This window comes from Micromonospora sp. NPDC048930 (assembly GCF_043197935.1).
GTDB lineage: Bacteria > Actinomycetota > Actinomycetes > Mycobacteriales > Micromonosporaceae > Micromonospora.
In genome coordinates this window covers 57,434-167,538 of the sequence record NZ_JBICUB010000012.1, presented here as the reverse complement: position 1 = coordinate 167,538, position 110,105 = coordinate 57,434, and the positions used below count along the sequence as shown (strand labels likewise).

General features: G+C 73.5%; 110 protein-coding genes, 1 pseudogene and 1 riboswitch (2 of these 112 running past the window's edge). Of the genes and pseudogenes, 71 read left to right on the top strand and 40 right to left on the bottom strand.

Annotated elements, in window-relative coordinates; translation table 11 throughout:
• From rpsH to truA, 18 genes are all read left to right on the top strand, one after another.
• Positions 1-129, top strand: partial view of a 30S ribosomal protein S8 gene (gene rpsH / locus ACGFI9_RS27630; RefSeq protein ID WP_013288624.1) — the end only. It extends 279 nt beyond the left edge of the window; 129 of the gene's 408 nt are visible here — the last part of the coding sequence; its start codon lies off the left edge, out of view; it ends in the stop codon at positions 127-129.
• A gap of 16 nt (positions 130-145) precedes the next feature.
• A complete protein-coding gene (gene rplF / locus ACGFI9_RS27625; RefSeq protein ID WP_393182416.1) occupies positions 146-688 on the top strand; it encodes a 50S ribosomal protein L6 in 543 nt (180 codons plus the stop codon).
• A complete protein-coding gene (gene rplR, locus ACGFI9_RS27620; RefSeq protein WP_393182414.1) occupies positions 685-1,074 on the top strand; it encodes a 50S ribosomal protein L18 in 390 nt (129 codons plus the stop codon). Before rplF ends, rplR begins: the two co-directional genes overlap by 4 nt.
• A 33-nt stretch (positions 1,075-1,107) precedes the next feature.
• On the top strand, positions 1,108-1,722 hold the full coding sequence (gene rpsE, locus ACGFI9_RS27615; RefSeq protein ID WP_073834922.1) for a 30S ribosomal protein S5: 615 nt from the start codon (positions 1,108-1,110) through the stop codon (positions 1,720-1,722).
• Positions 1,722-1,904 carry a 50S ribosomal protein L30 gene (rpmD, locus tag ACGFI9_RS27610; protein ID WP_302771512.1) on the top strand — a complete coding sequence of 61 codons (183 nt, stop codon included), beginning with the start codon at positions 1,722-1,724 and terminating at the stop codon, positions 1,902-1,904. Before rpsE ends, rpmD begins: the two co-directional genes overlap by 1 nt.
• On the top strand, positions 1,904-2,347 hold the full coding sequence (rplO, locus tag ACGFI9_RS27605) for a 50S ribosomal protein L15 (RefSeq protein WP_393182412.1): 444 nt from the start codon (positions 1,904-1,906) through the stop codon (positions 2,345-2,347). Before rpmD ends, rplO begins: the two co-directional genes overlap by 1 nt.
• Positions 2,348-2,582: 235 nt before the next feature.
• Entirely contained in the window at positions 2,583-3,911 is a 1,329-nt protein-coding gene (gene secY / locus ACGFI9_RS27600) for a preprotein translocase subunit SecY (protein WP_393182410.1), read from the top strand.
• Positions 3,912-4,565, top strand: a complete 654-nt coding sequence (locus ACGFI9_RS27595; protein WP_393182408.1) for an adenylate kinase — start codon at positions 3,912-3,914, stop codon at positions 4,563-4,565.
• Between the two features lie 91 nt (positions 4,566-4,656).
• On the top strand, positions 4,657-5,508 hold the full coding sequence (gene map / locus ACGFI9_RS27590; RefSeq protein WP_393182406.1) for a type I methionyl aminopeptidase: 852 nt from the start codon (positions 4,657-4,659) through the stop codon (positions 5,506-5,508).
• Positions 5,509-5,623: 115 nt separating this feature from the next.
• Complete coding sequence (locus tag ACGFI9_RS27585; protein WP_393182404.1) at positions 5,624-6,157, top strand: DUF1707 domain-containing protein; 534 nt, start codon at positions 5,624-5,626, stop codon at positions 6,155-6,157.
• Positions 6,158-6,428: 271 nt separating this feature from the next.
• A complete protein-coding gene (gene infA / locus ACGFI9_RS27580; RefSeq protein WP_007073013.1) occupies positions 6,429-6,650 on the top strand; it encodes a translation initiation factor IF-1 in 222 nt (73 codons plus the stop codon).
• 93 nt (positions 6,651-6,743) lie between these two features.
• A complete protein-coding gene (gene rpmJ / locus ACGFI9_RS27575) occupies positions 6,744-6,857 on the top strand; it encodes a 50S ribosomal protein L36 (RefSeq protein WP_073834917.1) in 114 nt (37 codons plus the stop codon).
• A 208-nt stretch (positions 6,858-7,065) separates the two neighbouring features.
• Complete coding sequence (rpsM, locus tag ACGFI9_RS27570; RefSeq protein WP_091290326.1) at positions 7,066-7,446, top strand: 30S ribosomal protein S13; 381 nt, start codon at positions 7,066-7,068, stop codon at positions 7,444-7,446.
• A gap of 130 nt (positions 7,447-7,576) precedes the next feature.
• The gene (rpsK, locus tag ACGFI9_RS27565; RefSeq protein WP_013288613.1) at positions 7,577-7,984 is read left to right on the top strand and encodes a 30S ribosomal protein S11; all 408 of its coding nucleotides are present in this window, start codon (positions 7,577-7,579) and stop codon (positions 7,982-7,984) included.
• A gap of 14 nt (positions 7,985-7,998) precedes the next feature.
• On the top strand, positions 7,999-8,625 hold the full coding sequence (rpsD, locus tag ACGFI9_RS27560) for a 30S ribosomal protein S4 (protein ID WP_393182402.1): 627 nt from the start codon (positions 7,999-8,001) through the stop codon (positions 8,623-8,625).
• Between the two features lie 96 nt (positions 8,626-8,721).
• The gene (locus ACGFI9_RS27555; RefSeq protein WP_007073009.1) at positions 8,722-9,744 is read left to right on the top strand and encodes a DNA-directed RNA polymerase subunit alpha; all 1,023 of its coding nucleotides are present in this window, start codon (positions 8,722-8,724) and stop codon (positions 9,742-9,744) included.
• Between the two features lie 34 nt (positions 9,745-9,778).
• On the top strand, positions 9,779-10,339 hold the full coding sequence (gene rplQ, locus ACGFI9_RS27550; protein ID WP_393182400.1) for a 50S ribosomal protein L17: 561 nt from the start codon (positions 9,779-9,781) through the stop codon (positions 10,337-10,339).
• A gap of 75 nt (positions 10,340-10,414) precedes the next feature.
• The gene (gene truA / locus ACGFI9_RS27545) at positions 10,415-11,248 is read left to right on the top strand and encodes a tRNA pseudouridine(38-40) synthase TruA (protein ID WP_393182398.1); all 834 of its coding nucleotides are present in this window, start codon (positions 10,415-10,417) and stop codon (positions 11,246-11,248) included.
• 84 nt (positions 11,249-11,332) lie between these two features.
• Here the strand turns inward: truA and ACGFI9_RS27540 are convergent, their stop codons facing one another.
• Positions 11,333-12,484 (bottom strand): hypothetical protein, encoded by a 1,152-nt coding sequence (locus ACGFI9_RS27540; RefSeq protein ID WP_393182396.1) that lies wholly within the window; start codon positions 12,482-12,484, stop codon positions 11,333-11,335.
• A 127-nt stretch (positions 12,485-12,611) separates the two neighbouring features.
• Between ACGFI9_RS27540 and ACGFI9_RS27535 the strand changes: the two genes are divergently transcribed.
• The 3 genes from ACGFI9_RS27535 to ACGFI9_RS27525 all read left to right on the top strand — a co-directional run bounded on the left by ACGFI9_RS27535 (position 12,612) and on the right by ACGFI9_RS27525 (position 15,986).
• The gene (locus tag ACGFI9_RS27535; protein ID WP_393182501.1) at positions 12,612-13,217 is read left to right on the top strand and encodes a class I SAM-dependent methyltransferase; all 606 of its coding nucleotides are present in this window, start codon (positions 12,612-12,614) and stop codon (positions 13,215-13,217) included.
• Positions 13,218-13,258: 41 nt separating this feature from the next.
• Positions 13,259-14,938, top strand: coding sequence for an ABC-F family ATP-binding cassette domain-containing protein (locus tag ACGFI9_RS27530; protein WP_393182394.1), 1,680 nt, complete (start codon positions 13,259-13,261; stop codon positions 14,936-14,938).
• Positions 14,939-15,041: 103 nt separating this feature from the next.
• The gene (locus tag ACGFI9_RS27525; protein WP_393182499.1) at positions 15,042-15,986 is read left to right on the top strand and encodes an aldo/keto reductase; all 945 of its coding nucleotides are present in this window, start codon (positions 15,042-15,044) and stop codon (positions 15,984-15,986) included.
• 315 nt (positions 15,987-16,301) lie between these two features.
• On the opposite strand, the gene ACGFI9_RS27520 is transcribed toward ACGFI9_RS27525, so the two are convergent.
• Positions 16,302-17,120 (bottom strand): endonuclease domain-containing protein, encoded by an 819-nt coding sequence (locus tag ACGFI9_RS27520; protein ID WP_393182392.1) that lies wholly within the window; start codon positions 17,118-17,120, stop codon positions 16,302-16,304.
• A 120-nt stretch (positions 17,121-17,240) separates the two neighbouring features.
• Positions 17,241-17,351: riboswitch (TPP riboswitch) on the top strand.
• On the opposite strand from ACGFI9_RS27520, the gene thiE reads away from it, so the two are divergent.
• The 7 genes from thiE (at position 17,346) to thiC (ending at position 23,381) form a co-directional block, all read left to right on the top strand.
• Entirely contained in the window at positions 17,346-17,972 is a 627-nt protein-coding gene (gene thiE, locus ACGFI9_RS27515) for a thiamine phosphate synthase (RefSeq protein WP_393182391.1), read from the top strand. (Overlaps the previous riboswitch by 6 nt.)
• Complete coding sequence (gene thiO, locus ACGFI9_RS27510; protein ID WP_393182389.1) at positions 17,966-19,105, top strand: glycine oxidase ThiO; 1,140 nt, start codon at positions 17,966-17,968, stop codon at positions 19,103-19,105. The genes thiE and thiO overlap by 7 nt, the downstream gene beginning before the upstream one ends.
• On the top strand, positions 19,096-19,296 hold the full coding sequence (gene thiS, locus ACGFI9_RS27505; RefSeq protein WP_393182387.1) for a sulfur carrier protein ThiS: 201 nt from the start codon (positions 19,096-19,098) through the stop codon (positions 19,294-19,296). The genes thiO and thiS overlap by 10 nt, the downstream gene beginning before the upstream one ends.
• Positions 19,293-20,072 carry a thiazole synthase gene (locus tag ACGFI9_RS27500; protein WP_393182385.1) on the top strand — a complete coding sequence of 260 codons (780 nt, stop codon included), beginning with the start codon at positions 19,293-19,295 and terminating at the stop codon, positions 20,070-20,072. Before thiS ends, ACGFI9_RS27500 begins: the two co-directional genes overlap by 4 nt.
• A gap of 59 nt (positions 20,073-20,131) precedes the next feature.
• Positions 20,132-20,986: a thiamine phosphate synthase gene (locus ACGFI9_RS27495; protein ID WP_393182497.1), complete on the top strand. Its 855-nt coding sequence runs from the start codon at positions 20,132-20,134 to the stop codon at positions 20,984-20,986.
• Positions 20,983-21,771 (top strand): bifunctional hydroxymethylpyrimidine kinase/phosphomethylpyrimidine kinase, encoded by a 789-nt coding sequence (gene thiD, locus ACGFI9_RS27490; RefSeq protein WP_393182383.1) that lies wholly within the window; start codon positions 20,983-20,985, stop codon positions 21,769-21,771. The genes ACGFI9_RS27495 and thiD overlap by 4 nt, the downstream gene beginning before the upstream one ends.
• Positions 21,772-21,788: 17 nt before the next feature.
• Positions 21,789-23,381 (top strand): phosphomethylpyrimidine synthase ThiC, encoded by a 1,593-nt coding sequence (gene thiC / locus ACGFI9_RS27485; protein ID WP_393182381.1) that lies wholly within the window; start codon positions 21,789-21,791, stop codon positions 23,379-23,381.
• 48 nt (positions 23,382-23,429) lie between these two features.
• On the opposite strand, the gene ACGFI9_RS27480 is transcribed toward thiC, so the two are convergent.
• The 4 genes from ACGFI9_RS27480 to ACGFI9_RS27465 all read right to left on the bottom strand — a co-directional run bounded on the left by ACGFI9_RS27480 (position 23,430) and on the right by ACGFI9_RS27465 (position 28,675).
• Positions 23,430-26,519: a hypothetical protein gene (locus tag ACGFI9_RS27480; protein ID WP_393182379.1), complete on the bottom strand. Its 3,090-nt coding sequence runs from the start codon at positions 26,517-26,519 to the stop codon at positions 23,430-23,432.
• 76 nt (positions 26,520-26,595) lie between these two features.
• Complete coding sequence (locus ACGFI9_RS27475; RefSeq protein ID WP_265008790.1) at positions 26,596-26,904, bottom strand: cupin; 309 nt, start codon at positions 26,902-26,904, stop codon at positions 26,596-26,598.
• On the bottom strand, positions 26,901-27,851 hold the full coding sequence (locus tag ACGFI9_RS27470) for an LLM class F420-dependent oxidoreductase (protein ID WP_393182377.1): 951 nt from the start codon (positions 27,849-27,851) through the stop codon (positions 26,901-26,903). The genes ACGFI9_RS27475 and ACGFI9_RS27470 overlap by 4 nt, the downstream gene beginning before the upstream one ends.
• A gap of 2 nt (positions 27,852-27,853) precedes the next feature.
• On the bottom strand, positions 27,854-28,675 hold the full coding sequence (locus ACGFI9_RS27465; protein WP_393182376.1) for an ABC transporter ATP-binding protein: 822 nt from the start codon (positions 28,673-28,675) through the stop codon (positions 27,854-27,856).
• Positions 28,676-28,962: 287 nt separating this feature from the next.
• Here ACGFI9_RS27465 and ACGFI9_RS27460 point away from each other — a divergent pair, with 287 nt between their 5' ends.
• Complete coding sequence (locus tag ACGFI9_RS27460) at positions 28,963-29,994, top strand: ABC transporter substrate-binding protein (protein ID WP_393182374.1); 1,032 nt, start codon at positions 28,963-28,965, stop codon at positions 29,992-29,994.
• A 101-nt stretch (positions 29,995-30,095) separates the two neighbouring features.
• On the top strand, positions 30,096-30,923 hold the full coding sequence (locus ACGFI9_RS27455) for an ABC transporter permease (protein ID WP_393182372.1): 828 nt from the start codon (positions 30,096-30,098) through the stop codon (positions 30,921-30,923).
• A 196-nt stretch (positions 30,924-31,119) separates the two neighbouring features.
• Here the strand turns inward: ACGFI9_RS27455 and ACGFI9_RS27450 are convergent, their stop codons facing one another.
• Positions 31,120-32,301 carry an ABC transporter substrate-binding protein gene (locus ACGFI9_RS27450; RefSeq protein WP_393182370.1) on the bottom strand — a complete coding sequence of 394 codons (1,182 nt, stop codon included), beginning with the start codon at positions 32,299-32,301 and terminating at the stop codon, positions 31,120-31,122.
• 448 nt (positions 32,302-32,749) lie between these two features.
• On the opposite strand from ACGFI9_RS27450, the gene ACGFI9_RS27445 reads away from it, so the two are divergent.
• The 4 genes from ACGFI9_RS27445 (at position 32,750) to ACGFI9_RS27430 (ending at position 37,238) form a co-directional block, all read left to right on the top strand.
• A complete protein-coding gene (locus ACGFI9_RS27445; protein ID WP_393182368.1) occupies positions 32,750-35,800 on the top strand; it encodes a nitrate- and nitrite sensing domain-containing protein in 3,051 nt (1,016 codons plus the stop codon).
• Positions 35,797-36,204, top strand: coding sequence for a roadblock/LC7 domain-containing protein (locus ACGFI9_RS27440; RefSeq protein ID WP_046567138.1), 408 nt, complete (start codon positions 35,797-35,799; stop codon positions 36,202-36,204). Before ACGFI9_RS27445 ends, ACGFI9_RS27440 begins: the two co-directional genes overlap by 4 nt.
• Before the next feature lie 67 nt (positions 36,205-36,271).
• On the top strand, positions 36,272-36,634 hold the full coding sequence (locus ACGFI9_RS27435; RefSeq protein WP_302771561.1) for a DUF742 domain-containing protein: 363 nt from the start codon (positions 36,272-36,274) through the stop codon (positions 36,632-36,634).
• Entirely contained in the window at positions 36,615-37,238 is a 624-nt protein-coding gene (locus ACGFI9_RS27430) for an ATP/GTP-binding protein (RefSeq protein ID WP_393182366.1), read from the top strand. Before ACGFI9_RS27435 ends, ACGFI9_RS27430 begins: the two co-directional genes overlap by 20 nt.
• Positions 37,239-37,289: 51 nt before the next feature.
• On the opposite strand, the gene ACGFI9_RS27425 is transcribed toward ACGFI9_RS27430, so the two are convergent.
• The 5 genes from ACGFI9_RS27425 to ACGFI9_RS27405 all read right to left on the bottom strand — a co-directional run bounded on the left by ACGFI9_RS27425 (position 37,290) and on the right by ACGFI9_RS27405 (position 44,961).
• The gene (locus tag ACGFI9_RS27425) at positions 37,290-38,378 is read right to left on the bottom strand and encodes a uroporphyrinogen-III synthase (RefSeq protein ID WP_393182364.1); all 1,089 of its coding nucleotides are present in this window, start codon (positions 38,376-38,378) and stop codon (positions 37,290-37,292) included.
• The gene (gene nirD, locus ACGFI9_RS27420; RefSeq protein ID WP_393182362.1) at positions 38,378-38,725 is read right to left on the bottom strand and encodes a nitrite reductase small subunit NirD; all 348 of its coding nucleotides are present in this window, start codon (positions 38,723-38,725) and stop codon (positions 38,378-38,380) included. Before nirD ends, ACGFI9_RS27425 begins: the two co-directional genes overlap by 1 nt.
• A 76-nt stretch (positions 38,726-38,801) precedes the next feature.
• Positions 38,802-41,333: a nitrite reductase large subunit NirB gene (gene nirB / locus ACGFI9_RS27415; RefSeq protein ID WP_393182360.1), complete on the bottom strand. Its 2,532-nt coding sequence runs from the start codon at positions 41,331-41,333 to the stop codon at positions 38,802-38,804.
• Between the two features lie 32 nt (positions 41,334-41,365).
• A complete protein-coding gene (locus ACGFI9_RS27410) occupies positions 41,366-42,805 on the bottom strand; it encodes an FAD-dependent oxidoreductase (protein ID WP_393182358.1) in 1,440 nt (479 codons plus the stop codon).
• The gene (locus tag ACGFI9_RS27405; protein ID WP_393182356.1) at positions 42,796-44,961 is read right to left on the bottom strand and encodes a molybdopterin oxidoreductase family protein; all 2,166 of its coding nucleotides are present in this window, start codon (positions 44,959-44,961) and stop codon (positions 42,796-42,798) included. Before ACGFI9_RS27405 ends, ACGFI9_RS27410 begins: the two co-directional genes overlap by 10 nt.
• Before the next feature lie 146 nt (positions 44,962-45,107).
• Here ACGFI9_RS27405 and ACGFI9_RS27400 point away from each other — a divergent pair, with 146 nt between their 5' ends.
• The 7 genes from ACGFI9_RS27400 (at position 45,108) to glmM (ending at position 50,551) form a co-directional block, all read left to right on the top strand.
• On the top strand, positions 45,108-45,803 hold the full coding sequence (locus ACGFI9_RS27400) for a class I SAM-dependent methyltransferase (protein ID WP_393182354.1): 696 nt from the start codon (positions 45,108-45,110) through the stop codon (positions 45,801-45,803).
• A 119-nt stretch (positions 45,804-45,922) separates the two neighbouring features.
• Positions 45,923-46,183, top strand: coding sequence for a DUF6364 family protein (locus ACGFI9_RS27395; protein WP_167667082.1), 261 nt, complete (start codon positions 45,923-45,925; stop codon positions 46,181-46,183).
• The gene (locus ACGFI9_RS27390; RefSeq protein WP_393182351.1) at positions 46,161-46,466 is read left to right on the top strand and encodes a hypothetical protein; all 306 of its coding nucleotides are present in this window, start codon (positions 46,161-46,163) and stop codon (positions 46,464-46,466) included. Before ACGFI9_RS27395 ends, ACGFI9_RS27390 begins: the two co-directional genes overlap by 23 nt.
• Positions 46,467-46,589: 123 nt before the next feature.
• Positions 46,590-47,957 (top strand): MFS transporter, encoded by a 1,368-nt coding sequence (locus ACGFI9_RS27385; RefSeq protein ID WP_393182350.1) that lies wholly within the window; start codon positions 46,590-46,592, stop codon positions 47,955-47,957.
• A 192-nt stretch (positions 47,958-48,149) separates the two neighbouring features.
• Complete coding sequence (gene rplM, locus ACGFI9_RS27380) at positions 48,150-48,593, top strand: 50S ribosomal protein L13 (RefSeq protein WP_393182348.1); 444 nt, start codon at positions 48,150-48,152, stop codon at positions 48,591-48,593.
• A gap of 20 nt (positions 48,594-48,613) precedes the next feature.
• The gene (rpsI, locus tag ACGFI9_RS27375; RefSeq protein ID WP_030501567.1) at positions 48,614-49,078 is read left to right on the top strand and encodes a 30S ribosomal protein S9; all 465 of its coding nucleotides are present in this window, start codon (positions 48,614-48,616) and stop codon (positions 49,076-49,078) included.
• 117 nt (positions 49,079-49,195) lie between these two features.
• Positions 49,196-50,551, top strand: coding sequence for a phosphoglucosamine mutase (glmM, locus tag ACGFI9_RS27370; RefSeq protein WP_393182346.1), 1,356 nt, complete (start codon positions 49,196-49,198; stop codon positions 50,549-50,551).
• A 261-nt stretch (positions 50,552-50,812) separates the two neighbouring features.
• Here the strand turns inward: glmM and ACGFI9_RS27365 are convergent, their stop codons facing one another.
• The 3 genes from ACGFI9_RS27365 to ACGFI9_RS27355 are packed head-to-tail and all read right to left on the bottom strand — an operon-like array spanning position 50,813 to position 54,171.
• The gene (locus ACGFI9_RS27365) at positions 50,813-51,928 is read right to left on the bottom strand and encodes a threonine aldolase family protein (RefSeq protein ID WP_393182344.1); all 1,116 of its coding nucleotides are present in this window, start codon (positions 51,926-51,928) and stop codon (positions 50,813-50,815) included.
• Positions 51,925-53,112: a pyridoxal phosphate-dependent aminotransferase gene (locus ACGFI9_RS27360; protein ID WP_393182342.1), complete on the bottom strand. Its 1,188-nt coding sequence runs from the start codon at positions 53,110-53,112 to the stop codon at positions 51,925-51,927. Before ACGFI9_RS27360 ends, ACGFI9_RS27365 begins: the two co-directional genes overlap by 4 nt.
• 48 nt (positions 53,113-53,160) lie before the next feature.
• Positions 53,161-54,171, bottom strand: coding sequence for an MmpS family transport accessory protein (locus ACGFI9_RS27355; protein WP_393182340.1), 1,011 nt, complete (start codon positions 54,169-54,171; stop codon positions 53,161-53,163).
• Positions 54,172-54,422: 251 nt separating this feature from the next.
• Here ACGFI9_RS27355 and glmS point away from each other — a divergent pair, with 251 nt between their 5' ends.
• Positions 54,423-56,336 carry a glutamine--fructose-6-phosphate transaminase (isomerizing) gene (glmS, locus tag ACGFI9_RS27350; protein WP_393182338.1) on the top strand — a complete coding sequence of 638 codons (1,914 nt, stop codon included), beginning with the start codon at positions 54,423-54,425 and terminating at the stop codon, positions 56,334-56,336.
• 49 nt (positions 56,337-56,385) lie between these two features.
• On the opposite strand, the gene ACGFI9_RS27345 is transcribed toward glmS, so the two are convergent.
• Together ACGFI9_RS27345 and ACGFI9_RS27340 are read right to left on the bottom strand one after the other, a co-directional pair.
• Complete coding sequence (locus ACGFI9_RS27345) at positions 56,386-57,978, bottom strand: alpha/beta hydrolase (protein WP_393182336.1); 1,593 nt, start codon at positions 57,976-57,978, stop codon at positions 56,386-56,388.
• 76 nt (positions 57,979-58,054) lie between these two features.
• Positions 58,055-58,351: a hypothetical protein gene (locus ACGFI9_RS27340; RefSeq protein WP_393182334.1), complete on the bottom strand. Its 297-nt coding sequence runs from the start codon at positions 58,349-58,351 to the stop codon at positions 58,055-58,057.
• A 225-nt stretch (positions 58,352-58,576) separates the two neighbouring features.
• Here ACGFI9_RS27340 and ACGFI9_RS27335 point away from each other — a divergent pair, with 225 nt between their 5' ends.
• From ACGFI9_RS27335 to ung, 6 genes are read left to right on the top strand one after another with little or no spacing between them, the layout of a single operon-like run.
• The gene (locus ACGFI9_RS27335) at positions 58,577-58,945 is read left to right on the top strand and encodes a holo-ACP synthase (protein WP_393182332.1); all 369 of its coding nucleotides are present in this window, start codon (positions 58,577-58,579) and stop codon (positions 58,943-58,945) included.
• Between the two features lie 55 nt (positions 58,946-59,000).
• Positions 59,001-60,470, top strand: coding sequence for an NAD(P)H-hydrate dehydratase (locus ACGFI9_RS27330; protein WP_393182330.1), 1,470 nt, complete (start codon positions 59,001-59,003; stop codon positions 60,468-60,470).
• Between the two features lie 50 nt (positions 60,471-60,520).
• Complete coding sequence (alr, locus tag ACGFI9_RS27325) at positions 60,521-61,639, top strand: alanine racemase (protein WP_393182328.1); 1,119 nt, start codon at positions 60,521-60,523, stop codon at positions 61,637-61,639.
• Positions 61,636-62,727 carry an alpha/beta fold hydrolase gene (locus ACGFI9_RS27320; protein ID WP_393182326.1) on the top strand — a complete coding sequence of 364 codons (1,092 nt, stop codon included), beginning with the start codon at positions 61,636-61,638 and terminating at the stop codon, positions 62,725-62,727. Before alr ends, ACGFI9_RS27320 begins: the two co-directional genes overlap by 4 nt.
• Entirely contained in the window at positions 62,724-63,206 is a 483-nt protein-coding gene (tsaE, locus tag ACGFI9_RS27315) for a tRNA (adenosine(37)-N6)-threonylcarbamoyltransferase complex ATPase subunit type 1 TsaE (protein WP_393182324.1), read from the top strand. The genes ACGFI9_RS27320 and tsaE overlap by 4 nt, the downstream gene beginning before the upstream one ends.
• 60 nt (positions 63,207-63,266) lie before the next feature.
• A complete protein-coding gene (gene ung, locus ACGFI9_RS27310) occupies positions 63,267-63,968 on the top strand; it encodes a uracil-DNA glycosylase (protein WP_393182322.1) in 702 nt (233 codons plus the stop codon).
• Here ung and ACGFI9_RS27305 read toward each other — a convergent pair.
• On the bottom strand, positions 63,957-64,772 hold the full coding sequence (locus ACGFI9_RS27305; protein ID WP_393182320.1) for a helix-turn-helix transcriptional regulator: 816 nt from the start codon (positions 64,770-64,772) through the stop codon (positions 63,957-63,959). The genes ung and ACGFI9_RS27305 overlap by 12 nt on opposite strands.
• A gap of 181 nt (positions 64,773-64,953) precedes the next feature.
• Between ACGFI9_RS27305 and tsaB the strand changes: the two genes are divergently transcribed.
• Genes tsaB through ACGFI9_RS27285 form a run of 4 tightly spaced genes read left to right on the top strand, consistent with a single transcriptional unit; the run spans position 64,954 to position 67,402 of the window.
• Positions 64,954-65,631: a tRNA (adenosine(37)-N6)-threonylcarbamoyltransferase complex dimerization subunit type 1 TsaB gene (tsaB, locus tag ACGFI9_RS27300; RefSeq protein WP_393182318.1), complete on the top strand. Its 678-nt coding sequence runs from the start codon at positions 64,954-64,956 to the stop codon at positions 65,629-65,631.
• A complete protein-coding gene (gene rimI / locus ACGFI9_RS27295; protein WP_393182316.1) occupies positions 65,628-66,080 on the top strand; it encodes a ribosomal protein S18-alanine N-acetyltransferase in 453 nt (150 codons plus the stop codon). Before tsaB ends, rimI begins: the two co-directional genes overlap by 4 nt.
• A gap of 5 nt (positions 66,081-66,085) precedes the next feature.
• On the top strand, positions 66,086-67,132 hold the full coding sequence (gene tsaD / locus ACGFI9_RS27290) for a tRNA (adenosine(37)-N6)-threonylcarbamoyltransferase complex transferase subunit TsaD (protein WP_393182314.1): 1,047 nt from the start codon (positions 66,086-66,088) through the stop codon (positions 67,130-67,132).
• 15 nt (positions 67,133-67,147) lie between these two features.
• A complete protein-coding gene (locus ACGFI9_RS27285; protein WP_393182312.1) occupies positions 67,148-67,402 on the top strand; it encodes a hypothetical protein in 255 nt (84 codons plus the stop codon).
• Between the two features lie 32 nt (positions 67,403-67,434).
• Here the strand turns inward: ACGFI9_RS27285 and ACGFI9_RS27280 are convergent, their stop codons facing one another.
• From ACGFI9_RS27280 to ACGFI9_RS27220, 13 genes are all read right to left on the bottom strand, one after another.
• Positions 67,435-67,731: a hypothetical protein gene (locus ACGFI9_RS27280; protein ID WP_393182310.1), complete on the bottom strand. Its 297-nt coding sequence runs from the start codon at positions 67,729-67,731 to the stop codon at positions 67,435-67,437.
• A gap of 11 nt (positions 67,732-67,742) precedes the next feature.
• Positions 67,743-68,792 carry a toxin glutamine deamidase domain-containing protein gene (locus ACGFI9_RS27275; protein WP_393182308.1) on the bottom strand — a complete coding sequence of 350 codons (1,050 nt, stop codon included), beginning with the start codon at positions 68,790-68,792 and terminating at the stop codon, positions 67,743-67,745.
• A 2-nt stretch (positions 68,793-68,794) separates the two neighbouring features.
• The gene (locus ACGFI9_RS27270) at positions 68,795-69,121 is read right to left on the bottom strand and encodes a hypothetical protein (RefSeq protein ID WP_393182306.1); all 327 of its coding nucleotides are present in this window, start codon (positions 69,119-69,121) and stop codon (positions 68,795-68,797) included.
• Positions 69,118-69,501 carry a YbaB/EbfC family nucleoid-associated protein gene (locus tag ACGFI9_RS27265; RefSeq protein ID WP_393182304.1) on the bottom strand — a complete coding sequence of 128 codons (384 nt, stop codon included), beginning with the start codon at positions 69,499-69,501 and terminating at the stop codon, positions 69,118-69,120. The genes ACGFI9_RS27270 and ACGFI9_RS27265 overlap by 4 nt, the downstream gene beginning before the upstream one ends.
• 92 nt (positions 69,502-69,593) lie before the next feature.
• The gene (locus ACGFI9_RS27260) at positions 69,594-70,310 is read right to left on the bottom strand and encodes a DUF4142 domain-containing protein (RefSeq protein WP_393182302.1); all 717 of its coding nucleotides are present in this window, start codon (positions 70,308-70,310) and stop codon (positions 69,594-69,596) included.
• A gap of 124 nt (positions 70,311-70,434) precedes the next feature.
• Entirely contained in the window at positions 70,435-71,616 is a 1,182-nt protein-coding gene (locus ACGFI9_RS27255; protein ID WP_393182300.1) for an ROK family protein, read from the bottom strand.
• A gap of 25 nt (positions 71,617-71,641) precedes the next feature.
• Positions 71,642-72,901, bottom strand: coding sequence for a sugar ABC transporter permease (locus tag ACGFI9_RS27250; RefSeq protein WP_393182298.1), 1,260 nt, complete (start codon positions 72,899-72,901; stop codon positions 71,642-71,644).
• Complete coding sequence (locus ACGFI9_RS27245) at positions 72,898-73,716, bottom strand: ATP-binding cassette domain-containing protein (RefSeq protein ID WP_393182296.1); 819 nt, start codon at positions 73,714-73,716, stop codon at positions 72,898-72,900. Before ACGFI9_RS27245 ends, ACGFI9_RS27250 begins: the two co-directional genes overlap by 4 nt.
• A 108-nt stretch (positions 73,717-73,824) precedes the next feature.
• Positions 73,825-74,928, bottom strand: a complete 1,104-nt coding sequence (locus ACGFI9_RS27240; RefSeq protein WP_393182294.1) for a sugar ABC transporter substrate-binding protein — start codon at positions 74,926-74,928, stop codon at positions 73,825-73,827.
• A 220-nt stretch (positions 74,929-75,148) separates the two neighbouring features.
• Positions 75,149-75,628, bottom strand: a complete 480-nt coding sequence (gene ybaK / locus ACGFI9_RS27235) for a Cys-tRNA(Pro) deacylase (RefSeq protein WP_393182292.1) — start codon at positions 75,626-75,628, stop codon at positions 75,149-75,151.
• Positions 75,629-75,698: 70 nt separating this feature from the next.
• Positions 75,699-76,886, bottom strand: a complete 1,188-nt coding sequence (locus ACGFI9_RS27230) for a methyltransferase domain-containing protein (protein WP_393182290.1) — start codon at positions 76,884-76,886, stop codon at positions 75,699-75,701.
• Between the two features lie 44 nt (positions 76,887-76,930).
• Complete coding sequence (locus ACGFI9_RS27225) at positions 76,931-77,119, bottom strand: DUF397 domain-containing protein (RefSeq protein WP_393182288.1); 189 nt, start codon at positions 77,117-77,119, stop codon at positions 76,931-76,933.
• Positions 77,110-77,910, bottom strand: a complete 801-nt coding sequence (locus ACGFI9_RS27220; protein ID WP_393182286.1) for a Scr1 family TA system antitoxin-like transcriptional regulator — start codon at positions 77,908-77,910, stop codon at positions 77,110-77,112. The genes ACGFI9_RS27225 and ACGFI9_RS27220 overlap by 10 nt, the downstream gene beginning before the upstream one ends.
• A 347-nt stretch (positions 77,911-78,257) precedes the next feature.
• Here ACGFI9_RS27220 and groES point away from each other — a divergent pair, with 347 nt between their 5' ends.
• From groES to ACGFI9_RS27205, 3 genes are all read left to right on the top strand, one after another.
• Positions 78,258-78,572: a co-chaperone GroES gene (gene groES, locus ACGFI9_RS27215; protein WP_018222648.1), complete on the top strand. Its 315-nt coding sequence runs from the start codon at positions 78,258-78,260 to the stop codon at positions 78,570-78,572.
• 70 nt (positions 78,573-78,642) lie between these two features.
• Positions 78,643-80,289 carry a chaperonin GroEL gene (gene groL, locus ACGFI9_RS27210; protein ID WP_393182284.1) on the top strand — a complete coding sequence of 549 codons (1,647 nt, stop codon included), beginning with the start codon at positions 78,643-78,645 and terminating at the stop codon, positions 80,287-80,289.
• Between the two features lie 134 nt (positions 80,290-80,423).
• Entirely contained in the window at positions 80,424-81,983 is a 1,560-nt protein-coding gene (locus ACGFI9_RS27205) for a molybdopterin-dependent oxidoreductase (protein ID WP_393182495.1), read from the top strand.
• Positions 81,984-82,121: 138 nt separating this feature from the next.
• On the opposite strand, the gene ACGFI9_RS27200 is transcribed toward ACGFI9_RS27205, so the two are convergent.
• Together ACGFI9_RS27200 and ACGFI9_RS27195 are read right to left on the bottom strand one after the other, a co-directional pair.
• Positions 82,122-82,877, bottom strand: coding sequence for a hypothetical protein (locus ACGFI9_RS27200; RefSeq protein ID WP_393182282.1), 756 nt, complete (start codon positions 82,875-82,877; stop codon positions 82,122-82,124).
• Between the two features lie 191 nt (positions 82,878-83,068).
• Positions 83,069-83,452 carry a WhiB family transcriptional regulator gene (locus tag ACGFI9_RS27195; protein ID WP_393182280.1) on the bottom strand — a complete coding sequence of 128 codons (384 nt, stop codon included), beginning with the start codon at positions 83,450-83,452 and terminating at the stop codon, positions 83,069-83,071.
• A gap of 252 nt (positions 83,453-83,704) precedes the next feature.
• Between ACGFI9_RS27195 and ACGFI9_RS27190 the strand changes: the two genes are divergently transcribed.
• A complete protein-coding gene (locus ACGFI9_RS27190; RefSeq protein ID WP_393182278.1) occupies positions 83,705-84,529 on the top strand; it encodes a response regulator transcription factor in 825 nt (274 codons plus the stop codon).
• A gap of 18 nt (positions 84,530-84,547) precedes the next feature.
• On the opposite strand, the gene ACGFI9_RS27185 is transcribed toward ACGFI9_RS27190, so the two are convergent.
• Entirely contained in the window at positions 84,548-84,952 is a 405-nt protein-coding gene (locus ACGFI9_RS27185) for a DUF5319 domain-containing protein (RefSeq protein WP_393182277.1), read from the bottom strand.
• Between the two features lie 199 nt (positions 84,953-85,151).
• On the opposite strand from ACGFI9_RS27185, the gene guaB reads away from it, so the two are divergent.
• From guaB to ACGFI9_RS27165, 4 genes are all read left to right on the top strand, one after another.
• Positions 85,152-86,714 (top strand): IMP dehydrogenase, encoded by a 1,563-nt coding sequence (gene guaB / locus ACGFI9_RS27180; RefSeq protein ID WP_393182275.1) that lies wholly within the window; start codon positions 85,152-85,154, stop codon positions 86,712-86,714.
• Positions 86,715-86,745: 31 nt separating this feature from the next.
• Entirely contained in the window at positions 86,746-87,864 is a 1,119-nt protein-coding gene (locus ACGFI9_RS27175) for a GuaB3 family IMP dehydrogenase-related protein (RefSeq protein ID WP_123242274.1), read from the top strand.
• A 76-nt stretch (positions 87,865-87,940) separates the two neighbouring features.
• Positions 87,941-89,338 (top strand): M1 family metallopeptidase, encoded by a 1,398-nt coding sequence (locus tag ACGFI9_RS27170; protein ID WP_393182273.1) that lies wholly within the window; start codon positions 87,941-87,943, stop codon positions 89,336-89,338.
• 118 nt (positions 89,339-89,456) lie between these two features.
• Complete coding sequence (locus ACGFI9_RS27165; RefSeq protein ID WP_393182271.1) at positions 89,457-90,911, top strand: M1 family metallopeptidase; 1,455 nt, start codon at positions 89,457-89,459, stop codon at positions 90,909-90,911.
• A 1-nt stretch (position 90,912) separates the two neighbouring features.
• Here the strand turns inward: ACGFI9_RS27165 and ACGFI9_RS27160 are convergent, their stop codons facing one another.
• Positions 90,913-92,022 (bottom strand): LCP family protein, encoded by a 1,110-nt coding sequence (locus ACGFI9_RS27160; RefSeq protein ID WP_393182269.1) that lies wholly within the window; start codon positions 92,020-92,022, stop codon positions 90,913-90,915.
• A gap of 144 nt (positions 92,023-92,166) precedes the next feature.
• Here ACGFI9_RS27160 and ACGFI9_RS27155 point away from each other — a divergent pair, with 144 nt between their 5' ends.
• A complete protein-coding gene (locus ACGFI9_RS27155; protein WP_393182267.1) occupies positions 92,167-93,864 on the top strand; it encodes an FAD-dependent oxidoreductase in 1,698 nt (565 codons plus the stop codon).
• Between the two features lie 89 nt (positions 93,865-93,953).
• Positions 93,954-95,507, top strand: coding sequence for a glutamine-hydrolyzing GMP synthase (gene guaA / locus ACGFI9_RS27150; RefSeq protein WP_393182265.1), 1,554 nt, complete (start codon positions 93,954-93,956; stop codon positions 95,505-95,507).
• 7 nt (positions 95,508-95,514) lie between these two features.
• Here guaA and ACGFI9_RS27145 read toward each other — a convergent pair whose 3' ends face one another.
• Positions 95,515-95,907, bottom strand: a complete 393-nt coding sequence (locus ACGFI9_RS27145) for a PspC domain-containing protein (protein WP_393182263.1) — start codon at positions 95,905-95,907, stop codon at positions 95,515-95,517.
• Positions 95,908-96,052: 145 nt separating this feature from the next.
• Between ACGFI9_RS27145 and ACGFI9_RS27140 the strand changes: the two genes are divergently transcribed.
• The 3 genes from ACGFI9_RS27140 (at position 96,053) to ACGFI9_RS27130 (ending at position 99,299) form a co-directional block, all read left to right on the top strand.
• Positions 96,053-97,000: an NUDIX domain-containing protein gene (locus ACGFI9_RS27140; protein WP_393182261.1), complete on the top strand. Its 948-nt coding sequence runs from the start codon at positions 96,053-96,055 to the stop codon at positions 96,998-97,000.
• 130 nt (positions 97,001-97,130) lie between these two features.
• Positions 97,131-98,042 carry an NUDIX hydrolase gene (locus tag ACGFI9_RS27135; RefSeq protein ID WP_393182259.1) on the top strand — a complete coding sequence of 304 codons (912 nt, stop codon included), beginning with the start codon at positions 97,131-97,133 and terminating at the stop codon, positions 98,040-98,042.
• A 345-nt stretch (positions 98,043-98,387) separates the two neighbouring features.
• The gene (locus ACGFI9_RS27130) at positions 98,388-99,299 is read left to right on the top strand and encodes a CDP-alcohol phosphatidyltransferase family protein (RefSeq protein ID WP_393182257.1); all 912 of its coding nucleotides are present in this window, start codon (positions 98,388-98,390) and stop codon (positions 99,297-99,299) included.
• Positions 99,300-99,362: 63 nt separating this feature from the next.
• On the opposite strand, the gene ACGFI9_RS27125 is transcribed toward ACGFI9_RS27130, so the two are convergent.
• From ACGFI9_RS27125 to ACGFI9_RS27115, 3 genes and pseudogenes are all read right to left on the bottom strand, one after another.
• Positions 99,363-100,610 (bottom strand): phosphatidylserine decarboxylase, encoded by a 1,248-nt coding sequence (locus ACGFI9_RS27125; protein ID WP_393182255.1) that lies wholly within the window; start codon positions 100,608-100,610, stop codon positions 99,363-99,365.
• Between the two features lie 756 nt (positions 100,611-101,366).
• A pseudogene (locus tag ACGFI9_RS27120) lies at positions 101,367-101,550 on the bottom strand (hypothetical protein); the annotation flags it as partial.
• Entirely contained in the window at positions 101,547-103,346 is a 1,800-nt protein-coding gene (locus ACGFI9_RS27115; RefSeq protein ID WP_393182253.1) for a PspC domain-containing protein, read from the bottom strand. The pseudogene ACGFI9_RS27120 and the gene ACGFI9_RS27115, both read right to left, overlap by 4 nt.
• A 253-nt stretch (positions 103,347-103,599) precedes the next feature.
• On the opposite strand from ACGFI9_RS27115, the gene ACGFI9_RS27110 reads away from it, so the two are divergent.
• From ACGFI9_RS27110 to ACGFI9_RS27100, 3 genes are read left to right on the top strand one after another with little or no spacing between them, the layout of a single operon-like run.
• The gene (locus ACGFI9_RS27110) at positions 103,600-104,787 is read left to right on the top strand and encodes an ATP-binding protein (RefSeq protein ID WP_393182493.1); all 1,188 of its coding nucleotides are present in this window, start codon (positions 103,600-103,602) and stop codon (positions 104,785-104,787) included.
• 2 nt (positions 104,788-104,789) lie between these two features.
• Positions 104,790-105,470, top strand: a complete 681-nt coding sequence (locus ACGFI9_RS27105) for a response regulator (RefSeq protein WP_393182251.1) — start codon at positions 104,790-104,792, stop codon at positions 105,468-105,470.
• A gap of 31 nt (positions 105,471-105,501) precedes the next feature.
• Positions 105,502-105,723 (top strand): LPXTG cell wall anchor domain-containing protein, encoded by a 222-nt coding sequence (locus tag ACGFI9_RS27100; RefSeq protein ID WP_393182249.1) that lies wholly within the window; start codon positions 105,502-105,504, stop codon positions 105,721-105,723.
• A 100-nt stretch (positions 105,724-105,823) separates the two neighbouring features.
• Here the strand turns inward: ACGFI9_RS27100 and ACGFI9_RS27095 are convergent, their stop codons facing one another.
• Positions 105,824-106,558 (bottom strand): PIG-L deacetylase family protein, encoded by a 735-nt coding sequence (locus ACGFI9_RS27095; RefSeq protein ID WP_393182247.1) that lies wholly within the window; start codon positions 106,556-106,558, stop codon positions 105,824-105,826.
• A gap of 431 nt (positions 106,559-106,989) precedes the next feature.
• On the opposite strand from ACGFI9_RS27095, the gene ACGFI9_RS27090 reads away from it, so the two are divergent.
• The 3 genes from ACGFI9_RS27090 to ACGFI9_RS27080 all read left to right on the top strand — a co-directional run.
• Positions 106,990-108,630 (top strand): ABC transporter substrate-binding protein, encoded by a 1,641-nt coding sequence (locus ACGFI9_RS27090; RefSeq protein WP_393182245.1) that lies wholly within the window; start codon positions 106,990-106,992, stop codon positions 108,628-108,630.
• Between the two features lie 146 nt (positions 108,631-108,776).
• Positions 108,777-109,703: an ABC transporter permease gene (locus tag ACGFI9_RS27085; protein WP_393182243.1), complete on the top strand. Its 927-nt coding sequence runs from the start codon at positions 108,777-108,779 to the stop codon at positions 109,701-109,703.
• Positions 109,696-110,105: the beginning of an ABC transporter permease gene (locus ACGFI9_RS27080; protein ID WP_393182241.1), read on the top strand. It continues 577 nt past the right edge of the window; 410 of the gene's 987 nt are visible here — the first part of the coding sequence; it begins with the start codon at positions 109,696-109,698; its stop codon lies beyond the right edge, outside the window. The genes ACGFI9_RS27085 and ACGFI9_RS27080 overlap by 8 nt, the downstream gene beginning before the upstream one ends.

Sequence of the window (110,105 nt, the reverse complement as noted above, 5' to 3'; positions counted from 1 at the left end):
TCGGACGGGCTCCCGCGGGTGCTCGGTGGGCTGGGCGTGGCGATCATTTCGACGTCCCAGGGGCTGCTCACCGACCGGCAGGCCCGCAAGCGGAGCGTTGGCGGGGAAGTCCTCGCCTTCGTCTGGTAACGGGAGACAGGTAGAAATGTCGCGTATTGGACGTAAGTCGATCCCGGTGCCAGCCGGCGTCGATATCACCATCGACGGCCAGACCGTCAAGGTCAAGGGCCCGAAGGGCGAGCTGAGCCACGTGCTGGCCGAGCCGATCACGGCGGAGCGGGGCGAGGACGGCGCGCTGCACGTCAACCGGCCGAACGACGAGCGCAAGGCCAAGGAGCTGCACGGCCTGAGCCGTACGCTGGTGGCCAACATGATCGTCGGGGTGACCGAGGGCTACCGCAAGAGCCTCGAGATCGCCGGTACCGGTTACCGTGTCACCGCCAAGGGCAAGGACCTGGAGTTCGCGCTCGGGTTCTCGCACCCGGTCCTGGTGCCGGCGCCGGAGGGCATCACCTTCACGGTCGAGAAGCCGACGCTGTTCCACGTGGCCGGCATCGACAAGCAGCAGGTCGGCGAGGTCGCCGCCAACATCCGGAAGATCCGCCCGCCGGAGCCCTACAAGGGCAAGGGCGTGAAGTACCAGGGCGAGGTCATCCGCCGTAAGGCTGGAAAGGCAGGTAAGAAGTGAGCGCCACGCTGCTCAAGCGCCGCCGCGGCGTCGCCGCCAAGCGTGCCGTCGGGCGTGCGCGTCGGCACTTCCGGGTCCGCAAGAACGTCAGCGGCACCGCCGAGCGTCCTCGCCTGGTCGTCACCCGCTCGCTGCGTCACATCGTCGCCCAGATCGTGGACGACACCAAGGGTCACACCCTGGCGTCGGCCTCGACCATGGACGCCTCGCTGCGCGGCGCCGAGGGCGACAAGAGCGCCCTGGCCGGCAAGGTCGGCGCCCTGCTCGCCGAGCGGGCCAAGGCCGCCGGCGTCTCGAAGGTCGTCTTCGACCGCGGTGGCAACCGGTACGCGGGGCGGGTCGCCGCGCTTGCCGCTGCCGCCCGCGAAGCCGGGCTCGAGTTCTAGAAACCCCGTCACGAGAGAGAAGGAAGGCTGCTGATGCCAGGTCAACAGCGCCGTGGCGGCGGGTCCGGTGGCAACGAGGGTGGTCGCCGCGACAACCGCCGTGAGGGCGGCCGCGGAAACGCGCCCGTCGAGAAGACCCCGCACCTCGAGCGGGTCGTCGCGATCAACCGCGTCGCCAAGGTCGTGAAGGGTGGTCGTCGCTTCAGCTTCACCGCCCTGGTGATCGTGGGCGACGGCGACGGCACCGTCGGTGTGGGCTACGGAAAGGCCAAGGAGGTGCCCGCGGCGATCGCCAAGGGTGTCGAGGAGGCCAAGAAGCACTTCTTCAAGGTGCCGCGGATCGGCGCCTCGATCCCGCACCCGGTGCAGGGCGAGGACGCGGCCGGTGTGGTGCTGCTCAAGCCGGCCTCGGCCGGTACGGGTGTCATCGCCGGTGGTCCGGTGCGTGCCGTGCTGGAGTGCGCGGGCATCCACGACGTGCTCTCCAAGAGCCTCGGCTCGTCCAACCCGATCAACATCGTGCACGCCACGGTGGCGGCCCTGAAGGCGCTCGAGTCGCCCGAGGCGGTCGCGGCCCGTCGTGGTCTGCCGGTCGAGGACGTCGCGCCGGCCGCCATGCTGGCGTCGCGGGCGGGGGTGGCTTCCTGATGGCGCGCCTGAAGGTCACCCAGGTCCGGTCCGAGATCGGGACCAAGAAGAACCAGCGTGACTCGCTGCGTTCGCTCGGTCTCAAGCGGATCAACGACGTGGTGGTCAAGGAGGACCGTCCGGAGATCCGCGGCATGATCTTCGCGGTCAACCACCTCGTGAAGGTCGAGGAGGTCGAGTAATGACGATCAAGGTGCACCACCTGCGTCCGGCGCCCGGGGCCAAGACCGACAAGACCCGCGTGGGTCGCGGTGAGGGCTCGAAGGGCAAGACCGCCGGTCGCGGTACCAAGGGTTCGAAGGCCCGGAAGAACATCTCGCCGGCGTTCGAGGGTGGGCAGATGCCCATCCACATGCGCCTGCCGAAGCTGAAGGGCTTCAAGAACAAGTTCAAGGTCGTCTTCCAGGTGGTCAACCTGGACCGGCTCGCCGAGCTCTTCCCGAACGGCGGCCAGGTCGGCCCGGTCGAGATGGTCGAGGCCGGTGCGGTCCGCAAGGGCCAGCCGGTCAAGGTGCTCGGCACCGGCGACCTCGGTGGGGTGGCGCTCCAGGTGTCGGCGCACGCGTTCAGCGCGTCGGCCAAGGAGAAGATCACCGCCGCCGGCGGCTCGGTCACCGAGCTGTAAGGCACTGTTCGTGGCGCCCGCTCAGTTGTCCGCAACTGGGCGGGCGCCATGGTCTACCCGGTAGATGTGCGCCGGGTAACATCGGATTCGTTTTATGTAGCCGGGCACATCTGCCCGGACCGGGGTGGGACTGTTAGAGTCCCATCCCAGCTATGGATATCGGGCACTCGCCCGGCACCCACCCCGCTCCGCCAGGGATCACCACCGGCGGCCCGCGTCGCGCAGGAGGAAGAAGTTGCTGTCCGCCTTTCTCAGTGCGTTCCGTACGCCTGACCTGCGCAAGAAGCTGCTGTTCACAGTAGGCATCATTGCGGTCTACCGGCTCGGCGCCACGCTGCCCAGCCCGGGCGTCTCGTACGGCAACGTGCAGAAGTGCCTCGACACCCTCCAGGGGGGCAGCACCGGCGTGCTGAACCTGCTGGACCTCTTCTCGGGTGGCGCGCTGCTGCAGCTGTCGGTCTTCGCGCTCGGCATCATGCCGTACATCACCGCGTCGATCATCCTGCAGCTGCTGACGGTGGTCATCCCGCGGTTGGAGCAGCTCCGCAAGGAGGGCCAGGCCGGCCAGGCGAAGATCACCCAGTACACCCGGTACCTGACCCTGGGCCTGGGCATCCTGCAGTCGTCGGCGTTCGTGGCGCTGGCCCGTTCCGGCCAGCTCTTCAACAACCAGTGCGACCAGTTCCCGATCGTCCCCAAGGACACCGGGATCCCGGACTGGCTGACGCTGAGCATCCTGGTCATGACCATGACCGCGGGCACCGGTGTGGTGATGTGGCTCGGCGAGCTGATCACCGACCGCGGCGTCGGCAACGGCATGTCGGTCCTGATCTTCACCTCGATCGCGGCCCGGCTCCCCAGCGAGGGCTGGAAGATCAAGACCACCAAGGGCTGGGGGATGTTCTTCCTCGTCATCGCCCTGGTCCTGCTGGTCATCACCGCGGTCACCTTCATCGAGCAGGCGCAGCGCCGGATCCCGGTGCAGTACGCCAAGCGCATGATCGGCCGGCGGATGTACGGCGGCACCTCCACCTACATCCCGCTGAAGGTCAACCAGGCCGGCGTCATCCCGGTCATCTTCGCCTCGTCGCTGCTCTACCTGCCGACGCTCATCCTTCAGTTCTTCGACCAGACCAACCCGGGCAAGACCCAGGCCTGGATCCAGAACCACATCGTGAAGGCGAGCGCGCCGGAGCACATCGCGATCTACTTCCTGCTGATCATCTTCTTCACGTACTTCTACGTGTCGATCACGTTCAACCCGACCGAGGTCGCGGACAACATGAAGAAGTACGGCGGCTTCGTGCCGGGCATCCGCCCCGGCAAGCCCACCGCCGAGTACCTCGACTTCATCCTCAGCCGGATCACCCTGCCGGGCGCGCTCTACCTGGGCATCATCGCGATCCTGCCGAACTTCTTCTTCATCTGGCTCGACAACCAGCAGTTCCAGAACTTCCCGTTCGGCGGCACCGCTGTGCTCATCATGGTCGGCGTCGGTCTGGAGACCGTGAAGCAGATCGAGAGCCAACTCATGCAGCGGAACTACGAAGGGTTCCTGCGGTAGATGCGACTCGTTCTGGTTGGCCCGCCGGGCGCGGGCAAGGGCACACAGGCGGAGTTCATCGCCGCCCACCTCTCGGTGCCGAAGATCTCGACCGGTGACATCTTCCGCGCCAACGTCTCCCAGGGCACGCCGCTGGGGGTCGAGGCGAAGCGCTACATGGACGCCGGCAAGCTGGTCCCGGACGAGGTCACCATCAACATGGTGCGGGACCGGCTCGCCGAGCCGGACGCCAGCGAGGGCTTCCTCCTCGACGGCTTCCCGCGTACCACGCCGCAGGCCGCCGCGCTGGACAAGCTCCTCGCCGACCTCGGCACCGCGCTGGACCTGGTGCTGGAGCTGGTCGTCGACGACGACGAGGTGATCCGGCGGCTCTCCGGGCGGCGTACCTGCCGCGGCTGCGGCAAGATCTGGCACGTCGAGTTCGACGCCCCCACCCAGGAGGGCATCTGCGACCGCTGCGGCGCCGAGCTGTTCCAGCGGGACGACGACAAGCCGGAGACCATCGCGGCCCGGCTCCGGGAGTACGCCGAGAAGACCGCGCCGCTGGTCGATTACTACGGCGCCCAGGGCAAGCTCGTCGGCATCGACGCGACCGGGCCGGTGGAGGACGTCACCGTCCGCGCCATAGACGCCCTGCGCTCGTACGGCGGCTGACGTCCCGCCGGTGGATCCGGCGGATAGAGTGCGAACAGCGGGGTACGTCCGACGTGCCCCGCTGTTCCGCGCAACGAAAGGTAACGCGTCCATGCGTCGTCCCCAGCTGGACATCCAGCTGAAGACCCCCGACCAGATCGAGATGATGCGGGCCGCCGGTCTGGTGGTCGCCCGCGCGCTGCGTCGGATGCGGGAGGCGGTCGCCCCCGGGGTGACCACCGCCGACCTGGACGCCATCGCCGAGGCCACCATCCGCGAGGCCGGCGCGGTCCCGTCGTTCAAGGGCTACCACGGCTTCCCGGCGTCGATCTGCTCGTCAGTGAACGAGCAGGTGGTGCATGCGATCCCGTCGTCGAAGCAGGTGCTCCGCGAGGGCGACCTGATCTCGATCGACTGCGGCGCGGTGCTGAACGGCTGGCACGGCGACTCGGCGATCACGGTCGGCGTCGGCGAGGTCGACCCGGCCCTGCTGAAGATGGCCGCGGTGGCCGAGGACGCGATGTGGGCCGGGATCGCGGCCGCCGCCCGGGGCGCGGCCAGCGGCAAGGGGCGGCTCACCGACATCTCGCACGCGGTGGAGAACGCGGTCCGCAAGGGCGGCCGGTACGGCATCGTCGACGGGTACGGCGGTCACGGTATCGGCACGGAGATGCACCAGGACCCGCACGTGCTGAACCACGGGCGTCCCGGCAAGGGCCCCCGGCTGGTGCCGGGCCTGGCCCTGGCCATCGAGCCGATGATCACCATGGGTTCGCCCCGCACGGTGGAACTGGCGGACGGCTGGACGGTGGTGACCCGGGACGGCTCGATCGCGGCGCACGTCGAGCACTCGATGGCCCTGTTGGACGACGGGGTGTGGGTGCTGACGGCCGAGGACGGCGGCCGGTCCCGCCTCGGCGACCTGGTCACCTCGCGCCAGCCGGCGAACTCCCCGGCGGCCTGACCAGCCGGCCCGGCGAGGGAAGGTTCTCGTCCGGCTGGGCGAATTGACGGTGATCGTCACCACCGTGCCCTCGCGTCCGGAATCCGCCGCTGCCGCCGGGTGGCGCCCTGGTGGCATGCTTGCCTTCATGGAGCGGGGCGGGATGCGGGCGGCGGACGCCGACCGGGAGGCCACGGCCGAACGGCTCCGGGTGGCGCTGGAGGAGGGCCGGCTCGACCTCCACGAGTACGACGAACGCCTGGTCCGGGCGTACGGCGCGAAGACGTACGCGGAACTGGACGCGGTCCTCGCGGACCTGCCCGGGCCGACGCCCGCGCAACGCGCGGCGGTGGCCCCGGTCACCGCGCCGCCGGCGCCGGTGGCCGATGCGGGCGGCAAGGCCGTGGACACCGGGCACGGCGGCGGCTGGCTGCTCGGGGTCTGGTCGCCGTGGCTGCGGGTGGCGGGCATCCTCACGGTGATCTGGCTGATCTCCGCCGTCGGCTCGGGGGACATGGGCCACTACTGGCCGGCCTGGGTGCTCGGTCCGTGGGGAGTGCTCCTGCTGTTGCGCACCGCGGGGGGCCACGATCATGGGGCGCGGCACCCGCGCGAGTGGCACGGCGGGAAGTCCCGGCACGAGCGACGGGCCCGCCGCAGACGCCGCTGACCCGCTGGCCGGTATGGCGCGGGTCACAGCAGGTCGGCGACGCTTGACGAATTTCCTCCGGAGGGGTGACCGGACGGGCGGCCGGTTTGGCGACGGCGTGCAGGCGGGCGTACACTTTCTGATCGGCGCACAGCGTCCACTCCGGCATGCCCACCCGCGCTTCGGTGGGAGCTGGAGCCGCGGCTGGCGCGGGTTTCCTGATCTTGGTCAGTTCACCCGTGTAAGACGTTGTGGGCCGTCCGGAGCAACCGACGTCAGGACAGCGGAGGACATGCCGAAAAAAGACGGAGCCATCGAGATCGAGGGTCGGGTCATCGAGCCCCTGCCGAACGCCATGTTCCGGGTGGAGCTCGCGAACGGCCACAAGGTGCTGGCTCACATCAGCGGCAAGATGCGGCAGCACTACATCCGCATCCTGCCGGAGGACCGGGTCGTCGTCGAACTCTCGCCGTACGACCTGACCCGCGGGCGCATCGTCTACCGCTACAAGTAAGCCTGACGACGGCCGGGACGTCCCCGTGTCCGTCTTCGACGTCCGGCGTCGCGCATCATCGCGTCTCCGGGCCAGATGGGAAGTAAGGCAACCGTGAAGGTCAAGCCGAGCGTCAAGAGGATCTGCAACAAGTGCCGGGTGATCCGCCGGCACGGCCGGGTCATGGTCATCTGCCAGGACCCGCGCCACAAGCAGCGCCAGGGCTGACGCCCCACACATCATCAGCTCGTCCCAGCCGCGAACGGTACGCAGCGCGTACTGCCTCGTGGTTGACCCCCGGTCGGAGGCCGGGGCCCGCTCGGGCAGCGACCGCTCCCGGTCGCCGGCGCGTGACGCCGGAAGGACAGGGACGGTCGGTAGCGGGGTGGGACGGGTCCACACCTCCGCCACAACATCACGAGGAGTACGCCCGCACATGGCACGTCTAGTCGGCGTGGACCTCCCCCGCGAGAAGCGGATGGAGATCGCGCTCACCTACATCTTCGGGGTCGGTCGCACCCGCGCCCTGGAGACCCTGGCCGCCACCGGTATCTCTCCGGACAAGCGCGTCCGGGACCTCACGGACGAGGAGCTGGTCCAGCTCCGCAACCACATCGAGGGCAACTACAAGGTCGAAGGCGACCTGCGCCGCGAGGTCGCCGCTGACATCCGCCGCAAGGTCGAGATCGGCTGCTACGCCGGCATCCGGCACCGCCGGGGTCTGCCCGTGCGTGGCCAGCGGACCAAGACCAACGCGCGGACCCGGAAGGGCCCGAAGCGGACCGTCGCCGGCAAGAAGAAGCCCGGCAAGAAGTAGTTCTTAAACCGGAATTCTGGTCCTTCTCCGCCGAGGTCGGCCGGACTCCAACCGGAGCCGGTGTCCACGGAAGCAGCGGGGCGAGAGACCGGAACCCGATCGAGAACCGAAACAGGAGCGCAAAAGACTTATGCCACCGAAGGCTCGTGCCGGAGCCGCCGTCAAGAAGGTCCGGCGCAAGGAACGCAAGAACGTCGCCCACGGGCAGGCGCACATCAAGAGCACCTTCAACAACACCATCGTGTCCATCACGGACCCGACCGGTGCGGTCATCTCCTGGGCCTCCTCGGGCCAGGTGGGCTTCAAGGGCTCCCGCAAGTCGACTCCGTTCGCCGCGCAGCTGGCCGCCGAGGCCGCCGCGCGCCGGGCCATGGAGCACGGCATGCGCAAGGTCGACGTGTTCGTCAAGGGTCCCGGCTCCGGCCGGGAGACCGCCATCCGTTCGCTGCAGGCCGTGGGCCTCGAGGTCGGGCAGATCTCCGACGTCACCCCGCAGCCGCACAACGGATGCCGTCCGCCGAAGCGTCGCCGGGTCTGAGAGGTTAGAGAGAGATGGCTCGTTACACCGGTGCTGACTGCCGCCGTTGCCGGCGGGAGAAGATGAAGCTGTTCCTCAAGGGCAGCAAGTGCGATGGCCCGAAGTGCCCGTTCGAGTCCCGGCCGTTCCCGCCCGGGCAGCACGGCCGCGGCCGCACCAAGGAGACGGAGTACCTGCTCCAGCTCCGCGAGAAGCAGAAGGCTCGCCGGGTCTACGGCGTGCTGGAGAAGCAGTTCCGCGGCTACTACGAGGAAGCCGTGAGCAAGAAGGCCAAGACCGGTGAGGTCCTGCTGCAGATCCTCGAGTCGCGACTGGACAACGTGGTCTACCGGGCCGGCTACGCCAAGTCCCGGGACATGGCCCGGCAGCTGGTCAAGCACGGCCACTTCACGGTGAACGGCAAGAAGGTCGACATCCCGTCGTACCGGGTCAAGGAGCACGACATCATCGAGGTGCGTGCGAAGAGCAAGGAGCTCACCCCGTTCCTGGTGGCGCAGGGTGAGGCCGGCTCGCGGACCGTCCCGGCGTGGCTGGAGGCCATCCCGAGCCAGATGAAGATCCTCGTGCACTCGCTCCCGGCCCGCCAGGTGATCGACACCCAGGTCCAGGAGCAGCTGATCGTCGAGCTCTACTCCAAGTAAGAGCTCGTTGCGGTGGCCCGCCCTCCGGGGCGGGCCACCGGAACAGTTTGTGTCGTGGGCGTCATATGGCGGGCGCCCCGGAAGAGAAGAGAAAAGATGCTCATCAGCCAGCGACCGTCTCTCTCCGAAGAGTCGATCAACGAGACCCGGTCCCGGTTCACCATCGAGCCGCTGGAGCCCGGCTTCGGCTACACCCTGGGCAACTCGCTGCGGCGCACGCTGCTGTCGTCGATCCCGGGTGCGGCCGTGACCTCGATCAAGATCGACGGTGTGCTGCACGAGTTCACCACGATCCCCGGGGTCAAGGAGGACGTGGTCGAGCTCGTCATGAACATCAAGGAGCTCTGCGTCAGCTCCGAGCACGACGAGCCGGTCAGCATGTACCTGCGCAAGCAGGGCCCGGGCGACGTGACCGCCGGTGACATCCAGCCCCCGGCCGGTGTCTCGGTGCACAACCCGGACCTGAAGCTCGCCACCCTCAACGGCAAGGGCCGGCTCGACATGGAGCTGACCGTCGAGCGGGGTCGGGGCTACGTCACCGCCGCGCAGAACAAGCAGGCGGGCGCCGAGATCGGCCGGATCCCGGTCGACTCGATCTACTCGCCGGTGCTCAAGGTGACGTACCGCGTCGAGGCGACCCGCGTCGAGCAGCGGACCGACTTCGACCGGCTGATCATCGACGTCGAGACCAAGCCGTCGATGGGCCCGCGTACCGCGCTGGCCTCGGCCGGTTCGACGCTGGTGGAGCTCTTCGGGCTGGCCCGGGAGCTGGACGAGACCGCCGAGGGCATCGACATCGGGCCGTCCCCGCAGGACGCCCAGCTGGCGGCGGACCTGGCTCTGCCGATCGAGGAGTTGGACCTCACCGTCCGCTCCTACAACTGCCTCAAGCGCGAGGGCATCAACTCCGTTGGTGAGCTGATCGGGCGTACCGAGGCGGACCTCCTCGACATCCGGAACTTCGGTCAGAAGTCGATCGACGAGGTCAAGATGAAGCTCGCCGGGATGGGCCTGGGGCTGAAGGACTCGGCTCCGAACTTCGACCCGGCGCACGTCGTGGACGCCTTCGGCGAGGCCGACTACGACACCGACGACTACCGCGAGACCGAGCAGCTCTAAGTCCGGCTGCCGCCACATCTGAGGAGCACCAACAATGCCCACGCCCACCAAGGGCCCCCGCCTCGGCGGCAGCCCCGCGCACGAGCGGCTGATGCTGGCCAACCTGGCCTCTTCGCTGTTCCAGCACGGCAAGATCCAGACCACCGAGACGAAGGCCCGGCGGCTGCGCCCGCTGGCCGAGCAGCTGATCACCAAGGCCAAGCGGGGCGACCTCGCCTCGCGTCGGCGGGTGCTGGCCGTCGTCAAGGACAAGGACGTGGTCTACGCCCTGTTCGACCAGATCGCGCCCCGGTACGCCAACCGCAACGGTGGCTACACCCGGATCGTGAAGACCGGTCCGCGCAAGGGTGACGCCGCTCCGATGGCGATCATCGAGCTGGTCGAGGAGCTTCAGGTCGCCGAGCCGAAGGCGAACAAGAAGACCGCCGCCCGCAAGGCCGCCCAGCAGGACAAGGTCGAGGCCCTGGCCCGCGAGGAGGAGGTCCCGCAGGCGCAGCCGGCTGAGGACCAGGACTCCGAGCCGCCGGTGCACGTCTCCGGCGACACCGCCGAGGCGGGCGAGGACAGCGACGAGGCCAACGAGAACAAGGCCTGAGCACAGGCAGCATCGTCGGGCCCGGCACCCCTTCCCTGGGGTGCCGGGCCCGACGGCGTGAACGGGAGGTACGAGGTGGACGAGCGGACCCGGTTGCGGCTGGACGTCTCGTACGACGGCACCGACTTCTCGGGCTGGGCCGCCCAGCCCACCCGGCGTACCGTCGCCGGCGTCCTGATGGAGACGCTGGACCTGGTGCTCGGTGCGGGCACCGCAACCGGGTTGACCGTGGCCGGCCGGACCGACGCCGGCGTGCACGCCACCGGGCAGGTCTGCCACCTCGACCTGCCGACCGAGGTCTGGCGGCAGCACGAGGGGAAGCTGCTGCGCCGGCTGGCCCGGCTGCTCCCGCCCGACGTGCGGGTACGCGCGATGACCGAGGTGCCGGCCGAGTTCGACGCCCGCTTCTCGGCCACCTTCCGCCGCTACGAGTACCGGGTCACCGACGCCCCGTGGGGCGCCGAGCCGCTGCGCCGTACGGACACCCTCGCCTGGCCGAAGCCGCTGGACCTAGCAGCGCTGAACGCCGCCGCGGCCGGGCTGGTGGGGGAGCACGACTTCGCGGCGTACTGCCGGCGCAAGGAGAACGCCACCACGCTGCGCGAGGTGACCCGGCTGGACTGGCGGCGGGACCCGGACGGGATCCTGGTCGCCACCGTGCAGGCCGACGCGTTCTGCCAGAACATGGTGCGCAGCCTGGTCGGCGCGATGCTGGTCGCCGGGGACGGCCGCCGGCCGGTCGAGTGGCCCGCGAGCCTGCTCAGCCGCCGGGAGCGGTCCAGCGAGGTGACCGTGGCGCCGGCGCACGGGCTGGCCCTGGTCGAGGTCGGCTACCCCGTCGACCCGGCCGAGTACGCCCGCCGGGCCGAACTCACCCGCCGGCTCCGGGTGCCGGTCGCCGAGGGCTGAGCGCCGCCCCCGCCGGACCGACGGTCAACCGGCATGGCACGGCCCGCCGTCCCGGGTCGGGACGACGGGCCGTCGGTGCTCGGGTCAGTTGCCGGTGCCGTCCTGGCCGGTGACCCCGTCCGTGGCGGACTCGGTGGGCTGGGTGGCCACCCCGCCGTTCGCCCGTCGCTCCAGCACGCCACGGTTCAGGTAGACCTCGATCAGGTCGTACAGGATCTCCCGGGCCGTGCCGTCGGTGGCGCTGATCCGCTGCCCGTCGGCCCGGGTGACCAGGCAGTACGCGATGTAGTGGCCGCGTACCTGCCAGCCGACCCGGGCGGCGGCGGTCGCCACGGCCTGGGTGTCGTCGCCGGCCGCCATGCCCCGGAACCGGCCCTGCCGTTCGTCGAGCATCTGCCGGATCCGGTCCCGGGCGCGCTGGGCGCTGGCCACGTCCGTCAGGTTGAACAGCCCGGCCGTGACCAGGTGCTGCCCGTCGGGGGAGCGGAGGGTTGCCCGGACCACCTGGTTGCAGCCGAGGCGGACCAGCAGGTCGGCGATCTCGCCGGTGGCCGCGACCGCGCAGCTGCCGCTGGAGTTCGTCCGCAGCACCTCGTACGCCGGCTGGCCGTCGCTGACCACCAGCTGCTTGCCCGGGAAGACCTCCTTGGCGGTGAGCGCCAGCTGGTCGGTGTCCCGGGAGTCCAGGTCCGTCCCGTCGCCGGCGGCGGACTGCTCCACCACGGGCTGTCCGGTGGGCGTGCCGGCCTGCGGGGTGCCGTTCCGCTCCTGGAGCAGGGCGGCGACGGCCAACCCGCAGAGGGCGAGCAGGACCAGCACGGCGGCCCCGCCGATGAGCGCCTGCCAGGCCCGGCCGCCGCGCCGGCGTCCGTCCCCTCGGGCGCGGGGCGGCTCCGGCGGCTCGTCGGTCCGGGCGGCCACGCCCTGTGGCGGCTCGGGGTGGGCGGTCGGCTGCACCACCGGGACGGTGGCCCGGGGAGCGGCCGGCTCGGCCGCCGGGTGGGCCGGCGGCGCCGGTGCCGGTGACGGTGGCGGCATGGGTGCCGGGGCCGGCGGGTGGGCGACGTCGACGGCCGGCCGGCTGGGCCGGACCGGCGGGGGCAGCGACGGGGTGGGGAAGCGGGACGGCGAGGGGCCCGCCGGTGGAGGTGGCGTGGCACCGGGCGCGGACGGGTCCGACCCGGACCTCGGGTACTCCAGGAAGGCGTCCTCATCGGACTCGTACCGATACACCATGTGAGCCACACTAAGGGCCTATTGTCCCTTTCGAGGGTAATATCGGGAAAATCTGGCGGAGTGGCGTGATGAGGTCCCCGCCGCACCGTCTCCGGAGGCCGGCCCGGGCGGTGCGACAATGCCCGACGTGACCGGCGACCACTACTTCACCGCTGAACCCACGACCGCCGCCCGCCCGCGGGAGGTGGGGTTCTCCGTCGCCGGGCGCGACTACACGCTCGCCTCGGCCAGCGGGGTCTTCTCGGCCGACCGGCTCGACCCCGGGACCGCGGTGCTGTTCCGCAAGGCCGACCTGCCGGCCGCCGACGTCGCCGGCGCGCTGCTCGACATCGGCTGCGGCTTCGGCCCGATCACCTGCGTACTGGCCACCACCGCGCCGTCCGCCACGGTGTGGGCGGTGGACGTCAACCAGCGTGCCCGGGACCTCACCGCCGCCAACGCCGCCCGGGTCGGCGCCGCCGACCGGGTCCGGGTCGTCGCGCCGGACGACGTACCGGCCGACATCTCCTTCGCCCAGATCTGGTCCAACCCGCCGATCCACATCGGCAAGGCGGAGCTGCACAACCTGCTGCGGCGCTGGCTGCCCCGGCTCGCCCCGGACGGGCTCGCCTGGCTGGTCGTCGCCCGGCACCTCGGCGGCGACTCGCTGCACCGCTGGCTCGTCGAGCAGGGCTGGCAGGTCGAACGGCACGCCAGCCAGAAGGGCTTCCGGGTGCTGCGGGTCACCCGATAATCGAGTGTCGCCCGTCCCGGCCCCTCGGGCAGGATGCCCGCGTGGGATACGTGGACGTGGCAGGGGTCGGGCACATCCTCCCGGACGGCCGGGAACTCTTCGCCGAGGTGTCGTTCCGGGTCGGTGAGGGCGCCAAGGTTGCCCTGGTCGGCCCCAACGGCGCCGGCAAGACCACGCTGCTCCGGATGGTCGCCGGTGACCTGCCGGTGAAGACGGGCGCGATCGCCCGCTCCGGCGGGCTCGGCGTGATGCGCCAGTTCATCGGCATGATCGGAGACGACTCCACGCTCGCCGACCTGGCGCTCGCGCTGGCCCCGCCGGCGCTGCGCGACGCCGGCCGCCGGCTGGTCGAGACCGAGGCGGCCATGCGGGCGGCCGAGGTCCGCGGCAAGTACAGCACCGCCGCCGGCAAGGCCCAGCTCGCGTACGCGGACGCCCTGGCGGCCTGGGGCGAGGTCGGCGGGTACGACGCCGAGGTGCTCTTCGACACCGTCGCCACCATCGTCCTCGACCTGCCCTGGGACGCCGCCCGGGAACGTCCGGTGCGGACCCTCTCCGGCGGCCAGCAGAAGCGCTTCGCCCTGGAACTGCTGCTGCGCGGCCCCGACGAGGTGCTGCTCCTCGACGAGCCGGACAACTTCCTCGACGTACCCGGCAAACGCTGGCTGGAGGCCCGGCTACGGGAGTCCGGCAAGTCGGTGCTCTACGTCTCGCACGACCGGGAACTGCTGGCGCAGACCGCCGACCGGGTGGTCGCCGTGGAGGGCGGCAGCGCCTGGGTGCATCCGGGCAGCTTCGCCAGCTGGCACGAGGCGCGGGTGGCCCGGCACGCCCGCCTCGACGAGCTGCGCAAGCGCTGGGACGAGGAACACCAGAAGCTGCGCGAGCTGATGCTGATGTACAAGCAGAAGGCCGCGTACAACGACGGGATGGCCTCGCGATACCAGGCCGCGCAGACCCGGTTGCGCAAGTTCGAGGAGGCCGGGCCGCCGCCCGTACCCCCGAAGGACCAGGACATCCGGATGCGGCTGACCGGCGGGCGGACCGGCAAGCGCGCGGTGATCGCCGAACAGCTCGAACTCGACGGCCTGACCTACCCGTTCGACCTGGAGCTCTGGTACGGCGACCGGGTCGCCGTGCTGGGCGCCAACGGCACCGGGAAGTCGCACTTCCTGCGCCTGCTGGCCCGGGGCGGCAGCGACCCGGACCCGGCCAACACCCCGGTGGACGGGGCGGCGGCGCTCGCGCCCGTCGCACACGACGGGGTGGTCCGCCTCGGCGCGCGGGTCCGGCCCGGGCACTTCTCGCAGACCCACGACCGGCCGGAGCTGATGGAGAAGACCCTGGTCGACATCCTGTGGCGGGGCGACGAGCACCGGGCCGGGATGGACCGGCACGCGGCGATGGCGGCGCTGTCCCGCTACGAGCTGGCCGGGCAGGGCGACCAGCGCTTCGGCACGCTCTCCGGCGGCCAGCAGGCGCGGTTCCTGGTGCTGCTGCTGGAACTCTCCGGGGCGACCCTGCTGCTGCTCGACGAGCCCACCGACAACCTCGACCTGGCCTCCGCCGAGGCGCTCGAGGCGGGCCTGAACGCGTTCGAGGGGACGGTGATCGCGGTGACCCACGACCGCTGGTTCACCCGCTCCTTCGACCGGTTCGTGCTGTTCCGCGGGGGCGGCGAGGTGGTGGAGACCCCCGAGCCCGTCTGGGACGTCGGTTGATCGACGGCGAGCCGGGCCGGCGGCCGGCCGCCGCCGTGCTGGCTGAGCGGCGACTCGGCCGCTGGCCCGGCGGCGGGCGGCATAGGGTGATCTCGTGACTGAGATGAACTACCGCCGGCTGGGCGACTCCGGACTCGTGGTGTCCGTGGTCGGCATCGGCTGCAACAACTTCGGCCGCAAGCTCGACCTCGACGGCACGCGCACGGTGGTCGACGCCGCGCTCGACGCCGGGATCAACTTCTTCGACACCGCGGACATCTACGGCGAGCCGCAGGGCGCCTCCGAGGAACTGCTCGGCCAGGCCCTCAAGGGCCGCCGGGACGACGTGGTGGTGGCCACCAAGTTCGGCATGGACATGCACGGCCTGAACGGGCCGGACCACGGCGCCCGCGGCGCCCGCCGGTACATCGCCCGGGCCGTCGAGGCGTCGCTGCGCCGGCTCGGCACCGACCACATCGACCTGTACCAGATGCACGAGCCCGACCCGGGCACCCCGATCGACGAGACCCTCGCCGCCCTGGACGACCTGGTCCGCGACGGCAAGGTCCGCTACCTCGGCAACTCGAACTTCGCCGGCTGGCAGATCGCCGACGCCGACTGGACCGCGTCCTCCCAGGGCCGCACCCGGTTCATCTCCGCGCAGAACCACTACTCGCTGCTGGAGCGAAGCGTCGAGGCGGAGGTCATCCCGGCCTGCGAGCGGTTCGGCCTGGGCATGCTGCCGTTCTTCCCGCTGGCCAACGGCCTGCTCACCGGCAAGTACAAGCGGAACGAGGCGCCGCCGGCCGGCAGCCGGCTCTCCGGCGGCGGCCGGTACGCCGCGCGGCTGGCCGCGGCCGACTGGGACACCATCGAGGCGATCGAGGCGTACGCGGCCGAGCGTGGCCTCACCATGCTCCAGGTGGCCATCGGCGGGCTGGCCGCCCGCCCGGCGGTGACCTCGGTGATCGCCGGCGCCACCACCCCGGAGCAGGTGCGTGCCAACGCCGAGGCGGGCGCCTGGCAGCCCACCGACGAGGACCTGGACGCGCTCGACGCGATCCTCTGACCGGCCTTCCCCTGCCCCGGTGCCGTGTTCGGCACCGGGGCAGCCTGCTGTCCAGCCGTCGCTTGCCGGCACACGCCGCCTGCGGGTACCTCACCGCTTTTGGCCGGGCCGGCAGGCGCCGCGCCGCCTGCTGGTGCCGGCGGGCACCCTCGGGTGCTGCTGCCGCCCCGCGCCCACGTCGGGCCGGGCGCGGCCCCGCGGGACGAGGCACTCGCCGCTGCGTGGGTGCCGAGCCCCGTCGGTGGAACACCATGGGTGTCTCCCGGTCGCTGACACACCCATGGCGTTCCACAGAGCGAGAGAGGTCCCGCCGGGTCAGCGGGGGACGGGGGTGGTGCCGCGTTCGCGGAGGGCTCGGGCGACCAGGCTGATGGTGGCGCGGGGGTGGCGGAGGACGTCGTCGGCGGTGAAGCGGAGGACGAGCCAGCCGGCCGCGCGGAGGGCGTTGAGGCGGGCGACGTCCTGGCGGAAGTGGGCGCGTTCCCGGTGGTGGTCGCCGTCGTACTCGACCGCGACGCGCAGCGCCGGCCAGGCGAGGTCCACTCGGCCGACGAAGCGGCCCCGGGCGTCGAGCACGTCGTGCTGGGCGTTCAGTGGGCCCAATCCGGCGTCGAGCAGGAGCAGCCTCAGCCGGGTCTCCATCGGCGACTCGCCCAGCGGCTCCGCCAGCGCCAGCACCTCTCGCAGCAACGAGATGCCCGGCCAGCCGCCGCGTTCGTCGGCGTAGGCGCGCAGCGCGGGGAGCTTGACGACCCGCCGGTGCAGCAGCGCACGGTCGGCGTCCGGGAGGGCCGAGCGGGTGACGTGCACCCGGGAATGGGGGCGCATCCGAGCGGCCCGGGGCAGCACGACGGCGACCGGAGCATCGCGGTCGAGCAGGTCGGCACCCCACAGGTACGCGGCGCTCAGCCCGGCAATGGCCGCGCCGAGCGGCAGCCGCAGCCCGACCGCGTCGCACCACATCCGGTGGTCGTCCGGGCAGTATCCGTCGCGGTGCACGTACACGTCCGGCAGCAGGCGTCGCCAGGCCGGGCCGCGCAGCACCGTCCAGCTCAGGTGACCGCCGGCGACGGCGGCGCTGCCGCGGAACGGCAGGCACGTCAGATGACGCGGAATCCGGGCGGTCGAGGGCATTCGGACAGCATGTCGTGAGTGGACGGTCACGCGCTGTCCCCGCCGTCCATGCGGGGCGGTGGGTGGGAAAAGTGTCACCCACCCTTGGCGGATCCGGGGGAACGTCGTACGGTAGGCCGCAAGTGACCCACGGGAGCCCGGTGCGTACCGGGCTGAGAGGGGGGCTGGAAGCCCCCGACCGTCGAACCTGATCCGGGTAATGCCGGCGCAGGGAGGAGTGTTGCCGTGCCGTCCCTGGGACGACTGCATCTGATCACCGACACCCGGCCGGGGCGGGACGCGCTCGCCGTGCTGCGGGCCGCCCTGCCGGTGGCCCGCGCCGAGCTGGTCGTCCAGGTCCGGGTGGCGGACGAGGCCACCGATCGGGAGGCGTACGAGCTGGCCCGCCGGGTGGTCGCGCTGTGCCGGCCGTACGGGGCGATGTGCCTGGTCAACGACCGGTTGCACGTGGCGCTGGCGGTGTCCGCCGCGGGCGGCCACGTCGGGGCCGACGACCTGCCGGTGGCGGCGGCCCGCCGGGTGCTCGGCGCCGGCGCCGTGCTCGGCGCGACCGCCCGGGAACCGGTGACCGCCGCCGAGGCGGTCGCCGCCGGAGCGACCTACCTGGGCGTCGGCCCCTGCCACGCCACCACCACCAAGACGGGGCTGCCCGACCCGATCGGCCCCGCGGGCGTACGCGCGGTCGCCGGCGCCGTGGACGTGCCGGTCATCGCGATCGGTGGGGTGACCGCCGCCTCCGTGCCGGCGCTGCGCGCCGCCGGGGCGTACGGGGTGGCGGTGGTCGGGGCGATCTCCGCCAGCCCCGATCCCGCACGCACGACTGCCGAACTGATCGAGGCCCTGGCATGCTGACCCGACCGGACGTCGCCATCGTGGGGGCGGGACCGGTCGGGCTGGCGATCGCGTGGCGGTGCGCATCCCGGGGACTGCGCATCACGGTGCACGATCCGGCCCCCGGCTCGGGTGCCTCGCACGTCGCCGCGGGCATGCTCTCGCCGGTCGCCGAGGCGTACTTCGGGGAGCACGAGCTGACCGGGCTGCTCGCCGAGTCCGCCGTCCGCTGGCCCGGGTTCGCCGCCGAGCTGGTCGAGGCCGCCGGCACCGGGATCGGGTACCGCACCGACGGCACCCTGGTGGTCGGGCTGACCGCCGACGACCTGGCCGAGGCGCGCCGGCTCTGGACGTACCAGCAGGGGTTGGGGCTGCCGATCACGCCGCTGCGCCCCTCGGAGCTGCGGGACCGCGAACCGGCGCTGGCCCCGCGCGTGCGCGGCGGCGCGGTCGCCCCCGGCGACCACCAGGTCGACCCGCGCCGGCTGGTCGCCGCGCTGCGGATCGCGGCCGAGCGGGCCGGCGCGGTGTGGCGGCCGGGCCCGGTCGGCGCCCTGTCCGAGGTGGACGCCGGGGTCACCGTGGTCGCGGCCGGCTGCGGCGCGGCGGCGCTCACCGGGCTCCCGGTCCGCCCGGTGAAGGGCCAGGTGCTCCGGCTCCGCGCGCCCGGTCGCGGCGCGCCGGACTTCCGGCACGTGATCCGGGGGTACGCCGACGGCGAGTCGGTCTATCTGGTGCCCCGGGACAGCGGCGAGGTGGTGGTCGGGGCGACGGTCGAGGAGCGCGCCGACACGGAGGTCACCGCCGGCGGGGTGCTCCGGTTGCTCCGCGCCGCCGTGGACCTGGTCCCCGAGCTGGCCGAGTACGACCTGGCGGAGGCGTCCGCCGGGCTGCGTCCCGGTACGCCGGACAACGTGCCGATCATCGGTGCCTTGCCCGGCCGGCCCGGCGTGCTCGCCGCCACCGGACACCACCGGCACGGCATCGTGCTCACCCCGGTCACCGCCGACCTGGTCACCGAGCTGATCCTCACCGGCGAGCCGGACCCGCTGCTCGCCCCCTTCACCCCCGACCGGTTCGCCGGCACCAGCGCGCCGGTCACCACGGGCCGGGGCCGGACCGCATCCGCCATCGAGGAGGAGACGTGCAACTGATCGTCAACGGCGCGGGGCGTGACCTGCCCGGCGGGACGACCGTCGCGGACGTGGTCCGCGTGGTCACCGACCAGCAGCGTGGCCTCGCGGTCGCGGTCAACGGCGAGGTGGTGCCGCGCGGCGGCTGGTCGGCGACCGTGCTGCGCGACGGCGACCGGGTCGAGGTGCTCAGCGCCGCCCAGGGCGGGTGAGCGGCGTGCCGTTCGAACTCGGCGGGGTCGGCTTCGGCTCCCGGCTCATCCTCGGCACCGGTGGCGCGGCCAACCTGCACGTGCTGGAGCAGGCCGTCCGCGCCTCCGGGACCGAGCTGGTCACGGTGGCGCTGCGCCGGGTGGACACCGCACCGGGCACCGCCGGCGGGCTGCTCGACGTGCTGGACCGCTGCGGCGTACGGATGCTGCCGAACACGGCCGGCTGCTCCACCGCGTCGGAGGCGGTGAAGGTGGCCCACCTGGCCCGGGAGGCGTTCGGCACGGACTGGGTGAAGCTGGAGGTGATCGGGGACGACCGCACCCTGCTGCCCGACGGGGTGGAGCTGCTGCGGGCGGCCGAGGAGCTGGTCGCGGACGGGTTCACCGTGCTGCCGTACACGTCGGACGATCCGGTGCTGGCCCGGCGGCTGGCCGACGTGGGGTGCGCGGCGGTGATGCCGGCCGGCGCCCCGATCGGTTCCGGCCTGGGGGTGAGCAACCCGCACCACATCCGGCTGATCCGGCAGAGCGTCGACGTGCCGGTGATCCTCGACGCGGGCATCGGCACCGCCTCCGACGCGGCGCTCGCCATGGAGCTGGGCTGCGACGCGGTGCTGCTGGCCAGCGCGGTCACCCGGGCGGCCGACCCGGTGGCGATGGCCACCGCGATGCGGCACGCGGTGGCGGCCGGGCGGCTCGCGTACCGGGCGGGCCGGATCGCCCGCCGCTTCCACGCCCTCGCCTCCACCCCCGACGACGGACGGCCCGACCTGTGACGGCACCGACCGGGGTCACCGCCCGATCGGCGGGACGAGATCTTGGAAGCGTACGGCCCCTGGAGGGGCCCGAATCCTCCAAGATCTCGTCGAGCGCCGCGCGGGCGCGAGCCCTCCCGTCGGGGGTGGTGCTGCTGACGGATCGGTGGGTGGCGCGCAGGCCACTGGTGGCGGTGATCGCGGCGGCGGTGGCCGGGGGAGTGCGCTGGGTGGTGCTGCGGGAGAAGGACCTGCCGCGCGCCGCGCGCCTCGCCCTCGCCGTCGAGCTGCGCGCGGTACTCGCCGAGGTGGGCGGCACCCTGATCGTCGCCGGCCCGGACCCGCTCGACGGGGCCGCCGTGCACCTGCCCGCCGCCGGTCCCTACCCGCCGCCGCGCCTCGGCCTGGCCGGCCGCTCCTGCCACGACCGGGCGGAACTCGCCCGACTCACCACAGAGGACTACGCCACCCTCTCCCCGGTCCACGCAACCAGGACCAAACCCGGCTACGGCCCAACCCTCGGAGCGGCCGGCCTCGCCGAGCTGATCGGAGTCAGCCCCGTCCCGGTCCTGGCCCTCGGCGGAGTCGAGACGCCTGACCAGGTCAGGGCGTGCGTCGAGGCAGGCGCCGCCGGAGTGGCCGTGCTCGGCGCACTCATGCGAGCCGAAGACCCCACCGAGGTGGCCGCCACGCTCACCGCCGCGGCTCACGAGACGGTTGGTCGGCCCGGTCACGGGGCGGCCCGACCAGCACCGACCCCGGCGCAAGCCGTCCCAACGGCGGTCACCCCGGTGGCGCCAAAGCCCAGCCTTCGCGCGGCGGTCTCCACGTCAGGGCTGCGGCCGACCGTGCCCACGGAGGGATCAAGCCTGACCGCCCGGAGTGGGCACGGTCGGCCGCAGCCCCCAACCGCAACCAGAGACGGGGAACAGTGACGCCGAAAACCGTACTCACCATCGCCGGCAGCGACTCCGGCGGAGGAGCCGGCATCCAGGCCGACCTCAAGGTCTTCGCCGCCCTCGGCGCGTACGGCACCAGCGTGCTCACCGCGGTCACCGCGCAGAACACCCGAGGCGTCGACGCCGTCCTGCCGCTGCCCCCGCAGACCGTCCGCGACCAGCTCGACAGCGTGCTCGGCGACTTCGCGGTACGCGCGGTGAAGACCGGCATGCTCGGCACCCCGGCTGTCGCCGACGCGGTGGCCGAGGCGGCGCGGGCCGGCCGGCTGCCCCGGCTGGTCGTCGACCCGGTGCTGGTCGCCACCAGTGGACACCGGCTCGGCGTGGTGGAGGCGGTCGAGCGACTGCTCCCGTACGCCGAGGTGGCGACGCCGAACTGCGCGGAGGCCGCCGCCCTCACCGGACGTCCGGTGACCACGGTCGAGGAGATGGTCGCGGCGGCCGAGACCCTCGCGGCCGCCGGTCCGGCGCACGTGGTGGTCACCGGCGGTGACCTGGACGCCGCCGGCGAGTCGGTGGACGTGCTGGTCGGCGGCGGGACGACCAGACTGCTGCGGGCGCCCCGGGTGGCCACCCGGCACAGCCACGGCACCGGCTGTTCGTTCTCGGCCGCGATCGGCGTCCGGCTGGCGGCCGGCGAGCCGGTGCCGGACGCGGTGGCCGCCGCCAAGGAGTACGTGACCCGCGCGCTGACCGGCGCGCGGCACTGGGAGCTGGGCGCGGGACGCGGCCCGCTGGACCACTTCGGCTGGTCCTGTTGACCATCAGGGAGGCTGTCATGCAGGCACGACGCAAGGTCTACGTGGAGGGGTCACGGCCGGACCTCCGGGTGCCGTTCGCCGAGGTGGAGCTGACCGGGGACAACCCGCCGGTCCGGCTGTACGACACCTCCGGCCCCGGCTCCGACCCGGCGGTCGGGCTGCCGCCGCTGCGCGGGCCGTGGATCGCCGAGCGGGGGGACGTCGCCCCGGTGCGGGGGGCGGGCACGCCGCTGGCGGGCGCGGACGGGAAGCGCCCGACGCAGCTCGCGTACGCCCGGGCGGGTCTGGTCACCCCGGAGATGGAGTTCGTGGCGATCCGGGAGGGCGTCGCGCCGGAGTTCGTCCGGGACGAGATCGCCGCCGGCCGGGCCGTGCTGCCGCTCAACGTCAACCATTCCGAGTGCGAGCCCGCGATCATCGGCAAGGCGTTCCTGGTGAAGGTGAACGCCAACATCGGCACCTCGGCGGTCACCTCCTCGATCGCCGAGGAGGTGGAGAAGCTGACCTGGGCCACCCGGTGGGGCGCGGACACCGTGATGGACCTGTCCACCGGCAAGCGGATCCACGAGACGCGCGAGGCGATCGTGCGCAACTCCCCGGTGCCGATCGGCACCGTGCCGATCTACCAGGCCCTGGAGAAGGTCGGCGGTGACCCGGTGAAGCTGAGCTGGGAGGTGTTCCGGGAGACCGTCGTCGAGCAGGCCGAGCAGGGCGTCGACTACATGACGGTGCACGCCGGGGTGCTGCTGCCGTACGTGCCGCTCGCGGTGGACCGGGTGACCGGGATCGTCTCCCGGGGTGGCTCGATCATGGCGGCCTGGTGCCTGGCGCACCACGAGGAGAACTTCCTCTACACCAACTTCGCCGAGCTGTGCGCGCTGCTCGCCAGGTACGACGTCACCTTCTCCCTGGGCGACGGGCTGCGGCCGGGCTCCATCGCGGACGCCAACGACGCGTCGCAGTTCGCCGAGCTGAAGACCCTCGGCGAGCTGACGAAGGTGGCCTGGGAGCACGACGTCCAGGTGATGATCGAGGGCCCGGGTCACGTGCCGATGCACAAGATCAAGGAGAATGTGGACCTCCAGCAGGAGTGGTGCCACGAGGCGCCCTTCTACACGCTCGGCCCGCTGACCACGGACATCGCGCCCGCGTACGACCACATCACCTCGGCGATCGGGGCCGCGATGATCGGCATGTTCGGCACCGCGATGCTCTGCTACGTCACCCCGAAGGAGCACCTCGGGCTGCCCGACCGGGACGACGTCAAGGCGGGCGTGATCGCGTACAAGATCGCGGCGCACGCGGCGGACCTGGCCAAGGGGCACCCCGGGGCGCAGGCCTGGGACGACGCCCTCTCCAAGGCGCGCTTCGAGTTCCGCTGGGAGGACCAGTTCAACCTTTCGCTGGACCCGGAGACCGCGCGGTCGTACCACGACGCGACGCTGCCGGCCGAGCCGGCGAAGACGGCACACTTCTGCTCGATGTGCGGGCCGAAGTTCTGCTCGATGAAGATCACCCAGGAGCTGAAGGACTACGCGGCGCGGGGGATGAGGGACAAGTCCGAGGAGTTCGTCTCGGCCGGGGCCCGGGTCTACCTGCCACTGGCCTGAGCGCCCGCCGGGGGCGGGCCGGTCGCACCGCCGGCCCGCCCCGGGGGGTCAGTCGCGGTGGTGGCGGCCGGTGCGCAGCGTACGGGTGTCGTCGGAGTCGTCGTCCGAGGCGAGGCCGGCGACCCAGTCGACGTACTCCTCGTCCTGCGCCAGCGACTCGGCATCGCGGTCGTCCGGGGGCGCCTCGCTCTTGGCCCGGTTGCGCCGGAACAGGCCCCGCCGCTGCTTCCCCTTCCCGCCGTCGGTCTCGCTGGCCGCCGCGTTCGGGGCGGCCCCGGTGTGCGAGGTGTCGACCGTCGGCGGTGTCCCGGCCGCGGCGGGAGCCGCGTGCCGCCCCTCGTTGCTGGCCTGCGACGCCGCCGGGGTGCCGGTGGTGGTGTGCCGGCCGGCGGCGAGCGCGTCCCAGCCGGTGCTCCGGCCCAGGTCAGGCAGGGCGCGATGGCGGGGACGCGGCGCGGGCTCCATCGGGCCGGGCTCGCTCGCGGCGGCCTCGCTCGTGGTGGTGCCGTCCGGGTCGGTGCCGTCGGGCGTGCCGGCGGTGCCGCGTGGGGCGACCGGCCGGCTCGGCGCGGGTGCGACCGGCCAGGCGGGACGGACGCTGCCGGGCACGTCCTCGAAGACCGGGAAGCGTGGCCGGGGCGACGCCGGTGGGTCGACCGGGTCAGCGGGGCCGGCCTCCACCGGCTCGGGGTCGAAGAAGAACCGCCGGTCACTCGGCCGGCTGTCGGTGGTGGGGTCCGGCGCCGCCCCGACGGGCGCCTCCGGCCCCGCCGGCAGGGCGGCCGTTGGCTCGGCGGTCGGGAGGGCTGACGGCTCGGCCGGCGGCTCGGCGGGCGGGACGGCCGGCGGCTCGGCGGGCGGTTCGGTGGGCAGGACGGCCGTTGGTTCGGCCGGCGGCTCGGCGGGCGGCGGTGTGCCGGGGGCGTCCGCCGGCTCCGTGGACGTCGTCGTCCCGGCCGGTTCCGTGGCGGCCGGGCTGGTCCGGCTCTTGCGTCCGCGCTTGGACCGGCCGGCCGGGCGCGGTTCGGCCGGTGCGGCGCGGTCCGGTGCCGGGGTCTCCGCCGCCGGCGCCTCCGGCCCCGTCACCTCCGCCGCGCCCGGGCCGGTGGCCGGCGCCGCCGGTTCCGCCCCGGTGCCGGTCACCCGGGCGGCACCGGCTCGCGACGAGGACGGCCGCTGCCGGCGGGGCCGGGATACGGCGGGCGTGGCGGCCGTGGTGTCGGACGCCGGGGCGGTGGTCGCCGCCTCCCCCGCCGGGGGTACGTCCGGCGACCCGGACTCCGCCGCGGGCGGGGCCGGGTCCGGCGTCTCGGGCAGCCGCGGCGCGGCGAGCTCCGGCGGCGCCGGGTCCGGAGCCGTGGGCGTCGAGGTCACCGGTGCCGGGAGGTGCGGTCGCTCGGCGGGCACCGGATCCGCGAGCCGCGCCACGGGTGCGGCCGGCGTCGCGGCGGCCGGGCCGGCCGACTCGACCGGCGGGCGACCGGCGGCCAGCACGTCGATCGCGGCGGTCCGCCGGCCGGGCGGCAGCAGCCCCGGCACCGGCAGCGTCCGCGTCAGCTCCTCGGTCTCCCGTACGGTGAGGCGCCCGTCCCTGACCGCGCCGTCGATCAACGCAGCCGCCCGGGTCGGCTCGTCGGTGTTCGGGTTGTCGATCAGCTCGACGCGGGTCGGCTCGTCCGTGCCTGCGACGTCGAGAAGGCCGGTCCGGGCCCGCTCGTCCGTGCCCCGGTTGGCGGTCACGCCCGCCCGCGTCGGCTCGTCCGCTCCCGGGCCGGCGGCCAGGTCGGCCCGCACCGGCTCGTCGGCCAGGGCCGCCCCCGTCGGCTCGGGCGTGCCCAGGTCACCGGTCACGCTGACCCGAGCGGGCTCGTCGACCAGGTCGGCCCGGGCCGGCTCGTCCGGGCCTCGGTGGCCGGCCACCGAGGCCGGCGCCGGGCCGGCGGGCCAGCCGGTCGGGGTCCGCTCGCCGGAGGCGGCGGCGACCTCGTTCTGGCGGCTGTCCGGGCCGGGGACCACCTCGCCCCGCCGGGCCCGGCGGGCCGGCACCGGCGCCGGCGTGATGCCGGAGGGCGCCGGCCAGTCCCAGTGGGCGGGGGTGTGCCGGCCGGCGCCGGCGGCACCGACCTCCCGTTCGTCGGCGCTCCGGGCGGGCTCGTGGTCCGTACCGTCCGGGGCCAGCCGCGTGGCCAGGGCCGATGTCTCGGCGGCCGCGGCGCCGGGGGTGGCGGGCGGCGCCGGCAGGGGCTGGAGGATGTCGGTGGGCTCGATGGCGTCGGACCCGGCGTCGATGGCCGGCCGGGGCAGCACCGTGGTGGCGGCCGAGCCGAGCGCGCCGGCCGCGACCGCGACCAGCGCGCCGTAGTAGGGGGCGAGCTGGTAGCGGTCGGCGGCGTCGCCGGGGCCCGCGGTCAGGTACGCGAAGGCCAGCAGCACCGGCCCGGCCGCCCCCGCCGCCCCGCCGACCAGCGGCAGGTGACCGCGGCGGCGGGCCAGCGCGCCGACCGCCGCGCCGGCGAGCAGGGCCAGCGTCGGCAGGATCAGCATGGCCAGGCGCTGCGCCGCCCCGGCGTCCAGCCAGGACGGTTCCAGCACCCCCAGGCGTACGGTGTGCAGCGGGTCGGTCGAGGCCACCGCCGGTGCGGCGGAGAGCAGCGCGAGCAGCCAGACGGCCGCCGCGGTCAGCACGATGTTCCACCCGAAGGGCGGCTTGAGCAGGACGGCGATCGAGGCGCCGGCCCCGACCACCGCGCCGAGGATCGCGCAGATGCCGACCGCCCACACCGGGTCGACGGTGCCGCCGAGTTCGGCGGCGCGGGCCGGCTGCATGCAGAGCGGCGCGACCACGGTCGCGCCCAGCGCGGCGGCGCCGGCGACGGAGAGCTGTTCGGTGGTGCCACCCGGGAACCCGTCCCGGCGGGCGAGGCGCTCGGTGAGCACGGCACCGGCCACCGCGGCGACCGCCGCGAACCAGCCGACCCAGGCGAGCTGGGCGGGCCACCGGTTGACCGAACCGTCGGCGAACGCGCCGTCGAGGCGTACGACGCCGAAGCCGTACGCGATGCCGAGCTGGCCGGCCCCGGCCAGCACGCTCACCCCGAGCGCCGTGAGCAGCAGCCTGCCCCACGTCCGAAAGGCCATGTCGGGCACGTTACGGCCCAGTGCGGTCGATCGCCACTTGCCACTCCTTACGCGGAGCGGCGGGTCCCGGGGGTGGCTACTTCAACTCGACCAGCCGGGCCAGGTAGGTGGTGTCCCCGACGTTGGTCAGCATGTGCACCGCGCCCGGGTCGCGGTAGACCACCCCGCCGGTCGGCTCGTCGGCGTCGATCTTCGTGCCGTCGATCGTCTGCACCACGTTCTTTGCGCCCTGGATCGCCACCACCAGGTACGGGTGGTCGTGCCGGTGCAGCGGCTGCCGCTCGCCCGGCTCCAGCCGGATGTGCCAGACCCGCACCCGGTCGTTCTCGTACACGATCTCCTGGCCGACGGGGCCGAGTTCGAGGTCGGCGGAGAGGTCGGTCATCGGGTTCCGTCCAGTTGGGGGAGCACCTCGGCGGCGATGAGCTCCAGATGGTCGAGGTCGTGGAAGTCGATCAGGCGCAGGTGCACCCGGGTGGTGCCGATCGCGGCGAACTCGCCGAGCCGGTGGACGAGCTGCGCGGGGGAGCCGACCACCGCGTCCTCCGGCGGCAGGGCGCTCCTGGCGTGCAGCGGCGCGGCCCGGCGTTGCGCCTCCGCGTCGGTCCGCCCGATGGCGACCACCACCCCGGCGGAGAGCACCAGCGGCGCGCGTCCCGAGTCGGAGCGGCCGATCCGGTGGGACGCCTCGCGTACCCGCTGGTAGGCGGCGGCCGTCTCGGCGACGGTCTTGAACGGCATGTTGAACTCGTCGGCGTACCGGGCGGCCAGCTCGGGGGTGCGCTTCGGGCCGCGCCCGCCGACGATCACCGGCGGGCCGGGCAGCTGCACCGGCTTGGGCAGCGCGGGCGCGTCCAGGAGCTGGTAGTGCTCACCCTTGAAGCTGTACGTCTCGCCGGGCGGGGTGCGCCACAGCCCGGTGACGACCTCGAGCTGCTCGGCCAGCCGGTCGAACCGCTCGGCCACCTCCGGGAACGGGATGCCGTACGCGGTGTGCTCCCGCTCGTACCAGCCGGCGCCGATGCCCAGCTCGACCCGGCCGCCGCTCATCTGGTCGACCTGGGCGACCATCACGGCCAGCGGCCCGGGCGGCCGGAAGGTGGCCGAGGTGACCAGGGTGCCGAGCCGGATCCGGGAGGTCTCCCGGGCCAGCGCGGCGAGGGTCAGCCAGGCGTCGGTGGGTCCGGGCAGCCCCGGCTCGTCGCCCATCGCCCGGTAGTGGTCGGCCCGGAAGAAGCCCTCGAAGCCGGTCTCCTCGACCCGCCGGGCGAACCGGAGCTGGTCGTCGTAGCTGGCCCCGCGGTGCGGCTCCGTGAAGACGGAAACCCGCATGCTCACTGTCCTCCCGCGCCGGCCGGTGCCGCCGTCTCCGCCGGCTCGGCCGGGGCGGGCACGCCCGGGGCGTCCCGCTCCATCAGCAGCTCGTGCAGCTCGGCGCTGATCCGGGCCACCTCGGCGAGGTGCTCGTGGCGGCCCAGGGTGCGCGGCCGGGGCACCTTCACCTCGACGACCTCGCGGATCCGGCCCGGGCGCGGGCTGAGCACGACGACCCGGTCGGCGAGCAGCACCGCCTCGTCGATCGAGTGGGTGACGAAGACGATGGTCGCCTTCGTCTCCATGTGCACCCGCTGGAGTTCGCCGGAGAGTTCCTCGCGGGTGAGCGCGTCGAGCGCCGAGAAGGGCTCGTCCATGAGCATGACCCGCGGCTCGCCGATCAGCGACCGGCAGAGCGAGACCCGCTGCTGCATACCGCCGGAGAGCTCGTGCGGCAGGCGCTTCTCGAAGCCGCCCAGGCCGGCCATCTCCAGCAGCGCGCGGGCCCGGTCGCGGTGCTTCGCCCGGCGCCAGCCGAAGATCTCGACCGGGAGCAGGACGTTGTCCAGCACCGTGCGCCAGGGCAGCAGCGCGGGCCGCTGGAACAGCATGGCGATGTCCCGGCGGGGCTTCGTGATCGGGGTACCGGCCACGGTGATCTCGCCCCCGGTGACCGGGAGCAGACCGGCGATCATGCGCAGCAGGGTCGATTTGCCGCAGCCGGAGCGACCCAGTACGGCGACGAACTCGCCCTCGGCGACCTCGAGGTCGATGCCGCGCAGCGCCTCCACCCGGCCCGAACGGCCGTCGAAGGTGCGGGACACCCCGGACAGTCGGATCATCTCGCCGCCGGCTCCCTTCCGCGTGCTCAACACGAGCCGGGCTAGCGTAGCCGGAGAGGCTCCCTATAGCACCGTCCGGGGTGGACGTCAGTCCACTTTCCGTCAGGCAACTTCGTTTCCGTTCCGCAACCGTACGCCCGGGCATCGTCGCGCTGCGCTTCTCGTACGCTGTTGCGCGCGAAGAGTCCCCTCACGACGGTCCCGTCGGCTGCCCCCTCCTGTCGACACCGTCGGACCCACGACCCGTCCGGGCGAACATGCCTGGTCGGAAAGGACATGGTGCACTGATGAGAAGGCTGACCCGTACGGTCGCCGCCGCCGCGCTGGCCACCGCCCTCGCCCTGGTCTCGGGTTGCAGCAGCGACTCGGACAAGTCCGGGGAGACCAAGACCGCGGGTGGCGCGGCCCTGGAGAAGGTGACCTACCTCACTTCCTTCGGCAACTTCGGCCGTGACTCCTACGCCTGGGTGGCGAAGGACAAGGGCTTCTTCAAGGAGGCCGGCTTCGACGTCGACATCAAGCCGGGCCAGGGCTCCGGCGACGTCATCAAGCTCGTCACCGGCGGCCAGGCCGACTTCGGCCCGATCGACCTGACCGGCGGCATCCTCGAGGTCGGCAACGGCCAGGCCAAGGACTTCGTCGCGGTGGCGGCGATCCAGCAGCGCACCATGGCCGCCATCGTCTCGGTCGAGGGCAAGAACATCGCCACCCCGAAGGATCTCGAGGGCAAGAAGATCGCCGACACCCCGTTCTCCGTCGTGCGCAAGCTCTTCCCCACGTACGCCCGGCTGGCCGGCATCGACGCCAGCAAGGTGACCTGGGTGAACGGTGAGGCCGCGGGGCTGATCGGCATGCTGGGCGCCGGCTCGGTCGACGGCATCGGTCAGTTCGTGGTCGGCCAACCGACCGTCGAGGCGGTGGCCAAGAAGAAGCCGGTCGTGCTGCCCTACAGCAACGTGATGACCGACCTCTACGGCAACGCGCTGATCACCTCCACGAAGACCGCCAAGGAGAAGCCGGAGATGGTCAAGCGCTTCACCGCGGCGCTGCTCAAGGGCCTGGAGTACGCGCTGGCCCACCCGGAGGAGGCCGGCCAGATCCTCAAGAAGAACGTGGACGCCGCGAACCCGCAGGCCGCCGCCGCCGAGCTCCAGCTGATGGCCGCGTACGTCCGGTCGAGCAACTCCGGCACCGCGCTGGGCACCCTGGACCCGGGTCGGGTCGCCAAGAGCATCGCCCTGTTGCAGGGCGCGGGCGCGCTCAAGCAGAACATCACCCCCGACCAGATCATCGACTTCAACCTCGCGCCGAAGGCCTGACCGGTCGGCTCGGGAATCGGGGGTGCGTACCCGCCGGGGTTCCGGTGGGGCGCACCCCTTTCGCGTGCCGGCCGTGCGGCCGGCCGAGAGAGGAGGACACCTTGGCGCAGTTGACCGCAACCCCGGCGGCGGAACCCGCCGCGACCACCCGGAGCCGGTCCGGCGTACGCCCCTCGGCGGTGGCACTGCCGGCGTTCGGGCTGGTGATCGCGGTGGCGGCCTGGTGGCTCGTCACCTCCGGGCTGCACCTGGTGCACCCGGCGGCGCTGCCGCCGCCGCAGGCCGTGTGGCGCGGGCTGACCGGGAGCGCGCACGTGCTGCTGCCGGCCCTGGGCATCACGGTCTGGATGACCCTGCTCGGCTTCCTGCTCTCCACGGCGGCCGGGGTGCTGATCGGGATGGCGCTGGCCGCCTCGAACCGGGTGGAGCGGATGTTCGCGCCGCTGCTGGTGGCGGTGAACGCGGTGCCGAAGATCGCGTTCGGCCCGCTGCTGGTGGTGGCGGTGGGCTGGGGGCAGAAACCCATCCTGACCATGGTGTTCCTGCTCTGTTTCTTCCCGATCGTGCTCTCCACCGCGACCGGGCTGACCACCACGCCGGCCGACCTGGCCGAGCTGGCCCGCTCGTGGAACGCGTCCTGGTGGCAGTCGTTCCGCAAGGTGCGCCTTCCGGCCGCCCTGCCGCAGATCTTCGTCGGCCTGAAGGTGGCCATGCCGCTCGCCGCGATCGGCGCGGTGATCGGCGAGTTCTACTCCGACAAGCCCGGCCTGGGCTACCAGATCCTCCAGTACAACGGCGTCGGCGACACCGCCACGGCCTGGGCCGCCATCGTGCTCGTCGCGGCCATGAGCATCGCCCTCTACTCCGCCCTGACCCTCGCCGAGCGCCTGCTCCTCCCCTGGGTGAGAGCCACCACCTCAGCAAGATAACCACGGCGGGGTACCCACCTCGGCGACGTGACCAAGTCGACAGTGGACCGACCATCGACCGTAGACCCAAGGGATCCACAGAAACGGACGGACGGCGGGCGCCCACCGAGGTGTTGGCCCCGGCGCAACCGGCGGAGGGATCAAGCCTGACCGCCCGGAGCCGGTTGTGCCGGGGCCAACACCCCAACCGCAACCACTAGCCAGCCAACCGCCAGCGACCACCCCGCGCCACCAACGTCGTCAACGCCTGCGGCATCAACCCCGAGTGGTTGTCCGGCGTCATCCGGATCGGCCCGGTGAGGCCGTCGAGCTGCGAGGTCTCCAGGACGTCGCGCAGCGCGTCCCGGTTCACCGTGCCGGGCCCGCCGCCGGCGCGCAGCTCGGCGTCCGCGATGAGCTGCACCGCGTCCGCGGCGAACGAGGAGAACCCGTTGTAGCCGCCGTAGCGGGCGGTGTAGTCCTGGAACCACTGCCGCCGGGCCGCCTTGGCCGGGGTGGTGGCGATGACGTCGTCGATCACCATGGTCTGGGTGAAGATCAGGGTGGCCCGCTCCGTGGATCGGGCGGAGGCGCCGAGGAAGAGGTCGCCGGCCGCCGAGGCGTCGAGGAAGAGCGACCCGGCGAAGTTGTCCTGCCGGGCGTTGGTCGCGGCGAGCGCCGCCTGCTCCGGGGGCGTCCAGACGACCAGCGCGTCGGGCTTCTTCTCGACCAGGCTGGCGACCTGTCCGCTGACGTCGGTGTCGGTGGGGCGTACCGCCTCCCAGCGGACGAGCCGGAGGCCGGCCTTGGAGAGTTCGCCGCGCAGCGCGTTCAGCCCCTCCTGGCCGTAGCTGTCGGCGCTGTGCAGCAGGGCCACCTTGTTGAGCCCGCGGCGCTTCAGTTCGGTGGTGAGGGCGGCCGCGCTGTCGGCGGCGTTCGGGGCGAGCTTGAAGACGTACCGCCGTTCGGCGACCGGTTCGGTGATCTCGCCGGAGGAGGCGAGCGTGATGGTCGGAATACGCTTCTCGCCGATGGTCCGGACCGCACCGGTCGCACATTCGTTGCAGCCGCCCATGATGATGGCGCTGACCCGTGCGTCACTGCTGAAATCGTTGATGTTGCGCAACGATTCTGCGGCGTCCGACCGGTTGTCCTTCACCGTGAGCTTGATCTTCCGACCGCCCAGTGCGCCGGACGAGTTCAACTGCTCGACCTTCAGTTCCAGCGCCCGTTGGTACACCTTGCCGATCGGCGCGGAGGCACCGGAGAGTTCGAGGTCCGCAGCGATCACGATGGGGCTGGTGTCCTGCGGTTCCCCGCCGGACTGGCAGCCGGTGAGCGTGGTGGCCAGCACGGCCGATGCGAGCGCCGCGATGCTCGCGGAGCGGATGGGGCTCAACTCAGTCCTCCAGGTGCGGCGCCGGGGAGGTCCCCGATCACCGCCGCTCATCCGTCCTCAGTGGAGGAACGGGATTGGTGTGCCGTACGGTGTGCGCGAAGCCTGCAAAACCTTGCCAATGCCGGGCCGTGTGGTCAAGCGCGGATGTCCGGACCAGTTTCGGGACACCCGTCCCACATGTTGGGGACACGGAACGTTAACCGACAATTACTGCACAGATACAACTGACCACTCTGGAGTTACATGCCCTGTTCAGGGGCCTGGGAAAATGAAGGTATTAGTTGTCCGCTGCACGGGTTGAGTCGCCGCCGACCGTTTCCTGTCCCACTGCGGCTTCCCAAACAGCATTCCGTCTGATGAAATCGCGGCCGTGCCGCGCGCGGCGCTGGCCGCCGCACCAGGCACGGGTCGGCGGGTCAGGCGTGGAAGAAACGACGGAGGCGATGTCGTGAGCACGGGACCTACGACCCTGCCCGAGAGTCAAGGTGCCGACCAGCGGAGCCGGCGACGGCGGCTGCCCCGGCTGCGTGACGCGCGGATCCGGTCGAAGCTCGCCCTCATCCTGGTCGTTCCGGTGGCGGCTGTCATCGCACTGGCAACTATCCGACTCGTCTCGGTCGGCGAGGGCGCCTACGAGGCCAGCCGGATCCACTCGCTGACCGCGCTGTCGATCGACGTCTCGGCGCTCGCCCAGGACCTGCACAACGAGCGGATGGCGGCGGCCAGCTACCTGGCCGTGCCGAACCAGAAGCCGGACGACTACAACCTGCGGGTGCGGCGCACCGACGAGCGGATCCAGGCGTACCGGGAGGAGCGCGGGCGGCTCGGGGACGTGCCCGCCTCGGTCCGGGACCGGCTGAAGGTCATCGAGGACCACCTGGCCACGCTGAACGGCACCCGCCAGGAGGTGCTGGACCGGCAGCAGATGCCGGTCGCCGAGGCGAGCCTGCGCTACGGCATCATCTTCAGCGACCTCGTCGCGTACGGCGACACGCTGGCCCAGCAGCCCGGCGCGGAGAGCATCGCCGACGCCCGCCGCGCGGTGGCCGCGTTCTCGCACGCCAAGGCGGAGGTCGCCGAGGAGCAGGCGGTCGCCTTCACCGCGCTGGCCAGCGGTCGGCTCGACGAGGAGCAGTTCTCCTCCTTCGTCGCCACCCTGACCGCCCAGCAGGAGTCGCTGCTCTCCTTCTCCCGCGCCGCCGAGCCCGCGCAGCGGTCCCTGGTGGACGGCACGGTCTCCGGTGACGCGGTGCAGCTCGCCGACCGGGTCGCGAACGACCTGTCCCGCTCGGTCGGCCAGACCCCGCTGGTCACCCGGGACGAGGCGTCCGCCGCGTTCGGCGCGGTCGACGACCTGATGCGGTGGGCCGAGATCCAGCTTCAGGACCGGCTGCTGGCCGAGGCCGAGCAGGTCCAGACGGACGTCCTCCGGCAGGCCGTCGTGGAGAGCCTGGTCGTCCTGCTCACCCTGCTCATCGCCGTGACCCTGGCCGTGGTGCTGGCCCGCTCGCTCAACGAGTCGCTGCGCCGGCTGCGCGAGGGTGCGCTGGCGGTGGCCAACCACGACCTGCCGGACGCGGTGAGCCGGCTGCAGAACGTCAACGCCATCGGCGACGGCGGGGTGGACGAGATCGTCCAGCAGGTCCGGGACCCGATCAAGCTGGCCAACCGCGACGAGGTCGGCCAGGTGGCCGCGGCCTTCAACGTGGTCCACCGGGAGGCGGTCCGGGTGGCGGCCGAGCAGGCCGCGCTGCGGACCAGCGTCTCGGCGATGTTCCTCAACCTGGCCCGGCGTTCGCAGAGCCTGGTCGACCGGATGATCGGCGAGCTGGACGCGATCGAGCGTGGCGAGGAGGATCCGAAGCGGCTCGCCCAGCTCTTCGAGCTGGACCACCTGGCCACCCGGATGCGCCGCAACGACGAGAACCTGCTGGTGCTGGCCGGCGCCGACTCGGCCGTGCCGCGCCGCGAGGACGCGCTCCTGGTCGACGTGCTGCGTGCCGCCCAGTCCGAGGTCGAGCTCTACAACCGGATCGAGTTCGGCACCGTCGACACCGACATCTCGGTCGCCGCGCACGCGGTGAACGACGTGGTCCGGCTGGTCGCCGAACTGCTCGACAACGCCACCCGGTTCTCGCCGCCGAACACCACGGTGGTCGCCGACGGCCGGCGGATCCGGGACTACGTGCTGATCCAGGTCGAGGACCGGGGCCTGGGGTTGACCGACGAACAGCTCGACTCGCTGAACCGGCGGCTGGCCGCCCCGCCCACGGTGGACGTGGCCGCGTTCCGGCTGATGGGTCTGGCCGTGGTGAGCCGGCTCGCCTCCCGCTACGGCATCCGGGTGGAGCTGCGGCGCAACGTCGAGGGCGGCACCGTCGCCCAGGTGACCCTGCCGAACTCCGCGGTGGTGCTGCCGGCCAACCGGGGCCAGGCCCCGCTGACCCGGTCGCGCCAGCCGCTCGCCGTCGAGCAGTCCCCGCTGAGCCAGCTGGGCTCCTCGGCCGCCGACGCGCTGTCCGGCGCGGGCCGGGGCGGCACGGCGACGTTGACCGACCAGTGGCGCACCGCCGCCCCGCCGCCGGCCCGCTGGCAGACCGCCGGCGTCGAGGCGCGGGACACCGGTCCGGCCGTGCAGGTGGGCGGGGCGACCGGTGCGCTGCCGAGCCTGCCCACCGTGCCGACCACCGCCCCGGTCGCGTCCGTGCCGCCCGCCCCGTCGGCGCCGGTCTCGGGCGCCGGCTACCCGGTGGGTACGCCGACCCACTCGTACCCCGCGCTGGATCCGCTGCCGAAGCGGACCCCGGGCGGGGAGGCGGCCGGCACCACGCCGGTCGCCCCGGTCGACCCCGCCCCGGCGGCACCGCCGACCTACCAGCCCGCGGCGGCGTACCAGCCTGCGGTGGCGTACCAGCCGGCCGTGGCGACCCCGCCGCCCGCGCCGGTGGTGTCCCGGACCGCTCCGCCGGCGGAGGCGCCGATCTTCCGGGAGATGGAGGCGGTCTGGTTCCGCTCGCACGGCGAGGACGAGACGACCATCTTCGCCCGGCCCCAGTTCGACGACGAGCCGGCGGCCGTGCCCGCGCAGCCGGTCGCCGCGGCCCCGCCGCTGCCCACGCGCACCCCGGGCGCCCAGGCCTCGGGCGTGGCCACGCCGCCGCCGTACACTCCGCCGGCGGTGCCGTCCACACCGCCCGCCGCCGCCGTACCCCCGCCGGCGCCGGACGCCTGGCGGACGGCGGCCGACGAGGGCTGGTCGCGGGCCAGCCGGGCCGCCGAGCCCACCAACGGCGGCACCACCCGTTCCGGCCTGCCCAAGCGGGTGCCACAGGCCCAGCTCGTGCCCGGCGGCATCGAGCCGAAGGCTGGGCGGGCCCTCACCCGGCGCACGCCGGACGAAGTACGCGGCCTGTTGTCGGCCTACCACCGCGGTGTGCAGCGGGGTCGGACGGCCGGCGCGGACCTGAACAGCACCTCGACCAAGGAGACGAACCGATGAACAGGCCAGCGGCCATGCAGGACATGGGTTGGCTGCTCACCAACTTCGCCGACAGCGTGGCGGGCATCGCCCACGTGGTGGCGGTGTCCGCGGACGGGCTGCTGCTCGCCTCCTCCCGCGACCTGCCCGCGGATCGAGCCGACCAGCTCGCCGCGATCACCTCCGGCGTGGTGAGCCTGACCGAGGGCGCGGCCCGGATGTTCAGCGCGGGTGGGGTGCTCCAGACGGTGATCGAGATGGACAGCGGATACCTGTTCCTCATGTCGATCAGCGACGGCTCGTCGATGGCGGTGCTGGCCGCCCGGAGCTGCGACGTCGGCCAGGTGGGCTACGAGATGGCGCTGCTGGTGGAGCGGGTCGGACAGGCCCTGTCCCCGCTGCCGAGGGACGCCGTCCGGTCCTGACCGGGCGTGGGTGTGACTGGGTGACCCGGAGCCGGCCCGGCTCCGTACGAGGGGAGGTGATCGCGAGATGGAACCACGGCGGGACCCGCGTGGTGCGCTGGTGCGACCGTACGCGGTCACCCGTGGCCGCACCGAGCCGCTGCAGAACATCGCGCTGGAGGCGGTGCTCTCCTGCACCGCCACCCAGTCGGCCGAGGCGCGGTTCGCCGGGCACGACAAGTACCGCATCGCCACGGTCTGCGAGGGCCGGGCGCAGTCACTGGCGGAGATCGCCGCGTACACCCGGATGCCGCTGGGCGTCACCCGGGTGCTGGTCGCCGACATGGTGGCCGAGGGCCTGCTGACGCTACACACTGCCGCTCCCGCGACGGGCTTCGCGGCGCGGATGAACCTGCTTGGAAGGGTGCTGAGTGGACTTCGCGAACTATGACCCCGCCGGGGCGAACCCGAACCGCAGCCGGGAGATCATCTCCGCGAAGATCGTGATCGCGGGCGGCTTCGGCGTGGGCAAGACGACCCTGGTCGGGGCGATCTCCGAGATCCAGCCGCTGACCACCGAGGCGCTGATGACCGCGGCCGGCGTGGGCATCGACGATCCGTCGAAGGTGCCCGGCAAGGAGACCACCACGGTCGCCATGGACTTCGGCCGGATCACCATGGCCGAGGACCTGATCCTCTACCTCTTCGGTACGCCGGGTCAGACCCGCTTCTGGTTCATGTGGGACGAGATCATCCGGGGCGCGGTGGGCGCCGCCGTCCTGGTGGACACCCGGCGGATCACCGACGCCTTCGCCCCGCTGGACTACTTCGAGAACCGCAACCTGCCGTACGTGGTGGCGCTGAACCGGTTCGACGGCGCGCCGCACTACGAGGTGGAGGAGGTCCGCGAGGCGCTGGCGATCTCGCCGGACGTGCCGCTGGTGATGTGCGACGCCCGGCAGCGGGACTCGGTCAAGCAGGTGCTGGTGACCGTCGTCGAGCACGCGATGCACCGCCTCCAGGCGGAGCACGGCTTCGCGGCCCCGGTCGGCTGACCGCCGGACCGCCGGCGCGGCCCCGGGCACGCGCCGGCCCGGGGCGACGGGTCAGTCGACCCGGAGCCGGTAGCCGCGCTTGACCACGGTCTGCACGACGCGGGGGGCCTGCAACCCGACGCGCAGCCGGGCGACGGCCATCTCCACCGCGTGCTCGTCCGCGCCCCGGGGCAGGGTACGCAGCAGCGCGGTGCGGGACAGCACCTTGCCGGGGGACACGGCGAGCGCCCGCAGCACCGCCATCGGGGCCGGGGCGAGCGGCCGCAGCTCGCCGTCCACCACGGCCGCGTGCCCGCGCAGGGTCAGCAGGTGCCCGCCGGCCTTCACGCTCACGGTCCGCCGGGGCAGTTCGTCCACGATGGTCCGGACCAGGGCGCCGAGCCGGGCCCGGTTCGGGGCGCTCACCGGCACCCCCCGCCGCAGCAGCGGCTCGGCCGTGACCGCGCCGACACAACTGGCCAGCACGTCTCCCCGGAGCGCCTCCAGCACCGTCTCGGTCCGGTCCCCGGCCGCCCGCAGCAGCGCCTCCGCCGCCGGCGCGGAGGTGAACGTGACCGCGTCGACCAGCCGCCCCGCGACCAGGTCGATCAGCCGGTGCAGCGGGGCCGGGTCGGTGGGCGGCGCCCAGCGGTAGACCGGCACCTCGATCACCGTGGCTCCGGCCGACTCCAGCGCCTCGGTGCACTCCGGCTGCCGCTCGCCGTGCAGCTGCATGGCCACCACCTGGCCGGCCACGCCCCGCCGGACCAGGTGGTCGACCACCTCGTCGCAGCTCTCCGAGCCGGGGGACCAGTGCTCCCGCAGGCCGGCGGCCCGGATCGCGCCGGTCGCCTTCGGTCCGCGGGCCACCACGTACGACCGGGAGAACACGTCACGCAGGGGCTCGGCCAACCCCCACCCCTCGGCCGCCTCCAGCCAGCCGCGCATCCCGATGCCGGTGTTGGCCATCAGGATGTCCGGCGGGCGGTCGAGGCAGGCCCGGGTGGCCTCGCGCAGGTCGGTGTCGTCGGCGAGCGGCACGATCCGCAGCGCCGGGGCGAGCACCACCCGCGCGCCGCGCCGTTGGAGCAGCGCGGCGAGCTCGTCGCGTCGCCGGTCGGCGGTGACCCCGATGGTGAAGCCGGCCAGTTCGTCGCGCATCACTCCTCCTGTCGCAACCGCACCTCGACCAGCCCGTCCCGACAGCGCGCCTCGTGCCGCCGCAGCGCCACGCCCGGGAGGTCGAGGCACTGCCCGGTCCGCAGGTCGTAGACCTGCTTGTGCAGGGGCGAGGCGAGCGTGGGTACGCCGCCGCGGCTGCCCACGATGCCCCGGGACATCACGTACGCGCCGCCGACCGGGTCCAGGTTGTCCACCGCGTACAGCTCGCCGCCGGTCCGGAAGAGCGCGACCTGCACGCCGTCCACCAGGGCGGCCACCCCGCGGTCGGGGTCGAGCCGGTCCAGCGGGCAGACCGGCGTCCAGTCGAGGGTGATGACGGGGCTCATCGCGCCACCTCGCTTCGCTCGGTGCCGCGACCAGGCGCCGCGGCACAGTGCTGACTGATTCGCTCGCTGCGCTCGCTCATCGGCGTACCTCCGGCAGGCCGAGCGCGACGGGCCGGGGGCGGCGGTCGGCGCCGGTGGCCGGTGGCGCCCCCCGGGCGGGCACCGGCTGGCCGCGTTCGACCGCGAAGGTGATGGACGGGTCGGGCACGTCCGGGGCGTTGACGAAGGAGGTGAAGCGGCGCAGGCGCTCCGGGTCCTCCAGCACGTCCCGCCACTCGTCGGAGTACGACGCGACGTGCCGGGCCATGGCGGCGTCGAGTTCGGCGCAGAGGCCGAGCGAGTCGTCCACGATCACCGACCGCAGGTGGTCGAGTCCGCCGTCCATCGCCTCGATCCAGGCGGCGGTGCGCTGCAACCGGTCGGCGGTGCGGATGTAATACATGAGGAACCGGTCGATCAGCCGGATCAGCGCTTCGGTGGACAGATCGGTGGCGAACAGGTCGGCGTGCCGGGGGCGGAAGCCGCCGTTGCCGCCGACGTAGAGGTTCCAGCCGGTCTCGGTGGCGATGATGCCGAAGTCCTTGCTGCGCGCCTCGGCGCACTCCCGGGCGCAGCCGGAGACCGCCGACTTGAGCTTGTGCGGGGCACGCAGCCCCCGGTAGCGCAGCTCCAGCGCGACGGCCAGCCCGACCGAGTCCTGCACCCCGTACCGGCACCAGGTCTCGCCGACGCAGGACTTCACCGTGCGCAGCGCCTTGCCGTACGCGTGGCCGGACTCGAAACCGGCGTCGACCAGCCGCCGCCAGATCTGCGGGAGCTGCTCGACCCGGGCCCCGAACAGGTCGATCCGCTGCCCACCGGTGATCTTCGTGTAGAGCTGGAAGTCGCGGGCCACCTCGCCGATCACGATCAGCTTCTCCGGGGTGATCTCCCCGCCCGGGATCCGGGGCACCACCGAGTAGCTGCCGTCCCGTTGCAGGTTGGCCAGGAAGTGGTCGTTGGTGTCCTGCAGGGACGCCTGCTCGCCGTCGAGCACGTGCCCGGTACCGAGCGAGGCGAGGATGGAGGCCACCACCGGCTTGCAGATGTCGCAGCCGCGCCCCCGCCCGTGCTCGGCGATGAGCTGGGAGAAGGTCCGGATGCCACGGACCCGGACGATGTCGAACAGCTCCTGCCGGCTGGCGTCGAAGTGCTCGCAGAGCGCGGTGGACTGCTGCACGCCGGCCGCGTCCAGCAACTGCTTCAGCATCGGCACGCAGGAGCCGCAGCTCGTGCCGGCCCGGGTGCACGCCTTCAGCGCCGGCACGTCGGTCGCGCCGCCGGCGATCGCCGCGTCGAGGTCAGCCCGGGTCACCGCGTTGCAGGAGCAGACCTGGGCGGTGGCCGGCAGCGCGCCGGCCCCGGCGCCCGCGCCGCCGGCCGGGGCCAGCAGCGCCAGCGGGGGCGCGGGCAGCGGACCGCCGACACTCGCCCGCAGCGTCGGGTACGCGCTCGCGTCGCCGACCAGCACCCCGCCGAGCAGTGTCTGCGCGTCGTCGGAGAGGACCAGCTTCGCGTACGCCCGGGTGGCCGGGTCGGTGAAGGTGACGTCGAGGCAGCCCGGGGTGGCGCCGTGCGCGTCGCCGAACGAGGCCACGTCCACGCCGAGCAGCTTGAGCTTGGTGGCGGTGTCCGCGCCGGGGAAGGTGGCCGCCCCGCCGAGCAGCCGGTCGGCGACCACCTCGGCGGTCGCGTACCCGGGGGCGACCAGGCCGTGGCAGGTGCCGTCCACCGCCGCGCACTCGCCGACCGCCCAGATCCGCTCGTCCGCGGTCCGGCAGGTGGCGTCGACCAGCACGCCGCCGCGCGGGCCGAGCGGCAGCCCGGCCGCCCGGGCCAGCTCGTCCCGGGGCCGGATGCCGGCGGCCACCACCACCAGGTCCGCGTCGACGGTGCGGCCGTCGGAGAGTTCCAGCGCGGCGACCGTCCCGTCCGGGCCGGGGCGCAGCGCGCTGGTGGCCACCCCGAGGTACGGGGTGACGCCCAGCTCCTCGACGTACCGGCGGAGCATCGCGCCGCCCGCCTCGTCCAGCTGCACCGGCATCAGCCGGGGGGCGAACTCGACCACGCTGGTCGCCAGCCCGAGCAGCCGCAGCGCGTTCGCCGCCTCCAGGCCGAGCAGGCCGCCGCCGATCACCGCCCCGGTCCGCCGGCCCCGGGCGTGCTGCCGGATCGCCGCCAGGTCGTCGAGCGTGCGGTAGACGAAGACCCCCGGCAGGTCGGTGCCGTCGACCGGGGGCACGAACGGGTACGAGCCGGTGGCCAGCACCAGCGCGTCGTACGGGTGCTCGCCGGCCGCGGTGAGCACCACCCGCCGGTCCCGGCCGACGCCCAGGACCGGCTCGCCCAGCCGCAGCGCCACCCCGTCGTCGGGGGTGTGCAGGTTCAGCTCCTCGGCGCTCACCCCGTCGAAGAAGGCCGAGAGCCGCACCCGGTCGTACGCCGGTCGCCGCTCCTCGGCCAGCACGGTCACCTGCCAGCGCCGGTCGTGGTCCCGGGCCCGCAACGCCTCGACGAAACGCTGCCCGACCATGCCGTTGCCGACGACCACCAGCCTGCCGCCGCTCATCGACTCACCTCCGATTTCCCGCACTCCGTTCATCACCTCGCCGCCACCGGGTCCGCCTCGGCGAGCCAGTCGGCGATGCCGGCGACCGCGTCCCGGCAGCCGCCGCAGCCGGTGGCGGCGCGGGTCGCCGCCGACAGCTGCGCGACGGTCCGGGCGCCAGAGCGCCAGCACGCCACCAGCGCGCCCTTGCTCACGTCGTTGCACTGGCACACCGTGGCCGCGTCCGGCATCAGCGCCGGGGACGCGGCGGGCGCGGCCGGGGCGGCGCCGAACGCGCGCCCGAGCAGCAGCGAACGCCGGTCCGCCGGCACCGGGGCGCCCCGGTCGAAGAGCTGCACCACCGTGCCGACCGCCGGGTTGTCGCCGAGCAGGATCGCCCCGGTCAGCCGCTCGTCGCGGATCCGCAGCCGGGCGTACGTGCCCCGGGCCGGGTCGGCGAAGGTCAACTCCTCGACCGGCCCGCTCTCGGGCGAGGACGGGTCGGCGGCGTCGCCCATCGCGGCCAGGTCGATGCCGGCCGCCTTGAGCCGGGTCACCACCGGGCGGGGCCGGTACCGGGCCGACCGGTCGGCCCCGGTCAGCACCTCCGCCACCACCCGGGCCTGCGCCCAGGCCGGCGCGACCAGCCCGGTCAGCGTCCCGTCGTGCTGGGCGCAGTCGCCGATCGCGGAGATCCGCCGGTCGCTGGTCCGCATCCGGTCGTCCACCACCACGCCCCGGTCCACGGCCAGCCCGGCCTCGGCGGCCAGGGCGGTGTCGGGGCGTACGCCGCAGGAGAGGACCAGCAGGTCGGCGGTGAGCGCCCGGCCGTCGGCGAGGTCCAGGCGGACCCGGTCGCCCTCGGCGGCCACCCCGACGGCCGGCACGGCCAGCGCGGTCCGTACGCCGAGCCCGGCGAGGGTGCCGGCGAGCACCGCCCCGGCGGCCGGGTCGAGCTGCCGTTCCATCAGGTGCCCGACCGGGTGGACGACGGTCACGTCCAGGCCCCGGGCGGCGAGCCCACGGGCCGCCTCCAGCCCGAGCAGGCCACCGCCGAGCACCAGGGCGCTCCGGGCACCCCGAGCGGCGGCGAGGATCCGCCGGCAGTCGTCCAGGGTGCGGAACGGGACCACCCGCTCGGGCAGCGGGTCGAGCCCGGGCAGCGGGGGCACCAGGGCCCGGCTGCCGGTGGCCAGCACCAGATGGTCGTAGCCGATCCGGTCGCCGTCGGCGGTGCGTACCTCCCGGGCGGCCCGGTCGATCGCGGTCACCGCCGCCCCGGTCCGCACGTCCACGCCCTGCCCGGCGACCTCGGCCAGCTCCACGTCCTGCTCGCCGATCTTCCCGGCGAGCAGGGTGGAGAGCATGATCCGGTTGTACGCCCGGTGCGGCTCCGCCCCGAGCACGGTGACCTTCTGGTCCCCGTCCCGCGCGTGCAGTTCGGCGGCGAGCCGGGCGCCCGCCATCCCGTACCCGACGATGATCACTCGCATGGTTTCTCCACCCGGACCGCGCAGATCTTGAACTCCGGCATCCCGGAAACCGGGTCGACGGCGTCGTTGGTGACCGAATTGGCCCGGGCCGCGCCCGGCCAGTGGAACGGCGCGAAGACGGTGTCCGGCCGGATCGCCGGGCTGAGCCGGGCCGGCGCGCGGAACTCGCCCCGGCGGGAGACCACCCGCACCTCGTCCCCCTCGGCCACGCCCAGCCGGTCGGCCAGGTCGGGGTGCAGCTCGACGAAGCCGCCGGGCGCGGCCCGGCGCAGCGCGGCGACCCGCCGGGTCTGCGCGCCGGACTGGTACTGGGCGAGCACCCGGCCGGTGGTGAAGTGCAGCGGGTACTCGGCGCAGACCGGCTCGGCGGCGGGCCGGTGGCGCACCGCCCGGAACCGGGCCCGGCCGTCCGGGGTGGGGAACCGGTCGGCGAAGAGGCGTGGGGTGTCCGGCCCGGCCGGGTCGGGGCAGGGCCAGAAGACGCCGGTGTCGGCGTCGATCCGGTCCCAGGTGACCCCGGCGTAGTCGGCCGGGCCGCCCGCCGAGGCCAGGCGCAGCTCCTCGAACACCGCTCGCGGGTCGGTCGGGAACGCCTCCTCCGGTGCGGGGAAGGGCCCCTTGTCATGCATTTCGCGATAAGCAGGGGCCCTTCCCCGCAGCCGGGTGGCGAGGGCGGCGAGGACGTCGAGGTCGGTCCGGACGCCGGGCGGGGGCTCGCGCAGCGCCCGGCGGCGCAGCACCCGACCCTCCAGGTTGGTCATCGTGCCGTCCTCCTCGGCCCACTGCGCGACGGGCAGCACCACGTCGGCCAGGGCCGCCGTCTCGGAGAGCAGGAAGTCGGCCACCACCAGCAGGTCCAGGTCGCGCAGCCGGGACTCGACCCGGGCCGCGCGGGGCGCGGACACCACCGGGTTGGAGCCGAAGACCAGCAACGCCCGGGGGCCGGTCGCGGTGCCGAGGGAGTCCAGCAGGGCGTACGCGGGCACGCCCGGCCCGGGCAGGTCGTCGGCGGCCACGCCCCAGACCCCGGCCACGTGCGCGCGGGCCGCCGGGTCGTCGATCCGCCGGTAGCCGGGGAGCTGGTCGGCCTTCTGCCCGTGCTCCCGGCCGCCCTGCCCGTTGCCCTGGCCGGTGAGGCAGCCGTACCCGGAGCCGGGGCGGCCGGGCAGGCCGAGGGCGAGCGCCAGGTTGATGAAGGCGGTGACCGTGTCGACGCCCTTGGCGTGCTGTTCCGCGCCCCGTGCGGTGAGGATGATCGCCCGGTCCACGGTGGCCAGCGCCCGGGCGGTCGCCTCCAGGTCGGCCACCGGCACCCCGGAGAGGCGTTCCACCTCGGCCGGCCAGTATCCGGCCACGGTCCGCCGCACCTCGTCGAAGCCGGTGGTCCGCTCGGCCACGTACGCCCGGTCGAGCCAACCCTCGGTGAGCGCGATGTGCAGCAGCGCGTTGGCCACGGCCAGGTCGGTGCCGGGCAGCGGTTGCAGGTGCAGATCGGCCTGGCGGGCGGTGGCGGTGTGCCGAGGGTCGACCACGATCAGCCGGCCACCCCGCTCGCGCTGGTCGGTGAGGTGCCGCAGCAGCGGCGGCATGGTCTCGGCCGGGTTCGCGCCGACCAGCAGCAGGGTGTCCGCCCGGCCGAGGTCGGCGAGGGGGAAGGGCAGCCCCCGGTCGACGCCGAAGGCGCGCAGCCCGGCGGCGGCGGCCGAGGACATGCACCAGCGTCCGTTGTAGTCGATGTGTCGGGTGCGCAACGCCACCCGGGCGAACTTGCCGAGCGCGTACGCCTTCTCGTTGGTCAGCCCACCGCCGCCGAAGACGGCGACCGCGTCCCGCCCGTACCGGTCCTGGACGGCGCGGAGGCCGGCGGCCACCCGGTCGAGGGCCTCCTCCCAACTCGCCGGGCGCAGTTCGCCGCCGGGGCGGTCGCGCAGCAGCGGGGTGGTCAGCCGGTCCGGGTGGTCGAGCAGTTCGGCGGCGGTCCAGCCCTTCTGGCAGAGGCCGCCCCGGTTGGTGGGGAACTGCCGGGGCGCGACCTCGATCCGCCGTCCGTTCTCGCGTAGCACCATGCCGCACTGGAGGGCGCAGTACGGGCAGTGGGTCGCCGCCTCGCGGGGGCCTACCCCCGGTCGCGTCGCCACGCGTGCACCGTCTGTCATGCCCGAGAAGCGTGCCGCCGGGCGGTTTCCGGTCCGGGTCCCTTCTGTTTCGGTCCTGTCAAGAGCGGCTCACACCGCACGGGAGTGACGGAGCGGGCCGCAGGGTTTAGAATGTGAGACAGAAATCTCGAATATTGGGAGCGACGATGAGTGTGGCGGACGCGTTCGACGCGGTGGCGGGCAGTTACGACGCGGCCCGACGCCGGCTGGTGCCCTGCTTCGACGCCTTCTACGGCACCGCGATCGAGGTGGCCGCGCCGCCGCTGCGGGCGGCCCTGGCCGCCGGGCGTACCCCCGAGGTGCTGGACCTGGGCGCGGGCACCGGCCTGCTCTCCCTGCTGCTGGCCGCGGCCGTCCCCGGCATCCGGCTGACCCTGGTCGACGCCGCGCCCGGCATGCTCGCGGTGGCCACCGGTCACCTGGCCGCCCGGGGCGTGCCGCACCGGACGGTGCTCGCCGACCTCACCGACCCGCTGCCCGCCGGCCGGTACGACGCGGTCGTCTCCGCGCTGGCCGTCCACCACCTGGCCGACGAGGGCAAGCAGGCGCTCTACCGGCGGGCGGCCGAGGCGCTCGTGCCCGGTGGGGTCCTCGTCAACGCCGAGCAGGTGGCCGGGCCGACCCCTGCCCTGGACCGCCGCTACGACGAGGTGTGGACCGCCCGGATCACCGAGCTCGGCTCGGACGCCGAGGAGATCGCCGGGGCCCGGGAGCGGATGCGGCACGACCGGCCGGCGACGGTGGCCGCCCAGTGCGGCTGGCTCACCGACGCCGGTCTGGTCGACGTGGACTGCTTTTTCAAGGAGTGGCGCTTCGCGGTCTTCGGCGGGCGGGCCGCCTGACCGATGGGGCCGAGCGGGCCCCGAGGTCCGGGTAGCGCCTGTTCCGGCGGAATGTCCGGTTCGTCGACCGGCGCGGGCGTGGATGACTGCTGGTCATACCAGCGGGTAATCTCTCCGGCATGACCGCCAAGGTGACGTTGTCGTTCTCCGACGAGACGATCGAGGAGGCGCGCCGGTTCGCCAAGCGCGAGGGGCTGTCCCTCTCCGCCTGGATGGACCAGGCCGCCCGGGAGAAGGCGCTGCGTGAGGTCTTCACCGCGCACGCCGCCGCCGTCGGCCGCGCCGGCCTCGACCTGGAGGCCGCGGCCCTGGCCGACGCGCAGGAGGCCGCGATGGTCGACGACGCCCTCTTCGGCGGTGGGCGCCCGCGTGCTGCGTAGGGGAGAGGTCTGGCGGATCTCGGGCGCCCGGGAACGCCTCGGTCTGGTGATCAGCTCCGACGTCTACAACTCCACCGACGTGCCGATCGTGATGGTGGCCGAGGTGGTCGAGGAGTCCCTGTTGCGCGACTCACCCCTCGCCGTGCCCATGGGCGGGTACGTGGTGATGCCCGACCGGCTCTCCTCGCCGATGAAGAAGTGGTTCACCGAGTGCGTGGACGTGGCCGACACGGAAACCATGCAGCGGGTGGGGCGCGCCCTGCGCATCCTCCAGGAGCTCTGACCGGCTCACCACCGGTCCCCGGCGGACGTGCGATCTCCGTTTCCGGAACGACGCCGGACGGGCACGGCCGGGTAACCGCCCCTTCCTAGCGTCCCCCTCGTCGCCGACGAGGAGGAGTCGCCCGTGAGCACGCTCGCTTCCCCCACGACCCTGGCCCCGGCCGCGGGTCGCCGACCGGTCACCGACTGGCGCCCCGAGGACCCCGAGTTCTGGGCGACGACCGGGGCCCCGGTCGCGCGCCGCAACCTGTACGTGTCGATCTTCGCCGAGCACGTGGGCTTCTCCGTGTGGAGCCTCTGGTCGGTGATGGTGCTCTTCCTGGGCCCGGAGTACGGCATCGACCCGGCCGGCAAGTTCCTGCTCACCGCCGTGCCGGCCGCGCTCGGCGCGGTGCTGCGGCTGCCGTACACCCTGGCGGTGGCCCGGTTCGGCGGGCGGAACTGGACGGTGGTCAGCGCGCTGCTGCTGCTGGTGCCGGCCGTGCCGATGACGCTGCTGATCGAGCCGGGGGTGTCGTACGCCACCCTGATGGTGCTGGCCTGCCTCACCGGGGTCGGCGGCGGCAACTTCGCCTCCTCGATGGCCAACATCAACCTGTTCTTCCCGGAGCGGCTCAAGGGCCGGGCGTTGGGCCTCAACGCGGGCGGCGGGAACCTCGGCGTGCCGGCGGTGCAGTTGGTCGGGCTGGCGGTGCTGGCCACCGCCGGGGCCGCGTACCCCCGCCTGGTGCCCGCGGTCTACCTGCCGCTGATCGTGCTCGCGGCGCTGGCCGCGGCGCGCTGGCTGGACAACGTCCCGGGGGCGCGGAACGAGCCGGGCGCGCTGCGCGCGGCGGCCCGGGAACCGCACACCTGGGTGATGTCCCTGCTCTACGTGGGCACCTTCGGCTCGTTCATCGGGTTCGGCTTCGCCTTCGGCCAGGTGCTCCAGCTCCAGTTCCACGACCGGTTCCCGACCGCGGTCGACGCCGCCTGGCTGACCTTCCTCGGGCCGTTGATCGGCTCGCTGATCCGGCCGCTCGGCGGCCAGCTCGCCGACCGGCTCGGCGGGGCCCGGGTGACCTTCTGGAACTTCGTCGCGATGGCCGCCGGCGCCGGGCTGGTGCTGTACGCCGCCCGGGACCGCTCCTTCCCGCTCTACCTGGTCGGGTTCCTGGCGCTCTTCGTCTTCTCGGGGATCGGCAACGGGTCGACCTACAAGATGATCCCGGCGATCTTCCGGGCCCGGGCGGCGACCGAGGCGGCGCTGACCGGGGACCGGGCGGCGGCCGAGCGGCGGGCGCGGCGACTCTCCGGGGCGTTGATCGGCATCGCCGGGGCGGTCGGCGCCTTCGGTGGGGTGCTGGTGAACGTGGCCTTCCGGCAGTCCTTCCTCGCCTCCGGCACCGCCGACGCGGCCTACCTGGCCTTCATCGGCTGGTACGCGCTCTGTTTCCTGCTGACCTGGGCGGTGTACCTGCGGCCGGGGCGGCGTAAGCTGTCCGGCGTGTGACCTCCGCCATGCGCGAAAGCGCAGGCCACGCGGGGTGGCACCCCGTTTTGACCTGCCGCCGGGCGGCCGGGTATCGTTGCCTGCTGTTGTACGACATTCAGAGGCGTGCCGCATCAGGTACGCTTGGTCGTTCGTGCGCGCCTGGTCACCTCGGCGCGCGACCCCAGACCGACGACGAGACAAGGTAGACCTGTGCGTACGTACAGCCCGAAGCCGGGTGAGATCGAGCGTCAGTGGCACGTCATCGACGCCTCTGATGTCGTGCTGGGCCGCCTCGCGACCCACGCCGCCACGCTGCTGCGTGGCAAGCACAAGCCGACTTTCGCGCCGCACGTCGACACGGGCGACTTCGTCGTCATCGTGAACGCGGGCAAGGTCGCGCTGACCGGCAACAAGCGGCAGACCAAGATCGCTTACCGCCACTCCGGTTACCCGGGTGGTCTGAAGCAGGTCGGCTACGAGGAGCTGCTGACCAAGCGGCCCGAGCGGGCCATCGAGCTGGCCGTGAAGGGCATGCTCCCGCACAACAAGCTGGGCCGCCAGATTCTCAAGAAGCTGAAGGTCTACGCCGGTGCCGAGCACCCGCACGCCGCGCAGCAGCCGGTGCCGTTCGAGATCAAGCAGATCGCGCAGTGAGCGCGGGCGAAGGAAGCAGCATGACCGACATCACCGCCACCGAGGTTGCCCCTGAGGCCACCGAGGCGCCGGCGCCCGTCGCGCGCGCGCCTCGTGGCGACCGCCCGATCCAGACCGTGGGTCGGCGCAAGGAGGCCATCGTCCGGGTCCGCATCGTTCCCGGCAGCGGCAAGATCACCTGCAACGGCCGCGACCTCGAGGCCTACTTCCCGAGCAAGGTGCACCAGCAGCTGATCAAGGACCCGCTGGTCACCGCCGAGAAGGCCGAGGCGTTCGACGTGATCGCCAACCTGCGTGGCGGCGGCACCACCGGCCAGGCCGGCGCGCTCCGGCTCGCCATCGCCCGGGCGCTGATCGTCAGCGAGCCGGACGACCGCCCGGCCCTGAAGAAGGCCGGCTTCCTGACCCGTGACGCCCGGGTCAAGGAGAGCAAGAAGTACGGCCTCAAGAAGGCCCGTAAGGCTCCTCAGTACTCGAAGCGCTGATCATCAGCAGCGCCTTGTACTTCTGACGGACGGCCGGGTCCGCCTCCCCTCGCGGGAGGTGGCCCGGCCGTTCCGCTTTCCCCTTCTTCACGGCAGTTCCATCGGAGGTTGGCGGGTATGGGTCGGTTGTTCGGCACGGACGGCGTACGCGGGCGGGCGAACGCGGATCTCACCCCGGAGTTGGCGCTCGCGGTGGCGGTGGCCGCCGCCCACACGCTGGCCGAGACGGACAAGAGCCATCCGCCGCTCGCCGTGGTCGGCCGGGACACCCGGGCCAGCGGCGAGATGCTGGAGGCCGCCGTGGTGGCCGGGCTCACCAGCGCCGGCGCCAACGTGGTGCGGGTCGGCGTGCTGCCCACCCCGGCGGTGGCGTTCCTCACCGCCGAGGCCAAGGCCGACCTGGGCGTGATGCTCTCCGCCTCGCACAACCCCATGCCGGACAACGGCATCAAGCTCTTCGCCGCCGGCGGGCACAAGCTGCCGGACGAGATCGAGATGCAGATCGAGGCCGCCGTCGAGGCGAACGCCGCCACCGCCTGGGAGCGCCCGACCGGGGCCGGGGTCGGCCGGGTGCACGACCTGCTCGACGGCGCCGACCACTACGTCCAGCACCTGGTCGGCACCGTGCCGCACCGGCTGGACGGGATCAAGGTCGTGGTCGACTGCGCCAACGGGGCGGCCGCCGAGGTCGCGCCGGCGGCGTACCAGGAGGCGGGCGCCGAGGTCATCGCGATCCACGCGGAGCCGGACGGCCTCAACATCAACGACGACTGCGGCTCGAACCACATCGAGGCGCTGCGCGTCGCCGTGGTCGAGCACGGCGCGCACCTCGGCATCGCCCACGACGGCGACGCCGACCGCTGCGTCGCGGTGACCGCCGACGGCGACGAGGTCGACGGCGACCAGGTGATGGCCATCCTGGCCCTGGCCATGCGGGAGGCCGGCGAGCTGACCCAGGACACCCTGGTCGCCACCGTGATGAGCAACCTCGGCCTCCGCCTGGCCATGTCCGCGCAGGGCATCCGGCTGCTCGAGACCAAGGTCGGGGACCGGTACGTGCTGGAGGAGCTGCGCGCCTCCGGCCTGGCCCTCGGCGGCGAGCAGAGCGGGCACATCGTCATGCCGGCGTACGCCACCACCGGCGACGGGGTGCTCACCGCGCTGCACCTGATGTCCCGGATGGCCGCCACCGGCAAGTCCCTGGCCGAGCTGGCCGCCGTGGTCACCAAGCTGCCCCAGGTGCTGATCAACGTGCCGGTCGGCGACCGGACCGTGGGCTCCGCCGCCCCGGCCGTCCGCGCCGAGGTGGAGCGGGCCGAGGCCGAGCTGGGCGAGACCGGCCGCGTGCTGCTGCGCCCGTCCGGCACCGAGCCGCTGGTCCGGGTCATGGTCGAGGCCGCCACCGAGGCGACGGCCCGCGAGGTGGCCGAGCGCATCGCCGACCAGGTCCGCACCGCCAGCCCGGTCGCCTGAACCTTCCGGACCCGGAGCAGGCCGGTGTCTCGGCCGGCCTACGGCCGTCCGTCGCCTCGGACCGAGTGTGTCGCTCACCCGCTTTGGAGCTGAGTCGTTTGCGATATCACCCGCGGCGGCCGGAGCAGGGCGTGCTGGCGGGATGACCACGCCCATATGCCCCTGACCTGCGAGACGCCGACCCCGTGGACCCCCGGCCGTTCGGGCTTCGGCCGCGGCTGAGTCGTCTGTGACATCAGCTCCAAAGGCAGTCGCGGATCATCATCTCGTCGCCGGCGCCAGGCGGCGGAGGAAGCGGTCGGCCAGGTCGAGGATCCGGTCGCTGTCCAGCTCGAGCGCCGGCGCGGCCACCGTCACCTCGGCCAGCGCCATCCCGGGCACCTCGGTGTCCCGCCAGCCGCTGACGAACCACGCCTTCTCCTCCTCGGCGAGGGCGAGATTGGCGGCGTTCAGATCCTCCGCCGGGTGCGGCAGCCAGAGCCGGAACTGGTGGGTGTGCGGCGGAGCCGGGTGGACCCGGGCGCCGGGCAGGGTGGCCAGGGCGGTGGCCACCACCTTGGCGTGCGCCACGTAGCCCGGCAGCCGGGGCAGTTCGTGGGTCAGGCCGGCGAGCGCGGCGAGGGCGGCCGGCCACTGCTGGAAGAGGTTGCCGCCGTGGCGGTGCCGCCAGGCGCGGGCGTACCGGATCAGCTCCGCGTCGCCGGCCAGCGCGGCACCGGAGTGGCCGCCGAGGGACTTGTAGAACGAGACGTACGTGCTGTCGGCGAGGGCGGCGATCTCGGCCGGCGAGTGCCCCAGGTGGACGGTCGACTCCCAGAGCCGGGCCCCGTCCAGGTGCACCCGGGCGCCCCGCTCCCGGGCCGCCGTGACCACGGCGGTCAGCTCGTCCCAGGTCGGCAGCACGAACCCGGCGTCCCGCAGCGGCAGCTCCAGCATCAGCGTGCCGATCGGCTCGTCGAGCGCGGCCACCTCCTCGGCGCTCGGGTTGCGCGGCGCGTCCGTGGTGCGCACCGCCCGGTGGCCGCCGAGCACCGCGTACGCGTCCCGCTCGTGCAGCAGCGGGTGGCTGAGCGGGTGCAGGCCGACCGCGTCCCGGCCGGTCACCTCGGCGCCGTACCGCATGGCGACCTGCTGGGCCATGGTGCCGGTGGGGAAGAAGGCGACCGCCTCGGCGCCGAGCAGGTCGGCGACCCTCGCCTCCAGCTCCTCGACCGGCCCGCCCTCGCCGTAGAAGTCGGGCACCGGGTCGTCGGTGACGGTCGCCCCGATCAGCGCGAGCTGCTCCCGCACCGACGCCGGCCGTTTCCCAGAGAGCACCGGGTCGCAGCCGCGCTGGGCCAGGAACCGGCGTACCAGCATCGCGCGATCGTCGGTCATGCCGTCTCCTTCAGCCGGCGCAGCCGGGCCACCGCCTCGGTCAGCACCTCGGGTCGCTTGCAGAAGGCGAACCGCACCAGCCGCCGCCCCGCCTCCGTGTCGTCGTAGAAGACCTGGGTGGGCACCGCCACCACGCCGCAGCGCTCCGGCAGCGACCGGCAGAACTCCACCCCGTCCCGGCCGCCGAGCGGGGTGACGTCGGCCGTGACGAAGTACGTGCCCTCGGGCGCGAGCACCTCGAACCCGGCGTCGGTGAGGCCGCCGACGAGCTGGTCCCGCCGGCGCTGCATGCCCTCGGCGAACCCGGCGAAGTACCCGTCCGGCATGCCGAGCGCCACGGCGACGGCCGGCTGCAGCGGCCCGGCGTTGACGAAGGTGAGGAACTGCTTCACCCGGAGCACCGCGGAGACCAGCGGCGCCGGCCCGCTCACCCAGCCGACCTTCCAGCCCGTGCAGGAGAAGGTCTTGCCGGCCGAGGAGATGCGCAGGGTGCGCTCCCGCATGCCGGGGAGCGTGGCCAGCGGCACGTGCGGCGCGGCGGCGTCGGTGAAGACCAGATGCTCGTACACCTCGTCGGTGACCGCGTACGCGTCGTGCTCCCGGCACAGCTCGGCGACCAGGGTCAGCTCGTCCCGGGTGAACACCTTGCCGGTCGGGTTGTGCGGCGAGTTGAGCAGCACCAGCCGGGTCCGTGGCCCGAAGGCCGCGCGCAGCTCCGCCGGGTCGAAGGCGTACCGGCCGTCGGCGGCGGGGCGCAGCGTCACCGGCCGGCGGACCGCACCCGCCAGGGCGATCGAGGCCGCGTACGAGTCGTAGTACGGCTCGAAGCAGACCACCTCGTCGCCCGGCTCGCAGAGGGCCAGGATGCTGGCGGCGATCGCCTCGGTGGCGCCGGCCGTCACCACGATCTCGCCGTCCGGGTCGTACTCCAGCCCCCAGAACCGCTGCTGGTGGGCCGCGACGGCCGCGCGCAGCGCCGGGATGCCCGGGCCGGGCGGGTACTGGTTGTGGCCGGAGCGCAGCGCCTCGGCCGCCGCCGCGAGCATCTCCGGCGGACCGTCGGTGTCGGGGAAGCCCTGCCCGAGGTTGACCGCGCCGGTGCGCACGGCGAGCGCGGACATCTCGGCGAAGATGGTGGTGCCGAACGCCCGCATCCGGGCCACCAGCGGATCGGTCGTCGTCACGCCGGCCAGCCTACGGGCCGCCGCCGGCACCGCAAGACCACCGTCGGCTCACCCGTAACAGTCCGCCCCGTACTCGGTGGTCTCCTGGGCGACGACCTTGCCGTCGACGACGATCCGACAGCCGAGCGGGCTGCTCTCGGTGTCGTCGGCGTGTCGGACCAGCATCATCACCCGGTCCGTCCCGTCGGCGGTGAGCCTCAGCCGCCAGGGGAGCCGCACCCGCTCGGTCTGGACGAAGTCGCCGTTGGCGTCGTAGTACTCCAGGTCGGCCAGGGTGGAGCCGGTCACCTCGTACACGACGGTGTGCCGGCCGACGCCGCCGGACGGGGTGACCGCGGGGCTCCGGGTGGGCGCCGCGGTGACCAGGCCGCTGTCCGTCCCGGCGCTCTCGTCCGGCTCGTAGGGCTCGGTCGGCCAGGACCCCGCCGACCCCTCGTACGAGTCGGCCGGGTCGTCGACGAGGCTGCCGAGCACGCCCAGGCCGAGGCACCCGCAGAGGGCCAGCACCAGGGCGGTGCCCACGGCGACCAGGACAATGGCGAGCCCCCGGCCCGTCCGGGGCGGCCGTGCCCCCGGGTACGCGTACGAGGGCGGGTAGCCGGGTGGCGGCCAGCTCGACGGGGCGTACCCCGGCCAGGGGTGACCCGGCAGCGCGCCGACCGGCGGCGTGGCCGGGCGTGGCGCGGCGACCGGTGCCGGCGCGGCGTCACCTGCCTGGTCGGTGGGCCGGGGGGCGCCGGTCGGATCGGCCGGGTCGGCGGTCGGAGGCGTGCCGGGCCGGTCCGCGGGGAAGTAGGAACCAGCCGGGACGGGGTGCCCGGCGGGGAAGGGAGAGCTGTCGGGAAGCCCGGGCGCGAGTGGCGTCCCGCTGCCGCTCGACGTGTCCGGCGGGGACCACGGCGTCGGCGGCGCCCAGGGCTGCGGGGCGGCCAGCGGATCCGGGGGCGTCCAGGGCGCGGGTGGCGCCGGCGGCGTCCACGGCTCGGGCGCCGGTGGCGCGGTCGGATCGGTCGGGCCGCTGCCGGCCGGTGGCTCGGGGGGTGGCGTCGCCTCGGACATCGGCTCAACTCGCAGGGGACGGGCGCGGATTCGGGCGCGGCGGGGTGGCTGGCACGTCCGGGACGGGATCGCGAGGTGCGTCCCCGCCAGGCTCCTCACGGTAAGGGCCCGTCGCCACTCGACGTGGTCCGGGCGTTCTGGGCGATTGGTTCGGGTTGCGGCCCGGCACCTGCCTGATCGCTCAAATTCAGTGATCGTTTAACCGACTTTCGAGCACGCACGATGAGCGAAACTGGGTTAGGCTGCGGACCATGTGTGGAATCGTGGGTTACGCCGGCGCGCGCCCGGCGCTCGGCATCGTGCTCGACGGACTGCGGCGGCTGGAATACCGCGGCTACGACTCGGCCGGCGTGGCCGTCGTCTGCGAGGACGAGCTGCTGGTCGAGAAGAAGGCCGGCAAGCTGGCCAACCTGGAGAAGGTGCTCGCCGAGCGGGCGGCCACCGACCCCGAGTCCTGCGCCGCCAGCCCGATCGGCATCGGTGACGGCACCACCGGCATCGGGCACACCCGGTGGGCCACCCACGGCGGCCCGACCGACCGCAACGCCCACCCGCACCTGTCCCCCGACGGCCGCGTCGGCGTGATCCACAACGGCATCATCGAGAACTTCGCCAAGCTCCGCGCCGAGCTGGAGGCCGACGGCGTCGAGTTCGCCAGCGACACCGACACCGAGTGCGCCGCCCACCTGATCGCCCGGGCCCTGGCCGACCTGCGCTCCGCTGGCGAGGTGGACGGCCCGCAGCTGCTCGCCTCCGCCATGCGGCTGGTCTGCCAGCGGCTGGAGGGCGCCTTCACGCTGCTCGCCGTCGACGCCGGGATCCCCGGCGCGGTGGTCGGCGCCCGGCGCAACTCGCCCCTGGTCGTCGGGCGCGGCGACGGGGAGAACTACCTGGCCAGCGACGTGGCCGCGTTCATCGAGCACACCCGGGACGCGGTGGAGCTGGGCCAGGACCAGATCGTCCTGATCACCCCGGACAGCATCGAGATCACCGATTTCGCCGGCCAGCCCGCCGCCGGCAAGGACTTCCACATCGACTGGGACTCGTCGGCCGCCGAGAAGGGTGGCTACGACTGGTTCATGCTCAAGGAGATCGAGGAGCAGCCCCAGGCCATCGCCGACACGCTGCTCGGCCGGCTCACCGAGACCGGCGAGATCGCCCTCGACGAGGTCCGGCTCAGCGAGCAGGACCTGCGCGACGTCGACAAGATCTTCATCGTCGCCTGCGGCACCGCGTACCACGCCGGCCTGGTCGCCAAGTACGCCATCGAGCACTGGACCCGGGTCCCCTGCGAGGTGGAGCTGGCCAGCGAGTTCCGCTACCGCGACCCGGTCCTGGACCGGTCCACGCTGATCGTGGTGATCTCGCAGTCCGGCGAGACCATGGACACCCTGATGGCGCTGCGGCACGCCAAGGAGCAGAAGGCCCGGGTGCTGGCGATCTGCAACACCAACGGCTCCACCATCCCGCGCGAGTCCGACGCCGTCCTCTACACCCACGGCGGCCCCGAGATCGCGGTCGCCTCCACCAAGGCGTTCCTCACCCAGCTCGTCGCCTGCTACCTGGTCGGCCTGCACCTGGCCCAGGTGCGCGGGATCAAGTTCGCCGACGAGGTGAGCGCGGTGGTCGAGCAGCTCCAGCAGACGCCGGACAAGCTGCGCGAGCTGCTCGACCGGATCGAGCCGGTCCGCGAGCTGGCCCGCGAGCTGAAGTCCGAGCCGACCGTGCTCTTCATCGGCCGGCACGTCGGCTACCCGGTGGCCCTGGAGGGCGCGCTCAAGCTCAAGGAGCTGGCGTACATGCACGCCGAGGGCTTCGCCGCCGGCGAGCTGAAGCACGGCCCGATCGCGCTGATCGACCAGGGCACCCCGGTGATCTGCATCGTGCCGTCGCCGGTCGGCCGGGGCATGCTGCACGACAAGGTCGTCTCCAACATCCAGGAGGTGCGCGCCCGGGGCGCCCGCACCATCGTCATCGCGGAGGAGGGTGACGAGGCGGTGGTCCGCTACGCCGACCACCTGATCTACGTGCCGCGTACGCCGACGCTGCTGGCCCCGCTGGTGACCACCGTGCCGCTCCAGGTGCTCGCCGCCGAGATCGCCGCCGCCCGCGGCCACGACGTCGACCAGCCGCGCAACCTGGCCAAGTCCGTCACCGTCGAGTAGTCGCCCCGACCGAGGCCCCTCCGCCTATCGGTGGAGGGGCCTCGTGCGCTCATCGGCCCAGCACGATCCGGGCCATGCCGTCCAGCGCGGGGTTGCCGGGGTCCCAGTAGCCGGCGTGGCCGTACCGGCCGCTGGGGAAGCGCCGGCCGCCGAAGCCCGGGTCGGTCGGATCGCGGCCGAACCACAGCTCGTGGCCGTCGAGCACCGCCGCCGCCGGACCGAACGGCGTCCCGGCCAGCACCGCCCGGCGGGCCAGCTCCTCCGGCGGCCGGGCCAGCCGGATCACGTCGTCCGGCGCGGTGGCCGCCCAGACCTGCCCGGGGGCCGTCCGCAGCTCACCCGCGTGGTCGACGCCCACGCCGGGGGAGCCGACGAAGACCAGCGCGTCGGCGCTCAGCCCGTGCTCCCGGGCGGCGGTGCCGACCACCAGCGAGCCGTAGCTGTGGCCGAGCACGGTCTGCCGGGCCGGTGGGCCCTCGTGCGAGGCGCGCAGCCCCTCCTGGAACCGGTGCAGCCCGGGCCCGGCCGCCTCGGCCGGCCCCGGGCGGGCCGCCTCGGTCAGGAAGTCCGGGGCGTCGTAGTCGAGCCAGAGCACCGCCGCCGCCTCGTCGGTCGGGGCGAGTGCCGCGCAGCGGTCCAGCACCCGGGCGGCCCGACCCAGCTCGCCGGGGGCGTCGGCGAGGTCCGCCGTCATGCCCGGGACGTACGTCAGCACCGCGCCGGCCCGGTCCGGGTTGCCGAGGGCCACCACCGCCCGCCCGTCCCCGTCCGGGTCGAGCCCGAGCAGGTACGCCCGGGGCGGCCCCGGCGCGGCCAGCCGCTCGCCGAGCGCGTCGAGGCCGCGCAGCGCCGCCTCCGCCCGGGCGAGCCGGATCCGCCGGGCCAGCTCGAGCGGCCCGGCCGGCAGCGGACGCAGCAGCCCCCGGCGGCGGGCGGCCAACTCCTCCCGCCACCCGGCCAGCAGCAGCCGGTTGGCCTGGTCCCGGGCGGCCACCGGCACCCCGTCGAGGCGGCCCACCCGGGCTGGCTCGTGGCGCACCAGCCACCGCCGCTCCGCCGGGGTGAGCCCGGCCCACCAGCGGCTCACCTCCGCCGGGGCGGCCCCGGGCGCCGGCCGCCCGGCGGGCGGAGCACTCACCCAGCCGGTGATCGCCGCCGTGGTCAGTTCGGCCAGCCGGCCGGCCGCCTCCCGGTCCGCCGCGTCGGCCAGCGCGAGCGCGCCGCGTATCTCGGCGGTCGCCCGGGCCAGGGCGGGCCCGACCCGCTCGGCCGGGCGGGGTCGGGCCGGGTCGGGCCGGAGCGCGCCCGTGCGCTCCACCAGCAGACCGCCCGCCTCCGCGTCGGCCACCGCGGCGGCGAGCCGGGCCTTCGCGGCCCGCAACCGGGCGGCGAGGTCGGCGAGCGCCTGGTCGACCTCCAGCACGGCGGGCAGCACGTCGGTGAGCGCGTCGCGCAGCCCGCCGAGCCGCCCCTGCGCGCCCGTGGCCGCCCCGCCGGACCAGCCGGGCCGCAGCGCGTCGGCCCGGGCCGCCAGCCCCTCGGCCCGCCGCCGGACCGGACCGGTGAGCCCGCGCCAGGCCGCCCCGGCACCGGCCCAGGCACCCGGATCGGCCCGCCAGAGCTGCGGGTAGCCGACGCTCATGGCGTCACCTCGCTACGGTCGGCGACGCCATGAGGCACCTTCGCGCTGTGCTGATGAGTCGCTCGCTGACGCTCGCTCACCGGGGGATCCCGGCCAGCCGCCCGGCGGCCCGCTCGTCCACCGCCTCGTAGCCGTCGGCGGCGGTGCGCACCGCCTCGGCGGTCGCCGCCACCCGGGCGGCCACGGACCCGCACCAGCGCTGCACCGCCGCCTCCAGCTCGGCCAGCGCCGCACCGGCTCGCCAGTCGTCGGCGGGCACCACCAGGCCCGGCGCGCCGGCCAGCGCGTGCGCCAGCCGGTACGCGTCGTCGCCCAGCTCGCGGGCCACCCCGCGCAACAGCTCCGGCTCGACGGTGAAGGGCTCCTCGGCCATCGGTGCCTCCCGGCGGGACGGGCCGCCGGCGGACGCCGGTGGCGGACGGACGCGCCCCGACCCCGGCACGGGAATCGGGCACCAGGGACGCTAGGCGGCAGGCCGGCACGGACACCCGCCCTGTGGACAGCCGGCGGTGGCCGTACGCCGGGGTTGTCCACAGGCGTTGTCCACCGCCTGGCCGGCGGCTAATCTGCGGCCGCCCCCGCCGGTAGGGTGAGGTTCGTGATCGTGGCAGTCGGCATCGACGTCGTGCTGGTGGACCGGTTCACCCGGGCCCTGGCGCGGACGCCGGTGCTCGCCGACCGCCTCTTCACCGAGGCCGAGCGGTACACCCGCGCCGGCAACCCGCGCCCGCCCGAGTCGATGGCCGCCCGCTTCGCGGCCAAGGAGGCGGTGGCCAAGGCGCTCGGTGCGCCGGCCGGGCTGAGCTGGCACGACTGCGAGATCGTGCCCGATCCGGCCGGCCGGCCCTGGCTGGCCGTCTCCGGCACGGTGGCCGCCGCCGCGGCCGAGCGCGGGATCAGCCGCTGGCATCTGTCGTTGTCGCACGACGGCGGGATCGCGTCGGCGATGGTGGTCGCGGAAGGGTGAGCCGACCCGGCGGGCCGGCCGGCCCGCCCGGACAGCACGGACGGGACGGGGTGGCATGAGACCGGTGTGGCGGGTCGCGGACGTACGTGCGGCGGAGGCGGGCCTGATGGCCACCCTCCCGCCCGGGACGCTGATGCAGCGGGCCGCCGCCGGCCTGGCCCGGCGGTGCGCGCTGCTGCTCGCCGATCGGGGCGGCGTCTACGGCGCCCGGGTGCTGCTGCTGGTCGGCTCCGGCGACAACGGCGGCGACACCCTGTACGCGGGCGCGCACCTGGCCCGCCGGGGCGCGGCGGTCGCCGCCCTGCTGCTCACCCCGGGCCGGGCGCACGCCGAGGCGCTGGCCGCGCTGCGGGCCGCCGGCGGCCGGCTCGTCGACCGGCCCCCGGCCCTGGTGGACCTGGTCCTCGACGGCATCGTCGGGATCGGTGGCACGGGCGGGCTGCGGGAGACCGCCGACCAGCTCGCGGCGAGCCTGGCGGAGCGCAGCGGGCGGGACGGCACCCGGGCCACGGTGGTGGCGGTCGACGTGCCGAGCGGCGTCGCGGTGGACACCGGGCACGTGCCGCTCACCGCCTCCGGCCGGCCCTGCGCGGTCCGCGCCGACGTCACGGTCACTTTCGGGGCGCTCAAGCCGGCGCTGGTGGTGGGCCCGGCCGCCCCGCTCGCCGGGCACGTGGAGCTGGTCGACATCGGGCTGGAGCCGTGGCTGCGGGGCAGCCCGGCGCTGCGGGTCGTCGAGTGGTCCGACGTCGTCGACTGGTGGCCGACGCTCGGCCCGTCGTCGGAGAAGTACTCCCGGGGCGTGGTCGGGCTGGCCACCGGCTCGGCCACCTACCCGGGCGCGGCCGTGCTCTCCGTGAGCGGCGCGCTGGCCGGCCCCACCGGCATGGTCCGGTACGCCGGCAGCGCCCGGGAGGAGGTGCTGCACCAGCACCCGTCGGTGATCGCCAGCGGCCGGGTCGCCGACGCCGGCCGGGTGCAGGCCTGGGTCTGCGGCTCCGGGCTGGGCACCGGCGAGGAGTCGGCCGCCGAGCTGCGCGCGGTGCTCTCCGCGCCGGTGCCGGTGGTGCTCGACGCCGACGCGCTCACCCTGCTGGTCGACGGCAAGATGGCGGACCGGTTGCGCGAGCGGGACGCCCCGATCGTGGTGACCCCGCACGACCGGGAGTACGCCCGGCTCTGCGGCGAGACCCCGGGGGCGGACCGGGTGGCGGCGGCGCTGCGGCTGGCCGCCTGGATGAACGCGGTGGTGCTGCTCAAGGGCGACCGCACGATCATCGGCACCCCGGACGGCCGGGCGTACGTGAACCCGACCGGCACCCCGGTGCTGGCCACCGGGGGCACCGGCGACGTGCTGTCCGGGCTGCTCGGCTCGTTGCTCGCCGCCGGGCTGGCCCCCGAGCGGGCGGCCGCCGCGGCGGCGTACCTGCACGGGCTGGCCGGCCGGGAGGCGGCGCGCGGCGGCCCGGTGACCGCGCCCGACGTGGCGACCGCGCTCCGGCCGGTGCTCGCCCGCCTGGGCTGAGCCGCGCGGCTCGCGGCCACGGTGATCACCGGCGGAAGTAGGCTGGGGGCATGTGGCAGTCGGAGGTGCGCGTCGACCTGGACGCGATCCGGGAGAACGTGGCCGGGCTCAAGTCGGGCACCAGCGCCGAGCTGATGGCGGTGGTGAAGGCCGACGGGTACGGCCACGGCATGGTCCCGGCCGCCCGGGCCGCGCTTGACGCCGGCGCGGACTGGCTCGGGGTCTGCACCCTCGACGAGGCGCTCCTGCTGCGCCAGGAGGGGATCAGCGCCCCGGTGCTGGCCTGGCTGCTCGACCCGGGCCTGCCGCTGCACGACGGGGTCGCGGTCGGGGTCGACCTGGGCTGCGCCAGCCTGCCCCAGCTCGACGAGATGATCGAGGCGGGCCGCCGGGCGGACCGCCCGGCCCGGCTGCACCTGAAGATCGACACCGGGTTGTCGCGCGGCGGGGCCACCGTCGCCGACTGGCCCGCCCTGCTGGAGGCCGCCGCGAAGGCCCAGGCCGACGGCCTGGTCGAGGTGGTCGGGGTGTGGAGCCACTTCGTGTACGCGGACTCGCCCGGCCACCCCACCACGGACCGCCAGCTCGCCGTCTTCCACGAGGGGCTGGAGATGGTGGAGCGGGCCGGGCTGCGGCCGCGCTACCGGCACCTGGCCAACTCGGCCGCCACGCTGACCCGCCCGGACACCCACTTCGACCTGGTCCGGCCCGGACTGGCGGTCTACGGGCTCTCGCCGATCGCGGGCGAACAGTTCGGCCTGCGCCCGGCGATGACCGCCCGGGCCCGGGTGATGCTCACCAAGCGGGTCCCGGCCGGCACCGGCGTCTCGTACGGCCACACCTACCTCACGGAGCGCGAGAGCAACCTGGCCGTGGTCCCGCTCGGCTACGCCGACGGGGTGCCACGGCACGCCTCGAACACCGGCCCGGTGCAGCTCGCCGGCAAGCGGCGGACGATCTCCGGCCGGGTCTGCATGGACCAGTTCGTGGTCGACTGCGGTGACGACGAGGTGGCCGCCGGCGACGTGGCGACCCTGTTCGGCAGCGGCGCGGACGGCGAGCCCACCGCCGACGACTGGGCCGAGGCGGTCGGCACCATCAACTACGAGATCGTCACCCGCTTCGGCGGGGTCCGGGTGCCCCGGGTCTACGACGGCGAGCGCCCATGAGTCAGCGGTTCCGCGTCCCTCGGCCGCGCACCGCGGCCGGCAAGGTCGCCGGGGTGGTCGGCGCTGCCGTCGGCGTCGCCGCCGCCGGGCTCGCCGCGGGCGTGGTGAGCGAGCGCGTCCTGGTCCGCCGCCTCAAGAACGACCCCACCGATCCGTACGCGCACGAGGCCTTCGACCAGCAGCGGTACGACGAGGCGCGCACGCTGGAGATGCCGGACGGCACCGACATCCACGTGGAGGTGGTCGAGCCGACCCGGCCGGTCGCCGGGCATCCGACCGTGGTGCTGGTGCACGGCTTCTGCCTGGACATGGGGACGTTCCACTTCCAGCGCAAGATGCTCGCCGCCCGCGGCGACTACCGGATCGTCGCGTACGACCAGCCGGGGCACGGCCGTTCCGGGAAGCTGGAGACCGGGGAGTACGACCTGGCCACGCTGGGCGGGACCCTGCGTCGGGTGATCGACGAAATGGTCCCGGAGGGGCCCCTGGTGCTGGTCGGGCACTCGATGGGCGGCATGACCATCATGGCGTTGGCCGAGCTCTACCCGGAGATGTTCGGCGACCGGGTGGTCGGCACGGTGCTGATGGCCACCTCGGGCGGGCTGCTCGCCGAGACCAAGCTGGTGGCCCCCGCGCTGCTCGGCCGGGTCGGCGCGCCGGTGCTCTACATGATGAGCAACGCCACCCGGTACGGCGGCACCGTGATCGACAAGGCCCGCAAGTCGACCTCCAACGTCGCCTGGCTGCTCACCCGCCGGTACGGCTTCGGCACCTCGAAGCCCAGCCCGGCCCTGGTGTCGTACGTCGAGACGATGAACTCCCGGACCTCGGCCGACACGGTCACCCGCTACCTGCGCACCCTGGCCACCCACTCCCGCTTCCCGGCGCTGGCCGCGCTGGCCGGCACGCCGGTGCTGGTCGTGGTGGGGGACAAGGACATGATCACCCCGGTGATTCACTCCGAGGAGATCGTCCGGCGGCTGCCGCACGCCGAGTTCGTCAAGATCCACGACAGCGGGCACGTGGTGATGCTGGAACACGCCGACGAGGTCAACGCGGCGTTGGCGGGCTTCCTGGAGTCGCTGTGACGGTCGTGGTGGAGCTGAAGACGGTCGACGACACCCACGAGTTCGGCCGCCGGCTGGCCGGGGTGCTGCGCGCCGGGGACCTGCTGCTGCTCAGCGGCCCGCTGGGGGCCGGGAAGACGGCCCTCACCCAGGGCATCGGCGCCGGCCTGGGGGTACGCGGCGACATCACCTCGCCGACCTTTGTGATCGCCCGGGTGCACCGGCCCGACCCCGCGCGCGGCGGCCGGGTGACCCTGGTGCACGCCGACGCGTACCGGCTGGGGGAGTCGGCGGACCCGCGCGCCGAGATCGACGACCTCGACCTGGACGCCTCGGTGGACGAGGCGGTCACCGTGGTCGAGTGGGGTGAGGGGATGGTCGAGCAGCTGGTCGACGCCCACCTGCGGGTCCGGATCGACCGGCAGGAGGACGACACCCGGGTGGTCACGCTGGAGCCGGTCGGCGGCGACTGGGCGGACCGGCTGGCCACCCTGGACTGACCGCTGTCGTACCCGCTGCCTACAGTGCCGAGGACCGATCAGACCGGCGGAAGGTTGCCGATGCCCGACGACGCCCCCACCCTCGACCTGCTGGCGCTGCTCCCCGACGCCTGGCGGACGGCGCTCACCCCCCACCTCGACCCGGCCGGCACCACGGCGCTCGCCGACTTCGTCGCCGGGGAGTACGCGACCCAGACCGTCTTCCCGCCGGTCGAGGACCTGTTCTCCGCGTACCGGCTGTGCGGGCCGGCGGAGACCCGGGTGCTGATCCTCGGGCAGGACCCCTACCACAAGGCGGGGCAGGCGCACGGGCTGAGCTTCAGCGTCCGCGAGGGGGTCTCGGTGCCGCCGTCGCTGCGCAACGTCTTCAAGGAACTGGGCGAGGACCTGGGCGTGCCGAAGCCGCGCAGCGGCAACCTGTCCGGCTGGGCGGCGCAGGGCGTGCTGCTGCTCAACTCGGTGCTCACCGTCCGGCAGGCCACCCCCGGCTCGCACGCGAACAAGGGGTGGGAGGAGTTCACCGACGCCACCATCCGGGCCCTGGACGCGCTCGACCAGCGGGTGGTCTTCCTGCTCTGGGGCGGGTACGCCCGCAAGAAGGCGGCCCTGGTCACCAACCCGCAGCACGTGGTGCTGGAGGCGGGCCACCCGAGCCCGATGAACCCGCGCGGCTTCCTGGGCAGCCGCCCGTTCAGCGCGGCGAACAAGGCCCTCGCCGACGCCGGCCTGCCCACCATCGACTGGGAGCGCTCAGCCGGCTGACCCGGCCCGCGCCTCGTCCCCGGCCCGCGCCTCGTCCCCCGCCCGCGCCTCGTCCCCGGCGCGGCCGGTGGCGAGGCGCTGCCGGTGCCGGCGCAGCAGGTCGGCGGCGCGCGGGTCGGCCAGCTCGACCCGGACCAGCGGCTCGACCGGGTAGCTCCGCCCGCCGTGCCGTACCTCGACCGCCCGCGGCAACTCGTCGCACATTCGCGCCCGCAGCTCGCCGTACCGGGTCTGCCAGCGGTGCTCGCCCGGCTCCTCGGGCTCCAGCTGCAGCCCGCCCCACTCCGCCCAGCGCGCGTTCCAGCGCTGCCCGTACGCCTCCTCGAGGAAGGCGGTGAGCCGGGGCGAGTCCCGCCAGCGCACCGCCACCTCTACCGCGTCCACCGGCAGCGGCGCCCCCTGGAGCAGTGCCGCCGAACTCCCGGTCAGCACGTACGGCAGCGCGCCCAGCGCGTCGAGCATCTGGTCCAACCCGATCTCCCGGATCCGCTCGACCACCGACCCGTCGGCCAGCGCGTCGAGGGCGGCGTCCAGGTGGCTGTCCAGCGGCTCCACCCCGATGGTGAGCTGCACGCCCATGGCGGCGAGCAGCCGCTCCACCATCGGCAGGCTCGGCAGCCGGTCACCCCGCTCGATGCGCGCGACGGCGCTCTGGCTCAGCCCGGCCAGGTCCGCCAGGGCCTGCTGGGTCAACTCCCGGCGTTCCCGCTCGTGCCGGATGGTGGTGGCGATCTGGCGGGCCAGGCGCTCTCGGACACCCCACGATGATGACGAAGATTCGAGAGCGACATGTCTGTCAGTCATATTCATGTCTCTCAGTCATGTCACTCCCAAGCGGTGTCTTCCTCAGCCGGCCTCACCGCGAGTAACCGCCGCACGTCCGCCGCCGAGAACTCCGCGCCCGGCGGACCTTCGTCCGAGCCTGTCGTCGCGCGGGGACAGGTCGTGACCGGCGGTGACCGGCGGGCGGCTAGGCTGGCATACCGTGCTCGTACTCGTGGTGGACTCCTCGACTCCCGCGGTGACCGCGGCCCTGGTCGAGGTCTCGGCGGACGGTGTCGTGGCCCGCGCGCAGCGGTGCACGGTCGACGCCCGGGCGCACGGTGAGCTGCTCGCCCCGCAGGTCGACGCGGTGCTGGCCGACGCCGACGCCCGCCCCGCCGACCTGGCCGCGATCGTCGCCGGGCTCGGCCCCGGGCCGTTCACCGGGCTGCGGGTCGGCCTGGTCACCGCCGCCACCATGGGCCAGGTGCTCGGCATCCCCACGTACGGTGTCTGCTCGCTCGACGGGCTGGGCCACCCGGCGGCCGCCGGCGAGCCGGTGCTGGCCGCGAGCGACGCGCGGCGCCGGGAGGTCTACTGGGCCGTCTACGACGGCGCCGGGCAGCGCATCGCCGGGCCGAACGTGGACGCCCCGGCGGTCGCCGCCGAGCGCGCCCGGGGTCTGGCCGTCACGGTCGCGGTCGGCGACGGCGCCCACCGGTACGCGGACGTCCTCGGCCTGCCGGTGCGGGAGGAGCCGCGCTACCCGGACGCGACGGCGCTGGCCGCGCTGGCCGCCGAGCGGATCCGGGCCGGTGCCCCCGGCGAGCTGCTCACCCCGCTCTACCTCCGCCGCCCGGACGCCGTGGCGGCCACCGGTCACAAGCCGGTCCTGCCGTGAGTGAGGTACGCCTCGACCGCTTCCGCTGGTGGCACATCGGCCAGGTGCTGCCCATCGAGGCGGACCTGTTCGGCGCCGAGCAGTGGTCACCGGCGATGTTCTGGAACGAGTTGGCCAACCGGCACTTCTACCTGGTCGCCACCGACGACGACGGGTCCGTGCTCGGCTACGCCGGGCTGGCCGTCGCGCCGCCCGACGAGGCCTGGGTGCAGAACATCGCGGTCCGCCGGGACGCGCAGCGCCGGGGGATCGGCCGGCTGCTGCTGGAGGCGCTGCTCGCCGAGGCGGCCCGGCGCGGCGTCCGCAGCACCCTGCTGGAGGTCGCGGCGGACAACGCCCCGGCCCAGCGGCTGTACGCCATGTACGGCTTCGAGCCGATCGGCATCCGGCGCGGCTACTACCAACCGAGCAACACCGACGCGCTGGTCATGCAGCGCAACGAGGACTGACGAGCATGGCTGACGAACCACTGATCCTCGGCATCGAGACGTCCTGCGACGAGACCGGGGTCGGCATCGTCCGCGGGCACACCCTGCTCGCCGACGCGCTGGCCTCCAGCGTCGAGCAGCACGCCCGGTTCGGCGGCGTGGTGCCCGAGGTGGCCAGCCGCGCCCACCTGGAGGCGATCGTGCCGACCATGGACCGGGCGCTGCGGGAGGCCGGGGTGACGATCGCGGACATCGACGCGATCGCGGTCACCTCCGGCCCGGGCCTGGCGGGCGCGCTGCTGGTCGGCGTCGCCGCCGCCAAGGGGTACGCGGTCGCCGCCGAGAAGCCGGTGTACGGCGTCAACCACCTCGCCGCGCACGTCGCGGTCGACACTCTGGAACACGGCCCGCTGCCCGAGCCGGCGATCGCCCTGCTGGTCTCCGGCGGGCACTCCTCGCTGCTCCGGGTCGACGACCTGGCCCGGGAGGTCACCCCGCTCGGCTCGACCATCGACGACGCGGCCGGCGAGGCGTTCGACAAGGTGGCCCGGCTGCTCGGGCTGCCGTTCCCCGGCGGCCCGTATATCGACCGGGAGGCGCGGGCCGGCGACCCGGACGCCATCGCCTTCCCGCGCGGGCTGACCGCCGCCAAGGACCTGGTCGGCCACCGCTACGACTTCTCCTTCTCCGGACTGAAGACCGCGGTGGCCCGCTGGGTGGAGGCGCGGCAGCGGGCCGGCGAGCCGGTACCGGTCGCCGACGTGGCCGCGTCCTTCCAGGAGGCGGTCTGCGACGTGCTGGTCGGCAAGGCGCTGGACGCCTGCCGCAGCAGCGGCGTCGACACGCTGGTGATCGGGGGCGGGGTGGCGGCCAACTCGCGGCTGCGCGCGATGGCCGAGCACCGGGCGGCGAAGCACGGGATCCGGGTCCGTACGCCCCGGCCGAAGCTCTGCACCGACAACGGGGCGATGGTAGCCGCGCTCGGCTCGCACCTGGTCGCCGCCGGTGTCGCGCCGAGCCGCCTCGACCTGCCCGCCGACTCCGCGATGCCGCTGACCGTGGTCAGCGTCTGACCAAGAAGGACCGACGTGATCGTCCGCATGTGGGAGGCGAAGGCCGAGTCGTACGGCTTCGCCGACCTGATCACCTGGGTGTGCGAGACCGCGCTGCCCGAGTTCGAGCACGACCCGCTGCACCTGTCCAGCGAGGTGTTCTCGTCCACCGACCACCGACTGGTGGTGATCTCGAAGTGGCGGAGCAACCCGCGGGCCCTGCCGGACCCGCCGCCGACGCTGGTCGCCCGCCCGCCGCACTCCTGGGACTTCACCCAGGTCGACCGCTGACCCGCCGGGGGCCCGCGGTCGACCGGGCGAGGTCAGGCGCGCAGGGTGGGCGCGGGGTTGGGCCGGTTGCGGATCGAGGGGTCGGTGCCGATCTGGAACGACGGAAGGTACTCCAGCCGGCCGTCCGCCTTGTACACCACCGGCACGGAGCCGGCCAGGGCGTACGACATGTCGCCGCCCACCAGGAACTCCCGCGCGCCGACCTCGAAGACGTAGAACTGGTCGTTCTCCACGATCCTGCGGTCGTCCAGGCAGTACGTGCCGACCGGCCAGTCCGGTTCGGTGGCCCGGCGGACGATGTCGCGGGCCTGCTCGTAGGTGACAGCCATGAGGGGGGATCCTAACCGGGCGGCCGGACGAACTCGGTGAGTCCGCCGGGCATGGGGATGTCGTCCAGCCGGACGAACGAGGTGCTGTGTCCCTTGGTGAAGTAGTCGGCGACGTCGCGTCCGGCGTTCTGGCCGTCGATGAAGCGCACCTTGCCGCCCACGTTCTCCACGTTGAAGACGTGGCCACCGCCGTTGTTCCAGCGGATCGCGACCACGCCCCGGGAGCCGGGGCCGAAGTTCTGGAACGCCTGCTCGATGTCGCCCTGGCCGCCGTTGGTGAACTTCCGTCCCCAGGTCTGCTCGATGTCGCCGAGCGACCGCCCGCCGTACGGGTGGAACTGCTTCGGCAGCGCCGTCGCCTCGACGTCGATGCCTCTTCGCCGCAGCTCGTACGTCTGCACACAGTGGGTGCAGTTCGCCGAGTAGTCCGGGTGGGGCGGGTTGAACTTCGGGTTGACCTTCTTGAGGTCGCGGGCGATCTGCTTCTCCACCTTGCGGGCGGCCCGCTTGGCGCCCACCTTGCGGACCAGCTTCAGCAGCCGCTTCGCCTGCTCCAGGATGTGCTTGAGCACGGTCCGGACCTGCTGCACGATCAGCCGTATCAGGCGTTGGCAGATCATCCGGGTGACCGCCACGAAGCCGGGCACGGCGCCGGTGGAGGCGCCGAAGGTGGCGACCGCGGCGGCGATCGCCATGGTCACCTGGACCAGCAGGATGATCAGCTGGACGATGAAGGCGATCTTCATGGCCAGGGTCATCGCCGCGAAGATCATCAGCACCGCGCCGATGAGCTGCGCCGCGATGGCGTCCTCCAGCAACCGCAGCTGCGGCCCGTCCGCGCGCGTCCACCACCGCTGGAAGGCGTCGGCGGTGTCCCCGGAGTTGTGCTGCCAGACCGCCGCCGCGGCCCCGTCGGCCTGCATCGCCGCGCCCTGCAACGCCATTCCGAACGAGAGCCAGTGCTGGCCGGCGGCGAAGAGCAGCTCCTCGTCCGCCTCCGGCCACTCCAGACCGATCCAGCTGAGCGGTTCGGTCAGCTCGGCGGGAAGCTCCAGACCCACGCTCAGGCCCCCAACCGGCCGTGCAGCTTGCTGAAGAGCTGGTCGGACTCCAGGTCGGTCTCGACCACCTGCTGCGCCCAGTCCGCCAGCCCCTCCGCGGCGCTGATCAGCAACTGCACGTGCGAGCCGTACGTCTCCAGGGCGTGCGACAGCACCTCGGTGTACGCGGCGCCGAACACCGAACCCGGCTCGTCCGCGCCCCACGGGTTCTCGCTGGTGACCGTGGCCTCCAGCGCGCTCAGCCCGGTCTCCAGCTCGACCGCGACGCCGGCGATGGCCTGCGCCGCGCCGGCCAGCACCTCCGGTTCGGTGTGCATCGGTTGGGTCATCGCGCCGCCCCACCCATCCGGTCCAGCCGGTCGGCGATCTGCTGCGCGGCGGCGGCCATGTCGTCCAGCCGGCGCTGCGCGCTGAAGCCGAGGTCGTTGAGGAGCGACCCCAGCCCCTCGGGCAGGGCCGGCGGCTGGCCACCCAACTGCTCCTGGAGCTGGCCCTGCACCTGCGCCCGGGCGTCGCGGAACGCCTGCCGGATCGCCGCCGACAGGTCCACCGCCGGCAGCCGCATGGCGCGCGGGTCCAGGTCCAGGGCGAGCAGCTCGCCCGTACCGTCGATCTCGACGTGCACGAGGCCGTCCGCCGCGTCGGCGACGCCCCGGACGGCGGTGAAGCGGCCGAGCAGGCCGTCCGGTCGGTGGTACTGGTCGGTCACGCGGCCACTCCGTTCCGGTCGACTGTGGAGGAACGCGGATCAACCGCGCCCCGGCGAAGCCTAGCGAGTGGCCACCAGCCGGCCGTACGGGGTCAGGTGCGGCGGAGGATGCGCCAGGTCGCGTAGCCGCCGGTGCCCAGGGCGAGGAGGAAGACCACCCACACCACGGTGGTGCTGACCTGGACCCCGCCGCCGCTGCCGACGTTCGCCGCCGCCGCGGCGACCAGCGAGTCGCTCTGCGCCGGGGGCAGCGCGGCGGGCGGGAGCTGCTGCCAGCGGACCAGTCCGGTGCTCTCCAGCATGGTCATGTGGTCGTTGACGAACGTGTTCGCCTCCTCGGCGAGCTTTCGGACGATCGGGTCCCGGGTGCTGGCCCGGACCGCGCCGATCACCGGGAAGATCTTGCCGTGGGCCACCCGGAGCCGGGTCACGAAGATCTGGTCGAACCGGGCACCGGTGGCGTTCTGCATCTCGGTCAGCCACCCCTTCTGCTCGGCGGTGGGATCGGTCGGCAGGGTGGCCCCCAGCTTGTTCGCCGCCTCGACCACGAGCTGGTCCAGCACGCCGTGCTGCCGGGCGATCTCCGCGCCGATCTCGCGTACCCGGGCGGACTGGCCCTTCTCGGCGGCCATCTGGCCGGCGGGCATCTCCCAGAGGCCGGCCAGCCGTACGCCGTTGAGCAGCGTCATGTCGGCGGCGTTGAGCTGCTGGCCGGGGGCGGCCAGCGCGGTGCCGGGAAGGACGCCGATCCCCGCGACGAGCGCGACGAGCAGCAGCGTCAGGCGGCGGACGGATTCCAGCGGTGCCATGGTTGCGGTGCCTCCTCGATCCGGACCGGTACGCGGATGTCCGGACGGTCGCAGCCCGACGGCCGCCCGTCCGGGGACTGGTACGGATCACGGCACCGATCAGTTCACCGGCGCGGGTGGTCGGTCAGCCGACGTCGAGGGGGTCGGCGAGGAGGCGTTCGAAGGCCAGCTCGGCGGCCCCGATCAGCGCCGCGTCGTCGCCGAGCTTGGGGGTACGCAGCCGCACGTGCTCCAGGCAGGCGGGCAGGCCGTTGGAGTTGAGCCGGCTGCGTACCTGGGCGGCGGCGGCCAGGTAGAGGTCGCGCATGGTGCCGCCGAAGATGACCATTTCCGGGTTGAAGATGTTGACCAGGTTGGCCACGCCGAAGCCGAGCCAGTCGCCGGCCTGCCGGACCGCGGCCTGGGCGCGGGCGTCGCCCCGGTCGGCGGCGTCGAAGACGGCCAGCATCGCCTCCCGGCCCCGGGCGTCGGAGCGGCCGGCGGCCCGGAGCAGCGCGTGCTCACCGATCTCCGTCTCCCAGCAGCCCCGGCGGCCGCAGTCGCAGAGCAGGCCGTCCCGGACCACCACCATGTGGCCGACCTCGCCGCTGTACCCGCCGTGCCCGGTCAACCGCCGCCCGCCGGCGATGATGCCCGCCCCGACGCCGACGTCCCCGTACAGGTAGATGACGTTGTCGCAGCCGGCGGCGGCGCCCCGGGCGTGCTCGGCGAACGCGGCCACGTCGGCCACGTTCCCCACGGTGATCGGTACGTCGATGCCCAGTTCGGCGGCGAGCGCGGCGCCGATCGGCTCGTCCACCCAGCCGGTGGTGGGGCTCAGCCGGACCAGCCCGTCCTCGCGGCGCACCATGCCGCAGACCGCGACGCCGGCGCCGACGCAGATGGAGTCGGCCGGCACCGACTGGTGCATCTCCTTGACCGCGCCGGCCAGCAGCGGCGCGGCCTCCCCGGCCACCAGGTTCCGGGGCCGGTCCAGTTCCCGGCTGTCGAGCACCTCACCGCCGAGACCGACCCGCGCGGCCCGCAGCCGGTCCACCTCCACGCTGTACGCGTACGCGTAGATCCGGGCCGACTCGGGCCGGACGACCAGCGAGGGTCGCCCGGCCCGGCCGGTCTCCTTCGGCGTCCCCTCGCTGACCAGACCGGCGCCGGCCAGGTCGGCGGTCAGCGCGCCGATGGTGCTGCGGTTGAGCCCGAGCGCGGTGGTCAGCTCCGCGCGGGTGGTCGCCCCGTGCACGTGCACGTAGCGGAGCAGTGCGCCCAGGTTCTGCCGACGGATCTCGTCCTGACTCGGTCCCGCGCGCATTGCCACAGCCATGTCCGTGCGGGGTTCAGCGGGTGCCGGTCGCGGCGGCCCGCCGCCGGGAGAGCGCGTCGATGGTGGCGGCGGCGAGCAGGACCACGCCGGTGACCACGTACTTCACCCCCGAGCTGTACCCCATCAGTCCCATACCGTTGTCGATGACCGCGACGACCGCGCCACCGAGCACGGCGTCGAGGACCCGGCCCTTGCCGCCGAAGAGGCTGGTGCCGCCGATCACCGCCGCGCCGACGGCGTAGAGCAGTACGTTACTGCCACCGGTGTTGGGGTCCACCGAGTTGGCCCGGCTGGCCGCCACGATGCCGCCGACCGCCGCCATCGTGGAGCAGATGACGAAGACGGAGATGCGGATCCGGTCGACGTTGATGCCGGCCCGGCGGGCCGCCTCGGCGTTGCCGCCGACCGCGTAGACGTGCCGGCCGTAGCTGGTCCGGTGCAGCACGAAGGTCCAGAGGACCAGCAGCAGCGCGATGATCGGCACCACGATCGGCACGCCCTTGAGCGAGACCACCAGCACGTTGCGGCTGCGCTCCAGGTTGAGCACGTAGACCGCGACGCCGAGGATGACGGCGAGGCCGACGATCCGGGCGGCCACCACCGCGAACGGGTCGGTGAGCAGGCCGCGGGCGGCCCGGTTGCGGTGCCGCAGCAGCTGCACCGCGGCGTACCCGGCGACGGCCACGGCGGCCAGCGCCCAGCCCAGCGCGGGGGAGAGGTTGCGGTTGGCGATCGCGACGAGGGTGTCGTCCCGCACCGAGATGTTGGCGCCCGACTTCATGAGCATCAGCACGACGCCCTGGAAGGCGAGGAAGCCGGCCAGGGTGACCACGAAGGACGGGATGCCGACCTTCGCCACCAGCAGGCCGAGCACGGTGCCGATCACCACGCCGGTGACGATGGCGGCGAGCACCGCGACGTACCAGGGGTAGCCGAGCACGGTGACCACGTTGGCCAGGATGGCGGCGCAGACGCCGCTGGCGAAGCCGGCGGAGAGGTCGATCTCACCGAGCAGCAGGACGAAGACCAGGCCCATCGCGATCAGCGTGACCGCGGCGCCCTGGGTGAACAGGTTCGCGAAGTTGCCGGCGGTGAAGAACGACGGACGGGCGATCGAGAAGCCGACGCAGAGCGCGAGGAGCATGAACACCGCGGGCAGCGCACCGATGTCGCCACCGCGTACCCGGCGCCAGTAGTTGTTCAGGTGGGTGCCGACGGTCGGCGCCGGCGCGACCGCGGCGGGGCCTTCCTTCTTCACGGCGGTGGTGGTCATCGGACGGCTCCTGGGGTGGTGTCGGCGGGCGCGGCGCCGTTGCCGTTGGCGGCGGGTTCGGCGGCGAGGCCGAGGTTGCCGGAGCGGCCGGCGGTGATCAGCTCGACCACCTGCGAGTGGGTGATGTCGGTGGTCTTCACCTGGGCCACCATCTGGCCGAGGTAGAGCGCGGCGATCCGGTCGGAGACGGCGAAGACGTCGTTCATGTTGTGCGAGATGAGCACGACGGCCAGCCCGTTGTCGGCCAGCCGGCGGACCAGCTCCAGCACCTGGGCGGTCTGCGCGACGCCGAGCGCGGCGGTCGGCTCGTCCAGGATGACCAGCTTGCTGTTCCAGAGCACGGCCTTGGCGATGGCGACGGTCTGCCGCTGGCCGCCGGAGAGGCTGGCGACGTGCTGGCGCAGCGACTTCACGGTGCGGACGCTCAGCCCGGCCAGGGTCTCGGCGGCCATCTGCTCCATGGTCGGCTCGTCGAGCACGATGCCGCTGCGCTTCTCCCGGCCGAGGAACATGTTCTGCACGATGTCGAGGTTGTCGCAGAGCGCGAGGTCCTGGTAGACGACCTCGATGCCGAGCGCGGCGGCGTCCCGCGGGCTGTTGATGCTCACCGGCTGGCCGTCGAAGAGGAACTCGCCGGCATCGGTGGGGTAGATGCCGCTGATGCACTTGACCAGGGTCGACTTGCCGGCGCCGTTGTCGCCGACCAGCGCGGTGACCTCGCCGGCGTGCGCGGTGAAGGCGACGTCACGCAGCACCTGGACGGGACCGAAGCTCTTGTCGATCCCGCGTAGCTCCAGCAGGGGGGTTGCGGACACGGGGTTCTCCTTTGGATGGAGGGAGATCTCGGAGCCCGTCCGGCGCGGGAGCTGCCCGGCACGGGAGAACCCGTGCCGGGCGGCGTCGCCTGAGGCGGGTAGGACAGGTCAGCTGATGCCGGCGTCGGCGCAGAGCTTGGCGTAGTTGCCGGTGCAGAGCTCGTCCTTGGTGACGAACCCGTCGGCGACGACGTCCTTGACGTTGTCCTTGTAGATGGCCTTCGGGGTGAGCAGGACGGACGGGACGTCGCGGCCACCCTCCGGGTCCTTGACCGTCTGGCCGGTCTCCTTCTTCTCGCCCTTCGCGACCGCGATGGCCAGGTCGGAGGCCGCCTTCGCCTCCTCCTTGATCGCCTTGTAGACGGTCATGCACTGGTCACCGGCGAGGATGTTCTGCAGGCCCTGGACGGTGGCGTCCTGGCCGGTCACCGGAACCTTGCCGTTGAGCTTGTTCTTCTTCAGCACCGAGATGGCCGCGTTGCCGAGACCGTCGTTGGCGGCCAGCACGCCGTCGATCTTGCCGCCGGCCTTCGTGAGCTGCTGCTCGAAGATCGTGGCGGCCTGGGCGTTGTCCCAGTCCGGCACGGAGTCGTCGGCGACCTTGGTGTACTCCTTCGAGTCGAACTTCGGCTTGAGCACCGAGTCGTACCCGCTCTTGAACAGGGTCGCGTTGTTGTCGGTCGGCGAGCCGTTGAGGTAGGCGATCGCCGGGTTCTTCGCGCCCTTGTCGGTCAGGCACTTGCTCAGGCCCTCGCCCTGGAGCTTGCCGACCGCCACGTTGTCGAAGCTGACGTAGTACTGGGCGGAGCCGCCCAGGGTCAGCCGGTCGTAGTCGATGGTCGCCACGCCCTGCGACTTGGCCTTGTCGAGCACGGCCTTGCCGGTGCCGGAGTCCAGGTTGACGATCATCAGGGCGGTGACGCCGTTGGTCATCATCTGGTCGGCGATGGTCTGGAACTGGGTCTTGTCGCCCTGGGCGTTCTGGATGTCGTAGTCGACGCCCGCGGCCTTGAAGGCGTCCTCCAGGAACTTGCGGTCCGCGCCCTCCCAACGGGCGGAGGACTTGCTGTCCGGGAGGATCACGCCGATCTTCGGCTTCTTGTCGTTCGAGCCGCCGGCCTGGTCGGAAGAACCGCCGTTGTCACCACAGGCGGCCATGCTGCCGGTCGCGAGGAGACCGACGGCCGCGATGGTGAGGAAGCCCTTGCGCATCTGCAGGGTCCTTTCGGAGGGTGGGGGAAGTAGTGGTCGGTGTTTTGTTGTGTCCGGCAACGTATTCCTCCCTTCGCGGGGGGCGCAAGAGTGTCGAGGTCAGAGTTTTGTTGGCGGCGGTAACAATTCAGCAACGCGACTGTCACTCGACTGTCACCCCGCTGAGAGCGCTCCCTCGCCCCGCGCCCGGAAACGCTCCCACCAGGCCCGATGGGCGGGTTCAGGCGGTGGCGATCGGCGCCGTCCGGGCGTCGGTCAGCGCGACCAGGTCGGCCGGGGCGAGTTGGAGTTGCAGCCCCCGGCGGCCGGCCGAGACGTAGACGGTCGGATGCGCCAGCGCGGACGCGTCGACCACGGTCGGGAGCCGCTTGCGCTGGCCGAGCGGGCTGATCCCGCCGCGGACGTACCCGGTGGCCCGCTCGGCGATCGTCCGGTCCGCCATGGCCGCCCGCTTGCCGCCGACGGCGGCGGCCAGGGCCTTGAGGTCCAGTTCCCCGGTGACCGGGACGACCGCCACGGTGAGCCCGCCGTCGACCTCGGTGACCAGCGACTTGAACACCCGCTCCGGCGGCACCCCGAGGGCCGCCGCGATCAGCGCGCCGTAGTTCGGCGCGTCCGGCGAGACGTCGTACGGGTGGGTGCTGTGGGCGATCTTCCGCTTGGTCAGCAGTGCCGTCGCCGGAGTGCCCTGTCCCGCCATGCCCGACAAGCTATCCCGGCCGCCGCGCCGGGGCGAGTCGAAACCATCCGCCGGGAACCGTCCGGCCGGCTCAGCCGGGTACCGGCCGGCAGAGCAGGACCGTCGGCGCGCCGGCCACCCGGGTCAGCACCAGGCTGGCCGAGGCGTCGCCGGCCAGCCTGAGATCGCGGCGCAGCTTCTCCGGCTCCAGTGCCGAGCCCCGCTTGAGGATCTCCACCCGGCCGACCCGGCGCTCGCGGAGCAGCGCGCGCAGCCGCTTCAGCGAGAACGGGAGCACGTCGGTGACCTCCAGGCACCGGGCGAACGGGGTGGGCCGCGCCGCGTCGGCGTACAGGTAGGCGATCGCCGGGTCCGCGAGGGTGGCGTCCAGCTCGCCGGCCAGTTCGGCGACCAGGTGCGCCCGTACCACGGCCGGGTCCGGGTCGTACAGGAAGCGGCGGACCGCCCCGACCGGCGCCTCGGCGTCGCCCGCCCCGGTCAGCAGGTGCGCGGCGCCGGTGCGCAGCAGGGTGGCGCGGCGCGGGACCTCGGCCAGCGCGCCGCACCAGAGGGCCGCCTCGACCAGGTCGCCGTCCACGCTGACCCACTCGGCCTCCGCGCCCGCCGGGATCAGCCCGTGGTCCAGGCCGGGGGCCACCTTGACCACCGTGTACGGCACCCGCTCGGCCAGCCCGGTGACGAAGTCCCAGGGCGGCGAGTAGGCGTTCGGGTCGAAGATCCGGCGCCCGGTGCCGGCCGCCCGCCGCGCCGGGTCGCAGAAGACCGCCTCGACCCGGGTCACGTCGAACGCCGTCGCGTCCCCGCACTCGACGGTGAACCGCTCGGCCAGCCCGGCCGCCTCGGCGTTCGCGGCGGCCATCGCGGCGGTCACCGGGTCGGCCTCCACCCCGTACACCCGGATGCCGGCGCGGGCGGCGGCGAGCGCGTCCGCGCCGAGGCCGCAGCCCAGGTCGGCGAGGCTGCGCACCCCGGCGGCGCGGAGCCGCGCGGCCCGCCGGTCGGCGACCACCCGACGGGTGGCCTGCTCCAGCCCGGGGCGGGTGAGGAACATGCCGGCGGCCTCCGGCCCGAACTTGCCCACCGCCCGGCGGCGCAGCTCGGCCTGGGTCAGCGCGGCGGCGGCCAGCCCGGCCGGGACCCCGCCGGAGCGGAGCGCGGCCGCCGCGGCCAGCGGATCCCCGCCGGCCACCCGCGCCGCCGCCGCGAGCGCGGCCGACCCCTCGGGCGTACGCAGGGCGGCGAGCTGGTCCAGATCCACCCGCCCATTCTCCCGGCCCGGACCGGATTACCAGGAGGGTGGTGTCACCGGGCAGGGGCGGCGGTGACGAAGGCGCGCCAGCTCGCCGGGGTGAAGGTGAGCACCGGCCCGGCCGGGTCCTTGCTGTCCCGGACGGCGACCACGCCGGGCAGGTTGTCGGCGACCTCCACGCAGGCGCCGCCGTTGGCGTTGCTGCGGGTGGCCTTGCGCCAGGCGGCGCGGGTCAGGTCCATGTCTTCACCACTTCCTCGATGAGTCGGGCCGACTGCCGGCGCGGCAGCGCCTCACCGGCCACAGTCTCCCAGCGCCGTTCGAGGGCGGCAATGTCGTTCGGGCCGTCCACGGTCTGCCCCCGGAGCTGGTTGTCGAGGTGGGCCAGCTCGGCGCCGCTGGCGAGCCTGGCCAGGATGAAGGGGCCATGAAGCCCGATGTGCCAGGGGGTGTCGGCCGGCACGACCCGGACCTGCACGTTGGGCTCGGTGCCGACGGCCAGCAGGTGCTGGAGCTGCTCACGCATGACGGCCCGGTCGCCGACCTGCCGCCGTAGCGTGTGTTCCTCCAGCACGGCAACGAGGTGCGGGCGCGGGTCGGCAGCCAGCACGGCCTGCCGGGCCAGCCGGGCCACCACCCGCGCCTCGACCTCCTCGGCCGTCAGCTCGCCGACCGTGCCGAGCATCGCTCGCGCGTACCCCTCGGTCTGGAGCAGGCCGGGGATCACTGTCGGGTCGTACCAGCGCAGCGCCACCGCCTCCCGCTCATTCTCCTCCCAGGGGCGGAACCAGTCCGGCGCGGCGTGGAAGCGGATCAGCTCCAGCATCGTGCCGAAGAGGCCGCCGGTGTCCAGCACCCGGTCTACCCGGGCCAGGTAGTCCGGCGGGACCGGCCGCTCGCCGGTCTCGACCGCGCTCACCTGGGACGAGGAGTAGTTGATGAGCTTGCCCAACTGCTCCTGGCTGAGTCCGCGCGCCTGCCGGGTCCGGCGGAGCTGCTCGCGCAGGAAGGTCAGCGTCGGTATCCGGGACACCCGGTCTCCTCTCCTCGGCCCGTACGGCGGCCACCGGAGAGTAGGGAGCTGATCACGCGCTGGCGAGGCTTCGGCGGCGTGTTGCGGTGACGAGTGGCGGAACTGTGGCGGATCCGGGGGCGACACGAGGGGTGGCGCGTTGGCACTCTCCTTGACGGAGTGCTAGCCGAGGAATAACCTGCGATTAGCACTCTCACCCTGAGGGTGCCAACGCCCGGGCCCTGGTGTCCGGGGGTTGAACGCCAGGCGGACCGGCACCCGCGACGACGGCCCCGCCCGGTGGCATGTGGCAGATTGACGCCGGTCGGCGCGCCGACCGGCAACGACACCAAGTACCCCAGGAGGGTATGCCCGTGACTACCGCGACCAAGGTTGCGATCAAGCCGCTCGAGGACCGCATCGTGGTCCAGGCGAACGAGGCCGAGACCACCACCGCCTCGGGCATCGTGATCCCCGACACCGCCAAGGAGAAGCCGCAGGAGGGCACCGTCCTCGCTGTCGGCCCGGGCCGGATCGACGACAAGGGCAACCGCGTGCCGATCGACGTCAAGGTCGGCGACACCGTCCTCTACTCGAAGTACGGCGGCACCGAGGTCAAGTACGCCGGCGAGGAGTACCTGGTGCTCTCCGCCCGCGACGTCCTCGCGGTCATCGAGAAGTAAGCAACCGATCAGTGTCGTTGCCCCGGTCCGGCTCGCCGGGCCGGGGCAACGTCGCTTCGAAGGGATACAGATGGCGAAGATCCTGAGCTTCTCGGACGACGCCCGGCACCTGCTGGAGCACGGTGTCAACGCCCTCGCGGACGCGGTCAAGGTCACTCTCGGCCCGCGCGGGCGCAACGTCGTCCTGGACAAGAAGTTTGGTGCGCCCACGATCACCAACGACGGCGTGACGATCGCCAAGGAGATCGAGCTCACCAACCCCTACGAGAACCTCGGCGCGCAGCTGGTCAAGGAGGTGGCGACCAAGACCAACGACGTCGCCGGCGACGGGACCACCACCGCGACCGTGCTGGCCCAGGCCATGGTCCGCGAGGGCCTGCGCAACGTGGCCGCCGGGGCCAACCCGACCGGCCTCAAGCGGGGCATCGACGCGGCGGCCGGCAAGGTCTCCGAGGCGCTGCTCGGCCGGGCCGTCGAGGTGGCCGACAAGGAGTCGATCGCGCACGTCGCGACGATCTCCGCGCAGGACGCCACCATCGGCGAGCTGATCGCCGAGGCGATGGAGAAGGTCGGCCGCGACGGTGTCATCACCGTCGAGGAGGGCTCCGCCCTCACCACCGAGCTGGAGGTGACCGAGGGTCTCCAGTTCGACAAGGGCTTCATCTCGCCGAACTTCGTCACCGACGTGGAGGCGCAGGAGTCGGTCCTGGAGGACCCGTACATCCTGATCACCACGCAGAAGATCTCGGCGATCGAGGAGCTGCTGCCGCTGTTGGAGAAGGTCCTCCAGAACAACAAGCCGCTGCTGATCGTCGCCGAGGACGTCGAGGGCCAGGCCCTGTCCACGCTGGTGGTCAACGCGATCCGCAAGACCATCAAGGTCTGCGCCGTGAAGGCCCCGGGCTTCGGCGACCGCCGCAAGGCGATGCTCCAGGACATGGCGATCCTCACCGGCGCCGAGCTGGTCGCGCCCGAGCTGGGCTACAAGCTCGACCAGGTCGGCCTGGAGGTGCTCGGCACCGCCCGTCGCGTGGTGGTCGACAAGGAGAACACCACGGTTGTCGACGGCGGCGGCCAGTCCGCCGAGGTCGCCGACCGGGTCGCCCAGATCCGCAAGGAGATCGAGGCCTCGGACTCCGAGTGGGACCGGGAGAAGCTGGCCGAGCGGCTGGCGAAGCTCTCCGGTGGCATCGCGGTGATCAAGGCCGGCGCGGCCACCGAGGTCGAGATGAAGGAGCGCAAGCACCGCATCGAGGACGCCATCGCGGCGACCAAGGCCGCGGTCGAGGAGGGTACGGTCCCGGGCGGCGGCGCCGCCCTGGCCCAGATCCTGCCGGTGCTCGACGACGACCTGGGCCTCACCGGTGACGAGAAGGTGGGCGTCTCGATCGTGCGCAAGGCGCTGGTCGAGCCGCTGCGCTGGATCGCCCAGAACGCCGGCCACGACGGCTACGTGGTGGTGCAGAAGGTCGCCGGCCAGGAGTGGGGCAACGGCCTCAACGCCGCCAACGGCGAGTACGTCGACCTGGTCAAGGCCGGCATCATCGACCCGGTGAAGGTGACCCGCAACGCGGTCGCCAACGCCGCCTCGATCGCCGGCCTGCTGCTCACCACCGAGAGCCTGGTGGTGGAGAAGCCGGAGAAGGCCGAGCCGGCCGCCGCCGGCGGGCACGGCCACTCGCACGGCCACGGCCACCAGCACGGCCCGGGCTTCTGACCCCGAGCCGTACGGCCTGATGTCGGGGCACACCGCCAGCGTGGCGGTGTGCCCCGACCCGTATCTGCTTACGGAACGCTGACAAGGTTGGCGACCGGCCCGTTTGATCGACAAGACTGGTCGGCGTGAGCAGCATGTCCCGCGGCTACGCCGCGCTGGCCGGGATCACCGCCGCCGTGGTGGCGATCGGCGCCGCCGAACCGGTGGCGGTCCTCACCGGCCCCCGCTCCGCGCCGCTGATCGCGGTCGGTGGGCTGGTCGTCGACCTGGTGCCCGAGACGCTGAAGCACTTCGCCATCTCGCTCTTCGGCACGCACGACAAGATCGCCCTGCTGATCGGGACGGCCGTGCTGCTGGCCGCGTTCGCCGCGCTGCTCGGCGTGCTCGCCGCCCGGCGGCTCCGGATCGGCCTGGCCGGCATCGCCGCGTTCGCCGCCCTCGGGGTGGTCGCCGCGCTGACCCGGCCCGGCGCGGGCCCCGCCGCCGCGCTGCCCTCGCTGATCGGAGGCGGGCTCGGGGCGCTGACGCTCTGGGCCTTCGTGGCCGGTCCGCTGGCCCCTGACCTCTGGCCCTGGTCCCCACCCACCACCGCCGAAGCCGAGCCGACGCCGGACCAGGAGCGGGACCCCGAGGGGCGGCGGCGGTTCCTGCGCGGCGTCGGCGTGCTGGCCGGCACGGCGGCGGTGGCCGGGCTCGGCGGGCACTGGCTCGCCGGGCGGCGGGGGGTCTCGGCGGCCCGGGAGGCGGTCACCCTGCCCACCCCGTCGGCTCCCGCGCCGGCGGTGCCGGCCGGCGCGGACCTGTCGCTGGCCCAGCTCGCCCCCTACGTCACCCCGAACAGCGGGTTCTACCGGATCGACACGGCCCTGGTGGTGCCGCAGGTGGACCCGGCGACCTGGCGGCTGCGGATCCACGGCCGGGTACGCAACCCGATCGAGCTGAGCTTCGACGACCTGCTCGCCCGGCCGATGGTCGAGCGGTACGTGACCCTGGCCTGTGTCTCCAACGAGGTGGGCGGGGACCTCATCGGCAACGCGCGCTGGCTGGGCGTACCGATCAAGGAGCTGCTGGACGAGGCGGACCCGGAGGAGGGCGCGGACCAGGTGGTCGGGCGCTCGGTGGACGGCTGGACCTGCGGCACCCCGACGGCGGTGCTGCGCGACGGGCGGGACGCGCTGCTCGCGGTCGGCATGAACGGCGAGCCACTGCCGGTGGCGCACGGCTTCCCGGCGCGGATGGTGGTCCCCGGGCTCTACGGGTACGTGTCGGCGTGCAAGTGGGTGACCGAGCTGGAGTTGACCAGCTTCGCCGACTTCGACGCGTACTGGGTGCCGCGCGGGTGGTCCGCCCAGGGGCCGATCAAGACGGAGTCACGGATCGACACTCCCCGCCCGCGCAACCGGCTGACCGCCGGCCCGGTCATGGTCGCCGGGGTGGCCTGGGCCCAGCACCGGGGCGTCCGCCGGGTCGAGGTCCGCGTCGACGGCGAGCCGTGGCGGGAGGCGACGCTCGCCCCGGCCGTCTCGGTCGACACCTGGGTGCAGTGGTCGTGGCGCTGGGACGCCACCCCGGGAGAGCACACCCTCCAGGTCCGCGCCACCGACGCCGACGGGGTGACCCAGACGGCACAGCGGCGCCCGGTCGCGCCGGACGGCGCCACCGGCTGGCACACGGTCAAGGTCACGGTGCGCTGAGCCCGCCCGGCCCTCCCGTGCGGCGCGGTGCGCTGGCCCATGGCCGGTGACCCGTGGCCGGGCGCCGAGGGGCGGCCGTGCCGCCGCCCCTGGTCGGCAGGGGGTCTGCGAGGCGCGGGGAGCCGTCCGCGCGTGGGGTCACCAGGCGGCGGGGAAGTAGGCCACCGACCAGCCGCGGTAGGAGCCGTGGTCGAGGTAGCCGGCCACGCCGACGCCGCCGCTGACCGAGGTGCCGATGACCTTGCCCTCGCCGAGGCTGATCGCGACGTGCCCGGTGCCGGCCGAGTTGTGGTACCAGACCAGGGCGCCGCGCGGCGGGATGCCGGAGGTGTTCATGTACCCGTGGCTGGTCTCCCAGTCGCCGCCGATCTCCGCGGTGTTCCAGCCGGAGCCGCCCCAGCCGTACGCCTGGGCGACGAAGGCGAGGCAGAGGTTCTCGTAGGCGGTGGAGCGGTAGCGCTGGAACGCCCAGTTGATGGCCCCGTTGGCGGAGCGCGGATTGGTCTTGGACGACGGCTCGTTGCCGACGTAGACGCAGCTGTTGACCACCTGGCCGTCGGAGCCGGTGCTGACGTAGGCGTCCGAGACCATGCCGCCGTTGGAGAGGAAGTCCCACAGGGTCGTGGTGCCGTACGTGCCGGTCACCGACTCGCCGTTGGTCTGGCAGAGCAGCGTGACGGTCGCCCCGTCGGCCACGGTGCGCCAGGAGTCCCAGGTCGTGCTGGGGCCGGACCGGACGTTGAGGGCGACGCCCGCGGTGTTGATGGTGCCGGTGGCCGAGCTGGCGTACGCCTGGGCGACGCCGGGGACGGCGAGCACCAGACCGGCGACGAGTGCGGTGGCGGTGGCGACTCCGCGTACGGAACGCCGCCTTGCATCGACAAGTGTCCACATGTCGCCGAAGGTAGCGAGCGGGATTCCCGTGGTCCACGGGTCGCGCGGCTCCTGGCGGGATCTGCGCCGGATTGTCAATAGTTGCCGACGACGTGGAAAGTTCGGTAAAGAACTTTCGGGCGGCCCGTTCCCGGACGCGCCGACGCCGCGCCCTGGTGCGGGGCGCGGCGTCGGCGGTGGTCGGTGGCCGGTCAGGCGACCTTGCGCTGCTCCGGGACGGCGGACTTGTGCGGCCGGCCGAGGCGGGCCTCCAGCCGGGCGACGTCCACCCGGCTCTGCCGGCGGTCGGCGAGGTCCTCCCAGCCGAGGGCGAGCAGCCGGAGCCGCTCGGACTCGCTGAAGCCGCCCCACACGCCGTACGGCTCGCGGACCGACAGGGCGTGCGCGGCGCACTCGGCCCGGACCGGGCAGGCCCGGCAGACCGCCTTGGCGCCGGACTCGCGGCGCAGCCGCGAGGAGCCCCGCTCGCCGTCCGGGTGGAAGAACTGGGCGCTGTCGCGGCCCCGGCAGGCACCGAGACGCTGCCAGTCCCAGAGGTCGACGATGGGTCCGGGCAGTCTACGTACGTTCGACATCAGCACCCCTCCTCCCGCGCGGCACCGCGGAGAATCCTGCGTGGCCAGCTACCGGGCGGCGGTCCGCGCGGGACACCTTCCGGCCTGGACCCCTCGGTACCCGGGCTTTCCCGCGCTCACACATCTGTGATCGAAAACCTCGGACAACCGGTGGCATATGCCCCATCTGCCGGAAAAGTTCGGATGATTGCCCGGAACATCCTCCGGGGCTGACCCGGCCGTGGTCGACTCTGAGTCGGAGAGGAGACCACTGTGCGTAGCGTTCTCGTGTGCGTTCGGACACCACTCGCGGCCCAGCACCTGACCTCCGCGGCAGCGCGGCTCGGGCTGTCCGGCGTCGTCCGGACCGCCGTCTCCGATCCCGAGGTCATGCTGCGGCTCGCCGAGCGTCCGGTGGACGTCGTGCTCGCCGATACCGCCCTCACCCGGCCGGACAGCGCCGGCTTCGTCCGCCGGGTGCTCGCCCGGGCGCCCCAGGCCGCCGTCGTGCTGCTCGGCGCCGAGGAGTCGGAGGCGGCGGCGGCCACCATCAACGCCGGCGCCCGGGGGTTGATCCAGGGCGCCGACCACGACCTGACCAGCGCGGTGGCGAAGGCGCTGCTGCTGCTCTCCGCCCCCGGACGGGCGGCCCGGCACCGGGTGACCGACCCGGCCCGGGACGCCGCCGCGGTCGGTGGACCGGCCCGGTCGGGCGCGCCGGGGCGTACCCCCGGAGGGGCGACGCCGGCCTGGCCGGCCGGCCCGGGAGAGGGGCCCGGCGGGGGACCGACCGTGGTGCCGGTGCAGCGCGGCGACGATCCGGCGGAACCGGCCGGCGGCGAGCCGGAGGCGGCGCCGGCGGGAGCGAGCCCGCGCGCCGGCGCGCGTACCTCGCGCAGCGCGATCGGGCTGACCGAGCGGGAACTTCAGGTGCTGCTCGGCATGGCCGAGGGGAAGAGCAACGCGGAGATCGGGCGGGAGCTCTTCGTCTCGGAGGACACCGTCAAGACCCACGCCCGCCGGCTCTTCCGCAAGCTGGGCGCCCGCGACCGGGCGCACGCCGTCGCGGCGGGTTTCCGCGCCGGGCTGGTCGCCTGACCGGACCGGGCCGGCCGCTCAGTCCTCGGCGGATTCCTCGGTGCCCTCGGTCAGGGTGTCGTGCACGCCGTCGGCGTACCCCCGGGCGTAGTCCCAGCTGACGTAGTGGTCCGGGTCCGGGTCGTAGGCCGGCTCGTGCACCCGGGGGCGACCGGAGTTGAGCAGGTGGCGCAGGTTGCCGCGGAGCAGGTCCCAGTCGAAGTAGTGCGGCTCCCGGCAGTCCTCGCACTCGATGACCAGGCCACGCACCCCGATCGGCTGGAGCAGAGCCTGGTAGATCTCCAGGTCGGCGAGGTCCTCCAGGACGTCCTGCCGCTCGACCTCGGTCAGCGGGTCGAGCGGGTCCTCCGCGCTCGGATCGTGCAGGCCGGCAGCCGGATCGGCCGGGTCGCCGTTGAACGGGTCGATGGGCTCGTCGTGCACCCCCTCACCGTAGTCCTCGACAGGCCGGAAAGCCCGCCCCCGGGGCGTCCCTGTGGCCCCGCCTACCCCTGCCCGCCGCTGCCGGGCCCGGCGCAGCTCAATGGGTACGATGAAACAACGCGCCGTTACCCCGGCGTGCCCCGGTGCCCGCGCGCGCCGCCTCGCCGAAGCCAAGTCCGAACAGCTCAGGGGAGCAATCGTGGAGAATTCGCCCAGCACCGAACTTCCGGCCGGCGTCGACGGCGGCGAGCTGGGCGGTCATCTGCCCGAGCTGCCGGCCGGCTCGGCGCGGGTGGTGCCGCTCGGGCTGACCTTCGACGACGTGCTGCTCCAGCCAGGCGAGTCGGACGTCGTGCCCAGCCGGGTCAACACCCGCACCAAGCTCACCCGCACCATCGAGCTGACCGTCCCGCTGCTCTCCAGCGCGATGGACACCGTCACCGAGGCGCGGATGGCGATCGCCATGGCCCGCCAGGGCGGCATCGGGGTGCTGCACCGCAACCTCTCCGTCGAGGACCAGGCGCTCCAGGTCGACCTGGTGAAGCGCTCCGAGTCCGGCATGATCACCAACCCGGTGACCGCCAGCCCGGACGACACCCTGCGCGAGGTCGACGCGCTCTGCGGCCGCTACCGGATCTCCGGCGTCCCGGTGGTCGACGGCCAGGGCCAGCTCGTCGGCATCGTCACCAACCGCGACATGCGCTTCGTCTCCGACCCGGCCACCCCGGTCCGCGAGATCATGACCCACGCCCCGCTGATCACCGCGTCGGTCGGGGTGAGCAAGGACGAGGCGCTGGCGCTGCTGCGCCAGCACAAGGTCGAGAAGCTGCCGATCGTCGACGGGACCGGCAAGCTGCGCGGCCTGATCACCGTCAAGGACTTCACCAAGAGCGAGCAGTACCCGAACGCCACCAAGGACGAGGCCGGCCGGCTCCGGGTCGCCGCCGCGGTCGGCGTGGGCGAGGACGCGTACAAGCGGGCCCGCACCCTGGTCGACGCGGGCGTCGACGTGCTGATCGTGGACACCGCGCACGGCCACCAGCGGGCCGTGCTGGAGATGGTCGCCCGGCTCAAGAAGGACGTCGCCATCGACATCGTCGGCGGCAACATCGCCACGTACGCCGGCGCGAAGGCGCTGGTCGACGCGGGTGCGGACGGCGTGAAGGTGGGCGTCGGCCCCGGCGCCATCTGCACCACCCGGATCGTCGCCGGCGTGGGCGTGCCGCAGATCACCGCGATCATGGAGGCCGCCCGGGCGGCCCGTCCGGCCGGCGTGCCGGTGATCGGCGACGGCGGCATCCAGTACTCGGGCGACATCGCCAAGGCCCTGGTGGCCGGTGCCGACACCGTGATGCTGGGCAGCCTGCTGGCCGGCTGCGAGGAGAGCCCGGGCGAGCTGATCTTCATCAACGGCAAGCAGTACAAGGCCTACCGGGGGATGGGCTCGCTCGGCGCGATGCAGTCCCGCGGCCAGGCCAAGTCCTACTCCAAGGACCGGTACTTCCAGCAGGACGTGCTCGCCGAGGACAAGCTGGTCCCCGAGGGCGTCGAGGGCCAGGTGCCCTACCGGGGCCCGCTGGCCCAGGTCGCCCACCAGCTCATCGGCGGGCTGCGCGCCGCGATGGGGTACGTCGGCGCGGAGAGCATCCCCGAGCTGCACCGGCGTGGCCAGCTCATCCGGATCACCGCGGCCGGGCTCAAGGAGAGCCACCCGCACGACATCCAGATGACCGTCGAGGCGCCCAACTACCACTCCCGCTGACCCACCACCCCCCAAACAACTGGAGTCCCCCATGCGTGACGTGGTCGAGATCGGGCTGGGCAAGACCGCGCAGCGCGGCTACCACCTGGACGACATCGCCATCGTGCCGAGCCGCCGCACCCGGGACGTCGACGACGTCTCCACCGCGTGGCAGCTCGACGCGTACCAGTTCGGCATCCCCTGCGTCGGGCACCCGTCCGACGCCACCATGAGCCCCTCCTCGGCGGTGCGGCTCGGCCAGCTCGGCGGCCTCGGCGTGCTCAACGTCGAGGGCCTCTGGACCCGGTACGAGAACCCGGCCAAGGTGCTGGAGGAGCTGGCCGGCCTGGACGAGGAGGCCCGGGCCACCAAGCGCCTCCAGGAGGTGTACGCGGAGCCGATCCGCCCCGACCTGATCGCCGAGCGGGTCCGCGAGCTGCGGGCCGGCGGCGGCACGGTCGCCGTCCGGGTCTCCCCGCAGCACACCCTCGCGCTCGCCCCGGTGATCCTCGACGCCGGCGTGGACATCCTGGTCATCCAGGGCACCATCGTCTCCGCCGAGCACGTCTCCACCACCGACGAGCCGCTGAACCTCAAGGAGTTCATCGCCGACCTCGACCTGCCGGTGATCGTCGGCGGCTGCACCGACTACAAGACCGCGCTGCACCTGATGCGTACCGGTGCCGCCGGGGTCATCGTCGGCATCGGCGGCGACGACTGGTCGACCACCGAGTCGGTGCTCGGCATCCGGGTGCCGATGGCCACCGCCATCGCCGACGCCGCCGCGGCCCGCCGCGACTACCTGGACGAGACCGGCGGCCGGTACGTGCACCTGATCGCCGACGGCGACATGCAGACCTCCGGCGACATCGCCAAGGCGCTCGGCTGCGGCGCGGACGCGGTGATGCTCGGCGAGCCGCTCTCGCTCTGCGAGGAGGCCCCGGCGGGCGGCGCCTGGTGGCACTCGGCGGCCAGCCACCCGTCGCTGCCGCGCGGCGCCTTCGAGGTGGCCGGTGAGCCGCTCGGCTCGATGGAGAAGCTGCTCTTCGGGCCGGCCGACGAGCCGGACGGGCAGCTCAACCTCTTCGGCGGCCTGCGCCGGGCGATGGCCAAGTGCGGCTACCGCGACCTCAAGGAGTTCCAGAAGGTCGGCCTGGTCCTCGACCGCTGACCGGAGGCGACCGACGACCGGCGGCGCGGGTGCGGATTCCGTCCCACCCGCGCCGTCGCGCGTCTAGGCTCGGCGGATGACGTGGGGCCGACGGTGGTATGCGGGGGCGCTGGCCGTCGCGCTGCTGCTCGGCGGCTGCACCGGGGGCGACCCGCGGTTCCGCCCCGGGGCGGCCGACGCGGGCGACCCGTACGTGCCGGGGGCCGGCAACGGCGGCTACGACGTGGGCCACTACGCGCTGACCCTCCGCTACGACCCGGCCGACGACCGGCTCACCGGCCAGGCCACCGTGACCGCGACCGCCACCGCCGGCCTGTCCCGGTTCCACCTCGACCTCGCCGGCCTCACCGTCGACCGGGTACGCGTCGACGGCGCGCCGGCGAAGCACCGCCGCGACGGCGCCGAGCTGGTCGTCACCCCGGCGCAGGGCCTGCCGGCCGGGAAGCGGTTCACCGTGGAGGTCGCGTACGGCGGGGTGCCGCAGCCGCAGCCGCTGCCCAGCGCCGAGTTGGGCGACGGCGGCTTCCACGCCACCCCGGACGGGGCGATCGCGCTGGGCCAGCCGGAGTCGGCGAGCACCTGGTTCCCGGTCAACGACCACCCCTCCGACAAGGCCACCTACGACCTGGCGGTGACGGTCCCGGACGGGCTCGCCGCGCTCAGCAACGGGGTGCCGAAGGGTACGGAGAGCCGGGCCGGCTGGACCACCTGGCGCTGGTCCGAGGGGTCGCCGATGGCCAGCTACCTGACCACGCTGGTGATCGGGAACTACCGCGTGTCGACCGGCACGCATGCCGGGAAGCCGCTGGTCACCGCGGTCGCCGCCGCGCTCCCGGCGGACGGGCCGGCCGCCACCTCGGTGGCCCGCACCGGCGAGGTCGCCGACTTCCTGGCCGGCCGGTTCGGGCCGTACCCGTTCGAGGCGTACGGCGGCATCGTGGTCGCCGACGAGCGCATCCGGTACGCCCTGGAGACCCAGACCCGCCCGGTCTACGGGCCGGGCTTCTTCCGGGGCGGCCGGCCGAACACCGAGGTGGTCGCGCACGAACTGGCCCACCAGTGGTTCGGCGACAGCGTGTCGCTGGCCCGGTGGAGCGACATCTGGCTCAACGAGGGCTTCGCCACGTACGCGGAATGGCTCTGGGCCGAGCACGACGGCGGCCGGAGTGTCGCGCAGACCTTCGACACGGTGTACGCGGCGACCGACTGGACGCGGCCGTCGGTGGATCCGGGCCGGGCGGGGATGTTCGGCGACGCGGTCTACCAGCGCGGCGCGCTCGCCGTGCACGCGCTGCGCCGCGCGGTGGGCGACGAGACGTTCTTCCGGATCGTGCGCGGCTGGCTGGCCGAGCGGCGGAACGGCACGGCCACCACCGCCGACTTCGTCGGGTACGCCGAGCGGGTGGCCGACCATCCACTGCGTCCGCTCCTCGACGCCTGGCTGGTCGGCGCGACCGCACCGACCCTGCCGTGACGCGGGCATGACCGCCCCGGCCCTGCCGTGACGCGGGCGTGACCGTCAGTTCGGTAGGCTGCCGCGGGCGGAGCGGCCCGGGCGGTTCGGCTCGCGCGCCCGGGGAGGGATCGAGGCGATGACGCGGGGTGCACGACGACGGCTCGGGCTGCTGGTCACCGGCGCGGTGCTGCTCGCCGGCTGCGGGTCCACCGGAGCCCCACCGACCGCCGGAAGGTCGGCCCAGCCCGCGCCGACCGCCTCGCGGAGCTTCGGGCCCGGCGCGGCCGGCGCCGGCGACCCCTACTTCCCGAGCTACGGCAACGGCGGCTACGACGTCGCCCACTACACGCTGCAGGTCCGCTACGACCCGGCGACCGACCGGCTCACCGGCACCACCACCGTGCGCGCCACCGCCACCGCCAACCTCACCACGTTCAACCTGGACCTGGCGGGGTTGACCGTCCGGTCGGTCACCGTGGACGGGGTCAAGGCCCGGCACGCACGCACCGGCAACGAGCTGGTGGTCACCCCGGCCACCGCCCTGACCTCCGGGAACGGCTTTGTCGCGGAGATCCGGTACGACGGCGTGCCGGCCCCGCTGGACAACGAGGTGCTCGGCGAGGGCGGCTGGCTGCACACCTCCGACGGCGCCATCGCGCTCGGTCAGCCGGAGTCGGCGAGCACCTGGTTCCCGGTCAACGACCACCCCTCCGACAAGGCCACCTACGACGTCGAGATCACCGTGCCGAAGGGGCTCACCGCGGTCAGCAACGGTGTCTTCAAGGGGCGGACGCCGCGCGGCGACTGGGCCACCTGGTCGTGGTCGGAGGGTGCGCCGATGGCCAGCTACCTCAGCATGGTGGTGATCGGGAAGTTCCGGGTCACCACCAGGAAGCACAAGGGACGGCCGGTGTTCAACGCCGTCACCACGAAGGTTCCCGGCGGCCCCCAGGACCGGTCGATCGGGCGGACCGTGGAGGTCGCCGACTACCTGGAGAGCGTCTTCGGGCCGTACCCGTTCGACGCGTACGGCGGGGTGGTGGTCGCCGACGACCGGATCCGGTACGCGCTGGAGACGCAGAGCCGGCCGGTCTACTCGAGCGGGTTCTTCCGGCAGGGCGAGAACACCGGGGTGGTCGCGCACGAGCTGGCCCACCAGTGGTTCGGCGACAGCGTGTCGCTGACGAGGTGGCAGGACATCTGGCTCAACGAGGGGCTGGCCACCTACGCCGAGTGGCTCTGGGCGGAGCACACCGGTTCCTCGACCGTGCAGCGCACCTTCGAGGAGAAGTACGCGGCCGCGTCCGGCCAGGTCTGGCGTACCCCGCCGGGGAAGCCGGGGGTGGCGAACCTGTTCGGCCGGTCGGTCTACGAACGGGGCGGGATGACCGTGCACGCGCTGCGGGTGGCCGTGGGCGACGTCGCCTTCTTCACCATCCTGCGCACCTGGGCGGCGGAGAAGAAGGACGGCAACGCCACCACCGCCGAGTTCGTCGCGCTCGCCGAGCGGGTCTCGCACAAGAAGCTCGGCAAGCTCTTCGACGCCTGGCTCTACGGCACCGAGCGCCCCGCCGCCCCCAAGCCGCTCTGACTCAGGTCTTCACCCGCAGCGACGGGTGGTCGGCGAGGAACGCGTCGGCGCGGCCGGCGCGCAGCGCCGCGAGGAACTGCCGGCCGACCGGGCGGAGCTGCTCGCCCCGGTACGACGCGCCGCTGCCGACGCCGGCGCCGGGGAGTCCGACCAGGACGAAGCCGTTCGCCGGCACCCCGCCGAGGGCGTACGCGAAGTCGACCAGCCGCCGCCCGCCGCCGACGTAGACCAGGGTCTTGCCGAGCGCGGCGACCACCTGCTCGACCCGGTCCGGGTCCCGGGCCAGCCCCTGGTCGAGGATCTTCCGGGCCAGGGCGCGGATGAGCTGCTGCTGGTGCCGCTGCCGGGTGTAGTCGCCGCCGGCGGTGTACCGCTGCCGGGCGTAGTCCAGCGCCTGCCAGCCGGTCAAGTGCCGGTTGCCCTTCTGGTAGACCATCTGCGGTCCCACGTAGGTGCTGCCGACCCGGTCCCGGTACGTCCCGTCGGGCTTGCGGTGGATCGAGGCGACCCGCTGGTCGACGTAGAGGTCCACGCCGCCGAGCGCGGTCACCAGCTTGTCGAAGCCGGTGAAGGTGATCACCGCGCCCGCGTCGATGCGCAGCCCGGTGTACCGGCTGACCGTGGTGCGCAACAACTCGTACCCCTGGGCGGTGCTGGGGTGCAGCTTGTCGCCGGGGACCCGGCTGCCGTAGCTCATCGCGTGGGTGAGCTTGGTCCGGCCGCCCGGGTAGCCGGATTTCGGGTACGCCGGGATGTCCACCACCAGGTCGCGGGGGAGGGAGAAGAGGTACGCCCGGCCCAGCCCGGCCGGCACGTGCAGGACCAGTACGGCGTCGGCGTGCGGCTCCCAGCCCGGCACGCTGACCCGGGTGTCCACCCCGACCAGCAGCAGGTTGAGCGGGCCGCGGATGTCGGCCCCCGGGGGCGGCGTGGGGCTGGCCGGGGTCGGGGCCGGGGTCGACGGGCCGGCCGACGGGGTGGGTGACGCGGAGCCGGCGACCGGGGCGGGTGACGGGCGGGAGACCAGCCGGGCGGCCACCACCGCGCCGGCGGCGGCCACCAGCACCGCCACCAGCGCGGCCAGGCCGAGCGCCCACCGTCGTCGCGTCATCGTGGTTCTCCCTCCCCGTAACCACTCGACGCGCGAGGCGTGCCACGGGTTGCAGCACGGGGGATTCCCGCTCATCGAGCGCTCTGCATGATCTGCGAAAAACTCTCGCTGGCGCTATAGCTACCCGTCGGTAATGATGCGTTCATGCGGTACGACGTGGTCGTCATCGGTTCCGGCTTCGGTGGCAGCGTCACCGCGCTCCGGCTCGCCGAGAAGGGTTACACCGTCGGTGTGCTGGAGGCCGGCCGGCGGTTCGCCGACGACGAGTTCCCGGAGACCTCCTGGCGGGCCCGGCGCTTCCTCTGGGCCCCGCGGCTCGGCTGCTACGGCCTGCAACGGATCACCCTGCTCCGCTCGGCCGACCGGAAGGCCGGCGGCGGGGTGCTGGTGCTCTCCGGGGCCGGGGTGGGCGGCGGCTCGCTGGTCTACGCGAACACCCTCTACGAGCCGCTGGACGCCTTCTACACCGACCCGCAGTGGCGGGACATCACCGACTGGCGCGACGAGCTGGCCCGCCACTACGACCAGGCGAAGCGGATGCTCGGCGTGACCACGTACCCGATCCTCACCGGCGCGGACCGGGCGATGCGGGCGGTGGCCGAGCGGATGGGGGTCGGGCACACCTTCCACGCCACGCCGGTCGGCGTGCACATCGGCCGGCCCGGCGAGCGGGTGGCCGACCCGTACTTCGGCGGGGCCGGGCCGGAGCGGACCGGGTGCAGCCACTGCGGCGCCTGCATGACCGGCTGCCGGCACGGCGCGAAGAACACCCTGGTCAAGAACTACCTCTGGCTGGCCGAGCGGCTGGGCGTCCAGGTCCACCCGCTGACCACGGTGACCGCGGTCCGGCCAGCGGCCGGGGGCGGGTACGAGGTGCACACCGAGCGCACCGGCGCCTGGCTGCGCAAGCGCCGCCAGGTGATCCACGCCGACCAGGTGGTCTTCGCGGCCGGCGCGCTCGGCACCCAGCGGCTGCTGCACGAGATGCGGGCCACCGGCGCGCTGCCCGGGCTCTCGCCCCGGCTCGGCGAGCTGACCCGGACCAACTCGGAGGCGATCCTCGGCGCCTCGGTCCTGCCCCGGCAGGCCCGGCAGCGCGGGCTCGACTTCACCGAGGGGGTGGCGATCACCAGCTCGTTCCACCCCGACCCGCAGACCCACATCGAGCCGGTCCGCTACGGCAAGGGCTCCAACGCGATGGGCCTGCTCCAGTCGCTGCTGGTCGACGGTGGCCCGCACCGGGTCCGGCGCTGGCTGGGCAGCATCGTCCGGCAGCCCGGGCTGGCCGCCCGGATGCTGTCGGTCCGCAACTGGTCCGAGCGGACCGTGATCGCCCTGGTGATGCAGTCGGTGGACAACTCGCTCACCACCCGGCTGCGGCGCGGCCCGTTCGGCCGCCGGCTGGTCTCCGGCCCCGGCCACGGCACGCCCAACCCCACCTGGATCCCCGCCGGCAACCAGGCCGTCCGGCTGCTCGCCGAGGAGATCGACGGTACACCCGGCGGCGCGGTCACCGAGCCGTTCAACATCCCGATGACCGCGCACATCCTCGGCGGCGCGGTGATCGGCGACAGCCCGGAGCGCGGCGTCATCGACCCGTACCACCGGGTCTACGGCCACCCCGGGCTGCACGTGGTGGACGGCGCGGCCGTCTCGGCGAACCTCGGGGTCAACCCGTCGCTGACCATCACCGCCCAGGCCGAGCGGGCGATGTCGTGCTGGCCCAACAAGGGCGAGGCGGACCCGCGGCCGCCGCTCGGGGAGCCGTACCGGCGGGTCGAGCCGGTGCCGCCCCGGGAGCCGGCGGTCCCGGCGCACGCCCCCGCCGCCCTGCGTTCCTGAGCCGGGCGTCCCGGTCGGCGCGGGACGCGGCGCAGGACACACCGGGGCGCGGCCCGCTGCGGCGGTGACTGTCGGTAGGCTTTGTGCGCATGAGCACGCCTCGCCCCGTCCTCGTGGTGGACTTCGGAGCCCAGTACGCCCAGCTCATCGCGCGCCGCGTCCGCGAGGCGAAGGTCTACTCGGAGATCGTCCCGCATTCCATGCCGGTGTCCGAGATGCTGGCGAAGAACCCGGCCGCGATCATCCTGTCCGGCGGCCCGTCCAGCGTCTACGCGCCGGGCGCCCCGCAGATCGACGCCGGCATGTTCGATTCCGGGGTGCCGGTCTTCGGCATCTGCTACGGCTTCCAGGCGATGGCCCAGGCCCTCGGTGGCACCGTGGCCCGGACCGGCAACCGGGAGTACGGCGGCACCCCGCTGCACGCCCGCCCGGAGGCCGGGGTGCTGCTCCGTGACCTCCCGGACGACCTGCCGGTCTGGATGAGCCACGGCGACTGCGTCACCGAGGCCCCGGCCGGCTTCACCGTGACCGCCGAGTCGGCGGGCGCGCCGGTCGCCGCGTTCGAGGACCTGGTCGGCCGCCGGGCCGGCGTGCAGTTCCACCCCGAGGTCGGGCACACGGCGCACGGCCAGGAGATGCTCGCCCGCTTCCTCCACGACATCGCCGGCATCGAGCCCACCTGGACGCCCGAGAACATCATCGACGAGCAGGTGGCCCGGATCCGGGAGCAGGTGGGCGACAAGGAGGTCATCTGCGGCCTCTCCGGCGGCGTCGACTCCGCGGTCGCCGCGGCGCTGGTGCACAAGGCCGTCGGCGACCAGCTCACCTGCGTCTTCGTCGACCACGGCCTGCTCCGAGCCGGCGAGGCCGAGCAGGTGGAGAAGGACTACGTCGCCGCGACCGGCATCAAGCTGAAGGTGGTCGACGCCCGGGAGCGGTTCCTCGGGGCCCTCGCGGGGGTGACCGACCCGGAGCAGAAGCGCAAGATCATCGGCCGGGAGTTCATCCGGGTCTTCGAGGCCGCCGCCCGGGAGATCGCCTCGCACGGCGACGTCGAGTTCCTGGTGCAGGGCACCCTCTACCCGGACGTGGTGGAGTCCGGTGGCGGCACCGGCACCGCCAACATCAAGAGCCACCACAACGTCGGCGGCCTGCCGGAGGACCTGAAGTTCGCCCTGGTCGAGCCGCTGCGCACGCTCTTCAAGGACGAGGTCCGCACGATCGGCCTGGAGCTGGGCCTGCCCGAGGCGATGGTCTGGCGGCACCCGTTCCCCGGCCCGGGTCTGGCCATCCGGATCATCGGCGCGGTCGACGAGGAGCGGCTCGCGGTGCTCCGCAAGGCCGACCTGATCGCCCGGCAGGAGCTCACCGCCGCCGGGCTGGACCGGGGCGTCTGGCAGTTCCCGGTGGTGCTGCTGGCGGACGTCCGCAGCGTCGGCGTGCAGGGTGACGGGCGCAGCTACGGGCATCCCGTGGTGCTGCGCCCGGTCTCCAGCGAGGACGCGATGACCGCCGACTGGTCGCGGCTGCCGTACGAGGTGGTGGCCCGGATCTCCACCCGGATCACCAACGAGGTCGCCGAGGTCAACCGGGTGGTCCTGGACGTGACCAGCAAGCCGCCGGGCACCATCGAGTGGGAGTGAGCCCGGCTCAGGCCACCGGCGGCGTCGGCGGCTGAGGCGCCGGCCGGGGCGCCGGCTCCGGCGTCGGCTGCGGGGCCGGTCCCGGCTGCGGGGCCGGTCCGCCCGCGGTGGGGGCGGCGGTCACCGGCGGCACGGGCGGCCAGCCGGGCGTGGTGCCCGCCGGGTGCGGCCAGGCGGGCGCGTTCGCCGGCTCCTCGGGCATCAGGAACCACATGATCGGGTACGCCAGCGCGGCCAGCCCGCCGGTGAGCACGGTGGCGACCGCGAAGACCACCCGGACCAGGGTGGGGTCGACCGCGAAGTAACGCCCGACGCCGCTGGCCACACCGGCGATCATCCGGTCCGTGACGGGTCGGCGGAGCTGCTTGTACGGGGCTTGAGGGGTGCTCGTGGAGGTCATGTCCCCACGGTCCCGCGGGGGGCGGGCGGCCGACCTCGGTGACCGCCCGGACTCCTACCCTGACCGATCCCTGAGGTGCCAGCCAAGAGTCAGGAATCTGACAGTTTTCGATGGAGGTAACCGGTGCGGGGGAGAATTTTCTCCCGTGACCACCTTGCTGGAGCCGCTCCGCAGGATCGCGGCATACGCAGTTTGTGCTGATTCAGACGACCGAGTGTTGCTGGTCCGCGCATCGGAGCGCTCCGGCACCCCCGGCACCTGGTCGCTGCCCGGCGGGGCGGTCGACCACGGTGAGGACCCCAACCACACGGTGGTGCGGGAGACCGCGGCGGAGACCGGCCTCTCGGTCGCCGTGTCCGGCCTCCGGGACGTCATCGCCGACATGCGGGCCCTGCCCGAGCGCGGCATCACGATCCACACCGACCGCCTGCTCTACACGGTCTCGGTGCGGGGCGGCACGCTCACCGAGCGGGTCGACCGCCCCACCGACCTGGCCCGCTGGTTCACCCTCGACGAGGCCCGGGAGCTGCCGCTGCGGTCGTTCACCGCGCGCGCCCTGGGCCTGCCCACCTCCACCGACGACATCGTGCCGGAGGAGGTGCCGGAGTTCCCCTCGTTCTACGCGGTCCCCGGCCCGGACGGGCTGCACCGGGCGCAGCGCTTCGCCGCGTACGCGGTGGTGACCGACCCGGAGGAGCGGGTGCTGCTCACCCGGGTCTCCGACGGGTACCCGGGCGCCGGCTGCTGGCACCTGCCGGGCGGCGGCACCGACTACGGCGAGCAGCCGGGCGCCGCGCTGATCCGCGAGTTGGTCGAGGAGACCGGGCAGACCGGCCGCCTGGTCGAGCTGCTCGGGGTGGCCAGCCACCGGGACGCCGCCTCGCTCGGCCCCGAGGGCTACCCGATCGACTGGCACGGCGTACGCGCCTTCTACCGGGTGGTCGTCGACCAGCCGGCCCCGCCCACGGTGGCCGACGTCGGCGGCTCCACCTGCGAGGCCCGCTGGTTCCGCCGCGAGGAGCTGGGCGCCCTCCCCACCGACCGCCTCACCGAGGTCACCGCCGAAGCCGTCCACGCCGCCCAACTCATCTGACCCTCCTCCCGCTCGCCGCCCGGTTTCCGGCGATCATGAAGTTATTGCCACGACACGCCGCTCCGACGGGCAATAGGTTCATGATCGACGGCGACGGGCGGGCGGCGAGCGGGATGACGAGGGGTGTGGGGTGGAGGAGCGGCGGCGGATCGGGGCGTACGGGGTGCTGCGGGACCCGGCCGGGCGGGTGCTGTTGGTGCGGGGGTCGGCGCGTGCCGACTTTCCGGGGGTGTGGCAGCTGCCGGGAGGCGGCCTGGAGCACGCCGAGCACCCCGAGGCCGCCGTGGTGCGCGAGTTCGCCGAGGAGACCGGGCTGACCGTCCGGGTGGCCGGGCTGCGCGACGCGGTCGCCGACGTGAGCCGGTACGCCGAGCTCGGCGTCGCCCTGCACACCGACCGGATCGTCTTCGACGTGACGGCGACCGGTGGCACCCTCCGCGACGAACCGGACAACACCACGGACCTGGCCCGCTGGTGCACCCTCGACGAGGCCCGCGAGCTGCCGCTGCTGCCGTTCACCGCCGACGCGCTCGGCCTGGCCGTCGACCCGCTGCCGGAGCACGCCGCCCGGCGGCGGCAGGCGCCGTTCCCGCCGCTGCCGACCGACCGTCGCCAGCGTTTCGCGGCGTACGGGCTGGTCACCGACCCGGCCGGCCGGGTGCTGCTCACCATGATCGCCGAGGGCTACCCGGGGGCCGGGAAGTGGCACCTGCCTGGCGGGGGCACCGACCACGGCGAGCAGCCGGCGGCCGGGCTGCTCCGCGAGCTGGTGGAGGAGGCCGGCCAGCTCGGGCGGGTGACCGGCCTGCTGGCCGTGGACAACCTGCACAACCCGGCCGCGCTCGGCCCGGAGGGGCGGCCGCTGGACTGGCACGGGGTGCGGGTCATCTACCGGGTCCGCGTCGACGCCCCCACCGAGGCGGTGGTGACCGAACTCGCCGGCGGCTCCACCGCGCGCGCCGCCTGGTTCGCGCCTGACCGCGTCGGCGGGCTGCGGATGACCGACGTGGCCGCGCTGGCAACCGGACAGCGGGGGAGGTAGCGCCCGCTCCCCGGGCCGCCCTGGGGCACCTCCGGTACAGTCGGTAGTTAGGGTTGGCCGGCGAAAACGGGCGATGGAGCCCGAGATGGGAACAACTGAGCGGTTCGCGCGGTTAAGAGAGCTATAAGTACCGCCGGCAGCTATCGCCAAGCCCCTATCCCCTGTGCAATGGTGTACTCCGCAAATGGGCTGCCGGGCCCGAAAGGTCCGGCACGAGAGAGCCGGACGCCCGCCTCCGTGGCGGTCACCCGATCCGGTGATGGAGGAAACGTGCCGAGAGCCCCATGGCGCCGGCGTCGTACGACTGACAGTCCGCGCCCCGCAGGGCGTCGCTGGGCGGGCAGGTTGCGCCGCAGCAGCACGTTCGCCCGCCAGGTGCTGCTGGTCCGGGTGGGCCGCCGGGACGGCGCCGCCGTAGCCGCGACCGACCTGGTCACCCCCGACCACCGCTGGACCGACCGCCAGCGTCGCCGCTACGGGCGGTTCGAGGCGGAGGTCGAGGCGGTGATGCCGGTCAGCCCGGCGCTGGCCCCCGCCGCGCCGGTCGACGAGGCGCCGGCGATGTCGATCCCGCTCCTGCCGGGCGACCGGACGGCCGCCCGCCGGGCGAAGTTCGCCCTGGTCAACGCCTGCACCCTGAGCAGCCTGATGCTCGGCATGCTGGCGATCTTCCTGGCCATGCAGGGCGAGGTCCGGGTTGCCGCGCTCTGCCTGATCGCCTGCGTCGCGTTCGACGGCCTGGACGGCGCGCTCGCCCGCAAGCTCGGCGTGGCCAGCCCGTTCGGCGCCCAGATGGACTCGCTGGCCGACATGTGCTCGTTCGGTCTCGCCGCCCCGGTCGTGGTCTACGCCTCCCTGGCCGGCTCGGCCCCGGCGGCGGCCGCCGCGGTCGCCTGCGCCCTGGTCGCGGCCTGCGCCGCGATCCGGCTCGCCCGGTTCAACGTCTCGCCGAAGGACGGCCGGTTCTTCTGCGGCGTGCCCACCACCATGGCGGCGGCCGTGCTGGCGCTGACCGTGGCGATCGGGCTGCCGGTCTCCGGCCTGGTGATGGTCGGCGGAGTGGCGCTGCTCGCCTTCGCCATGGTCTCCAGCTTCCCGTACGCGAAGCTGGCCCGGCTGGTGAAGCTCCCGCCGTGGATCTGGCTGGCCCCGGTGGTCGGCGCGCTGGTCGACATCCGGCTCACCTTCGCCCTCGTGGTGGTGGGCTACCTGGTCAGCGGCCCGGTGCTCTGGCTGCGCCAGCGCCGTACCGCCTGACCCGACAGCAAAGCAGAAGGGGCGCCGCGACGAGCGGCGCCCCTTCTTCGTGTCGGTGGCGGATCACACCCAGCGGGCGATCACCGTCGCGCCGCCGACCACCTTGTCGCCCGGGCCCACCAGCGGCTCGGCCGCCGCCACCGGCAGGTAGACGTCGGTGCGCGAGCCGAACCGGATCAGGCCGAACCGCTCGCCCTTGGCCAGCAGCGCGCCGACCGGCGCCCGCTGCACGATCCGCCGGGCGATCAGCCCGGTGCGCTGCGCCACCACCACCGTGCCGTGCTCGGTCTCCAGCACCGTGTACGCCGCCACGTTGTGCTCGGCGTCCGGCTTCATGGCGTTGACGAAACCGCCGTCCGCGACGAAGTAGTCGACCACCTTGCCGGCCACCGGCGCCCGGTTGACGTGCACGTCCAGCACGGACAGGAAGACCGCGATCCGCAGCCACTCCCCGTCGCCGAAGCGCTCGTCGTGCAGCCGCTGGACCGAGAGGACCTGGCCGTCCGCCGCGGCGACCACGGCCGACGGGTCCTCCGGGACGTCCCGCTCCGGGTCCCGGAAGAACGCGGCCACCGGCGCGGCGGCCAGCGCGGGGAGCAGCCAGAGCTTCGACTTCGGCCGGGCCGCCTTGGCCAGCGCCGCCAGGCCGAGACTGATGCCGGCCGCCGCGACCCCGTTCGAGTCGATGTGCATGCCCCGGGTCAGCGGCACGCTCGACGGCCGGTACGCCGGGGAGAGCGTGGCCGCCAGCGCCGCGCCGGCCGGGGTGAAGCGGAGGTGGTGCACCCGTACCGGCGGGGAGTTGCGCAGCACCACGTCGGTGCGGACGCCGTGCAGCACGCCCTGCCGGTCCAGCTCGGCGCCGGCCCCCTCGGTGCGGAACACCGGCGCGGCCACGCTGAGCACTGCCCCCTCGCTCAGGTACTTCGACAGCCCGTCGATGGCCACCCGGGCCTCGTCGGCGGTGCCGGTGAACGGCTCGGCGGCGATGACCACCTCGGCCGCGTCCGCCTCCGCCAGGGTGTCGGCGACCCGTACCCGGTCGGCCACCCAGCGGCCCTGGGCCGTCACGTGCTCGCGGAGCGCCGCCGCGGCGGCGCCCTCCGCCGGCACCACGGTGAGCCGGTCACCGGGGAGCAGCGCCTCGATCGCCGCGGCGAGCACCGCGGAGTCCGGGGTCGCGCCGACCAGCAGGCCGGCCTTCGAATCGTTGCGTCGGGCGAGCTCGGAGACGAGGGTACGGGCGGCGCGCTCGCCGATGCGGACCGGACCGGACGTCCCGGGGGTGCGCACGGCGGGGGACTGGGTCATGTCGGACGGGCTCCTGACTCAGGTGGCGACGGGGACGCGGCGGGACCGCCACGGCGCGCTGGCCGGCCGAGGCGCCGACCGGGAGCGCCGGCCGCGGCTACGGCCATCCGGGCTCGGCGCGCCTGACGCCGCGCCGCGACCCGGACAGCCGGGCACCACGGGGGTGGGCCGGCCGGCGGAGACGAGGTCTCCGCCAGCCAGCATATGCGCCGCCTGCGGGGCGCCGCACCGCCGTGGGTCAGCCCGCCGGCCGGTCCGGGCCGCCCCCCGGGGGCCGCTGGCCGCCGCCCGGCGGCTCCGGAGCGTCCGCCACCGGCAGTTCCCGGGTCGCCGGCCCGGCGTCCCCGGCCGGGCCCGCCCCGGTCGCCGGCAGTTCCCGCGTCGTCGTGGTGGCGTCCCCGGCCGGGCCCGCCTCCGTCGCCGGCAGTTCCCGGGTCGCCGGCCCGCTGTCCTCCGCCGGGGCCGTCGCGGGCAGCTCGCGGGTCGGCGGCTCCGCGTCGTCGGCCCGGTCCGCCGCGGTCCGGGGCAGCTCGCGGGTCGCCGGCTCGGCGGCGCCCGACAGCGGTGCGGACGGGGACCAGTGCGGCTCGCCGGAGAACGGGAGGTCCTCCCGGGCCTCGACCCGGTCGTCGATGACCGCGTCCGTGGCCCACTCGTCGGCCTCCGGGCCGCTGGGCCCGCCGGTGGTCGGGGTGCCGTCCACGTAGGGCGCCGTGACCGTGGCCTCCGGTTGCCGGTCGGCGGACTCCTTGTGGTGCCGGCCGGAGCGCAGCGCGCCGACGAGCCCCAGCAGTCCGATCAGGAGCAGCGCGCCGGCCAGGAACCAGCCCACCGGCGGCAGGGTGAGGCCGAGGATCCGGGCGAGCAGCCACCAGACAGCCAGGGCCAGGAAGGTCAGCCCGAAGGCGAACGACACGAGGTCGGTGCGGTGGGCCTTCACCGGGTCACCTCCAGATCTCCGGCGTTCACCCGGATGAGCAGCCGCAGGGTGCCGCCGCCAGGACCGTCCGGGCCGAGGTCGGTGGTCTCCCACTGGGGGCGGTTCAGCCCGCCCGTGCGCCGGCCGAAGACGGTGGCGTCGCCCGCGTTCACGTCGGCCATCGTGGTGACGTCGACGTTGGGCGGTACGACCACCGTGGCCTGACCGAAGTTGACCTCCACGGCGATCTGCGTGTCCTTCTTGTCGAAGTCGATCGCGCGCAGGTCGAGCACCGCGTCCCCGAAGTTGTTCTGGTAGCGGGTCGCCAGGTCACGGTAGTCGGTCGGGGCCCACGTGACGTTCCCGTCGATCCCGCGTACCCGGTCGTAGGACTCGGCGACGGTGGCGATGCCGAGCGCCGCCGCGGTCACCAGGCCGAGGGCGATCAGCCAGCGGGCCCGGCCGAACCAGGTGCCCACCAGCAGCCCGAGCCCGATGGTGGCCAGCGCCGCGGCGAAGTATCCGGCCGCCCCGACCGGGAAGACGTCGAGCAGGTCGAGCACGCCCACCGCGCCCAGCGCCAGGAAGATCAGCGAGAAGGTCACCGCGCCCAGCGCGGAACGCTCCTTCGGCCGCTTCGGCGGACGTGCCGGGCGGGGCGGGGCCGGCGGCGGGGTCGGCCCGGCGTACGGGCCGTGCGGCGCGAACGGCGGCCGGTAGCCGCCGGGTGGCAGCGGCGCGCCCACCGGCGCCGGCGGCGGTACGGAGATCGGCTCGCCGACCGGGGCGCCGGTCGTCGGCGCGCCCGGCCAGGCCGGCGCCGGACCGGACGGGGCCGGCGCGACGTGCGCCGTCCACACCTCGCCCGAACGCGCGCCGGAGCCGGGCTCGGCCGGGTACCCGGCCGCCGGCCAGGCCGGCTGCGCGGCCGGGGGGACGGCTTCCGGGGCGGTGGTGAGGTCCGCGCCGGGCCAGGCCGGCCCGGCCTCCGCCGGCGCGGTGGTCGGCTGCCCGGTCGACCAGTCCGCCGGTGCGGCGGTGGCCGCCGCCGGGGTCGTGGCGCCCGGGGGGCTCTCCCGCCAGGCGGTGTCGCCCTGGCCCGGGGCGGTGCCCGCCGCGCCGGTCGCCGCCGGCGCACCGGCGCCGGACCAGGCCGGGCCGGCGGTGGTGGCGGCGGGCGGAGCGGACGGCGGCCAGGCCGACGGCGGCGTGCCGGTCGCCGGCTGCCCCGCCGCCGGGCCGCGCTGGTCGCGGTTGAGCAGCAGCGCGCCGCCGATCAGGATCACGGCGCCGAGCAGGATCGCCCGGAACGCGTTGGTGACCACGTAGCCGAAGCCGACCGCGACCACGATGCTGAGCACGATCACGGTGACCGGGGACATGCTCGACCGGCCCCGGCCCAGCATCGACTCCACCGGGGAGGCGGTGTCGCCCTCGCCGGGGATGATCAGCCAGGCGGTGACGTACACCAGAATGCCGATTCCGCCGAAGAAGCCCAGCACGGCCAGGAGCACCCGCCACAGCACCGGGTCGGTGTTGGTGGCCCGGCCGATGGCCGCGCAGACCCCGGCGAGGTACCGGCCCTCGCGGGGGCGGACCAGCCCGTACCGGGAGGTGAAGCCGGCGCCGCCGGGCGGTGGGGCGTACCCGCCGGGTGGCGGCCCGGCGAACGGCGCGGAACCGGCGCTCGGCGCGCCGGGTGGCGGGGGCGCCGCGGAGTCGGCGGCGGTGGGCGCCGGCCCCGGCGGCGGGGGTGGCGGTGGCCCGTCCTGTGCTGCCGCCCCGGGTCGGGGCGGACGGGCAGCTTCCTCGGTCATGCCTCCGATCCTGCTGCCCCGCCGCCCGAGCGTCCTCCGGACCCGACCCTGACGCCACCCTGAGATCCCGGGACCCCGAATGTCGGGGGCGTCCCCGTGGCCCGGACAGGTCCGGCCGTGTGACGATCGGGACGGCACCGGCGCCGGCCGGCGTCCCCACCGTCACCCGAACCGGGAGCCTCCGATCAGCAGCACCGTCACCCCGCACCCCCCGCGGCTCTACCGGGCCACCGAGCACCGGCTGGCCGCCGGGGTGGCCGCCGGTATCGCCGAGCACCTCGGCATCTCGGTGCTCCGCGTCCGGATCGCCTTCATGGTGCTGCTCGGGCTGAACGGTCTCGGACTGCTCCTGTACGCCGCGTTCTGGGCGGTCGTCCCGCTGCGGCCCGGCGACACCGCCGTCCCGCCCCGCCGCGACCTCGGCCAGTTGCTGCCCTTCGTCGCCATCGGGCTGGGCGTGCTCATGATCCAGGTGATGGCCTTCCACTCGGTCGGCGCGGCCGGCACCGCCGGCTGGCTGGTCGCGATCATCGCGGTCGGCGCCGGGGTGATCTGGCACCAGTCCGCGCCCGAGCGCCGCCGGCAGTGGGGCGGGTCCATGGCGGTGCCCTGGCTGGGCGCGGTGGTGGAGGAGAGCGACCGCCGGGCGTTCGTGCTCCGCTTCATCGGCGGCGGGGTGCTCGTCGCCGTCGGCATCATCGGCGTGGCCGCGGTCTACTCGCCGGCGCAGAACTTCGACGCCGTGCTCAACGGCGTGATCTTCGCGCTGGTGGGCCTGGCCGGGGTCGGCGTGGTGACCGGTCCGGTGCTTTGGCGCACCTGGAACCAGCTCCGTTCGGAGCGCGAGGGGCGGATCCGGGAGCAGGAGCGGGCCGAGCTGGCCGCGATGGTGCACGACCAGGTGCTGCACACCCTGGCCCTGATCCAGCGCAACGCGAGCGACGTCAAGACGGTGCAGCGGCTGGCCCGTGGTCAGGAGCGGTCCCTGCGGAACTGGCTCTACAAACCGACCGCCTCGCCGACGGAGCGCTTCGCCGCCGCACTGGAGCAGGCCGCCGCCGAGGTGGAGGACACCTTCGCGATCACGGTCGAGGCGGTGGTGGTGGGTGACCGGGAGACCGACGAGCGGGTCGGCGCCCTGGTCGCCGCGGCCCGCGAGGCGCTGGTGAACGCGGCCCGGCACGCCGGGGTACGCACCGTCTCGCTCTACGCGGAGGTGGAGCCGGACCAGGTGAGCGTCTTCGTGCGGGACCGGGGCAAGGGCTTCGACCCGGATACCGTGGAGGATCACCGGCACGGCGTCCGAGGCTCGATCATCGGGCGGATGAAGCGGCACGGTGGCCGGGCGGAGATCCGGTCCGGGCCGGGGGAGGGGACCGAGGTCCGGCTGATCCTACCGATCAGCGGCGGCAACGGCTCCACGGCGGAAAGGGACAGATGACGATGGCGGAGCAGGGAGCGGTCGACCCGGCGGCGGCCCGGGACGGGCGGCTGCGGGTGTTCCTCGTCGACGACCACGCGATGTTCCGGGCGGGCGTACGCGCGGAGCTGGGCGCGCACGTCGAGGTGGTGGGGGAGGCGAGCACGGTGGCCGAGGCGGTCACCCGGATCGCGGCGACCCAGCCGGACGTGGTGCTGCTCGACGTGCACATGCCGGACGGCGGCGGCCGGGCCGTGCTGGAGGCGATGCGGCGTACCCACCCGCAGGTGCGGTTCCTGGCGTTGAGCGTCTCCGACGCGGCCGAGGACGTGATCGGGCTGATCCGGGCCGGCGCCCGGGGGTACGTCACGAAGACCATCTCGCCGGACGAGCTGACCGACGCGATCCGCCGGGTGGCCGACGGCGACGCCGTGTTCAGCCCGCGGCTGGCCGGGTTCGTGCTGGACGCCTTCGCGGCCCGGCCGGACGCGCCGGTGGCCGACCCGGAGCTGGACCAGCTCACCAACCGCGAGCGCGAGGTGCTGCGGCTGCTGGCCCGGGGGTACGCGTACAAGGAGATCGCGAAGGAGCTGTTCATCTCGATCAAGACGGTCGAGACGCACGTCTCCAACGTGCTGCGCAAGCTCCAGATGTCCAACCGCTACGAGCTGTCCCGGTGGGCGGCCGACCGTCGGCTGGTCTGACCCGGTTGTTTCCGGGCGTCCCCACCGGGGGATGACAAATGATCATCGAATCGTCCATAATGGCCCGTCGCGTTCTCTCGTCGACCCCGGCCGGCAGCCCCGCGCCGTCGACCTCCCGGCCAGCCAGGGCGGGGCGCTGCCGCTGACCGGCTCGCCGATCGCCGCCGCCGCCACCGCCGGCGTGCTGCTGCTGGCCGCCGGCGCGGTCACCGTGCTGGTCGTCCGGCGGCGCAAGGTCCGCTTCACCGCCTGACCCGAGCGGTCCGTCCGGCCCCGGCGTCCCGCGTGGCGCCGGGGCCGCGCGCTTTCCGGGTACGCCTGACCGGTTGCGATCACCCGGTGCCCGGCCCGGCTCACTCGGTGCGCAGCACGGTGAACGCCTCGGCCAGCCGGCCGTCGGGGAGCCCGCCGTTGTCGGCCATCGTGGTGAGCCGGTCGCGTACCCAGGTCTCGACGTCCAGGTGCGCGGTCTGCGACAGGTGCGCCCGCATCGCGGCGATCTTGCGGTCGACCTGGTCGGTGACGTCGACGACGTGGTCCGGTCCGGGGCCGCCCGCGTACCAGATCTCCCGGACCACCCACGGCTCCAGCCCTTCGGCGAGCAGGTCCGGGAAGGCGAAGCGGTTGCGGGAGTCCGGGTAGACGGCGCAGGTGGCCGCCTCGCCGACGGCCAGGTGGTCGGGGTGGCTCGGACCGGTCAGGTGCTCCCAGCGGCGCAGCGGCGAGCTGGTCAGCACCCGGTCCGGCCGGAACCGGCGGATCGCCGCGCTGATCTGGCGGCGCAGCTCCAGGTTGGGGGTGAGGGTGCCGTCGCGGTGACCGTCGAGGAAATCGACCCGGCGTACGCCGACCGCGGCCGCCGCCGCCCGCTGCTCGGCCTCGCGCCGGGCCGGCATCTCCTCCCGGGGGGTGTCGTCGAACCCGCCGGAGTCTCCCCGGGTGACGATCAGGTAGGCCACCTCGATGCCCTCCTCCACCCAGCCGGCTATGGTGCCCGCACAGCCGAAGTCGACATCATCCGGATGGGCAAAAACCGCCAGGGCCCGGCGGACGTCCGGAAGGACGGGAGCGGAGGCAGGAAAGGTCACAGGGGTCGAGCCTACGCGTCAGGGCATGCCCGGTGTGGTGCTGTCTCGCCTGTTCAGCGCCGTATGACCAGGTCGTTTCATGATCTTTTCTCAAGTATCGGCAACGTGGCGGCCAACTAACGGCTTGATAACGGCACCTTCACGGAATGGGCCGGTGAGTGTCACAGTGGCAGCACCTCACCCCTGGTGTGAGGCACCTCGTCGGGCCTGCCGACCACGTGCCGTCGCCTCCGCGTGACGCCGCGTGGCCGTCAACCCTGCGCGGTGTCTTTCGTCGAGGGTGTGGTGCCCGGCGGATCGGTACCCCTGGGGTGTCCCGATTTCCTCTGCGGTAAACCGGCGACCTGTGGTTCGGGTCGTCGGTGGTGTCACCCCCCAAGCGTGCGTGAAACCCACGACGGAACCAGGTTAGAAAGAGGAGGCCCCTCGGAATGAGAGTCTCGAAGCGGGCGAGCGGCGCGCTCGCGGTGGGCGCGGCGTTCGCGCTCATCGCGTCCGGCTGCTCAAGCGGGAACAACGACGGTGGCGACGCCGGCGCCAGCAAGGACGGCGCCATCGTCATCGACGGCACCCAGCCGGAGAACCCCCTGGTTCCGGCGAACACCACCGAGACCGGTGGCGGCAAGATCATCGACTGGCTGTTCACCGGCCTGGTCGAGTACCCGAACAACGGTGGCGCGCCGCAGAACGCGCTGGCCGAGTCGATCGACACGAGCGACTCCAAGGTCTTCAAGATCAAGATCAAGCCGAACACCAAGTTCCACGACGGCACCACCGTCAAGGCCGAGAACTTCGTCAAGGCCTGGAACTGGGCGGCCTACGGCCCGAACGGCGCGCAGAACGCCAGCTTCTTCGCGGACATCCAGGGCTTCAGCGACACCTTCACCGAGGACCCGGACGGCCCGGACGGCCCGCAGAAGGCCCCGGAGCCCAAGGCCAAGGAGATGTCGGGCCTCAAGGTCATCGACGACACCACCTTCGAGGTCACCCTCTCCGCGCCGACCGCGGTGTTCCCGACCAAGCTCGGCTACAGCGCCTTCATGCCGCTGCCGGACGCCTTCTTCGCCGACCCGACGAAGTTCGGTAAGAACCCGATCGGTAACGGCCCGGTCAAGTTCGTCTCGTGGCAGGACGACGTCGAGATCAAGCTGACCCGCTTCGACGACTACAGCCTGCGCGACAAGATGAAGATCAAGGACGTCACCGTCAAGATCTACCAGGACGACACCGCCGCCTACAACGACCTGGTGTCGGGCAACCTGGACTTCCAGCAGCAGGTTCCGGTCTCCTCGCTGGCCGGTGACAAGTGGAAGAGCGACCTGGGCGACCGGGCGATCTCCTCGACCACCCCGGTGACGGGCATCATCGCCTTCCCGATCTACGACCCGAAGTTCAAGAACCCGAAGCTGCGTCGGGCGATCTCGCTCTCGATCAACCGGCAGGAGATCACCGACAAGATCTTCTTCGGTAACCGCAAGCCGGCCGACAGCTGGGCGAACCCGCTGACCCCGGGCGCCGAGCCGGGCAACTGCACCGCCTGCCAGTTCAACGTCGAAGAGGCGAAGAAGCTGCTCGCCGAGGCCGGTGGCTTCAAGGGCAAGCTGACCCTGTCCTACAACGCGGACGCCAGCCACAAGGAGTGGATGGAGGCCGTCGCCCAGCAGATCAAGACCAACCTGGGCATCGACGCGGTCGCCGTCGGCGTGCCGACCTTCGCGGTCTTCCGCCAGAACATCAACGCCCACAAGATGACCGGCGCCTACCGTGCCGGCTGGCAGCAGGACTACCCGGACGTGGAGAACTGGGTCAACCCGCTCTACGTCAAGGGTGGCTCCTCGAACGACGGTCTGTACAGCAACGACCAGGTGAACGCCCTCGCCAAGGAGGCCTCCGCGGCCCCCAGCCTCGAGGAGTCGCACAAGAAGTTCGCTGAGGCTGTCAAGATCATCGACCAGGACGTCCCGTCGATGCCGATCTACTTCGGTGGCCAGCAGTCCGGCCACTCGGAGAAGATCAAGAAGATGGAGCTGACCAACGTCGGCGAGCTCGACATCACCTCGGTCGAGCTCTGATCCGAACGGTCTGACCCCGGGTCGGGCTCGCCTACCGGTGAGCCCGACCCGGGGCCGTTCCGCGAGGGGGTGTACAACAGACCCCTCGCACGTTGTCACCATCCGTGTCGGCCGTCCGACGCGCCCCCTGTCTGGAGGACCACCCCATGGGCCGTTATCTCTTGAGACGGCTGCTGCAACTCGTGCCGGTCTTCATCGGTACGACGTTCCTGATCTACTGGCTCGTCTGGTCGGTGCCTGGCGACCCGTTCGCCGGCAAGTGCGGCGATCGTCCTTGCCCGGACAACTACGTGGCAATGATGACCGAGAAGTACCACCTCGACGACTCGATCTGGGTGCAGTACGCCACCTACATGAAGAACCTTTTCCAGGGTGACTTCGGCACCACGTTCAGTGGTCGCGAGATCAGCGACATCATCATGACGTCGTACCCGAACACCCTGAAGCTGGCGGTCGTCGCGCTCAGCATCGAGGCCATCATCGGTCTCGGCGCGGGCGTGCTGACGGGTCTCCGGCGAAACGGCTTCCTGGACAACCTGGTCCTGATCTCCACGCTCTTCCTGATCGCGCTGCCGGTCTTCGTCATCGGCTTCGTGCTCCAGTGGCTTATCGGCGTCAAGTTGGGCCTCGTCCGCCCGACGGTCTCCAACGACATGCCGATCACCGAGCTGCTCCTCCCCGGCTTCGTGCTGGGCAGCGCCTCGATGGCGTACATCGCCCGAGTGGCGCGGACCAGCATCGCGGAGAACCGCCGCGCCGACTACGTCCGCACCGCCATCGCCAAGGGCCTCCCGATGCGCCGGGTGGTCGGCGTGCACCTGCTGCGCAACTCGCTGATCCCGGTCGTCACCCTGCTCGGCACCGACCTCGGCGCCCTGATGGGTGGCGCGATCGTCACCGAGGGCATCTTCGGCATCAACGGCATCGGCCGCCAGGTGCTGCGAGCCATCGTCACGAAGCAGAGCGCTACCGTTGTCGGCATCGTGGTGGTGCTGGTGCTCGTCTACCTGGTGATGAACCTGCTGGTGGACCTGCTCTACGCCGCCCTGGACCCGAGGATCCGCTATGAGTGACCCGAGTACCGCGTCGATCGTCTCGACGCCGCCCGCGACCATGCCGACCGAGGCCGGTTCCGGCGCGCCCACGAACGCCGGCCTGCCGGAGAGCGCCCAGAAGCAGCACAAGCCGCGTGGCCTGCTCGGGGACGCCTGGCTCGACCTGCGCCGCAAGCCGCTGTTCTGGATCTCGGCCGCGTTCATCGTGCTGTTCCTGCTGATGGCGGCGTTCCCGTCGCTGTTCTCCTCCGGTGACGCGGTCAACGGCGCGCTGTCGCGCAGCCGGGTCGAGCCGTCGGCGGACGCCTGGTTCGGCTACGACGTGCAGGGCCGTGACGTGTACTCCCGGGTGATCTACGGCGCCCGCGCCTCGATCGTGGTGGCCGTGCTCTCCACCCTGGGCACCCTGCTGATCGGTGG

Coding starts and splice junctions, on each gene's coding strand:
- ACGFI9_RS27270 (WP_393182306.1), bottom strand. CDS start 69,121: ATGACCCAACCGATGCACACCGAACCGGAGGTGCTGGCCGGCGCGGCG.
- rpsM (WP_091290326.1), top strand. CDS start 7,066: ATGGCACGTCTAGTCGGCGTGGACCTCCCCCGCGAGAAGCGGATGGAG.
- ACGFI9_RS27320 (WP_393182326.1), top strand. CDS start 61,636: ATGAGTCAGCGGTTCCGCGTCCCTCGGCCGCGCACCGCGGCCGGCAAG.
- ACGFI9_RS27525 (WP_393182499.1), top strand. CDS start 15,042: ATGAACTACCGCCGGCTGGGCGACTCCGGACTCGTGGTGTCCGTGGTC.
- rpsI (WP_030501567.1), top strand. CDS start 48,614: ATGACCGACATCACCGCCACCGAGGTTGCCCCTGAGGCCACCGAGGCG.
- ACGFI9_RS27425 (WP_393182364.1), bottom strand. CDS start 38,378: ATGCGCGACGAACTGGCCGGCTTCACCATCGGGGTCACCGCCGACCGG.
- ybaK (WP_393182292.1), bottom strand. CDS start 75,628: ATGGCGGGACAGGGCACTCCGGCGACGGCACTGCTGACCAAGCGGAAG.
- ACGFI9_RS27260 (WP_393182302.1), bottom strand. CDS start 70,310: ATGGCACCGCTGGAATCCGTCCGCCGCCTGACGCTGCTGCTCGTCGCG.
- nirB (WP_393182360.1), bottom strand. CDS start 41,333: ATGAGCGGCGGCAGGCTGGTGGTCGTCGGCAACGGCATGGTCGGGCAG.
- ACGFI9_RS27240 (WP_393182294.1), bottom strand. CDS start 74,928: ATGCGCAAGGGCTTCCTCACCATCGCGGCCGTCGGTCTCCTCGCGACC.
- ACGFI9_RS27460 (WP_393182374.1), top strand. CDS start 28,963: ATGAGAAGGCTGACCCGTACGGTCGCCGCCGCCGCGCTGGCCACCGCC.
- ACGFI9_RS27280 (WP_393182310.1), bottom strand. CDS start 67,731: ATGGCTGTCACCTACGAGCAGGCCCGCGACATCGTCCGCCGGGCCACC.
- ACGFI9_RS27100 (WP_393182249.1), top strand. CDS start 105,502: ATGACAAATGATCATCGAATCGTCCATAATGGCCCGTCGCGTTCTCTC.
- tsaD (WP_393182314.1), top strand. CDS start 66,086: ATGGCTGACGAACCACTGATCCTCGGCATCGAGACGTCCTGCGACGAG.
- nirD (WP_393182362.1), bottom strand. CDS start 38,725: ATGAGCCCCGTCATCACCCTCGACTGGACGCCGGTCTGCCCGCTGGAC.
- ACGFI9_RS27395 (WP_167667082.1), top strand. CDS start 45,923: ATGACCGCCAAGGTGACGTTGTCGTTCTCCGACGAGACGATCGAGGAG.
- infA (WP_007073013.1), top strand. CDS start 6,429: ATGCCGAAAAAAGACGGAGCCATCGAGATCGAGGGTCGGGTCATCGAG.
- groL (WP_393182284.1), top strand. CDS start 78,643: ATGGCGAAGATCCTGAGCTTCTCGGACGACGCCCGGCACCTGCTGGAG.
- rpmD (WP_302771512.1), top strand. CDS start 1,722: ATGGCGCGCCTGAAGGTCACCCAGGTCCGGTCCGAGATCGGGACCAAG.
- thiO (WP_393182389.1), top strand. CDS start 17,966: ATGCTGACCCGACCGGACGTCGCCATCGTGGGGGCGGGACCGGTCGGG.
- ACGFI9_RS27440 (WP_046567138.1), top strand. CDS start 35,797: ATGAACAGGCCAGCGGCCATGCAGGACATGGGTTGGCTGCTCACCAAC.
- rpsD (WP_393182402.1), top strand. CDS start 7,999: ATGGCTCGTTACACCGGTGCTGACTGCCGCCGTTGCCGGCGGGAGAAG.
- rpsK (WP_013288613.1), top strand. CDS start 7,577: ATGCCACCGAAGGCTCGTGCCGGAGCCGCCGTCAAGAAGGTCCGGCGC.
- ACGFI9_RS27175 (WP_123242274.1), top strand. CDS start 86,746: ATGCGTGACGTGGTCGAGATCGGGCTGGGCAAGACCGCGCAGCGCGGC.
- ACGFI9_RS27345 (WP_393182336.1), bottom strand. CDS start 57,978: ATGAGCGTCGGCTACCCGCAGCTCTGGCGGGCCGATCCGGGTGCCTGG.
- ACGFI9_RS27200 (WP_393182282.1), bottom strand. CDS start 82,877: ATGTGGACACTTGTCGATGCAAGGCGGCGTTCCGTACGCGGAGTCGCC.
- ACGFI9_RS27250 (WP_393182298.1), bottom strand. CDS start 72,901: ATGACCACCACCGCCGTGAAGAAGGAAGGCCCCGCCGCGGTCGCGCCG.
- ACGFI9_RS27145 (WP_393182263.1), bottom strand. CDS start 95,907: ATGACCTCCACGAGCACCCCTCAAGCCCCGTACAAGCAGCTCCGCCGA.
- ACGFI9_RS27090 (WP_393182245.1), top strand. CDS start 106,990: ATGAGAGTCTCGAAGCGGGCGAGCGGCGCGCTCGCGGTGGGCGCGGCG.
- ACGFI9_RS27195 (WP_393182280.1), bottom strand. CDS start 83,452: ATGTCGAACGTACGTAGACTGCCCGGACCCATCGTCGACCTCTGGGAC.
- ACGFI9_RS27475 (WP_265008790.1), bottom strand. CDS start 26,904: ATGACCGACCTCTCCGCCGACCTCGAACTCGGCCCCGTCGGCCAGGAG.
- ACGFI9_RS27465 (WP_393182376.1), bottom strand. CDS start 28,675: ATGATCCGACTGTCCGGGGTGTCCCGCACCTTCGACGGCCGTTCGGGC.
- glmS (WP_393182338.1), top strand. CDS start 54,423: ATGTGTGGAATCGTGGGTTACGCCGGCGCGCGCCCGGCGCTCGGCATC.
- ACGFI9_RS27435 (WP_302771561.1), top strand. CDS start 36,272: ATGGAACCACGGCGGGACCCGCGTGGTGCGCTGGTGCGACCGTACGCG.
- ACGFI9_RS27585 (WP_393182404.1), top strand. CDS start 5,624: ATGCTTGCCTTCATGGAGCGGGGCGGGATGCGGGCGGCGGACGCCGAC.
- glmM (WP_393182346.1), top strand. CDS start 49,196: ATGGGTCGGTTGTTCGGCACGGACGGCGTACGCGGGCGGGCGAACGCG.
- guaA (WP_393182265.1), top strand. CDS start 93,954: ATGAGCACGCCTCGCCCCGTCCTCGTGGTGGACTTCGGAGCCCAGTAC.
- ACGFI9_RS27205 (WP_393182495.1), top strand. CDS start 80,424: ATGTCCCGCGGCTACGCCGCGCTGGCCGGGATCACCGCCGCCGTGGTG.
- ACGFI9_RS27555 (WP_007073009.1), top strand. CDS start 8,722: ATGCTCATCAGCCAGCGACCGTCTCTCTCCGAAGAGTCGATCAACGAG.
- ACGFI9_RS27170 (WP_393182273.1), top strand. CDS start 87,941: ATGACGTGGGGCCGACGGTGGTATGCGGGGGCGCTGGCCGTCGCGCTG.
- ACGFI9_RS27115 (WP_393182253.1), bottom strand. CDS start 103,346: ATGACCGAGGAAGCTGCCCGTCCGCCCCGACCCGGGGCGGCAGCACAG.
- ACGFI9_RS27160 (WP_393182269.1), bottom strand. CDS start 92,022: ATGACGCGACGACGGTGGGCGCTCGGCCTGGCCGCGCTGGTGGCGGTG.
- alr (WP_393182328.1), top strand. CDS start 60,521: ATGTGGCAGTCGGAGGTGCGCGTCGACCTGGACGCGATCCGGGAGAAC.
- ACGFI9_RS27125 (WP_393182255.1), bottom strand. CDS start 100,610: ATGACCCAGTCCCCCGCCGTGCGCACCCCCGGGACGTCCGGTCCGGTC.
- ACGFI9_RS27155 (WP_393182267.1), top strand. CDS start 92,167: ATGCGGTACGACGTGGTCGTCATCGGTTCCGGCTTCGGTGGCAGCGTC.
- ACGFI9_RS27305 (WP_393182320.1), bottom strand. CDS start 64,772: ATGACTGACAGACATGTCGCTCTCGAATCTTCGTCATCATCGTGGGGT.
- rplO (WP_393182412.1), top strand. CDS start 1,904: ATGACGATCAAGGTGCACCACCTGCGTCCGGCGCCCGGGGCCAAGACC.
- ACGFI9_RS27340 (WP_393182334.1), bottom strand. CDS start 58,351: ATGGCCGAGGAGCCCTTCACCGTCGAGCCGGAGCTGTTGCGCGGGGTG.
- rplQ (WP_393182400.1), top strand. CDS start 9,779: ATGCCCACGCCCACCAAGGGCCCCCGCCTCGGCGGCAGCCCCGCGCAC.
- ACGFI9_RS27225 (WP_393182288.1), bottom strand. CDS start 77,119: ATGGACCTGACCCGCGCCGCCTGGCGCAAGGCCACCCGCAGCAACGCC.
- ACGFI9_RS27355 (WP_393182340.1), bottom strand. CDS start 54,171: ATGTCCGAGGCGACGCCACCCCCCGAGCCACCGGCCGGCAGCGGCCCG.
- ACGFI9_RS27165 (WP_393182271.1), top strand. CDS start 89,457: ATGACGCGGGGTGCACGACGACGGCTCGGGCTGCTGGTCACCGGCGCG.
- ACGFI9_RS27400 (WP_393182354.1), top strand. CDS start 45,108: ATGAGTGTGGCGGACGCGTTCGACGCGGTGGCGGGCAGTTACGACGCG.
- ACGFI9_RS27520 (WP_393182392.1), bottom strand. CDS start 17,120: ATGCCCTCGACCGCCCGGATTCCGCGTCATCTGACGTGCCTGCCGTTC.
- ACGFI9_RS27410 (WP_393182358.1), bottom strand. CDS start 42,805: ATGCGAGTGATCATCGTCGGGTACGGGATGGCGGGCGCCCGGCTCGCC.
- ACGFI9_RS27255 (WP_393182300.1), bottom strand. CDS start 71,616: ATGCGCGCGGGACCGAGTCAGGACGAGATCCGTCGGCAGAACCTGGGC.
- ACGFI9_RS27330 (WP_393182330.1), top strand. CDS start 59,001: ATGAGACCGGTGTGGCGGGTCGCGGACGTACGTGCGGCGGAGGCGGGC.
- ACGFI9_RS27405 (WP_393182356.1), bottom strand. CDS start 44,961: ATGACAGACGGTGCACGCGTGGCGACGCGACCGGGGGTAGGCCCCCGC.
- ACGFI9_RS27365 (WP_393182344.1), bottom strand. CDS start 51,928: ATGACCGACGATCGCGCGATGCTGGTACGCCGGTTCCTGGCCCAGCGC.
- ACGFI9_RS27085 (WP_393182243.1), top strand. CDS start 108,777: ATGGGCCGTTATCTCTTGAGACGGCTGCTGCAACTCGTGCCGGTCTTC.
- ACGFI9_RS27105 (WP_393182251.1), top strand. CDS start 104,790: ATGGCGGAGCAGGGAGCGGTCGACCCGGCGGCGGCCCGGGACGGGCGG.
- ACGFI9_RS27595 (WP_393182408.1), top strand. CDS start 3,912: ATGCGACTCGTTCTGGTTGGCCCGCCGGGCGCGGGCAAGGGCACACAG.
- ACGFI9_RS27480 (WP_393182379.1), bottom strand. CDS start 26,519: ATGGCCTTTCGGACGTGGGGCAGGCTGCTGCTCACGGCGCTCGGGGTG.
- map (WP_393182406.1), top strand. CDS start 4,657: ATGCGTCGTCCCCAGCTGGACATCCAGCTGAAGACCCCCGACCAGATC.
- ACGFI9_RS27540 (WP_393182396.1), bottom strand. CDS start 12,484: ATGGTGTATCGGTACGAGTCCGATGAGGACGCCTTCCTGGAGTACCCG.
- ung (WP_393182322.1), top strand. CDS start 63,267: ATGCCCGACGACGCCCCCACCCTCGACCTGCTGGCGCTGCTCCCCGAC.
- groES (WP_018222648.1), top strand. CDS start 78,258: ATGCCCGTGACTACCGCGACCAAGGTTGCGATCAAGCCGCTCGAGGAC.
- thiC (WP_393182381.1), top strand. CDS start 21,789: ATGCAGGCACGACGCAAGGTCTACGTGGAGGGGTCACGGCCGGACCTC.
- rplF (WP_393182416.1), top strand. CDS start 146: ATGTCGCGTATTGGACGTAAGTCGATCCCGGTGCCAGCCGGCGTCGAT.
- rpsE (WP_073834922.1), top strand. CDS start 1,108: ATGCCAGGTCAACAGCGCCGTGGCGGCGGGTCCGGTGGCAACGAGGGT.
- ACGFI9_RS27470 (WP_393182377.1), bottom strand. CDS start 27,851: ATGCGGGTTTCCGTCTTCACGGAGCCGCACCGCGGGGCCAGCTACGAC.